The sequence below is a fragment of the Enterobacter cloacae complex sp. P12RS genome (genome assembly GCF_014895875.1).
Classification (GTDB): Bacteria; Pseudomonadota; Gammaproteobacteria; order Enterobacterales; family Enterobacteriaceae; genus Enterobacter; species Enterobacter bugandensis.
This window is the reverse complement of sequence record NZ_JADBQO010000022.1, coordinates 1,052-87,536: the sequence shown is the minus strand read 5'-3', so window position 1 is coordinate 87,536 and position 86,485 is coordinate 1,052. Positions and strand designations below refer to the sequence as shown.

Below are 86,485 nucleotides of genomic sequence, written 5' to 3'. Positions count from 1 at the left end.
TTTGTTTGCGTACAGCAATAAAGTGGGGGTGATCGACCTGAAGAAAAAGTCGATCACCATGGGTAAAGGATGTTAAAAAGTGTTCACCATGTCCCCGAACACCTGTCTACCATGTCCCCGAACACCTGTCTACCATGTCCCCGGACTGTACAGTGGGAGAGGGCTGGGGTGAGGGCATCAGGCCGCACAAAGCGAACCTAACCCAACGCCTGAATCGCTTTCTCCAGCGCCTCGCGCAGCAGGTGGCGGTCGTGACGATATTTAATATCGCTGGCTTCCAGCGGCTCCTGCACCACCACGCGATCGCCAATCCCTGTCACATCCACTTTTGGCCCAACCACGACACCGTCGATAATTTTCTTACCGACGTACTGCTCCATCAGGTCCAGCTTGTCCGCCAGCGACAGGCTCGCCGCTGCCGGGCTCAGCTCACGGCCCAGGTTACCGATATAGACCATCGGGGCAGGGGTGCGACGCAGCGCCTGCGCCAGCTCTTTTACCAGCAGAATGGGCATCAGGCTGGTATAAAAACTGCCTGGACCGATCAGGATAAGATCCGCTTCACCAATGGCCTCTACCGCTTCTCGCGTGGCAGGCACGCTCGGATAGGTCATCAACTCCGTTGGCGGCAGGAGGAGCTGGTCAATATTCACCTCGCCGTAGACTTCATGCCCTTCGGCATCGATTGCCATCAAGTCAACCGGTTGTTCAGACATGGGGATCAGGAATGCGTCCACCTTGAGCAGATTACGGATTAAGTTGATGGCTTCCAGAGGCCGTACGCTCAGGTGATCCAGCGCCTTTAGCATCAGATTTCCGAGGTTATGCCCGGAAAGTTCGCCATTGCCGCCAAAACGGTACTCAAACATCGCCGACGCGACGCTCGGCTCGGTAATTAACTGGTTCAGGCAGTTGCGCATATCTCCCCATGCAATGCCGCCTTCAGCCCGCCTGATCCGCCCGGTTGAGCCGCCGTTGTCGGTGGTTGTCACTATCCCTGTCAGCCGTGAGCCCAGTGAAGACAAAGAGGACATGACGCGGCCCAGGCCGTGGCCTCCGCCAAGAGCGACCACTCGGTCAAGATCCGCAAAAGTGCGATTGCGCATACGTATTCCTTATCACGTTCGATCGCGTAACAGTAACCTAACTACCCCCAAAAGACGATGCCTCACCCAATGCAAAATGACGTATATCAATGCGAAAATGCGGTTTTTAGGTATTCTGTAGCGAAAATGCAGGACTGAATCGCTATATACATAATTATATAGCGAAAAGCGACAATGGCGGAGTGTCGATTTCCACGCTACTATCGCCATAACCACGTTTTCAAAACTGAAAACATACACTCTAGCCCTGGCGCCTGTGTCGAATGATATGGCGCCCTGGCCGTGGCGGATTTGCCACCAGGGTACAGAAAGAAATGACTGTGCCTCCCGATCTGGAAAGGTGTACATGGCTTCACAACTTACTGATGCTTTCGCGCGTAAGTTTTACTACTTGCGTCTGTCGATTACCGATGTGTGCAACTTCCGTTGCACCTACTGCCTGCCCGATGGCTACAAGCCGGGCAGCGTCACCAATAATGGCTTTCTCTCCGTGGATGAAGTGCGCCGCGTCACGCGTGCGTTCTCTGAGCTCGGTACCGAAAAAGTCCGTCTGACCGGTGGCGAACCCTCCCTGCGCCGCGATTTCCCCGACATCATTGCCGCCGTACGCGAAAACGAACGCATCCGCCAGATCGCGGTGACCACCAACGGTTACCGCATGGCGCGTGACGTGGCCAACTGGCGCGACGCTGGCTTAACCGCGATCAACGTCAGCGTGGACAGCCTTGATGCCCGGCAGTTTCACGCCATTACCGGTCAGGACAAGTTCCGCCAGGTGATGGACGGCATCGATGCGGCGTTTACTGCCGGGTTCGAAAAGGTCAAAGTCAACACGGTGCTGATGCGCGACGTTAACCATCATCAGCTCGACACCTTCCTGGCGTGGATTAAATCCCGTCCCATTCAACTGCGTTTTATCGAACTGATGGAAACGGGCGAGGGCAGCGAGCTGTTCCGCCGTCACCATATTTCCGGCATGGTGTTGCGCGACGAGCTGCTGAAACGCGGCTGGATCCACCAGATCCGCCAGCGCAGCGACGGCCCGGCACAGGTCTTTTGTCACCCGGATTACGAAGGCGAAATTGGGCTTATCATGCCCTATGAGAAAGATTTCTGCGCCAGCTGTAACCGCCTGCGCGTCTCTTCCGTCGGCAAACTCCATCTCTGCCTGTTTGGCGACGGTGGCGTGGATCTTCGCGATCTGCTGGAAGACGATGCGCAGCAGGCCGCGCTTGAAGCGCGCATTTCTGAAGCGCTGACGCACAAAAAGCAGACCCACTTCCTGCATCAGGGCAATACCGGCATTACTCAGAACCTGTCCTACATCGGCGGGTAATCAGTCTTTAGAAGGAACCAGAAGATGAGTCAGGTCAGCGCAGAATTTATCCCGACACGCATTGCTATTCTTACCGTTTCCGACCGCCGTGGAGAAGAGGATGATACCTCCGGCCACTGGCTGCGTGAGGCGGCCCATGACGCGGGGCATACCATCGTCGATAAAGCGATTGTGAAAGAGAACCGCTACGCCATTCGCGCGCAGGTCTCTCAGTGGATCGCCAGTGCTGAGGTGCAGGTGGTGCTGATCACCGGCGGCACCGGCTTTACCGCGGGCGATCAGGCCCCCGAGGCGCTGATCCCGCTGTTTGACCGCGAGGTGGAAGGCTTCGGCGAAGTGTTCCGCATGCTCTCCTTTGAAGAGATTGGCACCTCCACGCTGCAGTCGCGCGCGGTGGCCGGCGTGGCAAACAACACGCTGATTTTCGCCATGCCGGGCTCGACCAAAGCCTGCCGCACCGCATGGGAAAATATTATTGCCCCGCAGCTGGATGCCCGTACCCGTCCGTGTAATTTTCATCCCCATTTGAAGAAGTAAACTATGTCACAACTGACCCACATTAACGCCGCTGGCGAAGCGCATATGGTGGATGTCTCCGCCAAGGCCGAAACGGTGCGCGAGGCGCGTGCTGAGGCATTCGTCACCATGCTGCCGGAGACGCTGGCGATGATTATCGACGGCAGTCACCATAAGGGCGACGTCTTTGCCACCGCCCGCATCGCCGGTATTCAGGCTGCAAAACGGACCTGGGACCTCATCCCGCTCTGTCATCCGCTGATGCTCAGCAAGGTGGAAGTGAATTTGCAGGCGCAGCCGGAGCACAACCGCGTGCGTATTGAGTCCCTCTGCCGCTTAACCGGCAAAACCGGCGTGGAGATGGAAGCCCTGACGGCGGCCTCCGTCGCCGCGCTGACCATCTACGACATGTGCAAAGCGGTGCAGAAAGATATGGTGATTGGCCCGGTTCGTCTGCTGGCGAAAAGCGGCGGCAAATCCGGTGATTTTAAGGTGGACAGCCATGATTAAGGTGCTCTTTTTCGCCCAGGTGCGTGAGCTGGTCAATACCGACAGCCTGACGCTGGATGCCTCTTTTGAAAATGTCGCCGCCCTGCGCGCGCACCTGGCGGCACAAAGCGACCGCTGGGCGCTGGCGCTCGACGAAGGCAAGCTGCTGGCGGCCGTTAACCAGACGCTGGTGGAGTTCACCCACCCGCTGACTGAAGGGGATGAAGTGGCCTTCTTTCCGCCGGTCACAGGGGGCTAAGATGGCTGAAACCCGAATTCTGGTCGGTCCCGAGCGCTTTAACGTCGGTACAGAATATGACTGGCTGGCGGAGCGCGATGAAGACGGGGCGGTCGTTACGTTCACCGGTAAAGTGCGTAACCACAATCTCGGTGACAGCGTAAAAGCGCTGACGCTGGAGCACTATCCGGGCATGACGGAGAAATCGCTGGCGGCAATTGTGGATGAAGCGCGAGGCCGCTGGCCGCTCGGGCGGGTCACGGTGATCCACCGCATCGGCGAGATGTGGCCTGGCGAAGAGATTGTCTTTGTCGGCGTGACCAGCGCGCACCGCGGTAGCGCCTTTGCGGCAGGGGAGTTCATTATGGATTACCTCAAAACCAAAGCGCCGTTCTGGAAGCGCGAAGCCACGCCGGAAGGCGATCGCTGGGTAGAATCTCGCGACAGCGATAAACAGGCCGCCAGCCGTTGGTAGTCGGTTTACGTGGATGTGTTACTCTTAACGTGTGTGTCTTCTTAACCTTAATCAGGAGTGAATCATGGACCGATTTCCGCGTTCCGATTCAATAGTACAGCAGACCCGTAGCGGGCTGCAGACGTATATGGCGCAGGTGTACGGCTGGATGACGGTCGGCCTGCTGCTTACCGCGTTTATCGCGTGGTATGCGGCGAACACACCTGAGCTGATGATGTTTATCTTCTCCAGCAAAATCACCTTCTTTGGGCTGATTATCGCACAGCTGGCGCTGGTGTTTGTGCTTTCCGGCCTGGTGCAGAAACTCAGTGCCGGAATGGCGACCACGCTGTTTATGCTCTATTCGGCGCTGACCGGTTTGACGCTCTCCAGCATTTTCATCGTCTACACCTACTCCTCCATCGCCAGCACCTTCGTGGTGACCGGCGGGATGTTCGGCGTGATGAGCCTTTACGGTTACACCACCAAACGTGACCTTAGCGGCTTAGGTAATATGCTGTTTATGGGGCTGATCGGGATTGTGCTGGCATCGCTGGTGAACCTGTGGCTCAAGAGCGACGCGCTGATGTGGGCCGTGACCTATATCGGGGTGGTGGTCTTCGTTGGCTTGACGGCCTATGACACCCAGAAGCTGAAAAACATCGGCGAGCAGATTGACGTGCGCGACAGTTCCAACCTGCGCAAATACTCGATTCTGGGTGCGCTGACGCTCTATCTGGACTTCATCAACCTGTTCCTGATGCTGCTGCGGATTTTCGGTAACCGTCGCTGAGGTTGCTTTGCCGGGTGGCGGTGCGGTCTGGTGCCCTCACCCTGACCCTCTCCCACGGGAGAGGGAACAAACACTAAAAACGGCAACAAGGTTGCCGTTTTGCTTTTATTTCGCCATTGCCTTCTCATTTTTCGCCCGTAACTTTTTCGCCCGGCTCTCCAGCACCAGATAACAGACCGTTGCCAGCGCCAGCGGCAGGAAGTAATAGAGCATGCGGTAGGCGAGCAGGGCGGCAATAATCGTCCCCTGTGAAACATGTTCTCCGGCCAGCAGCGCGATAAACACCGCCTCCAGCACCCCAATTCCCGCCGGAATATGCACGATAACCCCGGCGATACTGCTCACCAGCAGCACGCCCAGCACGAAGAAGTAGTTCACGTCCTCGCCAATCAACAGCCAGATGATCGCCCCCATCGCCATCCAGTTGGCGCTGGATACCGCCATCTGCAGCACCGCGAACTTCCACGACGGCAGTACCAGTTTCTGCCCTTTAATGGTCATATGGCGGCGTTTGGCAAAGGCGCAGGCCCACAGATACACGGCGATGATCAGCAGCAGCACGATGCCGAGAATGCGCAGCGTGGCCTCGTCGATATACCAGTGCGCGGGCAGCTGCACCACGCCGATGGTGAAAATCACCCCGCCCAGCAGAATGTACCCCAGCCAGTTGGTGGTGATACTCAGCGAGAAAATGCGGGTGATGGTGCCACCCGGTAATCCGAGACGCGAGTACAGGCGATAGCGCATGCCGATGCCGCCCACCCAGGTGCTCAGCGTCAGGTTGAAGGCGTAGCAGATAAACGACACCAGCATCACCTGACGTTTAGCCAGCTTGTGGCCGCAGTAGGCGCGACCGAGCAGATCATAGCAGCCGTACATCAGGTAGCTGACGATAACCAGCCCTACGGCGCCCAGCAGCACCAGCCGGTTATAGTTGCGGATGACCTTCCACACCTCTTCCCAGTCCACTTTCTGCGCGTAGACCACCAGCAGTACCGCGACCGCAATAAAGAATACCCAGGTGAGGATTTTTTTCGCCAGCCGCCAGCGAGGATGAGATTTTGACATCAGGGTTTGCCTCCATCTTCCGCTTCAACGCGGTCCTGGGTTTCCATTTCAGGTTGTACCGGCGGATCAACCTGCGCCAGCTTTGGCGTATGCGCCGGCAGCCAGCCGACCATCGCCGGGAAGTGGCGCAGGAAGTGGAACACCACCACGCCGATGCCAACGTTCCACCAGCTCCGTTTCGGCACCATGGACTCATCCACCCGTACGCAGTCCTTATGGATAAGTCCCTGAAGGTTATCCCGCAGGGTCTGGTTAAACTGACGGTCGTGGATGATCAGGTTCGCTTCCAGGTTCAGCGACAGGCTCAGCGGATCGAGGTTACTGGAGCCGACGGTTGCCCAGTGGTCATCCATGACGGCCACTTTGCCGTGCAGCGGGCGGCGGCGATATTCATATATCTGCACGCCGCTTTTCACCAGGTAGCGGTAGAGCAGGCGCGCGCCCACCTTCACAATCGGCATATCCGGCTCGCCCTGCACAATCAGTTTAACGCTCACGCCGCGTCGGGCCGCGTTGCGCATGGCGTGCAGAATACGGTAGCCGGGGAAGAAATAGGCGTTGGCGATAATCACTTCGCGCTTCGCATTGGCCAGCATCTTCAGGTAATGACGTTCAATATCGTCCCGATGCTCCTCGTTGTCCCGCCAGACAAACAGCGCCTGCGCTTCGCCGGGCTTGCGGTTCTCTTCCGGGCGATGACGGCGTCGCCACCAGCGGCGAGCGGCCTCTTTACCGGGCAAGTTTTCCAGCACGAACAGCTGGATGTCCTGAACAACCGGTCCCTCAATGCGGATCGCGTAGTCCTGCTTGGCCTCCGGGCCGTAATCCGACATATGCTCGGCGGAGTAGTTAATGCCGCCCACGAACGCCACCGTTTCGTCCACTACGACGATTTTGCGGTGCATGCGGCGGAACAGGTTGGTGCGCATGCCGAACAGACGCGGACCGGGATCGTAGTAGCGGAACACCACGCCGGCGGCGGTGAGCTCGTTAACAAATTCATCGCTAAGATCCGGCGAGCCATATCCATCGAGCAGGGCCTCGATTTTTATCCCGCGCCGGGCGGCATGCAGCAGTACGCTGTGCAGCTGCCTGCCAACGTCGTCTTCAAACCAGATAAACGTTTCAAGGTAGACTTTCTGCTGTGCGTGGCTAATTGCCTCAAAGACCGCCGGATAAAAGTTATCGCCGTTTTCCAGCAGCGTAATACGGTTACCTTCCTGCCATGTGCATTTCATAAGTGGATCTCCGCGCTCAGCGGGGCATGGTCGGAAAGATGTCGCCAGTTCAGTAACGCCAGCGCCGTCGGGCTGCTGGCATGCGCATTTTTCACGTAGATGCGGTCCAGGCGCAGCAGGGGGAAGCGCACCGGAAACGTCCGTGCGGGACGACCATGGGCCCGGGTGAAAATTTCCTCCAGTCCCGCTTTGACCTTCAGCGGATGGTTGGCGCGCTGCCGCCAGTCGTTAAAATCCCCGGCGACCACCACGGGTTCGCCTTCCGGCAGCGCATTGGTCCAGTCCGCCAGCATCTGCAGCTGCGCCTGGCGGTGGGCTTCACGCAGTCCGAGGTGAACGCAGCCCACGTGAACCGGAACGTCAAGTTCCGGCGGCGTGATGCGGCAGTAAAGCAGCCCGCGCTTTTCGCTCTCCCCGACGGAAACGTCCCGGTTCTCATAATGTTCTATAGGAAAACGCGACAGCACCGCATTACCGTGATGGCCTTCCGGATAGACCGCGTTGCGGCCGTAAGCGTAATCGCTCCACATGGTGTCGGCCAGGAATTCATAGTGCGGCGTATCGGGCCAGTTTTCGAAATGCATGGGGTGTACCTCGTGCGCGCCCATTACCTCCTGCAGGCAGACAATGTCCGCGCTGACGGTGCGTACCGCGTCGCGCAGCTCCGGTAAAATGAAGCGGCGGTTAAATGCTGTGAAGCCCTTATGAATGTTTATCGTCAGCACCTTAAGCGAGAAATGCTGCGTTTTTTTGCTCATAAACACCTTCCTGGGTGACTATCCCGATGAAAATAAAGTGTAGTCGGCGTCACAAAAAGATGCGGCGTTACGGAATTTTCCGTAAAGTGCGGTAGTCTGATTAAGCAGAGAAAAATCCTTCAGGAGAGAAGCCATGAAGTGGCAACAACGTGTTCGTGTCGCAACGGGTTTGAGTTGCTGGCAGATAATGTTGCATTTACTGGTCGTGGCCGTACTGGTGATGGGCTTGATGAGCGGCACGCTGGTGCGTGTTGGCTTAGGGCTATGCGTCCTCTATGGCGTCACCGTACTGTCGATGCTGTTCTTACAGCGCCACCATGACGCGCGCTGGCGCGAGGTGGGTGATGTGCTCGAAGAGCTCACCACCACCTGGTACTTTGGTGCCGCGATGATCGTGCTGTGGCTGCTGTCACGCGTGCTGCAAAACAACCTGCTGCTGGCCCTCGCGGGTCTGGCAATCCTTGCAGGGCCAGCGGTAGTGTCGCTGCTCACTAAAGAGAAAAAGCTACGCAATGTTGCGTCTAAACATCGCATAGGCCACTGACCCCGTCGTGGCCGCTATGACCAGTAGCGGCCACAAACTTCCCCACACAATATCCAGACTCGCATCCTTCAGATAGATCTGCTTGGTGATATCCGTAAAGTGTCGAATCGGGTTTATCCACGTTAAATCCTGCAGCCACACCGGCATATTCTCGACGGGCGACACGTACCCGGAGAGCAGAATCGCCGGCATCATAAAGACGAATACCCCGATAAACGCCTGCTGCTGCGTGGAGCAGAGCGCTGAAATCAGCAGCCCAAACCCCACCAGCGACAGCCCGTAAATCACCATCGTGAAGTAAAACAGCGCCAGCGATCCGGCGAACGGGATCTGGTAGGCCCAAATTCCCACTCCCAGCACGATGGTGGCCTGGAAGGTGGCGACGATCAGCGCCGGCACCGCTTTGCCGACGAAAATCTGCCAGGTGGCGAGCGGGGAAACCAGCAGCTGATCCAGCGTGCCCTGTTCGCGCTCGCGGGCCACGGACAGAGAGGTCACGATCATCACCCCGATGGTGGTGATCATGGCGATCAGCGACGGCACCACAAACCACTTGTAGTCCAGATTCGGGTTGTACCAGTTGCGCACCACCAGCTCGCTGTTATTGGGCTTCGGTTTGCCCTCCATCAGCTCCTGCTGATACTCCTTCACTATCTGCTGCAGGTAGTTGGCCGCTATCTGGGCGCTGTTGGAGTTGCGCCCGTCGAGGATCAGCTGCATCGGCGCGGTCTGGAAGGTGTCCAGATTGCGGGAGAAATCCGCCGGGAAACGCACCAGCAGCAGCGCTTTTTGCGTGTCGATAGTGGGCTGGATCTCCTGCGGGCTTTTCAGCAGCAGGATGTGGGTAAAGGCCTTCGCCCGGGCAAAACGCTGCGTCAGCTCGACGGCGTGTTTGCCGTTGTCTTCATTATAAATGGCAATGGTGGCGTTAGTTACCTCAAGGGTGGCGGCAAACGGGAACAATAAAACCTGAAGCAGCACCGGCAGCACCAGAATGGCGCGGGTTTGCGGCTCGCGCAGCAGGGATTGCAGCTCTTTGCGGATCAATGTCCATAAGCGGTGAAACATGTGCGCTCCTTAATCCAGTCGCCGTTTGGTTTTCAGCCACGTCAACCCGATAAACATCACCGCCGACGCCAGCAAAAACAGGGTATTGATAATCAGCACCACCGGAATATTCCCCGCCAGGAACAGGCTCTGCAGCGTGCTCACGAAGTAGCGCGCCGGAATGATGTAGGTCACGGCGCGGATCACCGCAGGCATGCTGTCTATCTGGAAGATAAAACCGGAGAGCATAATCGATGGCAGGAAGGCGGCGTTGAGCGCCACCTGCGCGGCGTTAAACTGGTTGCGGGTGATGGTGGAGATGAGCAGCCCCATCCCCAGCGTGCTGAGCAAAAACAGGCTGGTGATAAAGAACAGTACCACCAGCGAGCCGCGATACGGCACGCCAAGAATAAAGACCGCGACCAGCATGCAGAGCAGCATCGCCAGCATGCCGAGGAAGTAGTAGGGGATGAGCTTGCACAGCAGCAGCTCAACCCGCGTCACCTCGGTGGAGAGCAGCGCCTCCATAGTGCCGCGCTCCCACTCGCGGGCGATGACCAGCGAGGTGAGGATCGCGCCAATCACCGTCATAATGATGGTCACCGCCCCCGGAATAATAAAGTGCTGGCTGATGGCGGCGGGGTTAAACCAGTAGCGCGTCTGCACATCGATGAGCGGTTCAAACGTCTCGCCCCGGTCTTCGGCGCGCTGCATCTGCCAGAGCTGCCAGATCCCCTCCGCATAGCCCTGCACGAAGTTGGCGGTGTTCGGCTCGCTGCCGTCGGTAATCACCTGAATCGGCGCATCGGCGCCCGGGCGCGCCATGTTGGCGGCGAAATCCACCGGGATGACGATCAGGCCGCGAATTTTCCCGGCCTGCATTTTCTGAATCAGTTCCTGCCGGTTGTCGCTGACGGTGGCGTCAATGTAGGGTGAGCCGGTCATGGCATGGGTGAAGTCCAGCGCCTCTTCGCTCTGCTGCTCCAGCAAAATACCGACCCGCAGCTTGCTGGAGTCGAGGTTAATGCCGTAGCCAAAGATAAACAGCAGCAGCAGGGGGATCACCACCGCAATCAGCCAACTGCTGGGATCGCGCACGATCTGCCGCGTCTCTTTGATGCACAGGGCGCGCACCCGGCGCCAGGAAAGGGCGTTACTGCGCATGAGCATTCTCCTTATCCCAGTCGTGGATGAGGGTGATAAACGCCTGCTCCATGGTCGGATCTGGCTGTGCGTCGTCGGCGGCCTGCGCTTTCAGGTCGTCCGGCGTGCCGTGGGCAATCAGCTTTCCGCGATAGACCAGCCCGATGCGGTCGCAATACTCTGCCTCGTCCATAAAGTGGGTGGTGACCATCACTGTCACGCCTTTTTCCACCATGCTGTTGATGTGCAGCCAGAACTCGCGGCGGGTGAGGGGATCCACGCCTGACGTAGGTTCATCAAGAAACAGGATATCCGGCTCGTGCATCAACGAGCAGGCCAGCGCCAGCCGCTGCTTAAAGCCGAGCGGCAGCTCGTCGGTGGCGTGGGACGCAATATTCGTTAACCCGAAGGCGTCGCTCATGCGGCGGATTTTTTCATTCTGCGCCCGCCCGCGCAGGCCGTACACGCCGGAGAAAAAGCGCAGATTCTGCTCGACCGTCAGGTTGCCGTACAGCGAGAACTTCTGCGCCATATAGCCGAGATGCTGGCGCGCTTTGCCGGAGCTGACCTTGAGATCCATGTCCAGCACCAGCGCCTTGCCGGACGTCGGGACCAGCAGGCCGCACATCATTTTAAAGGTGGTCGATTTTCCCGCGCCGTTCGGTCCGAGCAGGCCAAAAATCTCGCCGCGCTTCACCGCAAAGTTGACGTTGTCGGTGGCGGCGAAGTCCCCGAACTTTTTGGTGAGCGATTTTGCTTCGATCACCGTTTCGCCGGGCGTGCCTTCCACCGTGTGCAGGATCGCGCCAAGGGGCGATTCCGACGTACCTGCACCGCCCAGCAGATCGATAAACGCATCTTCAAAGCGCGGGGCGGTCTCGTCCATTTCAATCTCAGGCATGCCCGGCGCACGGCGAATATCGTCGACGGTGGCCTCTTTTTTGAGGATCACGCGCACCGAGCGGCCCTGAATCATCCCGTCGCTCACCTGCGGCAGCTTCAGCACCCGCTGCAGCAGCCTGCGGTTGGACTCCTGCGGGCTGTGCAGCAGAAAACTGCGCCCGGCCATGGTGTGCGTCAGCTCGGTCGGTTCGCCCTGATAGAGCAGTTCGCCCTCGTTCATCAGCAGCACGTCACGGCACTGCTCCGCTTCGTCGAGGTAGGAGGTGCTCCAGAGGATCAGCATCCCGTCGCCCGCCAGCTCGTGCACCATCTGCCACAGCTCGCGGCGGGAGATCGGGTCTACGCCGACGCCGGGCTCATCGAGCAACAGCACTTTTGGTTCGCCCACCAGCGTACAGGCCAGCCCCAGCTTCTGCTTCATCCCGCCGGAAAGCTTGCCCGCCAGCCGGTCGGTGAACGGGCCGAGGGAGGTAAATTTGAGCAGTCGGGCGAAGGTTTTCTGCCGGGTTTCACCGGTGACGCTGCGCAGGTCGGCGTACAGATTGAGATTCTCCATCACCGTCAGATCTTCGTACAGGCCAAACTTCTGCGGCATATAGCCGAGCATGGCGTGGAGCGCGCCGTCGTCTTTTATCGGGTCAAGGCCAAGCACGCTGGCCGAGCCTTCATCCGGCTTCAGCAGCCCCGCCAGCATCCGCATCAGCGTGGTTTTGCCCGCGCCGTCCGGACCCACCAGTCCGGTCACGTAGCCTTTTTGAATGGTGCAGTTCAGCGGCGCGACCGCCGGTTTATCCATTCCGGGGAAGCGTTTGACCAGATTATTGAGCTGGATAACCGCATCATTCATGTCGTTCCCCGTCGTTTAAGGTCACGGTAACAGGCATGCCCTGACGCAGCGCGTCGTCCGCGTCGGTGACGATGATGCGCAGGCGGTACACGAGGTCGGTACGCAGATCCGGCGTTTCAACGGTTTTCGGCGTGAATTCGGCGGTAGGGGAGACAAAGCCCACTTTGCCGTGATACGGCTTGTCCGGGCGACCGTCGGTATAGAGCAGCAGCTCGCGGCCCGGCTGCATCTGGCCGAGATTCGGCTCATCAATGTAGGCCCGCACCCATACCGGACGGGTTAAGGACAGCGTCAAGACGGTGCTGCCCGCGCTGAGCATGCTGCCAGGCTCTACCGCGCGGGTCATCAGCGTGCCGTCAGACGGGGCGGTTAAGATAGTGTCGTGCAGATCCAGCTCCGCCTGAGCCAGCTGCGCCTGCGCCTGCTCGAGGCTGGCCTTCGCCTGGGCGATGTCCTGCTCGCGGTTACCGGAGCGGTACTGGCTTAATTTATCCTGCGCGGATTTCAGCGTCGCCTGCGCCTGGTCGCGGGATGAACGCGCGTTTTCCAGATCGTTGGCGGAAATGGTGCGGCTTTTCCACAGTCCCTGCTGGCGGTTATAGAAGTTCTGCGCGTAGTCGTAGGCGGCTTTGGCCTGCTTAACGGCGGCAGCGGCCTGGGCAATCTCCTCATCGCGATAGCCCGCCAGCATCAGGTCATACTGCGCCTGGGCGACAGAGACGCCAGCTTTTGCCTGCATCAGCGCGTTCTCAAAGGGGGCTTTATCCAGCACGCCCAGCGTCTGCCCGGCTTTGATGGCATCACCTTCGTCAACGCTCAGCGAGGCGAGACGTCCGCCGACGCGGAAGCTCATATTCACGGTACGAATATCCACGTTACCGTACAGCGTCAGGCCCCGATCCTGCTGGCTCTGATACCACAGCCAGCCACCGATTCCCGCGGCAAGCAAAACAACAACCACCAGAACGATGGTGACAGGTTTTTTCATCACTTCAGGCTCCTTTGCGTTAAGCCTTGCAGGATCAGATCGAGATGACAGGTGATGACCTGGCTAATCTGCGCGGCTTTATCCTCATCGAATTGTACCCAGCCCGTGCGTAACAGGATGGTTTCACGCCCCAGACGGAAGGCGAGAATTTCGCCCAGCAGGGCGTGGGTATGCAAAATGGTGTCGGTATCGCTGGCGTCCCGCCCGGTGTAGGCGGCAATCAGCCGGGTCAGATGGGTGTGCATCGGGGCAATCACCAGATCGTGTACCAGCTGATAAGCGGCAGTGGGGGAGAGCTGCTCGCGGGAGATAAATTTGCTCAGGTTGAGCGTATCGTCGTGCGTCAGCAGGCGGATCATATTGTGGCAGGCATTGAGGATAAGTTGCCTGATAGCGGTACGATCCGGCGTCGGCTGACTCAGCAGCGCGCAGGCCTCCTCAACGTGCGGGCGAAAATTGTTGCCAATAAAATCGGCAATCCACTGGGCGCAGGCGAGGTATAAATCCTCTTTTGAGCCAAAATAGTAGGTAATGGCCGCAATGTTTTGCCCGGCCTGGGCAGCGATATCCCGCGTGGTGGCATGCAGGCCATACTCGCCAAACTGCGCCAGCGCGGCGGCGATAAGCTGGCTTTTGGCCTGTTCACCTTTGGTTGTCGTCGGTGTCGTATTCATGTCGGCATTAAAAATTAATCAATCGATTGATTAAAATTATACCTGAATCGCTAAATCGTCGAGGGATACGACAGGGATATTTTATGCGCCACGTCACAAAAGCTGCTACACTCCGCACCTTCGCGACATTGTGGTTTTTGTCCTTCTATTCGTGATATCTCCCTGAAAACTACACCTGTGATGGTCGGGGCGGTTCGGAGTTTTTATGTCTTTTGATTCCCTTGGCCTGAACCCGGAAATTCTGCGCGCGATCGCAGAGCAGGGCTACGTTGAGCCAACCCCTATCCAGCAGCAGGCTATTCCGGCCGTGCTTCAGGGCCGTGACCTGATGGCCAGCGCCCAGACCGGCACCGGTAAAACCGCGGGCTTTACCCTGCCGCTGTTAGAGCTGCTGGTAAAAAACCAGCCGCACGCCAAAGGCCGTCGTCCGGTGCGCGCGCTGATCCTCACCCCAACCCGCGAGCTGGCAGCCCAGATTGGCGAGAACGTGCGTGAGTACAGCCGCTATCTCAACATTCGCTCGCTGGTGGTTTTCGGTGGCGTGAGCATTAACCCGCAGATGATGAAGCTGCGCGGCGGCGTGGACGTGCTGGTGGCAACGCCGGGCCGTCTGCTGGATCTGGAACACCAGAACGCGGTGAAGCTCGACAGCATTGAAATTCTGGTGCTGGACGAAGCCGACCGCATGCTCGATATGGGCTTCATTCATGATATTCGTCGCGTGCTGGCGAAGCTGCCGCCGCGTCGCCAGAACCTGCTCTTCTCCGCGACCTTCTCCGATGAGATCAAGGCGCTGGCGGAAAAGCTGCTGCATAACCCGCTGGAAGTGGAAGTGGCGCGCCGCAACACCGCTTCCGAGCAGGTCACGCAGCATGTTCACTTTGTGGATAAAAAGCGCAAGCGGGAGCTGCTCTCCCAGATGATCGGTCAGGGCAACTGGCAGCAGGTGCTGGTCTTTACCCGCACCAAGCACGGCGCGAACCACCTGGCGGAACAGCTGAATAAAGACGGCATCCGCAGCGCGGCGATCCACGGTAACAAGAGCCAGGGCGCGCGTACCCGCGCGCTGGCGGACTTCAAATCCGGCGACATCCGCGTGCTGGTGGCGACCGACATCGCTGCCCGTGGCCTCGATATTGAAGAGCTGCCGCACGTGGTGAACTACGAGCTGCCAAACGTCCCGGAAGATTACGTTCACCGTATCGGTCGTACCGGCCGTGCGGCAGCAACAGGTGAGGCGCTCTCTCTGGTCTGCGTGGACGAGCACAAGCTGCTGCGCGACATCGAACGCCTGCTGAAGAAAGAGATCCCGCGCATCGAAACCCCGGGCTATGAAGTGGACCCTTCCATCAAAGCCGAGCCGATTCAGAACGGTCGTCAGGGCGGCGGTCGCGGTCAGGGCGGCGGTGGTCGCGGCCAGCAGCCGCGTCGTGCTGAAGGTGGCGCGCCGAAGTCATCCGGCAAACCGCCGCGTCGTAATAACGACGGCAAGCCGGCCGGTGAAAGCCCGTGGCGCAGCGGTGAAGGGAAACCGGCAGGCGAGGGGCAGCGCCGACGCCGCCCGCGCAAGCCTGCTAACCCGCAGTAATCTGGAAGCCCGGTCGTAAAGCCGGGCTTTTCTTTTTGCGACGGCGAAGAGAAAGTGCCACAATAGTGGCTGTTTATACAGTATTTCAGGTTTTCCAATGGCTTTAACCGCGGCGCTGAAAGCGCAAATAGGCGCCTGGTATAAGGCGCTTCAGCAGCAGATCCCCGATTTTATCCCCCGAGCGCCGCAGCGGCAGATGATTGCAGACGTGGCAAAAACGCTCGCCGGGGACGACGGGCGACATCTGGCGATTGAAGCCCCGACCGGCGTCGGGAAAACCCTGTCGTATCTCATTCCCGGCATCGCCATCGCGCGGGAAGAGGACAAAACGCTGGTAGTCAGCACTGCGAACGTGGCCTTGCAGGATCAGATCTTCAGCAAAGATTTGCCGCTGCTGCGCAAAATCATCCCCGATCTCCGCTTCACCGCCGCCTTTGGGCGCGGGCGCTACGTCTGTCCGCGTAACCTGGCGGCGCTGGCCAGCAGCGAGCCCTCGCAGCAGGATCTGCTCGCCTTTCTGGATGACGAGCTGACGCCAAACAACAAAGCCGAGCAGGAGCAGTGCGCAAAGCTGAAAGCCGAGCTCGACGGCTATAAGTGGGACGGCCTGCGGGATCACACCAGCCTGGCGATTAGCGACGACCTGTGGCGCAGGCTCAGTACCGATAAAGCAAGCTGCCTGAACCGCAACTGTCACTACTACCGGGAATGCCCGTTCTTCGTCGCCCGGCGCGAGATCCAGGAGGCGGAGGTGGTTGTCGCCAACCACGCGCTGGTGATGGCGGCGCTGGAGAGCGAAGCGGTGCTGCCGGAGCCGAAAAACCTGTTGCTGGTGCTCGACGAAGGCCACCACCTGCCGGACGTGGCGCGGGACGCGCTGGAGATGAGCGCGGAAATCACCGCTCCGTGGTTCCGACTTCAGCTGGATCTGTTCTGCAAACTGGTGGCGACCTGCATGGAGCAGTTTCGCCCGAAAACCACGCCGCCGCTGGCGGTACCCGAGCGTCTGAGCGACCACTGCGAAGAGGTTTACAGCCTTATCTCGTCTCTGAACAACATCCTCAATCTTTATCTTCCGGCAGCCCAGGAGGCAGAACACCGCTTCGCGATGGGCGAACTTCCGGACGAGGTGATGGAGATCTGCCAGCAGCTGGCGAAGCATCTGGAAAAGCTGCGCGGGCTGGCGGAGATGTTCCTGAACGACCTCAGCGAGAAAACTGGCTCGCACGATGTGGTGCGGCTGCACCGCATCCTGCTGCAAATGAACCGCGCGCTGGGGATGTTTGAGGCGCAGAGCAAGCTCTGGCGGCTGGCCTCGATGGCGCAGGCGTCGGGCGCGCCGGTCACCAAATGGGCCACCCGGGAAGTGCGCGACGGGCAGGTGCACCTCTTTTTCCACTGCGTGGGCATCCGCGTGGCCGATCAGCTGGAAAAGCTTATCTGGCGCAGTGTGCCGCACGTGGTCGTTACCTCTGCGACGTTGCGCTCTCTGAACAGCTTTTCACGGTTGCAGGAGATGAGCGGCCTGAAGGAGAAAGCGGGCGATCGTTTTGTGGCGCTGGACTCGCCGTTCAACCACTGCGAGCAGGGCAAGCTGGTCATTCCACGCATGAAATACGAGCCGCTTATCGACAATGAAGAGCAGCACATTGCGGAGATGGCGGCCTACTTCCGCGAGCAGGTTGAAAGTAAAAAATTTCCCGGCATGCTGGTGCTGTTTGCCAGCGGGCGGGCGATGCAGCGCTTCCTGGAGCACGTCACCGACCTGCGTTTACTCCTGCTGGTGCAGGGCGACCAGCCCCGTTACCGGCTGGTGGAAACGCACCGCAAACGTATTGATAACGGCGAGCGCAGCGTGCTGGTGGGGCTACAGTCCTTTGCCGAAGGGCTGGATTTGAAGGGGGATTACCTGACGCAGGTGCATATCCATAAGATCGCCTTTCCGCCTATCGACAGCCCGGTGGTGATCACCGAGGGCGAGTGGCTGAAAAGCCTCAACCGCTATCCGTTTGAGGTGCAGAGCCTGCCTGCGGCGTCGTTTAACCTGATTCAGCAGGTGGGGCGTCTTATTCGTAGCCACGGCTGCTGGGGTGAGGTAGTGATTTACGACAAGCGTTTGCTCACCAAAAACTACGGTCAGCGGCTGCTGAACGCGCTGCCGATCTTTCCGATTGAGCAGCCGGAGGTGCCTGAAGTAAAAAAACGCCCGGCAAAACTGGCCGCCGGGCGCAGGAAAAGCATCCGTGCTAAGGGGCGCGGTCCTACTGGTAAGTAAAGGTCACCTGAATCACGCTGCTGAACGTGCCTGCGGAGACGGGCATAGACGTGGCGTAATAGCGGGCGGAGAGCGGAAACGTGGCCGTGTGGTCAGCCGGGTTAATCGGCACGTTAAACGCTGCCTGCGGGGCGATCAGGATCTTGTCCTGTCGGTCGGCCAGCTCCAGCGCCAGCCCCTTCGCGCTGCCGGTGTTGGCGAATTTGGTCGGGTGCACGCTGTCTGCCTGGCCGTAGAAATAGGCCGTGGCAAGCGCCAGCGTGGCGGGACAGTGCGATACCGAGAGCGAAAAATCTTTCCATTCGCCGGTATCCCCTACATCTTTAAAATTACCTGATACTGCCTGGCCTAAATCTACCGTCAGGTTGCGGCTGGCGCTGTCAATGACGCAGGTGTTGGCGTAAATATTCCCCGTCATCTGGATCTGAATATCATCGGCGTGGGCCTGGGCTATCAGGCCCAGCGCCAGCATCAAAGCTGTTTTTTTCATGATCGTCACTTATAAGCGAGGGTAACGGTGGCGACGGTGTTGGCAGGGCCTGGCGTCACGACGTTGCTGGTTTGTTCGTAGCGAACCTCAAACGGGATCGCCAGCGTCTGGTTGGCGATTGCCTGGCTTTGGGTGTTCACGTAGGTGTCAAAGGTGGCGAGTTGGTTATCAACCAGCATTCTGACCCCGACGCCGGTTGCCATGCCGGGCTGCCGGGTGAGTTTGATCACCCCTGCTGACCCCGGTTCATAACCATTTGAACTGGTGACCTTCACTTCAGGCTGCACGTTGCTGTTGCAGTTCACCGTCACGTCAAAGTTTTGCGCCGGGCTTGATAACATCCCCACGCTAATAAAATCGCTGACCGGGAAGTCGCCCAGATTAATGGTCAGGTTTTTTGGGGAAACGGAGCAGGTGACGTTCTGGAAGTTAACGTTTCCTGCGTAGGAGATAACATTGGGTGAACCAATGCCGTCGTTGCCATATACGCCAATACCGAACTCTGTTTGCGCCTGAAGCAGCGTGCCGGACTGTACCGCATCACTGGTTTTAACCAGCTCAAGTGTGACGTTAAAATCAAAGGACTGATATCCATCGGTCGAGACATAGCCGATGGGCGTACTGCGGGAATCGCAGGCGACCTTTCCCCCGCCTGAAATGCGCTGGCCCTGGTCGTTCCTTAAGGCAATGCCGACTCCAGGCACGCCTGTGTCATAAACGCCGGTCAACCCGGGTATCTCCGAACCACTTCCGTAATAGCAGGAGATGATTTCCATCCCGCTTTCGTAAGGATGGTTGCAGTTACCCGCGACGTGCACAGTCTGCTCCGTACCGGGAATGGTAGCGCCTACTGCCAGCGTCGTTGGGACCGAAATGGTGGCAACGTTGATCATTTTCGGCATATCGGGCGTAGTGCAGTCAGCCTTCGCATGCGGCATAAATAATGCCGCGGTGCCCAGAATCAGTAAGAAAAAGCATTGTTTTATCATTTGCATAGTCGTTAGCCTGAACGGTGAATCAATGACACTGCGCGGCAGCGTTAATGATGCTGGTTTTCTCTTTCTCATCCGTTAGCGCATAGTCAGCGATGCAGTGCTCGCTCGCGTCCTGTCCCCAGGAAACGGCGAGATGCCCCTGCTGCGGCAGACCCGAAAGATAGGTCTGACCGTCATTACCCACAATAAACTCGCTGTCCTTATCCTCTGTGGTGACCGTCGCGCCGAACGGCAGCGGTTTGCCGTTGTGCGTCAGCGTCATCAGCACGCGGTTGCCCACGCGGGTGTTAAAGCTGGCGCGCACCACGGCCCCGCGAGTTGGGGTGACGACCTGCGCGGCGTGGGTGACGTCGGCATTGTCCGGCAGCGTTTCGGTATCCAGCGCAATGGTGTTGTGGCGATACGCGGTCACATACGGGACAACGGTGTAGCCGCGGAAGTCGGTTTCAACGCCGGTCTGATTAGTGATATGCGTCCCGTGCGTGCCCGGCGCTTTCACCAGCGCGATGGTCTCACCGAGCGGCTGGCTCAGGGTGATGCCGTTCGCATGGGCAACCACGCCGCCCTGCAGGCCGACGTTCACGGTCTGCTGATATTTGTCCTGGCTGACGCCGCCGCTCAGTTCGCCGTACGTTGCTTTGTAATCGGCGTTGAGGCTGGTGGAGTTGCCGCTGCCGGTACTGCTCACCCCCTCCTGAATATTCCAGTTGAGGTTATCTTCTTTCAGCGCCGTACCGTTCAGACCGATATTCTGCGTGGTGCCATCTTTGGTGTTGTTCAGGTTGTAGGTGGCCCAGGTGTTATGCATCCAGTGGTCCAGCGGCACCGAGACGCTCAGCGCGAACTGGTTGTCGTTCGTCACCTCATTGCCGTCTTCGTCGCTGTCGCGGGTGTTTTTGTTCATGCTGTAGCTGAGGCTGTAGCTCACGCCGTGCCAGCTGTTGTTGTAGCTGACACTCACCGAGGTCATGTCCTGGCTCTGGGTCCAGTAGGTTTCTTTCACCAGGCTCAGGGTTACGGAACCCCAGCCTTCCGGCAGCGTCTGGTCGACGGTGGCTTCGGTACGGGCGCGGCGCTGCTGCGGTTCAGACCAGTCGTCAGAGCGGGTATACGACTCCATGGTGTCTTCCAGGGTGTAAAACCCTTTGCTGTTATAGCGGTAGCCGGCCAGCGAGAAGTTGGTGCCTGACTGGGCGATATCTTTGCTGTAGCGCACGCGCCACGACTGGCCTTTGCTGGCCTGCTGTTTTTTCAACAGGGCTTTGGCGCGAGTGACGTCAATGGAGAAGGCGCCTAAATCGCCCATGTTTTTCCCGACGCCCACCGCCTGAGACTGATAATGGCTGCTCTGCTGAACGCCGCCGTAGGCGGTGATACCGTAGGGTAAACCGTAGATGGCGCTGCCCTGGGCAAACGGGGTCTTTTCGACATCGTTGTCATAGGAACGATAACGCCCGGCGGTCACGCTGTAGCGCAGGTTTTTTTCACGCTGCAAGACCGGCACGGAGGCAAACGGCACGACAAAATGGCTTTCGCTGCCGTCGGTCTCTTTCACGGTAACCTGCAGGTCGCCGCTGCTGCCGGTGGGGTAGAGATCGTTAATTTCGAAGGCGCCCGGCGCGACCGTGTTCTGATAAATGACGTAGCCGTTCTGGCGAACCACCACCAGCGCGTTGCTGTGTGCCGTGCCGCGGATAATCGGCGCATAGCCTTTCTCGCTGTCCGGCAGCATGTCGCTGTCGGATTTCAGCTCCACCCCGGTGTAGGGAACGCTGTCAAACACGTCGGCAGGGGATGAGCTCTGGCCGACGGTGATGTCGCTTTTCATTGCCACGATATCGCGTTGCGCATAGGTATAAACGGAGGTGAATTTCTGCTCCTCCTCATGGCCCGTGGTGCTGCGATTCCAGGTGGAATAGTTGCGAATGCGCCATGCGCCAACGTTCAGGCCTGGGCGCAGGTTTACGTACTGGCTGCTGTTATCCTGCTCACCGTGCTGTCGCGCGCGGCTGTGGCTGGCATTGGCGCTGTAATTAAGCAGGCCCGCAGTGATCCCTTCGTCAAACTCTTTCGGGTCAATGTAACCGCGAGGCACCTGGCCCAGCGCCGTTTGAGGGATGCTCATCAGCAGCTGCTGGTTGCGAACGCGAAAGGTGGCGGATGCCGCAGGAATGACATGTAAATCAGCACACTGGCCTTTGGCCATTAGCTGCGGAAATTTTTTGGTTTTGATGCCGAGGCTTTTTAATTCCTCAAGGCTAAAGCAAGGCTGCAGCGTGCTGTTGCCCTGCGAATCTTTCTGAAGCGTAAAGGTCACGTTGCGGGTATCAATTTTATTATTATTGATAAATACCGCGACCTCATATTTCCCCGGCGCCTGACCAGGCCCTTTTTCATAGATGGACAGATCGGTTTTACCCTGCTGGGGATTATCAATATCCAGCAGGGCAGGGTTAAAATAATCATCAGCCATAACCTGCTGCGCAAAGATCGCCATTGCCAGGCCACAGAGAATGACCAGCAATGAAGATAATCGGCAGGTGAACGGCTTTTTATGGCTGTACATAATTATTTTATTACCGGGCAAAAGAATTAATGAACGGATTTCGACCAGGTATGGCTGATGCTGCCGAAGTCGGTAATAATGGAATACGTCACGTTCGCGCCCCCGACATTACCCGGTAAGGCAAAATGCGTTTCCGTTTTCGGAACAGCCCAGGTGGCTTTCGCGACTTTATGACCATTCAGCGTAACGGTCTGGAAATTCATATAGAACGGCGTGGGGTTATTCACCACCAGATCGTTCCCTTCGCGGCGCCATTCAAGTTTATCCGCCACATCTTCTGGTCTGCCTTTTACCGCAGACGGGCGATACAGTAATTTGATTCGAGTATTAATGGCGATTTGCAGCGTATTTACCCCCTCAACGTGTTTTGAGGAAGGGATTGCTTTAATGTTCAACCAGTACAGGGATTCCCTGTCTTCCGGTAAATTTCCGCCCGTACGCACCACGCGCAGAACGTTATCTTCGTGCGCATCCAGACGGAAAAGCGGCGGGGTGATCAGGAACGGGGCTTTGGCCAGGTTTTTACCGCCGGAATCAACCCAGGACTGCACCAGATAATCCGTCGCATCTGGATTTGAAAGACCAAGAGAAGATTCCTTTTTATCTCCCTGATAGACCAGTCGGGTGCCGTTAATAATGACCCCAGCATGTGAAGCAGTTGCTACCAGTAAAAGCGTGCTCAGTAAATAACCGTGGCGCATAAAGATTTCTCAATGAATAGAGAAGATATTAATGCTCGCGAAAGCATTAATATCTCCGGATTGATAAGATCAGTTATAAATAACGGTGAAGGTTGAAACGGAGTTAGCGGGGCCTGCGGTAATTGCCGGGCCGGTTTGGATATAGCGTGCGCCGAACTCCAGATCGTTAACCGCCGTGCCGGAGGTTAACTGATACTGCTGAGACGGCGTATACAGGCTGACAGGCTGCTGCGAGGCATCCACCAGCTGAATCGCCACCCCTGTCGCCGCATCGGTATCTGGCGTTAAGGCAAGCGTCGAATTGTTATTCGCATCCGGTGTTCCGCCAAAGTTAATGGCGGCGGAGGTGACCGTGTCAGGACAATTCGTTAACTGAATATCAAACTTCGTTAAGGTGCTTGTAGAGCCTGCACCGGTAAATACCGTTTTAGACACTTTCCCCAGCTGTACATTTAATGGATTACTTAATCCATTTACGACCTGACAAGCAGAATCGATAATTTCGCCGGTGAAGTTTATTTGCCCTTCACCGTTCGTTGCCGCAAACGTGGATGCAGAACATCCCACCGCTGCGGCGATGATTAAACCTAAAGCAACCTTGTTCATAGCAAATCCTGATATGTTTCGGGTGAGAGCGTTGCCTGGACGTTTTCACCGTTGACCCTTAATGACTTTCCGCTGGTTATTTAATCAAAAAATGTATGAATACGAATCTGCTATAGAAATCACAAATAATTGAAAAAAAGCTTGTGTTTATTTTTTGCTATTAAAACAGAAGGTTGTCTTAAGGGATAAAAAACTAACGGATAGCCATTCATCAGGGCTATAGTGTTAACAAGATAGGCTGTCAGGAGGAATGTCGTGGATTATCGCAAAATTATCAAAGAGGTAGGACGTGGGAAAAACCACGCCCGCGACCTGGACCATGAAACCGCTCGCGCGCTTTACACCCGTATGCTCAACGGCGAGGTACCGGACCTGGAAATGGGCGGCATCCTGATTGCGCTGCGTATCAAAGGCGAAGGCGAAGCGGAGATGCGTGGTTTCTACGAGGCGATGCAGGCGCAAACGCTGCGCTTAACGCCGCCGGTGGCAAAACCGATGCCGATTGTGATCCCGAGCTATAACGGGGCGCGCAAGCAGGCAAACCTGACGCCGCTGCTGGCGATATTGTTACATAAGCTGGGGTTCCCGGTGGTGGTACATGGGGTCAGCGAAGATCCCACGCGCGTACTGACAGAAACCATCTTTGAACTGCTGGGCATTGAACCGACTCTCCATGCCGGCCAGGCGCAGGCAAAGCTGGAGGGGAACCAGCCGGTCTATATTCCCGTTCGTGCGCTCTGCCCGCCTTTGGAAAAGCAGCTGGACATGCGCTGGCGCATGGGCGTGCGTAACAGTGCGCACACCCTGGCGAAGCTGGCAACGCCGTTTGCTGAGGATGCCGCACTGCGCCTTTCCAGTGTTTCTCATCCGGAGTACGTGACGCGCGTCGGTCAGTTCTTTGCCGAAATCGGTGGACGCGCACTGCTGATGCACGGAACAGAAGGGGAGGTGTACGCCAACCCGCAGCGTTGCCCACAGCTGATGCTGATCGATTCTGTCGGTACGCGCGTTGTGCTTGAACGCGGGGAAGAAAACAGCGATGTGATTCTGCCGGAGTCAAAAGATCCGCAGGTTACCGCGCACTGGATTACGCAGTGCCTGGCCGGAAATGTGCCGGTCCCACAGTCGATCAAACTGCAAATGGCCTGCTGCTTGCTGGCGACAGGGGAGGTAGAGACGGTGGAAGCGGGGTTACAGCGGGTGGCACAGTCGTTTTAGGCAAAAAAAAAGCCCGTCCAGTGGCGGACGGGCAAGCAAGGGTAACAAACAACAGGGTCAATGAGGGTTGGAGCAGCTCACCAGAGGGTTTGGCGAGGGTACAGCATTCATTTCAGGCGATTATTTGTAGATAACCGCAGTACCGCTCAGCTTGTTATTGGTGTTAGCGGAGGTGATGGTGTATCCGCTTGCACCGGCAGCAGCGGCTTTCTCAGCCAGCTTGGCTTCCAGGCCGTCCAGCGTGGTCGCGCCTTCTGCACTTACCACACCGATTTTATTCATGCTCTGGGCCTGAGTGGATGAAACAGGCTCTACGGCGAATGCGCCGAAAGACAGAGCGGACAGGGCAACAGCAGCTACAGCATATTTGATGGTTTTCATAATTAATCTCTCGCAGGTGTTTTCTGTTAAGGGGACGATGTTCCGTCGATGTGATAAGTATCACGTTTTTTCCTGAGGGATAAAATCGAAGAGAATTGACGTGAACAGTCAAAAAAATTGAATGACAAATAACTTATTGAATATTAATAAATTCAAACCAGCGCTTTACACTTCTTGTGGATGCGCTTTACAGAAGAAAGATGAAGGGCACATTTTGCTACGCGGTTCGCTAAAAACCGTGAGCGTAAAGGTAAGTGCAGGCAGGGTTAACTTTGGTAAAGGAGAGTCAGCGTAACTGGCTATCTTTCGATCCTCTGCGATTATAACCTGAATGTGAGGCATTTTTTGAATCTTTATCCTGCTGGCAGGTAATGCATAACCTTACTCCTGGAATGGCTTTACGCCGCGCCTCCGGGATCGGCTCTCCGCATTCTTCGCACTCCTTCAAACTTTCGCCGCGCGGAATCTCACCGCGAGCGCGCGCAACCGCATCTTCAATGGTACTGTTGATCTGTTCGTTAACGGCGTCGTCATTCGCCCAACCGGAAGCCATGGCATCCTCCTGAAATCGGTTTATACCCTGCTTTTAATATGGGGTTAAAAAATGAACAATCAAGATAAAGCGGAAATGAACTGCATCCGGCAGGCAGATGCAGTCTTGTTGTGGAGGAAAAAAATTATTTATAGATGGTTGCTGTGCCGTACATATGGTTATCTCCGCCAGCGGAGTTCACGACAAAGCCTTTCGCACCTTCCTGGCGGGCTTTTTCGGCCAGTTTATTCTGCAGATCGTCCAGGTTACTTGCGCGACTTACCGAGACGGTGCCCGCCGGACGCAGTTGGCTAGTATCGGTACTTTCATTCAGTGGCTGAACGGCCATCGCAGAAAATGAAGCCGTTGCCAGGGCGCCGGCGATAACAGCAAGGGTCAGGTACTTTTTCATAATCACATCCTCATGAGGAAACAACAGGTGATTCCCTTTAAGTTTAGAAGCCTGACGAGTGTGACTTAGCGCAAATATTTGATGATGATCTGCTTATTTTTTGAACGATAAAAACTGACAATTCGCTGACAGATCATAGACGTAGAGGTGTTTGATTTACGGTGTTTTTTTAAGCGCCGCAGAGAAAGATTTACCGCTGGGCCAGCACAGGGTATCTTACGCCGCTGTTTAAAGGAGAACGCCATGACTTCACAAAAGCCGGGATTGCACCCACGAAATCGCCACCGCAGCCGCTACGACATGAACGCCCTGTGCCAGAGCTGCCCTTCGCTGCAGGACTATATTGTCCAGACCCCAGCGGGTGAGCCGACCGTCAATTTTGCCGATCCGCAGGCGGTGAAAACGCTGAACAAAGCCCTGCTGGCGCATTTTTACGGTGTGGCTCACTGGGATATTCCGGAAGGCTTTCTCTGCCCCCCTGTGCCGGGCCGCGCTGATTACGTTCATCACCTTGCCGATCTGCTTGCCGAAGATCGTGACGGCGCTGTACCGCAGCAGGCTTCCATCCTGGATATAGGCACCGGGGCAAACCTGATTTACCCGCTGATTGGCGTACATGAATATCACTGGCGCTTCACCGGGAGCGAAATCGGCGCCGAGGCCTTTGCCAGCGCGCAGGCGATTATCAGCGCGAACCCTGGCCTGAGCCGTTCCATTCGTCTGCGTCGTCAGAAAGAGGCGGCTTCCATCTTCAACGGCATAATTCATAAAAACGAAAGCTATGACGCTACGATGTGCAACCCGCCGTTTCATGATTCGGCGGCAGCGGCTCGCGCGGGCAGCGAGCGTAAACGCCGCAACCTCGGTCAGGCGGAAGACGCCGCGCTGAACTTCGGCGGGCAGCAGCAGGAGCTGTGGTGCGAGGGCGGTGAAGTTGCCTTCATCCTGCGCATGATTGCGGAAAGCCAACAGTTTGGCCGTCAGGTGAAGTGGTTCACGACGCTGGTTTCCCGCGGGGATAACCTGCCGCCGCTCTACCGCGCGCTGAGCGAAGCGGGTGCCTTAAAAGTAGTGAAAAAAGAGATGGCGCAGGGCCAGAAGCAGAGCCGCTTTATCGCCTGGTCGTTTATGGACGATAACAAACGTCGCAAATAGTATCCCGCCCCAGGCCGGGTAGGGCAAAGCCGCCACCCGGCTCGGTTACAGCGTCGGCTCCTGCGGAGGGAGCGGCGAGGCGGGCGGCGACAATACCTGATACGTCTGCACCGGCGTTCGCACGTTCGCCAGATCGAAGTGCTTTTTCACCATGCTGTCGAGGGCAAAGCGCACCGTCCACTGCTTCAACGGCTGGGTGGTGAACGAAACGCGCAGGGTGAACGCCGTGTTGGTCAGCCCAACGATGCCGGCAAACGACGGCTCGCCAATCACCAGCCCGCGAATATCCTCCATTTCCATCAGTTCACTGACCGCATCCCGCAGCGCCTGCTTCGCTTTGTCGGCATCTTCATGACGATCCACATCGTAGTTGGCCACAACGGAGCCAATGCCGCGCACAAAGTTGGCGAAGGTAGTGATCGATGACCAGGGAATGATGTGATATGCCCCGGTATCCTGACGCACGCCTACCGAGCGAATCGACATCCGCTCCACGGTACCGGTCAGCGGCCCGATGGTCACCAGATCCCCTGTGTTCATCCCGTTCTCAAACTGGATAAAGATGCCGGTAATAATATCCTTCACCAGCGTTTGCGAGCCGAAGGAGATCGCCAGCCCCAGCGCGCCTGCACCCGCCAGCAGCGGGGCGATATTCACGCCGATTTCCGATAGCACAATCATGATGGTGATGGTGCTGATGATCACCGCCAGCGCATTGCGGAACAGGGTCAACAGCGTGCGCGCGCGGGCGCTGGGGAGCGGTCTGCCGTGAATATCCGATACCAGACGGTTCTCGATAAGACTCGCCAGCAGCGTCCAGCCGACGGCGGAGAAGAACAGAATCAGCGCGATACGAATTAAAATATCGACGGTCTTCTCGCCTGCGCCGTTATGCAGCCAGTTCCAGAAATCAAACAGGCTCCACGCATTCAGCAGCAGCATGATCGCCACGCAGACGGTCAGAATGCGCGCCACCTTAAGCGATACCGACATCCAGCCGTTCACCCGTTTTTGCAGTTCCGGGTAGTTACGCTGCACCTGCGGCGACAGGGTGATGGTTTTCGAGATCCAGCGGGACAACAGCCCGGACACAAACGCCGCGATGCCGATAATCGCCAGGCTTTTAAACGTCGCCCCCATCATAAATTTCAGGCTGTTTCCCGGGTCGAACAGCGAGAAGAAGCACAGCACAATAAAGTACGCGCTTGCAAGCCAGTGCCACACCAGCGCGAAGGCGCGGATAAACAGGCTGAAGAAAGAGAGGGAACGGTCGGCCAGATGCAGCAGGCTCTCGGTGATCGCCCTTTTATTGTGGAAGATAAGGTACAGAGACCAGACGGTTATACAGAGCATAATCAGCACGTTCGCCAGCGCGCCAAACTGCACGTTAACCTGGTTGGAGATAATCGGCACGGCTACCAGCAGGCCGTATCCTATCAGCCCGCTGAGCACGCTTAGCCGCACGGCCCAGTATTTCGCGCTATCGTCGTTGATATTGAAAGGGCGAAGTTCAGGCACGCGCGGGCAAAAGATGACGCGCAGCACCGCTTTAAAAAATTCGATGAGCGCAAACGCATTCAGGAAGAGCGCCTGCTGGAAGGCAATGGTTTTGTTGCCCGTATTGAGGCGGTCCGCCAGCACCTGACCGACAAACAGCGTCAGGGCCAGCAGCAGTAAATCGATGATAAACGCTCCGGTAATCATGGCCGGGAGGTGCAGCCAGCTGCTTTTATGCTGATTTTTTTTCCGTCCCCAGTGGCCCATCTTCCGGTAGAGCGGCCAGGCGCACAGGCGCAGCAGCCAGTAAAAAATGAATACGGCACCCGCCAGAATCGCAAACTGCGTGGCGGCTGCGGTGAAGGTGTGGGGATTAAAAGGTTTATGCGAGGTGCCAACAAGATTTCGATAGAGCTGGGCAAAACGCGACGACAGGGCTTCCCCGTAGCGGCGGCTGATGTCGGTGACGTTTTCCAGTACCGTCTTTTCCTCTTCGATCTGCGGTGGCGTAATGGTCGGAACCGGATCCTGAGGCGGCGTGGCGGCCACCTTCCTCAACTGTTCGATCAGCTCCTGCCGGGAGGTGTCATTCTCAAGGACGTCGGCAAGTGCGCTATAGGCCGCTTTTTTTTGTTCTGCATCCGGCTCCGGAGGCGGCGTATTTTGCTGAGTAGCAGTTGCTCCGGTGGTGACGCCGGGGATTGCCACGGCGAGCGATGGCGCACTAAACAGGCTTATCAACAGCAGCAGGATCCACGGCACGGCGTCCTCCGACAAAAATATCGTGCAAAATGATAAGTATAGAGGGCGAGAGGCGGAGTGGAGTTTTTGGGAACAATCTGGCGTAAAAAAGCCGGGCAAGCCCGGCTCGGTATGTAGCGAGGGATCAGGAGACGTGCTGCAGGAACTCCTGCAGACGCTGGCTAGGCGGATTCGCGATCAATTCCTGCGGGTTACCGTCTTCGGCGATGCGGCCTTTATCAATAAAGATCAGGCGGGAAGCCACTTTCTCAGCAAAGCCGATTTCGTGGGTCACGATCACCATCGTCATCCCTTCTTCCGCCAGATCCTGCATGACTTTCAGCACCTCGTGGCGCAGTTCCGGGTCGAGTGCAGACGTCGGCTCATCAAACAGCATCATCTTCGGTTTCACCGCCAGCGCGCGCGCAATCGCCACGCGCTGCTGCTGGCCACCGGAGAGCTCGGAAGGGTAGTGGTGCGCACGCTCCGCCAGGCCAACCTTCGCCAGCAGATCTTTTGCCAGCGCTTCCGCCGCCGCTTTGTTGGCACCGCGCACGCGCAGTGGGCCAAACATCACGTTTTCCAGCGCCGTCAGGTGCGGGAACAGGTAGAACTGCTGGAACACCATGCCCGCTTCCTGACGAATCAGACGCTCGTCCACTTTCGGGTCGTTAACCTTCAGACCGTCAACGATCAGATCGCCGCTGGTGATCTCTTCCAGCTTATTGATGCAGCGCAGCAGGGTCGATTTACCGGAACCGGAAGGCCCGATAATCACCACCACTTCACCCTGCTTTATATTCAGATCGATATTGTGCAGCACCTGGGTTGGGCCAAAGTGCTTGGAGACGTTTTTAAATTCAATCACAGGATTTTCATCCTTCTTTCAAGACGGCGCAGAACGAAGCTCAGTACCAGCGTAATGATCAGATAAACGACGGCGACCGCACTCCAGATTTCCAGCGCGCGGAAGTTGCCTGCAATAATTTCCTGGCCCTGACGGGTCAGTTCGGCCACGCCGATAACGATGAACAGCGATGTATCTTTAATGCTGATGATCCACTGGTTACCCAGCGGCGGCAGCATGCGGCGCAGCGCCAGCGGGAGAATAACGTGACGGATCGTTTCGCGACGAGAAAGACCTAATGCCAGACCGGCTTCGCTGAAACCTTTATGAATCGACAGCACCGCCCCGCGGGTGATTTCCGCGATGTAGGCGCCCGAGTTGATCATAATGGTCACGACGGCCGCGCTGAACGGATCGATGCGCAGGTCGGTAAAGGCCATTGGCAGGGCGAAGTAAATAAACATGACCTGCACGACAATCGGCGTGCCGCGGATCACTTCGATGAAAACCAGTGCGATGTGGTTTGCAATCCAGCCACCGTAGGTGCGGGCGAAACCGGCGACAAGACCGATAATCAACCCACCTACCAGACCCAGGACCGAAATCCACAGGGTCATTTTAGCGCCTTCAAGCAAGAGTGGAATGGCAGGCCAGATGGCGCTCCAGTCAAACTGCATGATGTATTCCTGTATACCGTGGTGAAAAACGAAAAATGTAGGCCCGGCAAGCGTGAGCGCCGCCGGGCGCTATAACCCTGAATTCAGGTAAAATTATTTAGGCTCAGTACCGAACCATTTTTTATAGATTTCGTTGTAAGTGCCGTTCTCTTTCAGCGTTTTCAGCGCGCCGTTAACTTTCGTGCGCAGATCGTCGCTGCCTTTCGGGAACGCGATACCGTACTGCTGAGCTTCCAGAGAGTCGCCCACGGCTTTGAACTTGCCGTTACCAGCCGTTTTAATGAAGTACAGGATGTTCGGCGTGTCGTGCAGAACAGCGTCAGCACGGTTGGTGCCGAGTTCCATATACGCGTTGTCAATGTTCGGGAACTGGCGCAGGTCTTTGGTTTTGATGTTCGCTTTCGCGTAATCCACGGAACCGGTGCCGCTCTTCACTGCCACCACTTTACCGTCGAGGTCTTTCACGCTTTTTACGTCGTTATTATCCGCTTTGACCATCACCAGCAGGCCGCTTTTGTAGTAGCCGTCAGAGAAGTCGATCGCTTTTTTACGTTCTTCGGTAATGGTGATGCCCGCCAGCGCCAGATCGACGTTTTTGGTTTGCAGCGCCGGGATGATGCCGCTGAAGTCCATCGGCTTCAGGGTGTAGTCCAGTTTGAGTTCTTTGGCGATAGCGGCCCACAGATCAACATCAAAACCAACGTATTTGTCACCCTGTTTGAATTCAAACGGAACGAACGCCGTGTCGGTCGCCACAACCAGTTTGTCGGCAGCCTGAGAGGACACCGCAAAAGCCAGGGTAAGTGCAGCCAGTGAAACTTTTAATACAGACTTCATAGCATTTCCTTTTATATCCACGGGGCGATCCCCTGCGAGAACGACTGGCACAATGAAAAAATCGTGCCAACTTTACAAGCTGTTGTTTTACAAAGGGGATGAAATCATACATTGCACAAAAAGCGTGGCAATGATGTCGTGTTGCACCAGCATGGAGCACCATTTTGGTGCGCTTCGTTTGGGTCAACTGACGGGGAGATATTAAGCGTAAATTCTGACGAAAAAACAATCTTCCATTAACGGTTGTGTGAGGTGATTATTACAATTTATTCACTTTTGCACCGTCTCAGGCAAAAACTGTGCACCATAAATGTGCAAAACCCTCACCAGAGGCGAGGGTTTGACAGGAAAGTCTTATGGATTACTCGATGTTAGATTCGATAAACCACAGGAACTGATCCAGGTCGCGGGATGCGGCGGTGAAGATGTCTGCGGTATCTTCATCCTTGGCTTCGCTAATCGCTTTGCGCACGTCATTGGCCACAATCGCGTAGCGGTCCGCCAGCTCTTTCAGGTGATCCTGAACGGTGTGGATATCCAGCGGGTAGCTTTTCAGCGGCGTTTTGCTGTTGATCACCTGCGTGGTCCCAAGCGCGACACCACCCAGCTGAACGGCACGTTCAGCCATCGTATCGAGGTGTGTCACCAGTGCTGTGCGGAAGCCATCCAGCATTTCATGGACGGCAATGAAGTTTGCACCGCGCATATTCCAGTGGGCCTGTTTGGTGATCAGCGAAAGATCGATGAACTGGATCACCTGGCGATTCAGCAACTCAATGGTCGCTTTTTTGTCGCTATCCGATACATCGTTACGGGTATAAAGCAGATTAGACGCTTTCGTTTTCACCAGTTTAGCGGTACTCATAATCTCATATCCTCTTGATGTTTATGTCCCAGGTAATTACGGAACTAAGTATAGCACCGGATTTTTTCTCTGCGGTCTGGCTGTGCCTATCGGTTTAATAGCAAGAAGGAGGTTGATAATTTAATTTATTGAAATTAATAGATAATTTTAAAATTGATACAGATCAATCTTAATTCGCATATAGGGGAATGGGTGGGGAAGGATATTTCGGTTATATGACAAACTATGTAAGAAATTATAACGGATGGCATTCTGGCCTTTATTCTGCATGGCCGTGAAGCCATGCAGAATATATGGCATTAGCCGATGTCGATTTTCTCAACTTTAGGTTCAGGGCGCATGGTGAGCGTTGACCCCATTGACGCCGCGATAATTGAGCAGAGCGCCAGCGTCTGGGTGAACGTCAGCGTTTCGCCCAGGAACACCATCCCGGAGATCGCCGCAAGGGCGGGCTCCATGCTCATCAGAGTGCCAAAAATGCGCGTCGGCAGACGCGTCAGGGCAATCATCTCCAGAGAATAGGGGAGTGCCGTTGAAAGAATAGCGACCGCCAGCCCGATGGGCATGACTGACCATTGCCAGATAGACTCCGTTGCCTGCGCCATACCGATCGGCACAAAAACGATAGCCGCAATCACGGAACCCAGGGCGACCGTTGCCGGGCCATGCTCTTCACCGGCTCGCTGCCCGGTGAGTATATAGACAGCCCAGCAGGCTCCTGCTCCCAGCGCCAGCGCTGCGCCCGTCAGATCAATCTCAGAGACATTCTGGCCGAGCGGCAGCAGGAACCATAAGCCCAGAACGGCCAGCACGACCCAGATAAAATCCACCGGACGACGTGACGAGAAAAGTGCGACCGCCAGCGGGCCGGTAAACTCCAGCGCGACGGCAATCCCCAGCGGGATGGTCTGGATGGAGAGGTAGAACATATAGTTCATTGCCCCGAGGGACAGACCATAAAAAAGCAGGGGAAGACGTTGCTCTTTTTTGAAGCGCAGACGCCAGGGTTTGAAGATGACGACCAGTATCGCCGTTCCCAGCACGATACGCAGGGCTGTTACCCCGGGCGCACCCACCAGTGGAAAAAGCGATTTTGCCAGCGAAGCACCGCTTTGGATGGACAACATGGCAATAAGTATGACGGCTACCGGCAACCAGACCGACGACGTGCGGGATAACCCAGGCATCCTTTCTCCTGTCAGCTAATGTCAAGTGGAGTAAAGGTTGCAGTGTAAAGGAAATATACAGCTACGGTTGAGACTAGGTTGAAAAAAAAGACCCGTGAAATCCGTAAAATGGTTAAGCGCTGGTGGATTTATCACCTGAAAGATTAGGAATAATCTGGATGAATGTAACGGCGCAGACGCGCAATATGGGCGTTTAGTAGGAAAAATCGCATGTGATTTGAAAGAGTTAGCTGAGGTTGGAAACGTTCTGTTACAGGAAAGGCCTCATTAGACATCACGAATCACAAAGAGTTTCGCAAAATTTTTTGATATATTTAAAACTTACGGACTTACTTGAAGCACATTTGAGGTGGTTATGAAAAAAATTGCATGTCTTTCAGCACTGGCCGCTGTACTGGCTGTTTCCGCAGGTACCGCTGTAGCTGCTACTTCTACTGTAACTGGTGGTTACGCTCAGAGCGATATGCAGGGCGTGATGAACAAAACCAACGGTTTCAACCTGAAGTATCGTTACGAGCAGGATAACAACCCGCTGGGCGTGATCGGTTCTTTCACCTACACCGAGAAAGATCGTACTGAAAACGGCGCATACAACAAAGGCCAGTACTACGGTATCACTGCTGGTCCAGCTTACCGTCTGAACGACTGGGCGAGCATCTACGGTGTTGTAGGTGTTGGCTACGGTAAATTCCAGCAGACCGAAAACCAGGGTCTGAACCGCACTGCAAGCAACAGCGACTACGGCTTCTCCTATGGCGCAGGCCTGCAGTTCAACCCAATCCAGGACGTGGCTCTGGACTTCTCCTATGAGCAGAGCCGTATCCGCAACGTTGACGTTGGCACCTGGATCGCGGGCGTAGGTTACCGCTTCTAATCACTTCGGTGAGCTAATAAAAAATCCGCCCAATGTGGCGGATTTTTTTTTAGCTTTTCCCTCTCCTTGTGGGAGAGGGTCAGGGTGAGGGCATCAGACCGCACGAGATTGCACAGCTTACTTACTCTTAATATCAAAAATATCGGTACCCAGATGGTTATAGTCAACTTTCTGTAACTTGAAGTTGGTAACGTACACTGGGGGTGCTTTCTTGTTGGAGATAAACGGGTAATCATTTTTTATCTCTTTGGCCTTAATCCCCGTCCACTGCGAGAAGAACTGCAGGAAATCATTCGCCGAGCGCCGCGCTTTGATAACGCGATGCGTTTTATCATCGCTCGACAGCACCATAAACGGCACCTGGAAATTTTGCTGGAACTGGTCGTCGTGCGCCAGATACTGCACTTCTTTGCCACGCTCTTTAAACGCCAGCCCGTGATCCGAGAAATAGACCACAGAGAAGCTTTCGCCCGTATTGCGCAGCTGATTGTAAAGCTTGCTGAGCAGCTCGTCGGTTTGCGTCATGGTATAGAGATAGCAAGAGGTCTCTTTCGACTGCACAAACTCCGCGTATTTACCGCCAGTGCGATCGCAGGCCTGCGGGTGCGATCCCATCAGGTGCAGAACAATCAGCTGCGGCTGGGTGCGCTGGGTAGCAAAGACCTGCGCCGTCATCTTCAGCAGCGCCTCGTCTTTGGTGTTTTTGTCGGCTTCAAAGTCGCCGCTCTTCAGGAACTGCACTTCGTCAGCACGCTTAGCAATACTGGCGATGGCGGTGTCGTATTCGCCAATTTGCCCCTGATTGGAGAACCACCAGGTCTGAAAACCGGCGCGGTTGGCCAGCGTGACAAAATTATCCTGAAACTGAGGTTTGCCATCCACCACGCGGTTCAGCGTCAGGCCGAGCGATTTCTGCGTCGAGCCGCTGGCCGCCACATAATCGGTAAACAGGGTGCCGTTGACAGAGCTGGCAAACGGTGTGTTATTCCAGTGCCCGCCGAATGCGCCCAGCGCGTCGCGACGTGCGCTCTCGCCAATCACCACCACATAGGTATGGTATTTCGGCTTAACCGCCAGCACGTTCCAGGTGTCTTTCATATTGGAAAGTTCAGCCATGCGCGCCTGCTCGTCGAGAACCTCTTTATTGTTCACGATGACGTCTTTAACGAAACGGAACACCGGATAGCCCGTATCTTTCAGCTTGAACACGCCGCCCCAGGCCAGGTTTTGCACCGGCGCAACGAAAAACGTCCCCACGCTAAACGCCAGGCACAGAGACTCCATTTTTCCCCATGATCTCTTCGCGTCTGCTTTGCGACGAACCGCGATGACGCCAAGCGCAAAGATAAAGAGGCCGACGACGTAGCTGTACCAGGGGAAGATCGTCAGGATCTCCGTCGACTCTTCCATGTTGGTGGAGTGCAGCGCCAGCAGGGTGTTGAAGTTTGGCGCGCCGTAGGCCTGGCCAAACGGGAAATACATCGCAGCAATCAGCGAACAGACCCCTACCAACGCTTTCTGCACGCGCGGGGCCGCTCGCCACAGCACATGCAGGATGCAGGTGAAAGCCACTGCATAAAGCAGGCTGAAGGGATAGCCGAGCGCAAAGTTAATCAGCAGCGACTGCAAAAAGTAAAATCCCGTCCACGGGCTTAAGGCCCGGCTGCGGGTAACGATGGTATCTATCAGGGTTACATTCATAGGTCACTATCACAAAAACGCCATGTGCTCACCCTGGCGCCAAGGGTCAAAGCCTGCCGGACAGTGCGTGGAAAGGGAATGAGAGGTCCGCTTCAGCGAGCCGCAAATTGTGCAGGGCTGCAAGAAGATAGTGCGAGCGTGAATTAAGGTCAACAGTTGCTAAACAGATGTTTTGCGAAGGGTGCTGCAAATCCGCAAAAATTATCGGGAATTGGTCAGTTTACAGCGGAAGTGTGACAGAAAAATGAAGCGGCGTACCGCAACGCCGCTTAGTGGGAAGGTTTGTCGTCCTGATGCGGTTTGTTGTTAAACATATCGCACAGCATGTTCAACAGCATTAAGCGCACTTTAAAAGGAGAGTGGGTAAACACGGTCATGCACCTCTTGAATTCGTTCATGAGACCTCCTGATGTTTGATCCCTTCGATCCGTGAAGGGTGACTGCATTACATACAGATATAGCACAGGCTATATTGTATAGCTATGGCTATTTCGTTAATTTTTTGTGCTTGTGGAGGGATGGTTTACAATGTGCGCTCTCGATACCGGGCGCTGGAAGCGTCACCCCAATGAGGAAGTACAATGAACCGTCGCGCAGGTAAGCCAGCCATTAAAAAAACGACGCAACTGGTGAATGTTGAAGAACATGTCGAAGGTTTTCGCCAGGTCCGTGAAGCGCACCGGCGTGAACTGATTGATGATTATGTTGAACTGATTTCCGATCTGATCCGCGAGGTTGGGGAAGCGCGTCAGGTCGATATGGCCGCCAGGCTCGGGGTTTCGCAGCCAACGGTCGCTAAAATGTTAAAACGTCTGGCCTCGGTAGGCCTGATCGAAATGATCCCCTGGCGCGGCGTGTTTCTGACGCCGGAAGGGGAGAAGCTTGCGCAGGAGAGCCGCGAGCGCCATCAGCTTGTCGAGAACTTTTTGCTGGTGCTGGGCGTCAGCCCGGAAATTGCCCGTCGGGATGCGGAAGGAATGGAGCACCACGTTAGCGAAGAGACGCTGGTGAAGTTTCGCGAATTTACCCTTAAATATGGTCCCTCCGCTGAATGAAAATCCCTGGACTGCAGGCCCTCTCACGCGATCGTTTCTTCCATCTCTTATTAATCATTGGCGCCGGGTTAAGCCTGTTTGTGCCGTTTGCGCCACAGGCCTGGTCTGCGGCGATTGACTGGCGCACCATCATCACCCTGAGTGGGTTAATGATGCTGACCAAAGGGGTCGAGCTGAGCGGCTATTTTGACGTCCTGGGGCGTAAAATGGTGCGCCGTTTTGCCACCGAGCGCAGGCTGGCCCTGTTTATGGTGTTCTCCGCCGCGGTGCTGTCGACGTTTCTGACCAACGATGTGGCGCTGTTTATCATCGTGCCCCTCACGCTCACCCTGCGTAAGCTTTGCGAGATCCCGGTCAGCAGACTGATTATCTTTGAAGCGCTCGCCGTTAACGCCGGTTCTCTGTTGACGCCCATCGGCAACCCGCAAAATATTCTTCTCTGGGGACGTTCCGGTCTGTCATTCGCCGCCTTTACCTGGCAGATGGCGCCTCTGGCGCTGGTGATGATGTTTTCGCTGCTGGCGGTCTGCTGGTTCGCGTTTCCGGATAAAAAGCTGCAATACCATAGCGGGACCACGGGCCCGCAGTGGCAGCCGCGGCTGGTCTGGAGCTGCCTCGGGCTGTATATCGTCTTCCTGTTCGCCCTGGAGCTGAAGTATGAGCTGGCGGGCGTCCTGCTCGTCGCCGCGGGCTTTGTCGTGCTGGCGCGGCGCGTGCTGGTGAGCGTGGACTGGACGCTGCTGCTGGTCTTTATGGCGATGTTCATCGACGTGCATCTGCTTATTCAGCTTCCGGTGCTACAAAACGTTCTGCACAGCGTCAGCACGCTGTCGCAGCCGGGGCTGTGGCTGACGGCGATTGGCCTGTCGCAGTTTATCAGCAACGTGCCTGCCACCATTCTGCTGCTCAACTACGTTCCGCCGGACACGCTGCTGGCCTGGGCGGTGAACATCGGTGGGTTTGGGCTGCTGCCCGGCTCCCTGGCAAACCTGATCGCCCTGCGTATGGCCAACGACCGTCGCATCTGGTGGCGCTTCCACCTCTGGTCGATCCCGATGCTGCTCTGGGCTGCGGCGATCGGTTTCGGACTATTCCTTCTCATATAGTGCGCAATTTGTCAGTTTTTCCTGGCAAATGTATAGCAACGTCCTAGCTTTAGTGAACGGCATAGTGTGATGCCGCTCACTGACAGGACCGTTGCTGAATTATGGCAGAAGAACAAAATCCACCTGCTGACGAGCAGGATAAAAACAATAACGAGCGTAAACGCCCGGGCAAAAAACCGTTAATTATCCTTGGCATCGTGGTCATCGTGATGGTGATCGTGGCGCTGGTCTGGTGGTTTTTAACCCGCAACGAAGAAACCACCGACGACGCCTTTACCGACGGCGACGTGGTGACCATTGCCCCCAAAACGGCGGGCTACGTTACCGAGCTTCGCGTGCGGGATAACCAGCGCGTGAAGAAAGGGGATGTGCTGGTAGTGATCGATCCTCGCGATACCACCGCCCAGCGCGATCAGGCTCAGGCTCAGCTTGGGCTGGCTATCGCGCAGCTGCATCAGGCCCAGGCGCAGCTGGCGCTCTCAAAAGTGCAGTATCCCGCCCAGCGTGACGAAGCCAAAGCGCAGGTGTTGAAAGCGCAGGCCGATCTGGCGAACGCGCAGGCGGAGTACCGGCGCCAGCGCGGCGTCGACCCGCGCGCGACCACCCAGCAAAGTATTGATTCTGCGAACGCTCAGCTGCGCAGTGCCCAAGCTGGCCTTGCCAGCGCACAGGCGCAGCTGGAAGTGGCGGAGCAGGTACAGCTGCAAATCCGCCAGCAGGAGACCAACGTCGAAGCCCGCGAGCGTCAGGTCGAACAGGCCAAAGCGCAGCTGGAAACCGCGAATCTGAACCTCTCTTACACCGAAGTCCGCGCCCCGTTCGACGGCTTTGTCACCAAACGCAACGTGCAGCCCGGCACGCTGGTTCAGGCGGGCACCGCGCTGTTCTCGCTGGTCTCCCCGAACGTATGGGTGGTGGCGAACTTTAAAGAGTCCCAGCTTGAGCGCATGAAGCCCGGCGATAAGGTTAGCGTCTCCGTGGATGCCTGGCCGGATATGGAGCTTGAAGGCCATATCGACAGCATCCAGCAGGGCAGCGGCTCGCGCTTCTCCGCCTTCCCGTCGGAAAACGCCACCGGTAACTTCGTGAAGATTGTTCAGCGCGTACCGGTAAAAATCGTCATTGATAAAGGTCTGGATCCGAACAAGCCGCTGCCGCTGGGGCTGTCGGTTGAACCGAAGGTCACCGTGGAATGACGGATCATAGCCACGATAACTGGAAGCCCGCCAGTAACCCGTGGGCGGTGGCGATTGTCGTCACCCTGGCGGTGTTCATGGAAATTCTGGACACCACCATCGTCAACGTCGCGCTGCCGCACGTGGCGGGGTCGCTCTCGGCCAGCTACGACGAATCCACCTGGGTACTGACAAGCTACCTGGTGGCGAACGGCATCGTGCTGCCCATCTCGGCGTTCCTGAGCCGGCTGTTTGGCCGCAAGCAGTTCTTCCTCATTTGCATCGTGATGTTCACCATCTGCTCGTTTCTGTGCGGCATCGCCACCGAGCTGTGGCAAATCATCCTGTTCCGCGTGATGCAGGGCTTCTTTGGCGGCGGGTTACAGCCCACCCAGCAGTCGGTGCTGCTTGACTACTTCAAGCCGGAGGACAGGGGCAAAGCGTTTGGGCTTTCCTCCATTGCGATTATCGTCGCGCCGGTGCTCGGCCCGACGCTGGGGGGCTGGATCACCGACAACTACTCCTGGCGCTGGGTGTTCTTTATCAACATCCCGGTGGGGATTGTGACGGTGCTGGCGATCTACCAGTTGCTGGAAGATCCGCCGTGGGAGAGCAAATCAAAAGAGAAGCTGACCATCGACTGGACGGGGATCGGCCTGATCGCCCTCGGTCTGGGTTGTTTGCAGGTCATGCTCGACCGGGGCGAGGATGACGACTGGTTCTACTCGAACTTTATCCGCACCTTCGCGGTGCTGACGCTGGTTGGCATTATTGGCGCAATCTACTGGCTGATGTATGCCAAAAAGCCGGTGGTGGATCTGCACTGCATGAAGGACCGCAACTTCGCGATCTCCAGCCTGCTGATGGCGGGGATGGCGATGATCCTCTACGGCAGCTCGGTGGTGATCCCGCAGCTGGCGCAGCAGGATCTGGGCTATACCGCCACCTGGTCCGGGCTGGTGCTCTCGCCCGGCGCGGTGCTGATCGTGCTGACCATCCCGCTGGTGCTGAAGCTGATGCCGGTGGTGCAGACGCGCTGGATCATCGCCTTTGGCTTTACCTGCCTGGCGGTGTCGTTCTTCTGGTCGCGCACGCTGACGCCGGATATTGACTTCGAAACCCTGGTGCTGTTCCGCAGCGCCCAGTCGATTGGTCTGGGGTTCCTGTTTGTGCCGCTCACCACCATCGCCTTCATCTCGATACCGAGACGGCTCAACGCCGATGCGGCGGCGCTGTTTACCATGTTCCGCAACGTGGCGGGATCCATCGGGATTTCTCTCTCGACGGCGGCCATCACCGAGCGCGCGCAGGCGCACAGCGCGCACCTTGCCTACCACGCCTCGCCGTTTAACGAGCAGTTCCAGCTGGCGATTCGCGAAAGCGCCCAGGCGATCCAGAACTTCACCACCCAGGTGGGCGATCCGACCGGGATTGCCACCGGGCGGATGTACCAGACGATGATCGAGCAGTCGCGCTTTTTGGCCTACATCGACGTCTTCACCATTCTGAGCGCCGTGGCCTTGCTATTGATTCCGTTTTGTTTGTTGCTCTCGCCGGTTAAGAGCGAGGGGAGTGCAGGAGCACACTGATGATACACAGACGTTTACACCCCCTGATGATAATGATGCTGCTGGTGGGCTGCGCCGTCGGGCCGGACTACCAGCAGCCTGCGCCACCCACCGTTACGCACTGGAACGATAAGGGCGACAGCGCGGTAAAATCGCAAACAACCTCCGCCGCGACCAATCCGCGCTGGTGGAAAACCTTCGGCTCGCCGCAGCTCGACAGTCTGGTTGAACGCGCCATCGCCGGAAACCTGACGTTGCAGCAAACGGTACTGCGCATTGCCGGGGCGCGTGAACAGATTAACCAGGCGGGCGGGGCATTTTTCCCGTCGGTGAACGGCAATCTGCAGGCGACGCGCCAGCAGCTCGGGCTGGAAGGGGAGCTAAAATCCCACGGCGTGTACGACCAGCTGGATAATGTCGACCCTGAACTCAGAGGCGCGCTGGGGCCGCTGACGCAGCCGATTAACCTTTATCAGGGCAGCTTCGACGCCCAGTGGGAAATCGACCTCTGGGGCAAGGTGCGCCGTCAGGTGGAAGCCGCCGAGGCGCAGCAGAAGGCCGCCATCGAACAGCGTAACGATGCGCTGGTGTCGCTGGAAGCGGAAGTGGCGCGCGCGTGGCTCCAGCTGCGCGGGGCGCAGAGCATTATCGCTACCCTGAACACCCAGATTAAAAGCGCGCAGCAGACGCTGGATCTGACCGAAAGCCGCCAGCGCGGCGGGCTGTCGCCGCAGATGGACGTGGAAAACGCCCGGGCGCAGCTGGGCAATCTTGAAGCCCAACTGCCGCAGTATCAGGCCCAGGAACGCCAGGCGATGAACGGGCTGGCTATTCTGCTCGGCAAGCCGCCGGGGGCGCTGGATAGCGAGCTGCAATCCGCGCAGCCAATGCCCGCGCTGCCGGATATCGTGCAGACTGGTATACCGTCCACGCTGGCGCGCCGCCGTCCGGACGTGCGCGAAGCGGAGGCCAACCTTCATGCCGCCACGGCGCAGATTGGCGTCTCGGTGGCCGAGCTGTTCCCGAGCTTTACCCTCTCCGGACAGTTTGGCCTGCGCAACAGCGAATCCGGCTGGCTGACCGACTGGAGCAGCCACTTCTACAGCTTCGGCCCGCAGGTTTCCATTCCGATTTTCCAGGGCGGTCGACTGGTCTCCAGCGTCAAGGTGGCGCGCGCGCAGCAGGGCGCTGCGGTACTGGACTATCGCCAGACGGTGCTGACCGCGCTCGGGGATGTGGAAAACGCGCTGGTGAGCTATCGCACCGACCAGCAGCGTGAGGCGGGCCTCGCGAAAACCATCGACGCACTGCAAAACGCCTTTGATTTAGCCAGCGACAGCTACCGGCAGGGGATCGCCAGCTTTATCGACGTGCTGGACGCCCAGCGTCAGCTGGCGCAGGCCGAGCAGCAGCGCGCGCAGGCGCAGGTACAAAGCGCCCTCGATCTGGTGGCGCTCTACAAGGCGCTCGGCGGCGGCTGGGAGCCGTATCAGCAGGTGCAGCTCCCGGACTACAGTGTCTTTGGCGACGCCCCGCGCGGATAAATATTCAGAGGATTGGGCAAGAAACGGACAGGAACGCCACATTCGCGATGGCTGAGGGGCGGGTATAACTATCGGGTACCCAATCGACATGCGAGGATTATCTTATGCGTTATCAAAAACTGGGCAACACCGGTCTGTTCGTTTCTGAACTGTGCCTCGGCACCATGACCTTCGGCGGAGAAGGCGGCATGTGGGGCAAGATTGGTCAGCTGCAGCAGAGCGAAGCCGAACAGCTGGTGGGTCGCGCGCTGGACGCGGGTATCAACTTTATCGATACCGCGGACGTTTACTCAGAAGGGCGCTCGGAGGCGATCCTCGGCCAGGCGCTGAAAAACCTGAAAATCCCGCGCGAGAACGTGGTGGTCGCGACTAAAGTATTTGGCGAAACGGGCACTGCGGGGGTGAACTCGCGCGGCAGCTCGCGCTATCACATCATCAGCAGCGTGAAGGAGAGCCTGCGCCGCCTGCAGCTGGATCATATCGATCTCTATCAGCTTCACGGTTTCGATCCGGCCACGCCGATTGAGGAGACGCTGTATGCGCTGGATAACCTGGTGCAGCACGGCCACGTGCGCTACATCGGCGTCTCGAACTGGGCGGCGTGGCAGATAGCCAAAGCGCTGGGCATTTCCGAGCGACTCGGGCTGGCGCGTTTCGCATCCCTCCAGGCGTACTACACCATCGCTGGGCGCGAACTTGAGCGCGAGCTGGTGCCGATGATGCAGAGCGAAGGCGTCGGGTTGATGGTCTGGAGCCCGCTGGCGGGCGGCCTGCTGAGTGGAAAATATGGTCGCGACGGGCAGAGCGAAGCCGGTAGCCGCCGTCTGGCGTTCGACTTCCCGCCGGTGAACAAAGATCGCGCCTTTGACTGCGTGGACGTGATGCGCGTGATTGCCGAAAGTAAGGGCGCCTCCGTGGTGCAAATCGCGCTGGCGTGGCTGCTGCACCAGAAAGCGGTGACCAGCGTCATCATTGGCGCGAAGCGCGTTGAACAGCTGGACGACAACATTGCCGCCACCGGGATCCGCTTAAGCGAAGACGAGCTTAAACAGCTGGATGCCGTCAGCGCGCTGCCGCGTGAATATCCGGGCTGGATGCTGGAGCGTCAGGGGGAGTATCGTCGCAATCAGCTTGCGCAACAATAACGCTCCTCATCCCCGGCGGCGCTTCGCCTGCCGGGGATGATATCGAAGAAATGACGATAAGCTGCTTTTGCCGATTCAACGATGGGCTGTGGCGGTAATCAGCAGCCGTCTTTGCAGGTTGCGGCTGGGTTTTGCTCAAGGACTCTTACCAGCAGGGCTCGGGGCTCTCTGACCACATCTGTTCCAATTGCCAGTACTTTGCCGTCCCTTTCCGCTGAATACTTCGCGACAACATCACCGAAAGCATTTCGCTGCAGGGCGACCTCTTGTCCTGCTTTTACCGTGTCGCCGGGTTTAACGAAAACTTCCGCAAACCCACCCGTAGTTGCTCGTATGGAACTGATAGCATTACCAATATACGTTTTATTGCTGCTGGCGGTTGCGCCGATTTTGCCTTCAATCACCTTGTAATGGATCAGTACATTGAGGGCACCCTCTAAGCCCCGGGCAATCATATCCTGCTGGTAAATCCTCGGCTCTCCCGTCTCGGCCGTTATCGCCGGGATACCATTTTGAATAAAGGTGGTTTCCATTGAGCCGGCTTCCCCGGGGTCTTTCTTAATTTGATCTGCCGGAAAAAGTTCCGCAATTGTCCGGGCATCCGCATTGCGGTAGTCGGCATAAATGAACAGCGGATAAGCCGTTCCGGTAGACTGGGTGTGATAGTCAATCGCCAGGTCGACATTCCCCTTGTAAACCTTGTTCCACATCATCCATGCCTGACGCTCAGCAGGGTTACCCGTTTCTTTTCCTGGATGGACGCGGTTGTAGTCGATCGTTTCACCCCCATCGGTTGAAACAGACCATGTCCGGGAGACTCTCTCAAGGCCAGAACGGTTTGGGCCAATGATGCCAATAACGCTGCCGTTCATTTTTTCGGGGTCCAGTTGTTCCATCACTTTTTGTACGATGCGCACGCCGTTTAGCTCATCCCCGTGGACGCCCGCCTGCAGAAGGACTTTCTTCCCGTCCGTTTTCCCTTTTGCCACCATTATGGGTACATACCAGCGCTGTCCCGTTCCGGTCTCAACCCCCTCGAACATGAAGCGATGTTGTCCGGCTGGCAGGTCTGATACATCCAGCGTAGAGATAACCGGCACTCCCTGCACTTTATCACCCGTATACACCGTTGCCGCGTGAGTCATTGAGCCGGGCAACGCTAAGCTGAGAGCGAATGCGATACGGCGAGTAGATATCTTCATGAGCGTCATTTTCCATTTGATAGGGTTGAGATTTTTATGTTCCGGCCTGAGCCGTGGTTTGTGCGCATTAAGTTAATAATGATTTTATGAGGCCAGCCAGTGGCACGTTCGGGAAATGTGATTCTGCATAGGCTAACGCTCAGGCCTAAGTAACAGGATTTCGCTATTCATTTTTCCTGCTCAGCGCTTCTTTCCGACATTCCTCACAAAAAACGATCCTCCCCTTTGATCGAAATTTCATCTTCGCCTATATGACTAGTCATGAGATTTTAAATGACTAGTCATATAGGGAGAGAGCATGAACAATTCACTGCCGGCCAACTTTTTATGGGGCAACTCGGTGTCCAGCATGCAGACGGAAGGGGCCTGGAACGAGGGTGGGAAGGGGATGTCGGTGTACGACATTCGTGAAGCCGGAGAAAACGTCTCCGACTGGAAGGTGGCAACCGACTCCTACCATCGCTACCGGGAAGATTTCGACCTGATGCAGGATCTGGGCATGAACTGCTACCGCTTCCAGATCTCCTGGAGCCGCGTCTGCCCGCAGGGCGACGGCGCGTTCAACGACGAGGGCATCGCCTTTTACGACCGCTTTATTGACGATCTCATCGCCCGCGGCATCGAGCCGATGGTCTGCCTCTACCACTTCGACATGCCGCTGGCGCTGGCGCAGGAGTACAACGGCTTCAACGATCGCCGCGTGGTGGCGGCTTTTATCCGCTACGGCAAAAAGATGATCGACTGCTTCGGCGACCGGGTAAAGTACTGGCTGACCTTTAACGAGCAGAACATCTTCCATATGCCGGAAGCGTTCCGCATTTCCGGCTATATGAAAGGCGAGAAAACCCTGCGCGAGCTGTATGAGCTTCAGCACCATGCGATGGTGGCGCACATGTCGCTGACCGAATACCTGCACCAGACTAAGCCAGGCCAGCTAATGGGCGGCATGCTGGCGCACCAGCTGATCTATCCGGCCACCTGCAAGCCGCGCGATATTTTCTGCGCCCAGCAGTATGACGAATTCCTCAACCAGAACCTGCTGCGCGTCTTTGCCGGCCAGGGCTACAGCCCGGCGGTGATGGCGGTGGTAGAGCAGGAGGGCTTCGGTGATATCTATCGCGCCGACGATCTCGCTCTGTTTGCCCGCACGAAAAATGACTTTATGGCCTTCAGCTACTACGCCAGCAAAACGCTGGACAGCGACGCGATCCCGGAAGGCACGCCGGTCAACTATTACCTGCTGCACGGTGAGAAAAATAACCCCTACCTGAAAGCCACCGAGTGGAACTGGCAGATCGACCCGCTGGGCTTTCGCACCATCATCACTCGCTATGCCAACGACTGGCGGATGCCGGTCTTCCCGATAGAAAACGGTATTGGGGTAATTGAGTCCTGGGACGGGGTTAACCCGATTGAGGACACCTACCGCATCGACTACCACCGGGCGCATATCGAGGCCATGAAGGAAGCCATGTTCGAGGATGGCGCAGAGGTCATTGGCTATCTCGGCTGGGGGTTAATTGACATTCTCAGCTCGCAGGGGGACATGCGTAAGCGCTACGGCGTGGTCTATGTCAACCGCGAGAATCACGACCTGAAAGACCTTAAGCGCGTGCCGAAGAAGAGCTACGCGTGGTTAAAACAGGTTATCCATACCAACGGACGCGAGATGTAAGCCGTACGCTGCCGGGCCGTTTTTGTGACTGATTGATGGGAACACTCCGCTATGTCTGAAGCAAAAATAACACCGCACATGCAGTCTTTTGTCGACAAATTTGTTGAGTTCTCGGCGCGCCTGGCAAACCAGGTGCACCTGCGCTCCCTGCGCGACGCCTTCGCCACGGTGATGCCGATTTTCATCCTCGCCGGTCTGGCGGTGCTGGTGAACAACGTGGTGTTCCCGTGGATTTTTGAGGGCGACACGCTCACACAGTTTAAGGTCTGGGGCGAGGCGATTATTAACGGCACGCTGAACATCGCCGCGCTGCTGCTGGCGCCGATGATTGCCTGGTCGCTGGCGCGCAACAAAGATTTCGATAATCCGGTCTCGGCAGTGGTTATCGCCGTCAGCAGCTTTATCATCATGATGCCGATGCGCTTACAGGTTACGCCCGTTGGCAGCGAGGCCACGGTGAGCGTGACGCAGGTGCTGACGTTCGCCAATATCGGCTCCACTGGGATTTTCGCCGGGGTGCTGATTGGCCTGCTTTCCACCGAGCTGTTCATCGCCATTTCACGGCTGAAGGCGCTGCACATTTCGCTCGGGGAAAACGTGCCCCCGGCGGTGAGCAAATCCTTTACCGCGCTGATCCCAACCATTCTTACCTTGTCGGTGTTCGCCGTTCTGGCGGCGCTGTTGGCGAACGTGCTGCATACGGATCTGATCCACCTCATTACGACCTTTATCCAGCAGCCGCTGCGGCTGATCAACACCAGCCTGCCGGGGACGATTTTCATCTACAGCTTCGGCAACTTTCTGTTCACGCTCGGTATTCATCAGTCGGTGGTCAACAGCGTGGTGCTTGAGCCATTCCTGCTGATTAATACCAACGAGAACATGCTGGCCTTCGCCAACGGACAGCCCATCCCGCACATCATCAACAACATTTTCGTGCCGACGTTTGGCATGGTGGGCGGTACGGGCAGCACGATCTCGCTGCTGATCGCCATCTTTATCTTCTCGCGGCAACAATCGGCGAAGCAGGTGGCGCGTCTGTCGCTGGCACCTGGCTTATTCAACATCAACGAGCCGGTGATTTTCGGCCTGCCGATCGTCTTTAACCTGCCGCTAATGATCCCGTTTGTGCTGCTGCCCGCCATCGGCATTTACTTCGCCTGGCTCTGCACCACGCTGGGGTTAATGTCCCGCTGCGTGGTGATGATCCCCTGGACCACGCCGCCGATCCTCAGCGCCTGGCTGGCGACGGCGGGGGACTGGCGCGCCGTGGTGGTCCAGTTGGCAATCATCGTATTTGGTGTATTCTTCTACCTGCCTTTCCTCAAAATTGCCGAGCGAGTGGCCTTGAAAAACAGCGGGATAGAAAACTAACAGAAAGGAAGGACGATGGCGGCGAAGTACATCACCATAGCGCGGGAAATTAAGAAACGCATTATCAGCCAGCAGTACGCCGCCAACGAACCCCTGCCGGATCAGTTTGCACTGGCGGCGGAGTTCAGTACCAGCCGGATGACTATTCAGCAGGCGATGCGCCAGCTGATCGTCGAAGGGCTGGTCTACACCCGTCAGGGGCAGGGGACGTTCATCCGCAAAAACTTCCTCCAGCTCTCGCAGTGGGATCTCTCCGGCAGCGACTACTTTGGCGCGACCAAAACCTGGGCGCATCTGGGTACGGTCACGAGCCAGGTGGTGCATTTCGAACTGCGCTTCCCGAACGAAAAAGAGCAGGCGTCGCTGATGATTAACGCCGATGCGCCGATCTACGACTTCATTCGCCTGCGTTTACTGAACGGCGAACCGATGTCGCTGGATTCCACGGTGATGCCGATGAATCTGGTGCCGGGCCTGACGAAAAACCACCTTGAAGGGTCAGTGTTTCAGTACGTTCAGGAAACCCTGGGGCTGAAAATTATGGGGTCATACCGGATCGTGCGGGCGCTAAAGCCCAGCGCGCTGGAAAGAGAGCATCTGGTCTGTGAGGAAACCGATCCGGTGCTGGAGGTGGAGCAGGTCATTTATCTGGAAGATGGCACGCCGCTGGAGTATGCGCACTGCCACTATCGCTACGACCACGGCGGGATTGTAATCGTGAACAACGGGTAAAAAAAAGCGGGCCTCGAGGCCCGCTTTTTTGATGCGCGTGGTTAGTTCAGACGCACCGGCATACCGGAACGGTTCTGAATCGCCTGGTCGACGATGGTGGTTTCCACGTCTGGCTGAGAGGTCACGGACTGCACCGCGCTGTTCAGCGTAATCGGCACGATCTCGTTGTTGTTAATCTGGTCTTCGCTGGTGGAGAGCGGGTTGTGCACTTCGATGTAGCGGCTGCCGTCTGGCTCAGACGTCGCTTTCACCGGTTCGTTGATGAACTGCACGCGCGTACCGACCGGCACGTTTTCGAACAGGAACTTGATGTCGTCGTTACGCAGGCGCACGCAGCCGTGGCTCACGCGCAGGCCGATACCGAAGTTGGCGTTGGTGCCGTGGATGGCGTAAAGACGACCAATGTACAGCGCGTACAGGCCCATCGGGTTATCCGGGCCGGCTGGCACAACGGCGGGCAGCGGTTCGCCCGCAGCGATGTATTCCGCGTGCATTTTGGCAGTTGGGGTCCAGGTTGGGCCCGCTTTCTTACGCTCTACTTTGGTGGTCCAGTTCAGCGGGGTGTCTTTGCCCAGCTGGCCGATACCGATTGGCAGCACGATAACGGTGTTGGTGCCTTTCGGGTAGTAATACAGGCGCATTTCGGCGCTGTTAATCACGATGCCTTCATGAACGGTATCCGGCAGGATCAGCTGCTGAGGAATATTCAGCACGGTACCTGCTTTTGGCAGATACGGGTCAACGCCCGGGTTCGCTTCCAGCATGTTGGACAGGCCCAGCTGGTACTGCGCGGCGAAATACTCCAGCGGCTGAGAGTTACCCTCAGGCACCGTCACCACCTGGTTTTGACCCACCAGACGGCTTCCGTCTGTCGGCAGGGGATACGTCACCGCAGACGCGGTCTTACAAAAACCTACTACGGCTAACGCCGCCGCAAAAAGCGTTGTTAATTTCATGTTCATGTTGTGCGAGGTATCTAAGCCATACAGGCGATGAGTTGATAAGTCTGAATCTGTGATGGGAGCGCATTATATGTGCATTCCCGCTAACAGGGAATTCAGATGTGTACGAAATCACATTTTTTTCGATTTTGTTAAAGTTTAGTGGATTGCCGCAACACGGGATCTCAATTCGGAATTGTGGCATAATGCCGTGTTTATCACACTTTTCGCAGGAATCTCTCCGTGTTAGTTACCAGCAACGTCACTATGCAGTTTGGCAGTAAGCCGCTGTTCGAAAACATTTCCGTCAAATTTGGCGGCGGCAACCGTTACGGCCTGATTGGTGCCAACGGTAGCGGAAAATCCACCTTTATGAAGATCCTCGGCGGCGATTTAGAGCCGACGCTGGGCAACGTGTCGCTCGATCCGAACGAGCGTATCGGTAAGCTGCGTCAGGATCAGTTCGCCTTCGAAGAGTTCACCGTGCTCGACACCGTGATCATGGGGCACGCGGAGCTGTGGGAAGTGAAGCAGGAGCGCGATCGTATCTACGGTCTCGCCGAAATGAGCGAAGAAGACGGCTATAAAGTGGCCGATCTGGAAACCCAGTACGGCGAAATGGACGGCTACTCTGCGGAAGCCCGCGCGGGCGAGCTGCTGCTGGGCGTGGGTATTCCGGTTGAACAGCATTACGGCCCGATGAGCGAAGTCGCGCCAGGCTGGAAGCTGCGCGTGCTGCTGGCGCAGGCGCTGTTCTCTAACCCGGACATCCTGCTGCTCGACGAACCGACGAACAACCTGGACATCGACACCATCCGCTGGCTGGAGCAGACGCTGAACGACCGCGACAGCACCATGATCATCATCTCGCACGACCGTCACTTCCTGAACATGGTCTGTACGCACATGGCGGATCTGGACTACGGCGAGCTGCGCGTATATCCGGGCAACTACGACGAATACATGACGGCAGCCACCCAGGCGCGTGAACGTCTGCTTGCCGACAACGCTAAGAAGAAAGCGCAGATTGCGGACCTGCAATCCTTCGTGAGCCGCTTCAGCGCTAACGCCTCTAAATCCCGTCAGGCAACATCGCGTGCCCGTCAGATCGACAAAATTAAGCTGGAAGAAGTGAAGGCCTCCAGCCGTCAGAACCCGTTCATCCGCTTCGAGCAGGACAAGAAACTGTTCCGTAACGCGCTGGAAGTTGAGGCGCTGACCAAAGGCTTTGATGAAGGCCCGCTGTTTAAAAACTTCAACCTGCTGCTGGAAGTGGGTGAGAAGATTGCCATTCTGGGCGCCAACGGCGTGGGTAAATCTACCCTGCTGAAAACCCTGGTGGGTGAACTGCAGCCGGACAACGGCACCGTGAAATGGTCTGAAAACGCGCAGATTGGTTACTACGCGCAGGACCACGAATATGAGTTCGAAAACGACCTGACCGTCTTCGACTGGATGAGCCAGTGGAAGCAGGAAGGTGACGACGAGCAGGCGGTGCGCAGCATTCTGGGTCGTCTGCTGTTCAGCCAGGACGACATCAAAAAGCCGGCCAAAGTGCTCTCCGGTGGTGAAAAAGGCCGCATGCTCTTCGGCAAGCTGATGATGGAAAAACCGAACATTCTGGTGATGGACGAACCGACTAACCACCTGGACATGGAATCGATCGAATCGCTGAACATGGCGCTGGAGATGTACCAGGGCACCCTGATCTTCGTCTCTCACGACCGTGAGTTCGTCAGCTCCCTGGCGACCCGCGTGATCGAAATTACGCCAGAGCGCGTGGTGGACTTCAGCGGTAACTACGAAGATTACCTGCGCAGTAAAGGTATCGACGGCTAAAAAAAAGCCGGGTGGCGGCTTCGCCTTACCCGGCCTACGTTCTATCCCCTCTCCTTGTGGGAGAGGGCTAGGGTGAGGGCATCAGGTCGTACTACACCACCCACTCGCCCCCTTCAACCCCGTTCACCCGCAGCGTACGTTTTTCCCCCGCTGGTAACGACACCTTCAGCGCCTTCCACGCCGGACGATAATCCCCGCGCGCGTTGACCTTCAGGTTGATGGTTGCGCCATCACACTCCATTTCCCATTCCACCCACAGCGCATTGCCCTTCTGATAGCCCCAGCTTTCACCGTCGTCTTCAAATAGCAGCCCCGTGGTTGTGCCGACGCCTTTAACCGGGAACAGCTTCAGCTCGCGGGTCGTATCTTTTTCAGCACTCACATGCGTGATGCGCTCGCTAAGCGGCAGACCGGCCCCGGCGCGCACCAGCAGCGGCAGTTTTTCCAGCGGCGCATCAAGGACGATGGATTGCCCGCCCGCATACCACGCGTGGGTGTAAAAATCGTACCAGCCCGTTTCGTTATCTGGCAGCCAGACGCGGCGCTCGCGCTGCCCGGCTTCGACGACGCTTGCCACCAGCAGGTCGCGGCCCAGCAGGAAGTCATCGCACTCTTCGAAGGTCTGCGCGTCGTGCTCGTGGTCGAGGAAGGTCGGGCGCAGCATCGGCTCGTCGTCGGCGTGCGCCTGCCAGAGCAGGGTGTAGAGATACGGCAGCAGGCGGTAGCGCAGCTCAATCGCGCCGCGAATGGCAGGCGTAACGCCCGGATACATCCACGGCTCGTTCACGGTGCGATCGTCATTCCAGGAATGGATGGTAAAGCGCGGATGCATTACGCCGTTCTGCACCCAGCGCACGAACAGCTCGGCGTCCGGCTTGTCGCCGGAGAAACCGCCCACGTCGTGACCGACGTTGAATAATCCGGACAGGCTCATGCCCAGCCCCATGCGGATGTTATAGCGCAGGGTGTCCCAGTTAGTGCGGTTGTCGCCGCTCCAGGTCTGAACGTAGCGCTGCATCCCGGCGCAGCCGGAGCGGGAGATGAGATACGGGCGTTTTTCCGGCGCAAAGCGCTGCTGCGCTTCCAGCGAGGCGCGCATCATCAGCAGCGGCATCACCGGGCGAATATGCTTGATGGCGATCTCCTTGCCGAAGCCAAAGCAGCGGGCTTCCCCGTCCCACACTTCATACTCGTTGTTATCGTTCCAGGTGGAGTCGATACCCATCTCCAGCAGCTGCGTGGTCACGCCGTTCTGCCACCACTGCACCGTCTGCGGGTTGGTAAAGTCGAGATGCGAGCCTTCGTCATCCCAGAAGCTGGAACGTTCAGGCGCGTCGGTTTCTGAATCACGGATGAACAGGCCGCTCTCCGCCACTTCACCGTAGCGGGGATGATCCTGCAGCAGGCACGGCTTGATATTGGCCGCAAGCTTCAGTCCCGCGTCGTGGAAGGCCTGGCTCATCGCCTTCGGCTGCGGCACTTTGTCGTAGTTCCAGTTGAAGACGTAGCGCTTGCCGTTGATGGAGGTATAGCCGGACGAGAGCTGGAACGAATCGCACGGAATGACGTGCTCTTCGCACAGGCGGATGAAGTTCATCAGCTGGTTTTGCGCGTCCGGCGCGTCGGTGTAGTGCATGGTCGAGCCGCTGTAGCCCAGGCTCCACTTCGGCCCAAACAGCGTTTTCCCGGTCAGGCGCACAAAGGCTTTGGTGACGTCCAGCGCGCGCGCGCCGGTAAAGAGGTAGTAATCAATATCGCCCGCTTCCGCCTGCCAGCGGCGATAGGCGGTGTGATAGTTGTCGATCTCGTTGCCCAGATCCAGCCAGCAGCTGCTCAGGTTGTCGTAAAACAGACCGTAGCTCACGTCGTCGCGGCGGGTAAGGGTGAACGGAATGTGCTTGTAGAGCGGGTCGGTGCTGGCGGCGTTATAGCCCATGGCGTCCAGGTTGCGCATCTCGTAGCGTTTGCCGTTGCGCTGCAGATCGCCCGCTTTCTCACCCAGGCCGTAAAAACGCTCGTCCTTACGGCGGCTGAGATAGTGCGCCACGCCGTCGCCGTGGGCGTTCAGCAGGTAGGCGCTGGTCGGGCGATCCTGGACCAGCGGCTGCCATTCGCCCGCATCATTACGGTAGTGCCACTCCAGCCACAGGGGCTGGTGGACGGTCACGCGCAGCTGCTCGGTTGCCACCGTCACTGCGTCATCCTGCTGCGTCAGGGTCCAGGCCGGGCAGGAGAAACCGCTCAAGTCGTCACGACGGCGGCCTTCCCACGGCACGTCTTGTTCCGGGGCGATGCTCCAGGTGCGGTCCAGCGCCAGCTCGCCTTTGCGTTTGATCAGCACGCGGAACAGGTTCTGTTCCAGCACGTACAGGCACAGGCGGTGCTGATTATCGACCAGCAGCTCCAGATGATTCGCAGACTGCTTATCGACGGTCCAGTTTTTCAGGGTTTTCATATGCAATACATCCACTATCAGGCGCGCTTGGCGCGACGTTCAGCAATAAATGCCACCAGGAAGAGAGCGCCAATCAGGTCAAAGAAGCCCATGGCAATAAAGAGCGGGTTGAAGCCGATTTTGTCGGCGGTCACCCCGATTAATAGCGAGAACAGGAAGCTGGCGATCCACGCCGCCGAGCCGCGCATGCCGTTGACGGTCGCCATCTGGCCCTTATCGAAGGACTCCACCACCAGCGCGCTCAGCATGCAGGAGATAATCTGGTGCCCGAAGCCGCCGATGGAGATCAGTACGATGGTGATATACGGGTCGCGGGTCACGGCGACGATGGCCAGAGAAATCATCAGAAACGCGCCGGTGACAGAGCTTGCCACCACCGAGTTCACGCGGGAGCAGCCGAACCAGCGGGTGTACAGACGCGTCAGGTAGCCGCTTGCCACGCTGCCGAGGTCGGCGGCGAGGAAGGGCAGCCAGGCAAACATCGCAATCTGCTTCAGGTCCATGCCGTGCTCTTTAGCGAGGTACAGCGGCACCCAGAAGCTCAGCACCGCCCAGGCGGGTTCTGCCATAAAGGCCGGGATGGCGATACCGTAGAAGCGTTTGTTTTTCGAGACGGTTTTCAGCGCGGTCAGGAAGGGCAGCTTGACCGGTGCGGGTTCGTTATCCTGCTTAATAAACGCCAGCTCGTCGCGGCTCAGGTTCGGGTGCTGTTCCGGGTTGTGGTAGAACGCCCACCAGAGGATCACCCACAGCAGCGCCAGCACGCCGGTAAACATAAACGCGCCCTGCCAGCCGAACGACGCGTGAGCAAAGTAGATGATAGGCGGGGCCAGCATCGCGCCGATGGAGAAGCCCACGCCTGCCCAGCCGGCGGCAACGGGACGTTCCGATTTCGGGAACCATTCGCCGATGGTTTTGGCATTCGCTGGCGTGGCGGCAGCTTCGGAAGCACCCATAAAGAAGCGCAGAATCGCCAGGTGCAGCCAGCTTCCGGCGCCCGCGTGGAAGATACACATCAGCGCCCAGATCCCGGCGCAGACCATAAAGCCAATCTTCAGGCCGATAACGTCGATCAGCCAGCCGCACAGGGGCTGGAAAATGGTGTAGGCGATCTGAAACGCGCCGACTATCCAGGAGTACTGCTCGGTGGTGATCCCGAGGCTCTCTTTCAGTTCCGGGGCGAGGATCCCAAGTGAGTTACGGGTGATGTAGTTAACGGTGACGCCAAGTAAAAACAGCACCAACACGTACCAGCGCAAATTCTTAATGACGCGACGTGTTTTGCTTGTCGCAACGGTGTTATTGATGTCCTGACTCATTTTACTCTCCACAAGACGGACGGTAAGGGGACGGAGGTTCAGGTGTCACACAGATTGTTATGCCTTTGATTTCTATCCGCTTAGAATGCTCAAGTTGCTATACAACTAGTATGGAAGCTGTGTGACAAGTTCACCTTAGGGAAGAAAATGAGAGGGCAAAAGTGGATTTTGTGCAAAATTTCTCATAACTGACGTAAACCCTCTGGCATGATGGTCTTTATGTCAGTTATTGCCTGATGAACACGCTATGAAAATTTTTTCATTTCGCAAATGGAGCCAGATCACAAAATGGACAAAAGGCTAAAAATCACCGAAATCGCCGCCCGTACCCAGCTCTCCATCAGTACGGTTTCCCGTGTGCTGGCAGGCAAAGCGAATACCAGCGAAAAGGCGCGGGCTAAGGTGCTGGCGTGCGCGCGGGAGCTGGGGGTAATGGACGGCATGGCGGCGGGGCGTCTGCTGCTTAACAGCCTGGTGGTTTTTGCCCCTCAGCGTGCCTTCGACGAGCGGTCCGACATCTTTTACTATCGCGTGATCCAGAGCGTGAGCAAAGGGCTTGCCTCGCACGAGGTTCGGCTGCGCTACTGCGCGCTGGAGGAGAACGACAGCGACGCCCAGATTTTTCTGGCACGCATGAACGAGCCGGATACCCAGGCGGCCATTCTGCTCGGTATCGACGATCCGCATATCCACGATCTGGCGGTGGATGTGGGGAAACCCTGCATGCTGATTAACTGCCGGGACCGCCGCATGCGCCTGCCTGCCGTTGCCCCGGATCACCGTGCTATTGGCGAGCGGGCGGCGGAGTACCTGTTCGAGATGGGGCACCGCGAGGTGATGAACGTGCTGTGCCTGCGTCGCTACACCATGGAGCTGCGCCTGGCGGGGATCCGCGACGCGTGGCACGCTCATAATCTCAGGTTTAACGACAGGCGCGATCTGCTGGTGGTGCCAAGCTTCAGCGCCAGAGAGACGGAGCAACTGGTGAGCGAGTGGCTTAACCAACAGAAGGGAAAAGACCTGCCGACGGCGTTCCTGGTAGGCGGGGACTTTATGGCGGCAGGCACCATCAGCGCGCTGCAAAATCACGGTCTGCGCGTGCCGCAGGACGTCTCGGTGATGAGCATTGACGGCTTTAATCTGGCGGCGATTCAGGATGTGCCCTTAACGGCGGTGCATGTTCCCCGCGACGAGCTGGGAACGGAAGCGGTGCATATGCTCCAGCAGCGGCTGATGCGCCCGGACGCGCCGGTAGGAACATTGCTGCTGAACGGCACGCTGGCCGTGCGGGAATCGGTACGGCGGATACGTCAGGGGAAACGACGCACCGCCGTGGAGCGGGAAGGGCTGTACGACAGTTAAGCCATGCCCAGCGCGCGCTTGCCGTGGATATTGAGATCGTTCACGGTAAAACGGTCCTGCCAGCTTTTTTCATAATCCTCGCGCGGGAAGTCTCCCGGCGACGCGCCGGTTTCCAGCGCTTCCTTGACCTTTTTCGCATAGGCGAGGTTCTTCTCGCACATTGGCGCGGCGGGGATGTACATCACGTTGCCCCAGCCCTGCTGATTTTCCACCGGCGCGACGGAGTGGATCACGTCGCAGTGCCACCACACGGAATCACCGGCTTCCAGCGCCGGAATACTGGTCAATGCTTCGATAAGCAGCGGGTGCCACTTCTCGGAAATCGGCAGCACGCGCCCCGGCGCCACGCCGCACAGTTCGTCTTCTGGCACGTCGTCCAGCAGAGGACGCAGCAGAATGTAGGCCATTGCTTCCGGGATCGGCACCACGTGCAGCAGCCCCTGGCCGGGGATCATGTCCGACAGCGCCGTCCAGCCCTGGAAGGTGCGGAACACCGAGCACTTGGTGGTGTTATCCACGGTGTATTCTTCCACTTCAGTACGGTGCGCGGCGTTCCACGGATCGTATTTCTCGACGTTGCCGTCAAACACGCGGGCAAACACCTGCTGGTAAGCCGGCAGCAGCCAGCGCTCCAGCGCGCCGGAATCGGTATGCGCCCCCAGCCCTTTGGAGGTGGTTCCCGGCGGACGGCGGCGAATGCGGTCCGGATAAATCACGCTGACGTCAGGGTTAAACCACTGCTTGCCGTTGCTCTCGAATGTCCATAAACGGTTCAGGAACGACTGCACCTGCGCCATCGCTTCACTCTGGCGCGCCTGCATTTGCGCCTGGGACCAGTAGATCGGGTAAATCTCCGGGCGGGAGGCGGTTAAGGTGCCGAAGAAGTTGTCGCCCGGCCCTTTGTACACCTCGTCAAACTTGTTCAGATCGAGGTAGTCGAGCATCGACCGATCCCACGCCAGCGCCTGCTCGCGGGGGAAGTGACCTTTAATCACCGCGCAGCCGCGGCGCTTAACGGCCTCGCGCTGAGCGTCGGTAATCGTGCCGTTTTTCACATCTGCAAACGGAATCACCGGCCAGACGGATTCGCCTTTATTTTTCAGGGCGTTGATCTCCGCCACGCGGGTGGCGATTTTATCGCTGAGCTTGCCGAACACCGCCTGCACGTCGCCGATCTGCGCGCGTAACTCACGTTTTAACTGACGGATTGCCGCTTTATGGTCCGCCGGCAAGGTTTCACTGGTAAAGGTCATAACTGCCTCGCATCTTTCATTCGAAAGTAAAAATGTCTACAAGTGATACTTTAAGTTAAAAATAAGTTAATGCAAGTTTAAAAACTTGACGCAAGCCACAGGTCGAAAAAAGAGTGAGAGGCCGGAGCGGGGCTCCGGCGAGGAAAGGATCAGACGTCGAAAGGAGAGTGGTTGTCGAGCACGGCCTGAATGACGTTCAGCGCGCCCTGATGGTTGTTATCGTCGGTGCTGTAGCGGCTAATGTCTTTAATGCTCTGCGCCGCATTGCCCATCGCAAAAGAGTATTTCACCAGCTTCAGCATTTCCGCGTCGTTGCCGCTGTCGCCAATGCCGACGCACTCCTGCGGGGAGATTTTCCAGCGTTTCAGCAGGCGGCTAATGCCGTTGGCTTTGTGCAGGCCGGGGATAATCAAATCGACAAAACCGAAACCGCTGGTGACCGGCTTCATGATGCCGTCCAGGGAGACGTGCAGTTTATCGACCAGGTTCGGGATATCGCTGTCCGGCAGGTTCAGGGAGAACTTAAACAGCACGTCGTCGATTTCGCGGTAATCGCTGATGCGTTTTAAGCGGTGATAGTGCTTTGACATCAGCGCCACGAAGGCGTCCGGGGCTTTGTCGCTGACGTAGGCGCTCTCCAGACCGCAGGCTACAAAGTTCAGCCCTTTGTCTTTCAGCAGTTCGCCAATAACGATCTGCGACTCATGGCGGGTCAGCTCGCCGTGGAAAACCTGCTCGCCGTGGTCGAACACCAGCGCGCCGTTCTCCGCCACGAAGGAGATCTGCTCTTTCAGCTCGGGGAAGAAGGAGATGAGCTGGTAATACTGGTTGCCGCTGGCGACAACGAATTCAATATCGCGGGATTTAAGCTGCTCAAACTGTGCCTGGAAGCGGTCACGATCGTACTGCTTGGCATCATCAAGGAAAGTTCCGTCCATATCGGTGACGATAACTTTAACGGTCATACTGTGCTCCTGGGTCACTGCGTTTTGAAACATTCTAATAACAAGGTGACGGGGAGCACAAATTTAATTTCATTCGAAAGTAAAAGCAAAACGGCAACCGAGGTTGCCGTTTTTAGTGTTTTCTCCCTCTCCCATGGGGAGAGGGGATACACCGTTACAGCGTATGCTCAGTACGGGCGATAATATCGTCCTGCGCATCCGGCGACAGGGCGGTGAAGAACGCCGAGTAACCCGCAACGCGTACCACCAGGTCACGATACTGGTCAGGGTGTTTCTTCGCTTCCAGCAGCGTTTCGCGCGAGACGATGTTGTACTGAATATGCCAGCCCTTGTGCACCTCGAAGAAGGTACGCAGCAGTACCATCAGCTTCTGTCGGTCGCTGTCGTTTTCCAGCGTCGACGGGTTCAGCTTCTGGTTAAGCAGCACGCCGCCAAGAATCGCTTCCGTCGGCAGTTTACCCACGGAGCCAATCACCGCCGTCGGGCCGAGGTGGTCCGTACCGGAGGCCGGGCTAGCCCCTTCTGCCAGCGGGGTGTGGGCCTTACGTCCGTCCGGCGTGGCCATCGTTGCCGCGCCGAACGGAACGTTAGCGGAGATAGACGACGTGCCCGCGTAGTAGTTACCGCCAATCGGGCCGCGGCCGTAGCGCGGGTTGTGGTACTGCTTCAGCTCCTCAATGTAGGTTTCGTAAGCACGGGTCAGCAGCATGTCCACGCTGTCGTCATCGTTGCCGTACTTCGGCGCACCGTTGATCAGGCGCTGGCGCAGCTGCTCGTGGGTCAGCCCGTCGAAGTCATCCGCCAGCGCCGCCGCCAGCTGCTGCTGGCCGATGACGCCCTGCTCAAAGACCAGCTTTTTCACCGCTGCCAGGCTGTTGCCGAGGTTGGCGATACCCACCTGCAGGCCGGAGACCCAGTCATACTTCGCGCCGCCCTGCTTAATGCTTTTCGCGCGTTCGATGCAGTCGTCCACCAGCGCCGAGCAGAGAATGTCGTGGACGTTCTCCTCCAGCATGGTGTCTACCACGTACTCAATTTCGATAGATTTGCGGGTGTAGTAGCGGATCTGGCTGTCCCACGCTGCCATCACCTCGTCGAAGTTATCGAAGTTACCGGCAGAGAGCGCTTTTTCCTGCGGCAGGAACACCTTGCCGCTGGTGGCGTCGCGGCCGCCTTCCAGCGCCGCCAGCATGACGCGGGCAAAGTTGATAAAGCTCATGCCGGTGCAGCGGTAGCCCCACTTGCCGCCTACCGCGGTTTCGATGCAGCCGATGGCCGCGTAGTCGTAGGCATCGTCGCGCTCCACGCCAAGCTTGATAAATTCCGGGATCACAATTTCATCGTTGTTAAATGCCGGCATCCCGAAGCCGCAGCGGATCACCTGCACGCAGGCGTCGAGGAAGTCGTTGCTCATGCCCGCGTGGTAGCGCACGCTCAGGTTTGGCTGGGTGGAGCGCAGGCGACCGCAGGACTCCAGAATCGCGTAGGAGAGCGGGTTCACCGCGTCCATCGGCTCGCCGTTAACCAGCTTCTGACCACCAATGGTGACGTTCTGGTACAGCGGGCTACCGGCGGAGGCCTTGGAGTGCGAGCCGGAGCGGATCTTGTTCACTTCCAGCAGCTTCAGCCAGCAGCTGTGCAGCAGCTCGATGGCGTGCTCGCGATCCAGGCTCTGGTCCAGCTCCACGTCGCGGCGATAGTACGGATAGAGATACTGGTCCATACGGGCGAAGGAAACGGAGTGGCCGTTGGACTCAATCTGCAGGATCAGCTGAATGAAGTAGCACAGCTGCAGCGCCTGCCAGAAGGTTTTTGGCGGCTCGTGGGCAATCACGTCGCAGTTTTCTGCCATCGCCAGCAGCTCGTCGCGGCGGCTTTCGCGGGTTTCCGTAGACGCCATCTCACGCGCCAGGTCGGCGAAGCGTTTGATGTGCAGGCTGACGGCTTCCAGCACGATATCAATTGCCTTCAGGAACTGATCGCCGTGCAGGTCTTCCAGCACCGTCAGGTTGATGCGCGAGCGGCGCTCGTCCACTTTGGCGCGCAGGCCGTCGAGACCTTTCTCCAGCACCAGCGGGAAGTTTACCGCCAGGTGCGCGTCGCCGGAGGTCATGTTGCCTTCGGCTTTGATGATGCCGGTTTCCAGCAGGCCTTTCTGCTCGTCGGTGAACATGCCGTAGCAGCGGTCCTGCACCGTCTGGCCGCGCCACCACGGGCAGATTTCATGCAGCACACGCTTGTTTTCTTCGCTCACCGCGAAGTCCGCACCCGGACGGTCCGCCAGATCGTCAATCTCTTTCTCAATCCAAGAGACGGTATATTCCGGGAAGATCGGCGCGGCGCGCACTTCGCTTGCCTGGTTGCCGATAATCAGCTCGTCGTGCTTGATCCAGATGGTGCGTTCCGCCAGGTGATGTGCCAGCGCCAGCGCGCGACGCACCGGGATCGGCTTGTCCATGTGCTGCTGGTACATTTCGGTGTAATGCTGCGCGCGCTCGGTACAGACCGGCGGCTTGACGATATGCACCAGCGCCATTTTATGGGCTTTAATACGTTCGCTGAGGGTGTTGAGATTCAGGGTGGTCATAGGTTTATCCTCGTAAGGTCGCGGTTAACCCTTTCTGGCAGGCGTACTGCTGCGCGAAATCCAGCAGGGCAGGGTTATCCAGCGGTTTGTCAGGGGCAGAGTAGGGTTGGCTGAGCAGGGTGTATTTGTTCATGCCCAGCGTGTGATACGGCAAAAAATGAATATCATCGACGCCGAGTTCGTCGGCGGCGAAGTTGGTAATGGCTGTGATGGACGCTTCATCGGCGTTAAAGCCCTGGATCAGCGGCACGCGGATGGTGATCTTTTTCCCGGCAGCAGCGAGGCGCTTCAGGTTGTCCAGGATTCGTTTGGCCGAACCGTCGGTCCACTGTTTGAACACCGCTCCGTCGACGTGCTTAAGGTCGGCAAGGAACAGATCGACGTACGGTAATGACGGCTCGATATAGTGCCACGGCACGTGAAGGCAGGTTTCGACGGCGGTGTGGATACCCTGTTCGTGGCTGGCCTTGAACAGGGCGTGCGCCAGCTCCGGGTTCATAAACGGCTCGCCGCCGGAGAGGGTGATCCCGCCGCCGCTGCGGTCATAAAAGGGTTTGTCGCGCAGCACGGTGGCCATGATCTCGTCCACCTGCTTCTCTTCACCGCAGACGGTCAGCGCCTGCGTCGGGCAGCAGTCGGTGAGGGCGTTAAGCGTCTCTTCACTCAGCTTTTCGCGGTGGATGACCAGGCCATTGAGCGCGCGTTCGATACAGCCCGGTGCCGCCAGATGACACAGGTCGCAGCCTTCCAGACACAGGCGCGCGTCAAACAGCACGTCCCGGCTGCGCGAGCGGCTTTCCGGGTTCTGGCACCAGCGACAGCCCAGCGAGCAGCCTTTCAGGAACACCACGGTTCGAATACCGGGGCCGTCGTGGGTGGAATAACGCTGAATATTGAAGATCATATTTTTGCCTTCAAGTTGCATATGAAGATTAAATTACTTTCGAATGAAAGTTATCTTGATGCAGGTCAACTCTTGAGCAGGTTTTGTCGTGATAGGGTAAGTGCAGGCTAATTTTGAGGGTGACACCATGGAACTTTATCTCGACACATCTGACGTTGCGGCAGTCAAAAAGCTGGCGCGTATCTTCCCGCTGGCGGGCGTGACCACCAACCCAAGCATTGTGGCGGCAGGAAAAACGCCGCTAGATGAGCTGCTGCCCGCGCTGCACGACGCGTTGGGCGGTAAGGGCCGTCTGTTTGCGCAGGTAATGGCAACCACCGCCGAAGGGATGGTGGAAGACGCGCGCAAGCTGCGCGCTATCATTAACGACCTGGTGGTGAAAGTGCCGGTAACCGCAGAAGGGCTGGCGGCCATTAAGATGCTGAAAGCGGAAGGGATCCCGACGCTGGGCACGGCGGTGTACGGCGCCGCGCAGGGGATGCTGTCCGCCCTGGCCGGAGCTGAGTATGTGGCCCCTTACGTTAACCGCGTGGACGCGCAGGGCGGGGACGGGATCCAGACCGTTGTGGAATTACAGCAGTTGCTGACGCTGCATGCCCCGCAGTCCAAAGTGCTGGCCGCGAGCTTTAAAACCCCGCGTCAGGCGCTGGACTGCCTGCTGGCAGGGTGCGAGTCCATCACGCTGCCGCTGGACGTCGCGCAGCAGTTTATTACTTCCCCTGCGGTGGATGCCGCGATCGTGAAGTTTGAGCAGGACTGGCAGGGGGCGTTTGGACGGACGTCTATCTGACGGGTGCGGCCTGATGCCCTCACCCCAACCCTCTCCCACAGGGAGAGGGAGCAAACACTAAAACGGCAACCTGAAGGTTGCCGTTTGCTTTAACCTCCGCACACCTCACACACCGGATTACGCATCAGCTTCATCTCGCGGAACTGACAGGTCATCGCGTCATACATCACGATTTTCCCCGCGGCAGGCGTGCCGTAGTGTGCCAGCACTTTGATCGCTTCCATTGCCTGCAATGAGCCAATCACGCCGACGAGCGGTGCCATCACGCCCGCCTCGACGCAGGTCAGCGCATTCTCGCCAAACAGACGGCTCAGGCAGCGGTAGCAGGGTTCACCATCCGCGTACGTGAAGACGCTGATTTGCCCCTCCATGCGGATTGCCGCGCCGGAGACCAGCGGGGTTTTGTGGGCAAAACAGCCCGCGTTCAGCTGGTTACGGACGGCGACGTTATCGGTGCAGTCGAGCACCAGATCGTGCTGCGCAATCTGCGCGAACAGCGCGTCGTCATCCAGCATCGCGTCAATCAGTGTGAACTGAACGTTGGGGTTGATGCGCGCCAGCGCCGTGCGGGCAGAGTCTACTTTCGGCTGGCCAACCGTCGCGTCGCTGTGCAGTGTCTGGCGCTGCAGGTTGGACACCGAGACGGTATCGAAATCCAACAGCGTCATCCTGCCCACGCCCGCCGCCGAAAGATACTGCGCGGCGGCGCAGCCCAGCCCGCCGAGACCGACGACCAGCACTTTGGCTGCCTTAAGCGCTTCCTGGCCCTCAAAGTCAAACCCGCGCAGCACGATCTGGCGGTTGTAGCGCATCATCTCCTGGTCGCTCAGCTCCACCGTCATGTCAGCCTCCGAACAGGTGGTTAAAGCGCTCAACCTCAACCCATTCGCCTGCTTCTACATTGCCGCGCTCGCGCTCCAGCACGATGAAGCAGTTACCCAGACTGAAGGAGCTGAAAATGTGCGAGCCCTGGTGCCCAGTGGTGCTCACTTCCATTTCACCGTCGGCGTTGCGCGCCAGAATGCCGCGCTGGAAATCGAGACGACCCGGTGATTTTTTCAGGCGCGTAGCGGCACGCACGCGCAGGCGTTCCGGCAGCGGGCTGGCTTTGTTGCCGGAAAGCTTCGCCAGCAGCGGGATCGCCAGCTGGTAGAAGGTGAGTGCCGCAGAGACCGGGTTACCCGGCAGGCCGCAGAACCAGCTGTGCGGAAGCTTGCCAAACGCGAACGGTTTGCCCGGCTTAATCGCCAGCTTCCAGAAGGCGATTTCGCCCAGCTCTTCAAGAAGGGTTTTGGTGTAATCCGCTTCGCCCACGGAGACGCCGCCGGAGCTGATGACCACGTCGGCGGATTTATCCGCCTCGATAAACGCCGCGCGCAGTTTTTCCGGGTCGTCTGGAATGATGCCGAGGTTAATCACCTCGCAGCCCAGCTGCTCCAGCATCAGGTGTACCGCCAGGCGGTTGGTGTCATAAATCTGGCCGTCCTGCAGCGGCTGGCCCGGAAGCTGCAGCTCGTCGCCGGTGGAGAAGACCGCCACGCGCACCTTGCGGACAACGTCAACTTCGGCGATGCCGAGCGACGCCAGCACCGGCAGTTCACCTACCGTCAATTTCTGCCCGGCGGCAAAAACGGTCGCGCCGAGGGTGATGTCTTCGCCCGTGCGGCGGATGTTCTGGCCCGCTTTAACGTTCGCGGTAAAACGCACCCCGTCGTCGGTCTGCTCGGTCTCTTCCTGCATCACCACGGCGTCGCAGCCCTGCGGAACCGGCGCGCCGGTCATGATGCGCACGCAGGTGCCCGCAGGCCATTCGCTGCCAAACGGCTGGCCCGCAAAGGCTTTACCCGCCACCGGCAGGGCGTTACCCGTCTGGAGATCCGCCAGGCGCACCGCGTAACCGTCCATCGCGGAGTTATCGAACCCCGGCACGTTCATCGGCGAGACGATATCGCGCGCGGCAATACGACCAAAACAGCGCACAAGCGGCAGCGTCTCAACGTCATGCAGCGGAGAAATACGGTCAAGCATCTGCGAGAGTGCCGTCTCAAGCGGCATCAGTCCGGCGGTAAAATCCATGGTGGGCTCCTGCGGAGTAACAACGAAAGCGCCCATTATGGCAGAAAAGTGCGGCTAACTGTATGACCCGATGGGTGTACGCTTTACATCACTGTTGCGTCTTTCTATATTCAAAAATCATCTGAAGTTTCATCGACGATAATGATATTTATAGAAAAAGCCGCGAATCAGGCTAACGGGTGATGCGAATGGTTAATGCGGTAATCGCAATTCATGGCGGCGCAGGGGCAATCACCCGTGCACAGCTCAGTCCCGAGCAGGAAAAGCGCTACATTGACGCGCTGTACGCCATTGTGGAAACGGGCCAGAAAATGCTGGAAGCGGGCGAGAGCGCGCTGGATGTGGTCACCGAGGCGGTGCGCCTGCTGGAAGAGTGTCCGCTCTTTAATGCCGGAATAGGTTCGGTCTTTACCCGGGATGAAACCCACGAGCTGGACGCCTGCGTGATGGACGGCGTCACCCTGAAGGCGGGCGCCGTGGCGGGCGTGAGCCATCTGCGAAATCCGGTGCTGGCGGCGCGTATGGTGATGGAGGAGAGCCCGCACGTTCTGCTGGCGGGCGCTGGGGCGGAAAAATTTGCCTTTGAGCACGGAATGGAACCGGTATCGCCGGATCTGTTTTCCACGGAAGAACGCTATCAGCAGCTGCTGGAAGCCCGTACGGCGGGCATAACGCAGCTTGACCATACTGCGCCGCTGGATGAAACCACCAAAATGGGCACGGTCGGCGCGGTGGCGCTCGATAAAGCCGGTAACCTCGCGGCGGCGACGTCAACGGGCGGCATGACCAACAAGCTGCCGGGACGCGTCGGCGACAGCCCGCTGCCCGGCGCGGGCTGCTATGCCAATAACGCCACGGCGGCGGTGTCGTGTACCGGCACCGGGGAAGTGTTTATTCGCGCCCTCGCGGCCTACGACATCACCGCGCTGATGGATTACGGCGGTTTAAGCCTGAGCGAGGCCTGCGAGCGCGTGGTGATGGAAAAATTACCTGCCCTGGGCGGCGTCGGCGGGCTGATTGCGGTCGATCGTGAGGGCAACGTGGCCCTGCCGTTCAACAGCGAAGGCATGTACCGCGCCTGGGGTTATGCCGGTGATGAGCCGAGCACGGGCATCTATCGTGAATAAGGGGGCAGCGCGTGCCGCACACTGAAGAACTGGACAACCGCGAGGTGCTGGCTGTCCATCAGCTGAATATTGCGTTTCAGGAAGAGCGGCAGTTCATCCCCGCAGTACAGAATTTATCGTTCTCGCTCAGGCGCGGCGAGACGCTGGCGATTGTTGGCGAGTCCGGCTCCGGTAAATCGGTCACCGCGCTGGCGCTGATGCGCCTGCTGGAACAGACGGGCGGGCAAATCAGCAGCGAGAAAATGCTCCTGCGCCGCCGTAACCGTCAGGTCATCGATTTAAACGAGCTGAGCGGCGCGCAGATGCAGGGCGTGCGCGGGGCGGATATCGCGATGATATTCCAGGAGCCGATGACCTCCCTGAACCCGGTGTTCCCGGTCGGGGAACAAATTGCCGAGTCCATCCGGCTGCATCAGGGGCTGAGCGGCGATGAGGCGCTTAAAGAGGCCCGACGGATGCTGGAGCTGGTGCGCATTCCGGAGGCGCAGGCCATTCTGGGGCGTTACCCGCATCAGCTTTCCGGCGGCATGCGCCAGCGGGTGATGATTGCCATGGCGCTCTCCTGCCGTCCGGCGGTGCTGATCGCCGATGAGCCGACGACGGCGCTGGACGTGACGATTCAGGCGCAGATCCTGCAGCTCATCAAAGTGCTGCAGCAGGAGATGGAGATGGGGGTGATTTTCATCACCCACGATATGGGCGTAGTGGCTGACATCGCCGATCGGGTGCTGGTAATGCACAAGGGCAATGCTGTGGAAACCGGTGCGGTCGAGCAGATTTTCCATGCCCCCGAGCATCCTTACACCAAAGCGCTGCTGGCGGCGGTGCCGCGGCTTGGGGCAATGAACGGCAGCGATTTGCCGCGTCGTTTTCCGCTGATTTCCCTGGAGGCGACAGAGCCGCAGGAGGATGAAGGCGAGCAGGACACCGTGGTGTCGGGCAAACCGATACTCGAAGTGCGCAATCTGGTGACCCGCTTTCCGCTGCGCAGCGGAATTTTCAACCGCCTGAAGCGCGAAGTGCATGCGGTGGAAAACGTCAGTTTCGATCTCTGGCCGGGTGAAACGCTGGCGCTGGTAGGAGAGTCCGGCTGCGGGAAATCCACCACCGGGCGGGCGCTGCTCAGGCTTGTGGAGACCCAGGAGGGGACGATAACCTTTAACGGTGAACGTATCGACACTCTGCCAGATAATAAATTACAGGCGATACGGCGAGATATTCAGTTTATCTTCCAGGATCCGTATGCCTCTCTCGACCCGCGCCATACGGTAGGGTACTCAATTATGGAGCCGCTGCGGGTGCATAACCTGCTCGACGGCGAGGCGGCGCAGCGTCGCGTGGCCTGGCTGCTGGAGCGCGTTGGCCTGAAGCCGGAACACGCCTGGCGTTATCCGCACGAGTTTTCCGGCGGGCAGCGGCAGCGTATCTGCATCGCCCGCGCGCTGGCGCTGAACCCGAAGGTGGTGATTGCGGATGAGTCCGTCTCGGCGCTGGATGTCTCGATCCGGGCGCAAATTATCAACTTACTGCTGGATTTACAGCGGGATATGGGCATTGCCTTCCTGTTTATCTCGCACGATATGGCGGTGGTAGAGCGTATCAGCCACCGCGTGGCGGTGATGTTTATGGGGCAGATCGTGGAGATTGGCCCGCGAAGGGCGGTGTTTGAGAACCCGCAGCACCCCTACACCCGCAAGCTTATTGCGGCGGTGCCGGTTGCCGATCCCGCGCACCGCCACGGCCAGCGCGTGCTGCTGCAGGATGAGATGCCGAGCAACATTCGTAAACGCGGCGAAGCCGTGGAGCGCGTCACGCTGCGTGAGGTTGGTCCGGGCCACTTCGTGGCTCCGCCGCGCCAGGACAATGCCTTCTCACGGTTATAACTTACAACAGGCAGGAGAACACAATGGTTACATTTGTAGCGCGTAAATGGTTGTTAGCCGCGAGCGTGACGGCAGCCCTGGCCGCTGCCCCCGCGTTCGCCGCCAAAGACGTGGTGGTTGCCGTCGGCTCCAACTTCACCACGCTCGATCCGTACGACGCCAACGACACGCTCTCCCAGGCGGTGGCGAAATCGTTCTATCAGGGGCTGTTTGGTCTCGACAGAGAGATGAAGCTGAAAAATGTGCTGGCGGAGGGGTACACCGTATCCGACGACGGGCTGGTCTATACCATCAAGCTCCGTTCCGGCGTGAAGTTTCAGGACGGGACTGATTTCAATGCGGAGGCGGTAAAGGTCAACCTCGACCGTGCCAGCAATCCTGAAAACAGCCTCAAGCGCTATAACCTGTATAAAAATATCGCCAGCACCGAGGTAGTCGACCCGGCAACGGTAAAAATCACCCTGAAAGAGCCATTCTCCGCGTTTATCAATATTCTGGCGCATCCGGCGACGGCGATGATCTCGCCCGCCGCGCTGAAAAAGTACGGTAAAGAGATCGGCTTCCACCCGGTGGGAACCGGGCCGTACGAGCTGCTCACCTGGAACCAGACCGATTTTGTGAAGGTGAAAAAATTCGCGGGATACTGGCAGCAGGGGCTGCCGAAGCTGGACACCATCACCTGGCGTCCGGTGGTGGATAACAACACCCGCGCGGCAATGCTGCAAACCGGCGAGGCGCAGTTTGCCTTCCCCATCCCGTATGAGCAGGCCGCCATTCTGCAGAAAAACAGCAAGCTGGAGCTGGTTGCCAGCCCGTCTATCATGCAGCGCTACATCAGCATGAACGTCACGCAGAAGCCGTTCGATAACCCGAAGGTGCGTGAAGCCATCAACTATGCCATTAACCGTCAGGCGCTGGTGAAGGTCGCTTTTGCGGGTTATGCCACCCCGGCCACCGGCGTGCTGCCGCCGTCTATCGCGTATGCGCAAAGCTATCAGCCGTGGCCGTACGATCCGGCTAAAGCGCGCGAGCTGCTGAAAGAGGCGGGTTTCCCGAACGGCTTCAGCACCACGCTGTGGTCGTCGCACAATCACAGCACCGCCCAGAAGGTGCTGCAGTTCACCCAGCAGCAGCTGGCGCAGGTGGGGATTAAGGCGCAGGTCACCGCGATGGATGCCGGGCAGCGTGCGGCAGAAGTGGAGGGGAAAGGGCAGAAAGAGAGCGGCGTGCGGATGTTCTACACCGGCTGGTCGGCCTCGACCGGTGAAGCCGACTGGGCGCTGTCGCCGCTGTTCGCCTCGCAGAACTGGCCGCCAACCCTGTTCAACACCGCGTTTTACAGCAATCCGCAGGTGGACAAAGACCTGGCCGATGCCCTGAAAACCACCAAACCGGAAGAGAAAGCCCGCCTCTACAAGGACGCGCAGGACATTATCTGGAAAGAGTCGCCGTGGGTACCGCTGGTGGTGGAGAAACTGGTCTCAGCCCATAACAAAGCGCTGACCGGGTTCTACATCATGCCGGACACCGGCTTTAGCTTTGACGATGCGGATTTAAAATAAACCTCATGCTGAATTATGTTTGTAAACGTCTGCTGGGGCTTATCCCGACGCTGCTGATAGTGGCGGTGCTGGTGTTTTTGTTTGTACACATGCTGCCGGGCGATCCGGCGCGTCTGGTAGCCGGGCCCGAAGCGGATGCCACCGTCATTGAGCTGGTGCGTAAACAGCTGGGCCTCGACCAGCCGCTGTATATGCAGTTTCTGCACTATATGTGCAACGTTCTGCAGGGCGATTTTGGTATTTCAATGGTGTCGAGGCGCCCGGTGTCGGAGGAGATTGCCAGCCGCTTTATGCCCACGTTCTGGCTAACGATTGCCAGCATGGGCTGGGCGGTGGCGTTTGGGCTGGGCGCGGGGATTATTGCGGCCGTCTGGCGCAACCGCTGGCCGGACAAGCTCGGCATGGCCCTGGCGGTGACCGGCATCTCCTTCCCGGCGTTCGCGCTGGGGATGCTGCTGATGCAAATCTTCTCCGTTGAACTGGGCTGGCTGCCGACCGTCGGGGCCGATACCTGGAAGCATTATATTCTGCCCTCCATGACGCTGGGCGCTGCCGTGTCGGCGGTGATGGCCCGCTTTACCCGCGCCTCGTTCGTTGACGTGCTGAGCGAAGATTATATTCGCACCGCGCGGGCGAAAGGGGTCAGCGAGAAGTGGGTCATTCTCAAGCACGGGTTCCGCAATGCGATGATCCCAGTGGTGACGATGATGGGACTGCAGTTTGGTTTCCTGCTGGGTGGCTCTATCGTCGTGGAAAAGGTCTTCAACTGGCCGGGGCTGGGGCGCCTGCTGGTCGATTCCGTCGAGATGCGCGACTACCCGGTGATTCAGGCAGAAGTCCTGCTTTTCTCGCTGGAGTTTATTCTTATCAACTTAGTGGTGGACGTGCTCTACGCCGCCATTAACCCGGCCATCAGGTATAAGTAAGATGCGATTGTTGAACTGGCGGCGTCAGGCCGTTTTGAACGCGATGCCGGGGCTGAAACCGGAGCATGTCCGCACCCCGTGGTCCGAATTCTGGCGACGTTTTCGCCGTCAGCCGGTCGCAATGGCGGCGGGGCTGTTCGTGCTGGTGCTGATTGCCGTGGCGGTCGTTGCGCCGTGGATAGCGCCGTTTGATGCGGAAAACTACTTTGACTACGACCGTCTGAACGACGGCCCCTCAATGCTGCACTGGTTCGGCGTGGACTCGCTTGGCCGCGATATCTTCAGCCGCGTGCTGGTGGGGGCGCAAATTTCTCTCGCCGCCGGGGTAGTCGCGGTGCTGATCGGCGCAGCTATCGGTACCGTGCTGGGGCTCGTCGCCGGGTATTATGAAGGCTGGTGGGACCGCATCATCATGCGCATCTGCGACGTGCTGTTTGCTTTCCCCGGCATTCTGCTGGCGATTGCCGTTGTCGCCATTATGGGCAGCGGCATGGCCAACGTCATTATCGCGGTGGCGGTCTTTTCGATTCCGGCCTTTGCCCGCCTGGTGCGCGGCAACACGCTGGTGCTGAAACAGCAGACGTTTATTGAATCCGCCCGCAGCATGGGAGCCAGCGATACCACCATTCTGTTCAGCCATATTCTGCCCGGGACGGTGTCGTCCATCGTAGTCTATTTCACCATGCGTATCGGCGTGTCGATTATTTCGGCGGCCAGCCTGTCGTTTCTGGGCTTAGGCGCGCAGCCTCCGACACCGGAATGGGGCGCGATGCTGAACGAGGCGAGGGCGGATATGGTGATTGCGCCACACGTGGCGATTTTCCCGAGCCTGGCTATTTTTCTGACCGTGCTGGCGTTTAATTTGCTGGGGGATGGGCTGCGCGACGCGCTGGATCCGAGGATTAAAGGGTAGTGCAGTGAAATGTGCCGGGTGGCGGCTACGCCTTACCCGGCCTGTAAAAGATGTGCAGTGAGATTAAACCCGGCTACCCCACAGGTCATACTCGTCCGCGTTTTCAACTTTGACGCGAATAATATCACCCGGCTTAACGTTGGTTTCGCCGTTCAGGTACACCGCGCCGTCGATTTCAGGGGCGTCCGCCATGCTGCGGCCAATCGCGCCTTCTTGGTCCACTTCGTCGATGATAACCATGATCTCGCGGCCCACTTTCTCCTGCAGACGCTCGGCAGAAATCTGCTGCTGAAGCTGCATGAAGCGATTCCAGCGCTCCTCTTTCACCTCTTCCGGCACCTGGTCTGCCAGCTCGTTGGCGGTTGCGCCTTCCACCGGGCTGTACTTGAAGCAGCCGACGCGGTCCAGGCGCGCTTCTTTCAGGAAGTCGAGCAGCATCTGGAAGTCTTCTTCGGTTTCACCCGGGAAGCCGACGATAAAGGTGGAGCGCAGGGTCAGATCCGGACAGATTTCACGCCACTGCTTGATGCGCGCCAGCTGGCGGTCAACGGAGCCAGGACGTTTCATCAGCTTGAGGATACGCGGGCTGGCGTGCTGCAGTGGGATATCCAGGTACGGCAGAATCTTGCCTTCCGCCATCAGCGGGATCACATCGTCAACGTGCGGGTACGGGTAGACGTAGTGCAGACGCGTCCAGATACCGAGCTTAGCCAGCTGCTCGCACAGGCCCACCATGCTGGTTTTCACCGGCTCGCCGTTGTGGAAACCGGAGCGGTGTTTAACGTCTACGCCGTAAGCCGAGGTGTCCTGGGAAATCACCAGCAGCTCCTTCACGCCCGCATCGGCCAGACGTTTGGCTTCCGCCAGCACTTCGCCAATCGGACGGCTCACCAGATCGCCTCGCATCGACGGGATGATGCAGAAGGTGCAGCGATGGTTGCAGCCTTCAGAAATTTTCAGGTAGGCGTAGTGACGCGGCGTCAGCTTCACGCCCTGTTCCGGCACCAGGCTCAGGAACGGGTTGTGCTTTGGTTTTGGCACGTAGTGATGAACATGTTCCAGCACCTGCTCGTAGCTGTGCGGGCCGGTGATCTCCAGCACCTTTGGGTGCACTTCGCGGATTTGGTCCACTTTCGCGCCCAGGCAGCCGGTAACAATCACTTTACCGTTTTCGGTCAGCGCTTCACCGATGGCTTCCAGTGACTCCTGGACCGCGCTGTCGATAAAGCCGCAGGTGTTAACGATCACCATATCGGCGTTGTCGTAGCTTGGCACCACGTCATAGCCCTCGGTGCGCAGTTCGGTCAGGATGCGTTCTGAATCCACCAGGTTTTTCGGGCAGCCCAGGGAGACGAAGCCGATTTTCGGCTGGTGCGTAACATTGCTCATAGGTTAAAAATTCATCAATTATGGAGTTATCAGGGCGGGATTTTACAGCGTATCGCGGGGGATTTATACACTCTTTGCAAGGCGGATGCGCCAGGCCGAGGTTGTAACATTGTAAATAATGTTAATCAGTTAAGAATAATTGATCTCAGGCATTAAACTGTACAAAAAATGACCTTATTCTGAATGTGCAACATGGCTGACAGAGGAGGAAATAGCATGTCCGTTGACAGACTGAAACGCGATCTGCTTAACAAGCTGATCAACGCCCGAATCGACCTGGCCGCCTATCTGCAGCTCAGGAAGGCAAAGGGCTATATGTCAGTCAGCGAAAGCGAACATCTGCGTGATAATCTGTTTGAACTGTGTAATTTCATGCGTGAAAAAGCACCGACCCTGAAGGCGGAATACGATGAAAGCGAGCTGATGGCGCTGCGTCGCGCCGCTGAGGTGCTCTCCATTGCAGGGGTGTGTCTGATGAACGGACGCCACGACTGCCCGACTTTTATCGCTGTTAACGCGGAGAAGCTTGAAAACTGCCTGACAACGCTCTCTCTTTGCATCATGTGTCTTAACAAGCACGAGACGCTTGCACAGCACTGAGTTCGGGGGGAGGCAACTCCCCCCTCTGATTAAGCTTTTGTAAAAGTGGTAACGCGCCCGGAGGTAATGGCTAATCTTTATGCCATATGCCGAAAAAGGAGCGCTTTATGCCTCGATCCTCGTTGATTTTCCTGCCTGCATTGTTTATTCCGTTTTCGCTTCTTGCTGCGCCAGAGGCGGTAAAGGTTGAGGTGCTGCAAAACCGACTCGATCACCCCTGGTCGATGGCGTTCCTGCCGGGTAATGACGGTTTACTGGTCACTCTTAAGGGCGGGCAGCTCAAGCACTGGCAGGCCGGGAAAGGACTTTCCGATCCCATTGTCGGCGTGCCGAAGGTGTGGGCGAACGGCCAGGGAGGACTGCTGGACGTGGTGCTGGCGCCTGATTTTGAAAAGTCGCGCCGCGTCTGGCTGAGCTATGCCGAAGCCGGGCGTGACGGCAAGGCCGGAACGGCGGTGGGCTATGGCCGCCTGAGCGACGATCTTTCCCGCATCGAGGGATTCCAGGTAGTGTTCCGCCAGATGCCGAAGCTCTCAACCGGTAACCATTTTGGTGGGCGACTGGTGTTCGACTGCAAAGGGTATCTCTTTATTGGACTCGGCGAGAACAACCAGCGCCCGACGGCGCAGGATCTGGACAAGCTGCAGGGTAAGGTGGTGCGCCTCACCGAAGACGGTAAAGTGCCGCCGGATAACCCCTTTGTGAACACCTCCGGCGCGCGGCCGGAAATTTGGTCCTACGGCATTCGTAACCCGCAGGGGATGGCGATGAACCCGTGGAGCGACACGCTGTGGCTGAACGAGCACGGCCCGCGCGGCGGGGATGAAATCAACATCCCGGAGAAGGGCAAAAATTACGGCTGGCCGCTGGCAACGCACGGCATTAACTACAGCGGGCTGAAAATCCCGGAAGCCAAAGGCGAGCACGTTGAGGGAGCCGAAAAGCCGCTGTTTGTCTGGAAAGTGTCGCCCGCGGTCAGCGGCATGGCGTTCTATAATAGCGACGTGTTCCCGCAGTGGAAAAACAAGCTGTTTATTGGGGCGCTGAAGGAAAAGGACGTTATCGTGCTGAGCGTGGACGGCAATAAGGTGACGGAGGACGGGCGGATCCTGGGCGACCGGGAGCAACGTATTCGCGACGTGCGGGTGGGGCCGGATGGCTATCTGTATGTCCTGACTGACGAAACGGACGGGCAGCTGTTAAAAGTCAGCCCGTCCGGTGCGTAATCAGGTGACCGGGATCATCACCACGTTACGGTACGCCGGGCGCTCGCTAAGCTGCTTAAGCCAGCGGTCAAGGTTCGGACGCGGCGTCCATTTCAGACCGAGGTTGGTCAGGTTCCAGACGAACGGCGCTACGGCAATGTCCCCCACGCCGAACGTATCGCCGGAGAACCAGGCGTGCTTCGCCAGCTCATCGTCCATCATCGCAAACAGGTTTTCGCAGGCATCCTGCGCGGCATGAATGGCGGGGTAGTCGCGCTCGGCTTCAGGAGTTCTCACCAGCCCCATCAGGATCACGCGGTGAACGGGAGAGAGCGTCTGATTTGCCCAGTCCATCCACTTCTCACCCTGCGCGCGCTGCGCCGGGTTTTCGACCCACAGGCGGCCAAGACCGTACTGGGCGGCGAGGTAACGCACAATGGTGTTGGACTCCCAAAGGGTTGCGTCTGTTTCGTCATCGCGCAGCAGCGGCACCAGGCCGTTCGGGTTCATCGCCAGATAGTCGGCCTCTTTGTTCACGCCGAACGACATGCCAGCCATGATTTGGTTAAACGGTAAATCCAGTTCCTCCAGCGTCCAGAGCACTTTCTTCACGTTGGTTGAATTATTCCTGCCCCACAGCGTAATCATATTTACTCCTGATGAGTGTGAATCCGGGTCGGCTTTTTGCCATGGTGAGATAAACCTAACAATTACGCAACAGAAGACAAAAAAATCGCCTGAATCAAAGCGTAAATGAATGTTATTGCATAAACTTTAATAACTTTACCCTCGTTGGGTTTCTTTAACCGTTTTAGTGCGCTATTACTCATCGCTTCTTGCGACACGGTGATGTGACGTAATTTTTGAATGGACACTCGGGTGGCATTTATGACGCGAAAAATGACTTCTCTGCGCAGCCTGGCGGCAGGCTCTGCGCTCCTTTTCCTGTTTGCACCAACACTCTACGCGGCTGAACAGGCTGCGCCCGAAGCGCCGCCTGTGGACGCGCGCGCCTGGATCCTGATGGACTATTCCAGCGGTAAGGTGCTGGCGGAAGGCAATGCGGATGAGAAACTCGATCCGGCCAGCCTGACCAAAATCATGACCAGCTATGTGGTCGGGCAGGCGTTAAAAGCGGGCAAGATCAAGCTGGACGATATGGTTACCATCGGGAAGGATGCCTGGGCGACCGGCAACCCGGCGCTGCGGGGCTCGTCGGTGATGTTCCTGAAGCCTGGCGATCAGGTCTCCGTCTCCGATCTGAACAAAGGGGTAATCATTCAGTCGGGAAATGATGCGTGTATCGCGCTGGCCGACTACGTTGCCGGCAGTCAGGATTCTTTCATTGGTTTGATGAATGGCTATGCGCAAAAACTCGGCTTAACCAACACCACCTTCAAAACGGTCCACGGCCTGGATGCGCCGGGACAGTTCAGTACCGCGCGCGACATGGCGCTGCTGGGAAAAGCGCTGATCCACGACGTGCCGGATGAATACGCCATCCACAAAGAGAAAGAGTTTACCTTCAACAAAATTCGCCAGCCGAACCGCAACCGCCTGCTGTGGAGCAGCAACGTTAACGTGGACGGAATGAAGACCGGCACTACGGCCGGCGCGGGCTACAACCTGGTGGCCTCCGCGACGCAGGGCGACATGCGCCTGATCTCGGTGGTGCTGGGCACCAAAACTGACCGCATCCGCTTTAACGAGTCAGAAAAACTGCTGACCTGGGGCTTCCGCTTCTATGAAACCGTGACGCCGATTAAACCGGATGCCACATTCGTCAGCCAGCGCGTCTGGTTTGGTGACAAGAGCGAGGTGAATCTGGGGGCGGGTGAGGCCGGTTCCGTGACCATTCCACGCGGTCAGCTGAAAAACCTGAAAGCAAGCTATACCCTGACTGACCCGCAGCTCACCGCGCCGCTGAAAAAAGGCCAGGTGGTCGGGACGATTGATTTCCAGCTAAACGGCAAGTCGATTGAACAGCGTCCGCTGATTGTGATGGAAGCGGTGGAAGAGGGCGGCTTCTTCAGCCGGATGTGGGATTTCGTGTTGATGAAATTCCATAGCTGGTTTGGCAGCTGGTTTAGTTAAGTTTTATGCCGGGTGGCGCTGCGCTTACCCGGCATAACCTCAATACATCAACTTCACCTGCTGTGCCTTTGCATGGGCCACAATCTCGTCATCGGGGCGGCAATCGCTGACGATGGCGTCAAACTGCGCCAGCTCGCCCATTCTTGCCGAACGCACCTTGCCAAACTTGCTGTGATCGACCACCAGCACATGATACTGCGCGGCATTTAACGCCCAGTGCTTGACCGGCAGCTCCTCCAGATTAAAGCAGGTTGCACCCTGGCGCACGTTCACGCCTGCGGCAGAATAAAACGCGATGTCCGGGCATAAATTGCTAAGCGTGTCCTGCAGGTTAAGCGGTTTAAAGATGGCGTTGCTGGCGTGAAACTCGCCGCCGCAGAGGATCACCCGGCACTCGGGTTTCTCCTGAAGCGCCAGAAAGGTGTTCAGGGAGTAGCACACCGCGGTAAAGGGAATGCTGCTGTCAATGGCTTCGATAATCCACGGCGTAGTGGTGCCGCAGTCAAAAAACAGCGTCTGGTGCGGCTGAACCAGCGTAGCCGCAAGGCGCGCGGCTTTGCGCTTCTCTTCAACCAGACGCGTCTTCTGGTCGCTGATCAGATAATGGCTGGCGCTGCGCGGCTCAAGGACGATGTACCCGCCCAGCAGTACCACGGGGGCGCTGTCGCTGTTCAGATCGCGACGAATGGTCATCTCTGAGACGCCGAGGAGGTTGGCGGCTTCCTTCAGATGCAGCTTATCGCTGCGCTTCAGCGCCTGCAGCAGCTGAGCAATGCGGTCATCGCGTCGTGTTTCCATAGTTCCTCGGGATAAAAAAGTGAGCCCCCGCAGGGCGGGGGCTCAGTGTAACCTGTCCGGTTGGGATTAGTCACGTATCCAGCCTTTGCGGATCGGGATAGCAAAAATGGCGCGATAGAGCGAAGAGAGCCCGCGGTAGAGCGCCTCACCGAAGAGATTCCACAGGATAGCCGCGCTCACGCAGCCTATCAGCCCCACCAGGAAACCGCCCACCATATCCAGCGGCCAGTGGACGCCAAGATAGACGCGCGACCAGGCGATAGCCACAGCGACTACCATCAGCACCGCCCCCGACCACAGGCGATGCCAGAACAGGAAAGCCAGCGCGAAGGTGAAGATAACCGTACCGTGATCGCTCGGGAAAGAGTCATCCGGCGCGTGGTGCAGGAAGGTGTAGCCAATGCGATCGACAAAAGGACGATCGTGCGGGAATGCGTGGCCGAGAAGATAGCTGACCAGCACGCTTACCCCGAGCGCCATCGCGACTTTGATCACCAGCTGGCGCTGTGCCTTAACCTGGCTGCGCGGCCCCCACAGCCAGAGAATGGCAGCCAGCGCAGGCACGATGCTGATAAGGTCTTTCGCCAGAAAGGTGGCAAAATCAATCATCCACTCTGGCGAGGCCGGGGTGGCGTTGATCAGATAAAACAGCTGATAATTCAGATTCTCTAGCATAGCGTAATCACTCTTTTGCAAACCGGGTGGAAACCAGCCCGTAGACCGCCACCTGGGAAAACCAGACCCACCACCCGGCCCACAGGTTGTGAGAGAAAAAATGTGCCCCGCGCATCACCTGGCCGAAGCCCATCGCCAGACCCAGAACCGCGCCAAGGACCACAAAGCTCCAGGCGAGACGCGGACGCTCGCGCCAGAAGGCAAAAAACAGCCCCATCACCATAAAGCCGCTGGAAGAATGGCCACCCGGGAAGCAGCGGCCCGGACCGCTGTCTGCCGGAACGGCGCTGAACAGGGGGTAAGACACGGCCTTACCGCCATATTCCACCAGATCCCACGGGCAGCTGTGGTGGCTGATGCTTTTCAGCACGCCAACCACCAGCGCGCCAAGCCCCATCAGCAGCGCGGCTGTGACAAGCCTTGCGTTACGTTTGTAAGCGCCGTAAAGCAGCGCCACGGCGCCTAAGGCAATCGCAATGTACTTCGCCAGACGATGGTTCAGCAGATCCAGCAGGTGGTCTTTCTGCAGCGGGAAAGTCTGTGTCGCCGCGTCATACCAAAAACCGGTGATCCATCTGTCGAGCGCTTCATCGCGCGATAGCCACGTAAACACCACGGCAAGCGCTACTAGCACCAAAAGCTGATAACCATAAAAGCGGGACGGTAAGCGGTAAAGCTGTTTTGTCTTATTAGTCTGTAAGTTAGACAATTCTGAACGGCTGGAAGTGAGTGCCATAATTAGGGATCATTGACGAGTAATCGCGCTATCATAAATCTGTCAACTTAAGGAAACCTTAAACGAAGACGATATGTGCTTTATTTCTGTTTCTCCTCGATAAATCACTATCTCGGATTACGGCATTTCATTAAACTCGTCGCGATTTTGTCATTATAAAGAGATTGCATGTTAAACCGTTCTTCTTCTGGTTCACGTCTGGGTCGTCAGGCGTTGCTTTTCCCTCTGTGTCTGGTGCTCTACGAATTCTCTACCTATATCGGCAACGATATGATCCAGCCCGGTATGCTGGCCGTTGTGGAGCAGTACAACGCGGGAATCGAGTGGGTGCCGACCTCCATGACCGCCTATCTGGCTGGCGGCATGTTTTTGCAGTGGCTGTTAGGCCCGCTGTCGGATCGTATTGGCCGCCGTCCGGTGATGCTGACGGGCGTGGTGTGGTTTATCGTTACCTGCCTCGCCACGCTGCTGGCGCAAAACATTGAACAATTTACCCTGCTGCGTTTCCTGCAGGGGGTGAGCCTGTGCTTTATCGGCGCCGTGGGGTATGCCGCCATCCAGGAGTCGTTTGAGGAGGCGGTGTGTATCAAAATTACCGCGCTGATGGCGAACGTGGCGCTGATCGCCCCCTTACTCGGGCCGCTGGTGGGGGCCGCATGGGTGCACGTTGCGCCGTGGGAAGGGATGTTTGTGCTCTTTGCTGTTCTCGCCGCCATCGCGTTCTTCGGCCTGCACCGCGCGATGCCGGAAACGGCTACCCGTCTGGGCGAAAAACTCTCGCTGAAAGAGCTGGGCCGGGATTACAAAGCAGTGTTGCAAAATGGCCGCTTTGTGGCGGGGGCGCTGGCGACCGGATTCGTTAGCCTGCCTCTGCTGGCGTGGATCGCGCAGTCACCGGTTATTATCATCAGCGGTGAAAAGCTCAGCAGCTACGAGTACGGCCTGCTGCAGGTGCCGATCTTTGGCGCGTTGATTATCGGTAACCTGGTGCTGGCCCGTCTGACGTCTCGCCGCACCGTGCGTTCACTGATTATCATGGGCGGCTGGCCGATTGCGGCAGGGCTGATTCTGGCGGCGGTAGCGACCGTCGCGTCATCCCACGCCTACCTGTGGATGACGGCGGGGCTGAGCATTTATGCCTTCGGAATTGGCGTGGCGAACGCTGGCCTGGTGCGCCTGACCCTGTTTGCGAGCGAGATGAGTAAAGGTACGGTCTCTGCGGCGATGGGCATGCTGCAGATGCTGATTTTTACCGTCGGTATCGAGGTGAGCAAGCACGCTTACGCGCTGGGCGGCAACGGGTTGTTCAGCCTGTTTAACCTCGCCAACGGCGCGCTGTGGGTTGGCCTGATGGTGGTGTTCCTCAAGGACAAACGCGTCGGAAACGCCCTGCAACCATAATCTTTTTTCCCTCTCCCCATTGGGGAGAGGGCCTGGGTGAGGGGCGAGGCCGCCAGACCGCACGCGGTCAATTAAACGGTGCCTCCCCGTTCAACACCTTCTCAATCACGTTTAAAACGCCTTCCTCGTTATTATGCGGTGCTTCAAAGCGCGCCTCCGTTTTAATATGCGGTTTGGCATTTGCCATCGCAAAGCTGAACCCGGACTGACGCAGCATCTCCACGTCGTTGCCGCTGTCACCAAAGGCCACCACTTCGCTGTCCTCGATGCCCCAGCGCGTTTGCAGGATTCGCAGGCCGTTGGCTTTATGCACGCCGGGAATAATCAGGTCAATGCTGCCGTGACCGGTGGTGACGGGCACCATAATGTCACTTAGCTTTTCATGCAGCAGCGCCTGAATGCGCGGAATTTCGTCATCGGAAACGTTGAGCCCGAACTTGAAGAAGATGTCGTTCAGGCTGTTGAAATCCTGCACCCTTTCGAGGCGGTGATAATATTTTGACGCGATATCAATGAAGGCATCGTCATAGGCCTTAAGCGTGTAGGCGCTGCCTTTCCCGCAGGCGATAATCTCAATGCCGGGGACGTCATTTAAGACGGTGGCCACGGTGCTGAAATGCGCTTTTGTCAGCTCGCCGTTGAAGACATCTTCCCCGGCATCGACCACCCAGCCGCCGTTTTCGGCAACAAAGGCAATTTCATGCGCGATCTCCGGGAAGAAGGAGATTAGCTGGTAATACTGGTTGCCGCTGGCGACCACAAAGCGAATGCCTTGCTCCTTCATGCGCGCATACTGCGCCAGAAAGCGCGGGCGGTTATAGGTCTTGGCATCACTCAGGAATGTGCCATCCATGTCGACGGCGATCAGTTTAACGCTCATATCCCTTCTCCATTGACGTTTGTTCCGTTTCCGGCTTTGCCACCGCGCGCGCCACCAGCGCCGCGATAATCACCAACCCTAACACCACCAGCATGGCGCTGCGCAACCCGTAGTGCTCACCGAGGAAACCGAGCAGCGGCGGCCCGACCAGGAAGGCGAGGTAGCCCGTGGTCGCTACCACGCTGACGCGGGTCGGGGCATCCGGGCCGGTGTCGCTGGCGGCCGAAATAGTCAGCGGGAAGCCGAGCGACGCGCCCAGACCCCAGAGGATGACCGAGACCCCGGCAATCCAGTCCACGTCCACAAAGACGATCATCGCGATACCCAGGCCGCCGAGCAGGGCGCTGGCGCGCACTACCGCCACGCGGCTGTAGCGGTCGATAAACCAGCCGCCGGTGAAGCGCCCTACGGTCATCCCCAGCGTAAACCCGGCGTAAATCAGCGAGCCGGAGGTCGGACTAAAGCCGTGGCCGTCCACCATCAGCAGCGGCAGCCAGTCGTTGGCAGAACCTTCCGCGAAGGCCATCGCCAGCACCACCACGCCGATGAGCATCAGCTGGAAATCGCGGTAGAAGGGCAGCCCTTTTTCCGTCGAATGCTGTTCTTCAGCGGAATTCTTGCCGGTACCGTTCGGGATCGCCCGAATGCCGGTCAGGATCGGAATGATGCATACCAGCGCCGCCAGCAGGATATGCAGATTCGCGCTCATGCCAAAGGCCGTCAGCGCCATGCCGACGCCCGCGCCGGCGAGCGTGCCGAGGCTGTAAAAGCCGTGCATCATGGGCAGCACGGTTTTGTTCATCTCGCGCTCGACCGCCGCCCCTTCAACGTTAATCGCAACCTCTGCCGAGCCGAAGCTGCCGCCAAATACCGTCAGCCCCAGGGCAAACAGCACCGGCGAAGCAAACCACAGCGCGACGCTTAGCACGATCATCCCAATTACCGCGAAGCACATGGTGGTGCGGATCACCGCCCGCGTGCCAAAGCGCTTCACCAGCCACGCGGAGCAGAGAATGCCGCTCATGGAGCCTATCGACAGGCCGAACAGCACGATGCCCATCTCCGCGGTGGAGACGGACAAAATATCGCGAATGGCGGGCGTACGTGTGGCCCAGGAGGCCATCAGCAGACCGGGAATAAAGAAGAACATAAACAATGCCCACATGCGTAGTCGCAGGGCGTTGCGGGAAGAGGTCAGCGTCATTGGGGTAGCACCAGAAGTACAACAGTAGCGACAACACTAGCAAGTTTGTGTACATTTGTACACAAACCAGGTGAGGGATTTATGAGCAGACCACCGAACGATCCGCATCGACGTGAAAAAATTCTCCAGGCGACGCTGGATACCATTGCCGAACACGGGATTCACGCCGTTACGCACCGTAAAATCGCCAGCTGCGCGGGCGTGCCACTGGGGTCGATGACCTACTATTTCGACGGCATGGAGCCGCTGCTGGAGGAGGCCTTCACGTGGTTTACCCGGCAGATGTCACAGCAGTACCGGGATTTCTTCGCGGGCGTCACCGGGCCGGAGATGGCGTGTGAATCCATCACCACCCTGATCCACAGCTCGCAGGTGACCACGCCGCACAACATGGCGCTGATGTATCAGCTTTACGCCTTTATGCACCGCAGCGCGGCGCTCAAAACGGTGATGCAGGACTGGATGAAAATGAGCCAGACCACGCTGGAGCAGTGGTTCGACCCGGTCACCACCCGCGCGCTGGATGCCTTCATCGAAGGGATGACGCTGCACTATGTGACTGACCGAGAGCCATTAAGCCGGGAGGAAATTCGGGCGATGGTGGGGAGAATTGCGGGCGAGGGGAACCCTTAGGCATCACTCGCCCTGCCTGTTTTACCTGTGTTCGATTTTTTTCCCGCTGGCGTCCACGACGGCTTCGCCATCCTCTTTCGTAAACGCGCCTTTCTGCGCGTCCGGCAGAATGTCGAGGACAACTTCAGACGGGCGACACAGGCGGGTGCCCAGCGGCGTTACCACAATCGGACGGTTAATCAGGATCGGGTGTTGCAGCATAAACTCGATAAGCTGGTCGTCGCTGAAGATATCTTCGGCCAGGCCGAGCTGTTCATAGGGCTCCACGTTTTTGCGCAGCAGATCCCGCACCGAAATCCCCATATCGGCAATCAGGGTGGTCAGCGTATCGCGCGACGGCGGGGTTGCCAGATAGAGGATAATCTCCGGCTCCGTGCCGCTGTTGCGGATCATCTCCAGCGTATTGCGCGAGGTGCCGCAGGCTGGGTTGTGGTAAATGGTGATGTGGCTCATATCAGTGGCTCATTACAGTGTGAAGGAGAGACGTAGCGCCAGCGCGGCGAGCGTCACAAACAGGACCGGCAGCGTCATGATGATGCCCGTCCGGAAATAGTAGCCCCAGGTTATCGTCATATTTTTCTGCGCCAGCACGTGGAGCCAGAGCAGGGTGGCGAGGCTGCCGATAGGCGTGATTTTCGGCCCCAGATCGCAGCCAATCACGTTGGCGTAAATCATCGCGTCCTTGAGCAATCCCGTCGCCATGCTGCCCTCAATGGAGAGCGCGCCAATCAGCACCGTGGGCATATTGTTCATTATGGATGACAGGAACGCGGTGATGAACCCGGTTCCCAGCGTGGTGGCCCACAGTCCGTGTCCGGCCAGGCTATTCAGCACGCCTGTGAGATAATCCGTCAGCCCGGCATTGCGCAGGCCATACACCACCAGATACATCCCGAGCGAGAAAATAACAATTTGCCAGGGTGCGCCGCGAAGCACTTTTCCGGTGTTTATTGCATGTCCCCGTTTTGCGACAGCGAATAAAATCAGCGCGCCGACGGTGGCGATGGCGCTGACCGGAATGCCGAGAGGTTCAAGCACAAAGAAGCCAACGAGCAGAAGCAGCAGCACGATCCAGCCCGTTCTGAACGTCGGGAGATCGTGAATGGCCCGCGCGGGCTCCTGAAGTTTCGCCAGGTCATATTCCGGGGGAATCTCCTTGCGGAAGAAAAGATGCAGCATTACCAGCGTTGCGACAATCGCGGCGATATCAACGGGGATCATCACCGAGGCGTATTCGCTGAACCCCAGCTTAAAGAAGTCTGCCGACACGATGTTGACCAGGTTGGAGACAATCAGCGGCAGGCTGGCGGTATCGGCGATAAAACCTGCCGCCATCACAAACGCCAGCGTGGCCTGCTTGCTGAACCCCAGCGCCAGCAGCATGGCGATGACGATAGGCGTCAGGATCAGCGCCGCGCCGTCATTGGCAAACAGCGCCGCCACGGCCGCACCCAGCAGCACGATATAAGTAAACAGCAATCGCCCGCGACCGTTTCCCCAGCGGGCAACGTGCAGCGCCGCCCACTCGAAAAAGCCGGACTCATCCAGCAGCAGGCTGATGATGATGACGGCGATAAACGTTGCCGTGGCGTTCCAGACGATATTCCAGACCACAGGCATATCGTTAATGTGAATTACCCCGCTGGCCAGCGCCAGCACGGCGCCAATGGTCGCGCTCCAGCCGATACTGAGCCCTTTGGGCTGCCAGATGACCAGTACCAGCGTAAACAGAAAAATTGCCCCTGCCAGAAACATCGCTTACTCCGTTATATCTGATTTCATGAATATGTTTTGATTAGCATAAGCCCGGGAGTCGGTTTTTCAGCTTCATGCGCGTCTCTTCCCGCAGGCAGTTCCAGCTGGTGTCGATAACGGCTGCCGCCCACGCGGGCATGTTGGGAGAGAGACGGTAATGGACCCATTTGCCCTCGCGACGATCGATAACCAGCCCGGACTCGCGCAGCAAGGCCATATGGCGGGAGACTTTTGGCTGGGATTCGGCGGTGGCGGCGCAGAGATCGCAGACGCACAGTTCGCCCGTTTCGCGAAGCAGCATGACGATGGCGAGTCGCGTTTCGTCGGAGAGGATTTTGAAGAGGTGGAGCGGGTGGAGCATGGGCGATCCTGCAGGTGGAATAATTTATATATGTTTAATCATATATGTTTTGATTGCAGGAGAGAAGCGGAGATGAGATCGAGAGATTTTGAGGCTAGTGAAGCGGAAGTGGATCTACTTCTGCGTGGCGGAAATCTGCCATCTTGGGCCGGGCTGCGCCTGTTTTACCGGAACCAGTGTCTGCAGGAAGATGACTAAAGGCGTAGGAAAATGGCATACCTAATAATCAAAGCATTAGCTGAAAAAAAACATTCCAGCTTTAAAATTATCTTATGTTCTGTATATATAAACAGCAATGTTGGGAGGGAGCTGTGAACGATTAGTTCATGGGGTCACTTGCACTACAGCGGATAGAACTTATGGCCCGGCTGGTCGCCAGTTCAGATTGGAGCGATGTCAATAAGGAGGTGGCGCTCTCGTGGCCGTCGGAGCTAGCAAGCAGGCTGAATGAATATGGAGCATGGCATGATAAGAGTAAGCATTATTGACTTCGTACCATGGGAAACTTTCTCCTATATGGCATCCTGCGGTTTGAGAAAGCAGTGCATATCTATGGTGCATGGATTCGGATGACCCAAAAAGGATCTAAACGGGTCGAGGTCGCCAGAACTGGCGCGCTTTCCGGCACGTTATGCACTTGCATGAAAACTACTACATAAAGCGTGCAGGTGTGGGGGAGAATCAAGCGCGTGCAAGGGCTTTAACAATTAGATTAGCTGCAGTATCATGAAGTAAAATAAAAAGGAATAATCTTATGTACAAGTACTGGGTTATGTGGGGTTGTTTATTTGTTCTTTTGCTGACGGTTATGGGATGTATTCCCTTTGCACCATTCCAAAAATGGTGGTTTGCTGTCAATTTCATGGCGAATGCTGGCATTATCAGGGCTTTTTTGTCAGTGCTGATATTATGTCTGGTTGTTTACATTCTTTTTGTTGGACTTCTACATCAAAGATATTCATTAAGGTTAGAGCAATTGAGCTTTGGCG

80 protein-coding genes, 1 pseudogene and 1 riboswitch are annotated in these 86,485 nt (G+C 57.5%); of the genes and pseudogenes, 36 read left to right on the top strand and 45 right to left on the bottom strand.

What is annotated here, in order from left to right; translation table 11 throughout:
• A partial coding sequence (locus IM284_RS23390; RefSeq protein WP_226838791.1) for a hypothetical protein occupies positions 1 to 76 on the top strand: 76 nt, incomplete at its 5' end.
• 121 nt (positions 77 to 197) lie between these two features.
• On the opposite strand, the gene yvcK is transcribed toward IM284_RS23390, so the two are convergent.
• Positions 198 to 1,106: a uridine diphosphate-N-acetylglucosamine-binding protein YvcK gene (gene yvcK / locus IM284_RS14670; RefSeq protein WP_028012420.1), complete on the bottom strand. Its 909-nt coding sequence runs from the start codon at positions 1,104 to 1,106 to the stop codon at positions 198 to 200.
• Positions 1,107 to 1,331: 225 nt separating this feature from the next.
• Positions 1,332 to 1,465, top strand: a riboswitch (molybdenum cofactor riboswitch).
• Between yvcK and moaA the strand changes: the two genes are divergently transcribed.
• The 6 genes from moaA (at position 1,453) to IM284_RS14640 (ending at position 4,932) form a co-directional block, all read left to right on the top strand.
• On the top strand, positions 1,453 to 2,442 hold the full coding sequence (gene moaA, locus IM284_RS14665) for a GTP 3',8-cyclase MoaA (RefSeq protein WP_047368137.1): 990 nt from the start codon (positions 1,453 to 1,455) through the stop codon (positions 2,440 to 2,442). It overlaps the preceding riboswitch by 13 nt.
• 24 nt (positions 2,443 to 2,466) lie before the next feature.
• Positions 2,467 to 2,979: a molybdenum cofactor biosynthesis protein B gene (gene moaB / locus IM284_RS14660; protein WP_028012422.1), complete on the top strand. Its 513-nt coding sequence runs from the start codon at positions 2,467 to 2,469 to the stop codon at positions 2,977 to 2,979.
• 3 nt (positions 2,980 to 2,982) lie between these two features.
• Complete coding sequence (gene moaC, locus IM284_RS14655) at positions 2,983 to 3,468, top strand: cyclic pyranopterin monophosphate synthase MoaC (RefSeq protein ID WP_008501142.1); 486 nt, start codon at positions 2,983 to 2,985, stop codon at positions 3,466 to 3,468.
• Positions 3,461 to 3,706 (top strand): molybdopterin synthase sulfur carrier subunit, encoded by a 246-nt coding sequence (moaD, locus tag IM284_RS14650; RefSeq protein WP_045259953.1) that lies wholly within the window; start codon positions 3,461 to 3,463, stop codon positions 3,704 to 3,706. The genes moaC and moaD overlap by 8 nt, the downstream gene beginning before the upstream one ends.
• Position 3,707: 1 nt before the next feature.
• Complete coding sequence (gene moaE / locus IM284_RS14645; protein ID WP_028012424.1) at positions 3,708 to 4,160, top strand: molybdopterin synthase catalytic subunit MoaE; 453 nt, start codon at positions 3,708 to 3,710, stop codon at positions 4,158 to 4,160.
• A gap of 64 nt (positions 4,161 to 4,224) precedes the next feature.
• Complete coding sequence (locus IM284_RS14640; protein ID WP_010428846.1) at positions 4,225 to 4,932, top strand: Bax inhibitor-1/YccA family protein; 708 nt, start codon at positions 4,225 to 4,227, stop codon at positions 4,930 to 4,932.
• A 105-nt stretch (positions 4,933 to 5,037) separates the two neighbouring features.
• On the opposite strand, the gene IM284_RS14635 is transcribed toward IM284_RS14640, so the two are convergent.
• Genes IM284_RS14635 through IM284_RS14625 form a run of 3 tightly spaced genes read right to left on the bottom strand, consistent with a single transcriptional unit; the run spans position 5,038 to position 7,996 of the window.
• Positions 5,038 to 6,000 carry a YbhN family protein gene (locus IM284_RS14635; RefSeq protein ID WP_028012425.1) on the bottom strand — a complete coding sequence of 321 codons (963 nt, stop codon included), beginning with the start codon at positions 5,998 to 6,000 and terminating at the stop codon, positions 5,038 to 5,040.
• Positions 6,000 to 7,238 carry a cardiolipin synthase ClsB gene (gene clsB / locus IM284_RS14630; RefSeq protein ID WP_045259955.1) on the bottom strand — a complete coding sequence of 413 codons (1,239 nt, stop codon included), beginning with the start codon at positions 7,236 to 7,238 and terminating at the stop codon, positions 6,000 to 6,002. The genes IM284_RS14635 and clsB overlap by 1 nt, the downstream gene beginning before the upstream one ends.
• Positions 7,235 to 7,996: an endonuclease/exonuclease/phosphatase family protein gene (locus IM284_RS14625; protein WP_041910727.1), complete on the bottom strand. Its 762-nt coding sequence runs from the start codon at positions 7,994 to 7,996 to the stop codon at positions 7,235 to 7,237. Before IM284_RS14625 ends, clsB begins: the two co-directional genes overlap by 4 nt.
• A gap of 133 nt (positions 7,997 to 8,129) precedes the next feature.
• On the opposite strand from IM284_RS14625, the gene IM284_RS14620 reads away from it, so the two are divergent.
• On the top strand, positions 8,130 to 8,540 hold the full coding sequence (locus IM284_RS14620) for a YbhQ family protein (protein WP_028012428.1): 411 nt from the start codon (positions 8,130 to 8,132) through the stop codon (positions 8,538 to 8,540).
• Here IM284_RS14620 and IM284_RS14615 read toward each other — a convergent pair.
• From IM284_RS14615 to cecR, 5 genes are read right to left on the bottom strand one after another with little or no spacing between them, the layout of a single operon-like run.
• Complete coding sequence (locus tag IM284_RS14615; RefSeq protein ID WP_047368139.1) at positions 8,502 to 9,608, bottom strand: ABC transporter permease; 1,107 nt, start codon at positions 9,606 to 9,608, stop codon at positions 8,502 to 8,504. The genes IM284_RS14620 and IM284_RS14615 overlap by 39 nt on opposite strands.
• A 9-nt stretch (positions 9,609 to 9,617) precedes the next feature.
• Positions 9,618 to 10,751, bottom strand: coding sequence for an ABC transporter permease (locus tag IM284_RS14610; RefSeq protein ID WP_028012430.1), 1,134 nt, complete (start codon positions 10,749 to 10,751; stop codon positions 9,618 to 9,620).
• Positions 10,741 to 12,480: an ATP-binding cassette domain-containing protein gene (locus tag IM284_RS14605; RefSeq protein WP_047368140.1), complete on the bottom strand. Its 1,740-nt coding sequence runs from the start codon at positions 12,478 to 12,480 to the stop codon at positions 10,741 to 10,743. Before IM284_RS14605 ends, IM284_RS14610 begins: the two co-directional genes overlap by 11 nt.
• The gene (hlyD, locus tag IM284_RS14600; RefSeq protein ID WP_047368141.1) at positions 12,473 to 13,468 is read right to left on the bottom strand and encodes a secretion protein HlyD; all 996 of its coding nucleotides are present in this window, start codon (positions 13,466 to 13,468) and stop codon (positions 12,473 to 12,475) included. The genes IM284_RS14605 and hlyD overlap by 8 nt, the downstream gene beginning before the upstream one ends.
• Positions 13,468 to 14,142 carry a transcriptional regulator CecR gene (gene cecR / locus IM284_RS14595; RefSeq protein WP_047368142.1) on the bottom strand — a complete coding sequence of 225 codons (675 nt, stop codon included), beginning with the start codon at positions 14,140 to 14,142 and terminating at the stop codon, positions 13,468 to 13,470. Before cecR ends, hlyD begins: the two co-directional genes overlap by 1 nt.
• A gap of 205 nt (positions 14,143 to 14,347) precedes the next feature.
• Between cecR and rhlE the strand changes: the two genes are divergently transcribed.
• Both rhlE and dinG read left to right on the top strand, forming a co-directional pair.
• A complete protein-coding gene (rhlE, locus tag IM284_RS14590) occupies positions 14,348 to 15,730 on the top strand; it encodes an ATP-dependent RNA helicase RhlE (RefSeq protein ID WP_028012434.1) in 1,383 nt (460 codons plus the stop codon).
• Positions 15,731 to 15,827: 97 nt separating this feature from the next.
• Positions 15,828 to 18,005: an ATP-dependent DNA helicase DinG gene (gene dinG, locus IM284_RS14585; protein ID WP_047368143.1), complete on the top strand. Its 2,178-nt coding sequence runs from the start codon at positions 15,828 to 15,830 to the stop codon at positions 18,003 to 18,005.
• Here the strand turns inward: dinG and IM284_RS14580 are convergent.
• The 5 genes from IM284_RS14580 to IM284_RS14560 form a co-directional block, all read right to left on the bottom strand.
• Positions 17,992 to 18,495, bottom strand: a complete 504-nt coding sequence (locus IM284_RS14580) for a fimbrial protein (RefSeq protein WP_047368144.1) — start codon at positions 18,493 to 18,495, stop codon at positions 17,992 to 17,994. The two genes, dinG and IM284_RS14580, sit on opposite strands and share 14 nt — an antisense overlap.
• Positions 18,496 to 18,500: 5 nt before the next feature.
• Entirely contained in the window at positions 18,501 to 19,490 is a 990-nt protein-coding gene (locus IM284_RS14575; RefSeq protein ID WP_048960241.1) for a fimbrial protein, read from the bottom strand.
• A 22-nt stretch (positions 19,491 to 19,512) separates the two neighbouring features.
• The gene (locus IM284_RS14570) at positions 19,513 to 22,056 is read right to left on the bottom strand and encodes a fimbria/pilus outer membrane usher protein (RefSeq protein ID WP_139128217.1); all 2,544 of its coding nucleotides are present in this window, start codon (positions 22,054 to 22,056) and stop codon (positions 19,513 to 19,515) included.
• A 26-nt stretch (positions 22,057 to 22,082) separates the two neighbouring features.
• Positions 22,083 to 22,757: a molecular chaperone gene (locus tag IM284_RS14565; protein WP_028012439.1), complete on the bottom strand. Its 675-nt coding sequence runs from the start codon at positions 22,755 to 22,757 to the stop codon at positions 22,083 to 22,085.
• Between the two features lie 69 nt (positions 22,758 to 22,826).
• Positions 22,827 to 23,363 (bottom strand): fimbrial protein, encoded by a 537-nt coding sequence (locus IM284_RS14560; RefSeq protein ID WP_028012440.1) that lies wholly within the window; start codon positions 23,361 to 23,363, stop codon positions 22,827 to 22,829.
• Positions 23,364 to 23,618: 255 nt separating this feature from the next.
• Here IM284_RS14560 and ybiB point away from each other — a divergent pair, with 255 nt between their 5' ends.
• Complete coding sequence (ybiB, locus tag IM284_RS14555; protein ID WP_047368145.1) at positions 23,619 to 24,581, top strand: DNA-binding protein YbiB; 963 nt, start codon at positions 23,619 to 23,621, stop codon at positions 24,579 to 24,581.
• 120 nt (positions 24,582 to 24,701) lie between these two features.
• Here the strand turns inward: ybiB and ybiJ are convergent, their stop codons facing one another.
• From ybiJ to mcbA, 3 genes are all read right to left on the bottom strand, one after another.
• Complete coding sequence (gene ybiJ, locus IM284_RS14550) at positions 24,702 to 24,962, bottom strand: DUF1471 family protein YbiJ (protein WP_014883102.1); 261 nt, start codon at positions 24,960 to 24,962, stop codon at positions 24,702 to 24,704.
• Between the two features lie 286 nt (positions 24,963 to 25,248).
• The gene (locus tag IM284_RS14545; RefSeq protein ID WP_028012442.1) at positions 25,249 to 25,515 is read right to left on the bottom strand and encodes a DksA/TraR family C4-type zinc finger protein; all 267 of its coding nucleotides are present in this window, start codon (positions 25,513 to 25,515) and stop codon (positions 25,249 to 25,251) included.
• A 124-nt stretch (positions 25,516 to 25,639) separates the two neighbouring features.
• Positions 25,640 to 25,906: a DUF1471 family periplasmic protein McbA gene (gene mcbA / locus IM284_RS14540; protein ID WP_047368146.1), complete on the bottom strand. Its 267-nt coding sequence runs from the start codon at positions 25,904 to 25,906 to the stop codon at positions 25,640 to 25,642.
• A gap of 243 nt (positions 25,907 to 26,149) precedes the next feature.
• Here mcbA and rlmF point away from each other — a divergent pair, with 243 nt between their 5' ends.
• Complete coding sequence (gene rlmF, locus IM284_RS14535) at positions 26,150 to 27,061, top strand: 23S rRNA (adenine(1618)-N(6))-methyltransferase RlmF (protein ID WP_193055836.1); 912 nt, start codon at positions 26,150 to 26,152, stop codon at positions 27,059 to 27,061.
• Positions 27,062 to 27,106: 45 nt separating this feature from the next.
• On the opposite strand, the gene ybiO is transcribed toward rlmF, so the two are convergent.
• The 6 genes from ybiO to rhtA all read right to left on the bottom strand — a co-directional run bounded on the left by ybiO (position 27,107) and on the right by rhtA (position 33,712).
• The gene (gene ybiO, locus IM284_RS14530) at positions 27,107 to 29,320 is read right to left on the bottom strand and encodes a mechanosensitive channel protein (RefSeq protein ID WP_047368148.1); all 2,214 of its coding nucleotides are present in this window, start codon (positions 29,318 to 29,320) and stop codon (positions 27,107 to 27,109) included.
• 124 nt (positions 29,321 to 29,444) lie between these two features.
• The gene (glnQ, locus tag IM284_RS14525; RefSeq protein ID WP_028012446.1) at positions 29,445 to 30,167 is read right to left on the bottom strand and encodes a glutamine ABC transporter ATP-binding protein GlnQ; all 723 of its coding nucleotides are present in this window, start codon (positions 30,165 to 30,167) and stop codon (positions 29,445 to 29,447) included.
• Positions 30,164 to 30,823 (bottom strand): glutamine ABC transporter permease GlnP, encoded by a 660-nt coding sequence (gene glnP, locus IM284_RS14520; RefSeq protein WP_003858462.1) that lies wholly within the window; start codon positions 30,821 to 30,823, stop codon positions 30,164 to 30,166. Before glnP ends, glnQ begins: the two co-directional genes overlap by 4 nt.
• 93 nt (positions 30,824 to 30,916) lie before the next feature.
• Positions 30,917 to 31,660 (bottom strand): glutamine ABC transporter substrate-binding protein GlnH, encoded by a 744-nt coding sequence (gene glnH, locus IM284_RS14515; protein WP_014831177.1) that lies wholly within the window; start codon positions 31,658 to 31,660, stop codon positions 30,917 to 30,919.
• Positions 31,661 to 32,021: 361 nt separating this feature from the next.
• Entirely contained in the window at positions 32,022 to 32,525 is a 504-nt protein-coding gene (gene dps / locus IM284_RS14510; protein WP_008501171.1) for a DNA starvation/stationary phase protection protein Dps, read from the bottom strand.
• 299 nt (positions 32,526 to 32,824) lie between these two features.
• Positions 32,825 to 33,712: a threonine/homoserine exporter RhtA gene (gene rhtA, locus IM284_RS14505; RefSeq protein ID WP_041910716.1), complete on the bottom strand. Its 888-nt coding sequence runs from the start codon at positions 33,710 to 33,712 to the stop codon at positions 32,825 to 32,827.
• 355 nt (positions 33,713 to 34,067) lie between these two features.
• Here rhtA and ompX point away from each other — a divergent pair, with 355 nt between their 5' ends.
• Positions 34,068 to 34,586, top strand: a complete 519-nt coding sequence (ompX, locus tag IM284_RS14500) for an outer membrane protein OmpX (protein WP_028012448.1) — start codon at positions 34,068 to 34,070, stop codon at positions 34,584 to 34,586.
• Positions 34,587 to 34,703: 117 nt separating this feature from the next.
• Here the strand turns inward: ompX and IM284_RS14495 are convergent, their stop codons facing one another.
• Together IM284_RS14495 and mntS are read right to left on the bottom strand one after the other, a co-directional pair.
• Positions 34,704 to 36,287 (bottom strand): phosphoethanolamine transferase, encoded by a 1,584-nt coding sequence (locus IM284_RS14495; RefSeq protein ID WP_193055835.1) that lies wholly within the window; start codon positions 36,285 to 36,287, stop codon positions 34,704 to 34,706.
• 269 nt (positions 36,288 to 36,556) lie between these two features.
• Complete coding sequence (mntS, locus tag IM284_RS14490; protein ID WP_014831181.1) at positions 36,557 to 36,685, bottom strand: manganase accumulation protein MntS; 129 nt, start codon at positions 36,683 to 36,685, stop codon at positions 36,557 to 36,559.
• A 183-nt stretch (positions 36,686 to 36,868) separates the two neighbouring features.
• Here mntS and mntR point away from each other — a divergent pair, with 183 nt between their 5' ends.
• From mntR to IM284_RS14460, 6 genes are all read left to right on the top strand, one after another.
• Positions 36,869 to 37,342 carry a manganese-binding transcriptional regulator MntR gene (mntR, locus tag IM284_RS14485; RefSeq protein ID WP_028012450.1) on the top strand — a complete coding sequence of 158 codons (474 nt, stop codon included), beginning with the start codon at positions 36,869 to 36,871 and terminating at the stop codon, positions 37,340 to 37,342.
• Positions 37,339 to 38,448: an anion transporter gene (locus IM284_RS14480; RefSeq protein ID WP_047368150.1), complete on the top strand. Its 1,110-nt coding sequence runs from the start codon at positions 37,339 to 37,341 to the stop codon at positions 38,446 to 38,448. Before mntR ends, IM284_RS14480 begins: the two co-directional genes overlap by 4 nt.
• Before the next feature lie 101 nt (positions 38,449 to 38,549).
• Entirely contained in the window at positions 38,550 to 39,644 is a 1,095-nt protein-coding gene (locus tag IM284_RS14475) for an HlyD family secretion protein (RefSeq protein ID WP_041910714.1), read from the top strand.
• Positions 39,641 to 41,212 carry a DHA2 family efflux MFS transporter permease subunit gene (locus IM284_RS14470; protein WP_028012453.1) on the top strand — a complete coding sequence of 524 codons (1,572 nt, stop codon included), beginning with the start codon at positions 39,641 to 39,643 and terminating at the stop codon, positions 41,210 to 41,212. The genes IM284_RS14475 and IM284_RS14470 overlap by 4 nt, the downstream gene beginning before the upstream one ends.
• A complete protein-coding gene (locus tag IM284_RS14465) occupies positions 41,212 to 42,735 on the top strand; it encodes an efflux transporter outer membrane subunit (RefSeq protein ID WP_047368151.1) in 1,524 nt (507 codons plus the stop codon). Before IM284_RS14470 ends, IM284_RS14465 begins: the two co-directional genes overlap by 1 nt.
• 104 nt (positions 42,736 to 42,839) lie before the next feature.
• Positions 42,840 to 43,880: an aldo/keto reductase gene (locus IM284_RS14460; protein ID WP_047368152.1), complete on the top strand. Its 1,041-nt coding sequence runs from the start codon at positions 42,840 to 42,842 to the stop codon at positions 43,878 to 43,880.
• Positions 43,881 to 43,978: 98 nt separating this feature from the next.
• Here the strand turns inward: IM284_RS14460 and IM284_RS14455 are convergent, their stop codons facing one another.
• Complete coding sequence (locus IM284_RS14455; RefSeq protein WP_048999203.1) at positions 43,979 to 45,082, bottom strand: succinylglutamate desuccinylase/aspartoacylase family protein; 1,104 nt, start codon at positions 45,080 to 45,082, stop codon at positions 43,979 to 43,981.
• A gap of 298 nt (positions 45,083 to 45,380) precedes the next feature.
• Between IM284_RS14455 and IM284_RS14450 the strand changes: the two genes are divergently transcribed.
• From IM284_RS14450 to IM284_RS14440, 3 genes are read left to right on the top strand one after another with little or no spacing between them, the layout of a single operon-like run.
• A complete protein-coding gene (locus IM284_RS14450; RefSeq protein WP_047368153.1) occupies positions 45,381 to 46,757 on the top strand; it encodes a glycoside hydrolase family 1 protein in 1,377 nt (458 codons plus the stop codon).
• Positions 46,758 to 46,808: 51 nt separating this feature from the next.
• Positions 46,809 to 48,131 carry a PTS sugar transporter subunit IIC gene (locus IM284_RS14445; RefSeq protein WP_047368154.1) on the top strand — a complete coding sequence of 441 codons (1,323 nt, stop codon included), beginning with the start codon at positions 46,809 to 46,811 and terminating at the stop codon, positions 48,129 to 48,131.
• Between the two features lie 15 nt (positions 48,132 to 48,146).
• Entirely contained in the window at positions 48,147 to 48,863 is a 717-nt protein-coding gene (locus IM284_RS14440) for a GntR family transcriptional regulator (protein WP_047368155.1), read from the top strand.
• Positions 48,864 to 48,904: 41 nt separating this feature from the next.
• Here IM284_RS14440 and ldtB read toward each other — a convergent pair whose 3' ends face one another.
• Positions 48,905 to 49,825, bottom strand: a complete 921-nt coding sequence (gene ldtB, locus IM284_RS14435; RefSeq protein ID WP_008501186.1) for a L,D-transpeptidase — start codon at positions 49,823 to 49,825, stop codon at positions 48,905 to 48,907.
• A gap of 222 nt (positions 49,826 to 50,047) precedes the next feature.
• On the opposite strand from ldtB, the gene IM284_RS14430 reads away from it, so the two are divergent.
• A complete protein-coding gene (locus tag IM284_RS14430; protein WP_047368156.1) occupies positions 50,048 to 51,643 on the top strand; it encodes an ABC-F family ATPase in 1,596 nt (531 codons plus the stop codon).
• A 91-nt stretch (positions 51,644 to 51,734) separates the two neighbouring features.
• On the opposite strand, the gene IM284_RS14425 is transcribed toward IM284_RS14430, so the two are convergent.
• Both IM284_RS14425 and IM284_RS14420 read right to left on the bottom strand, forming a co-directional pair.
• Positions 51,735 to 54,098 (bottom strand): TIM-barrel domain-containing protein, encoded by a 2,364-nt coding sequence (locus tag IM284_RS14425; protein ID WP_047368157.1) that lies wholly within the window; start codon positions 54,096 to 54,098, stop codon positions 51,735 to 51,737.
• A gap of 17 nt (positions 54,099 to 54,115) precedes the next feature.
• Entirely contained in the window at positions 54,116 to 55,417 is a 1,302-nt protein-coding gene (locus IM284_RS14420) for an MFS transporter (RefSeq protein WP_028012467.1), read from the bottom strand.
• A gap of 288 nt (positions 55,418 to 55,705) precedes the next feature.
• Here IM284_RS14420 and IM284_RS14415 point away from each other — a divergent pair, with 288 nt between their 5' ends.
• On the top strand, positions 55,706 to 56,779 hold the full coding sequence (locus IM284_RS14415; protein WP_047368158.1) for a LacI family DNA-binding transcriptional regulator: 1,074 nt from the start codon (positions 55,706 to 55,708) through the stop codon (positions 56,777 to 56,779).
• Here the strand turns inward: IM284_RS14415 and IM284_RS14410 are convergent.
• From IM284_RS14410 to IM284_RS14395, 4 genes are all read right to left on the bottom strand, one after another.
• Positions 56,776 to 58,032 (bottom strand): DUF1479 domain-containing protein, encoded by a 1,257-nt coding sequence (locus IM284_RS14410; RefSeq protein WP_047368159.1) that lies wholly within the window; start codon positions 58,030 to 58,032, stop codon positions 56,776 to 56,778. The two genes, IM284_RS14415 and IM284_RS14410, sit on opposite strands and share 4 nt — an antisense overlap.
• 149 nt (positions 58,033 to 58,181) lie before the next feature.
• Positions 58,182 to 58,997, bottom strand: a complete 816-nt coding sequence (locus tag IM284_RS14405; RefSeq protein WP_047368160.1) for a Cof-type HAD-IIB family hydrolase — start codon at positions 58,995 to 58,997, stop codon at positions 58,182 to 58,184.
• Positions 58,998 to 59,151: 154 nt separating this feature from the next.
• The gene (locus tag IM284_RS14400; protein ID WP_193055834.1) at positions 59,152 to 61,584 is read right to left on the bottom strand and encodes a formate C-acetyltransferase/glycerol dehydratase family glycyl radical enzyme; all 2,433 of its coding nucleotides are present in this window, start codon (positions 61,582 to 61,584) and stop codon (positions 59,152 to 59,154) included.
• Positions 61,585 to 61,588: 4 nt separating this feature from the next.
• Positions 61,589 to 62,488 carry a glycyl-radical enzyme activating protein gene (locus tag IM284_RS14395; protein ID WP_193055833.1) on the bottom strand — a complete coding sequence of 300 codons (900 nt, stop codon included), beginning with the start codon at positions 62,486 to 62,488 and terminating at the stop codon, positions 61,589 to 61,591.
• Between the two features lie 127 nt (positions 62,489 to 62,615).
• Between IM284_RS14395 and fsa the strand changes: the two genes are divergently transcribed.
• Positions 62,616 to 63,278: a fructose-6-phosphate aldolase gene (gene fsa / locus IM284_RS14390; protein WP_023326972.1), complete on the top strand. Its 663-nt coding sequence runs from the start codon at positions 62,616 to 62,618 to the stop codon at positions 63,276 to 63,278.
• An 89-nt stretch (positions 63,279 to 63,367) separates the two neighbouring features.
• Here the strand turns inward: fsa and moeB are convergent, their stop codons facing one another.
• Together moeB and moeA are read right to left on the bottom strand one after the other, a co-directional pair.
• Positions 63,368 to 64,120 (bottom strand): molybdopterin-synthase adenylyltransferase MoeB, encoded by a 753-nt coding sequence (gene moeB / locus IM284_RS14385; RefSeq protein WP_047368164.1) that lies wholly within the window; start codon positions 64,118 to 64,120, stop codon positions 63,368 to 63,370.
• 1 nt (position 64,121) lies between these two features.
• A complete protein-coding gene (gene moeA / locus IM284_RS14380; RefSeq protein ID WP_047368165.1) occupies positions 64,122 to 65,354 on the bottom strand; it encodes a molybdopterin molybdotransferase MoeA in 1,233 nt (410 codons plus the stop codon).
• 188 nt (positions 65,355 to 65,542) lie between these two features.
• Here moeA and iaaA point away from each other — a divergent pair, with 188 nt between their 5' ends.
• Genes iaaA through gsiD form a run of 5 tightly spaced genes read left to right on the top strand, consistent with a single transcriptional unit; the run spans position 65,543 to position 71,765 of the window.
• Positions 65,543 to 66,481: a beta-aspartyl-peptidase gene (gene iaaA / locus IM284_RS14375; RefSeq protein WP_047368739.1), complete on the top strand. Its 939-nt coding sequence runs from the start codon at positions 65,543 to 65,545 to the stop codon at positions 66,479 to 66,481.
• An 11-nt stretch (positions 66,482 to 66,492) separates the two neighbouring features.
• Entirely contained in the window at positions 66,493 to 68,364 is a 1,872-nt protein-coding gene (gene gsiA / locus IM284_RS14370) for a glutathione ABC transporter ATP-binding protein GsiA (protein WP_045630941.1), read from the top strand.
• Between the two features lie 23 nt (positions 68,365 to 68,387).
• Positions 68,388 to 69,926 (top strand): glutathione ABC transporter substrate-binding protein GsiB, encoded by a 1,539-nt coding sequence (gsiB, locus tag IM284_RS14365; RefSeq protein WP_193055832.1) that lies wholly within the window; start codon positions 68,388 to 68,390, stop codon positions 69,924 to 69,926.
• A 5-nt stretch (positions 69,927 to 69,931) separates the two neighbouring features.
• Entirely contained in the window at positions 69,932 to 70,852 is a 921-nt protein-coding gene (gene gsiC, locus IM284_RS14360) for a glutathione ABC transporter permease GsiC (protein WP_045630942.1), read from the top strand.
• A gap of 1 nt (position 70,853) precedes the next feature.
• Entirely contained in the window at positions 70,854 to 71,765 is a 912-nt protein-coding gene (gene gsiD / locus IM284_RS14355; RefSeq protein WP_047368167.1) for a glutathione ABC transporter permease GsiD, read from the top strand.
• A 63-nt stretch (positions 71,766 to 71,828) separates the two neighbouring features.
• Here the strand turns inward: gsiD and rimO are convergent, their stop codons facing one another.
• Positions 71,829 to 73,154, bottom strand: coding sequence for a 30S ribosomal protein S12 methylthiotransferase RimO (gene rimO / locus IM284_RS14350; RefSeq protein WP_047368168.1), 1,326 nt, complete (start codon positions 73,152 to 73,154; stop codon positions 71,829 to 71,831).
• Positions 73,155 to 73,370: 216 nt separating this feature from the next.
• On the opposite strand from rimO, the gene bssR reads away from it, so the two are divergent.
• Together bssR and IM284_RS14340 are read left to right on the top strand one after the other, a co-directional pair.
• Positions 73,371 to 73,754, top strand: a complete 384-nt coding sequence (gene bssR / locus IM284_RS14345) for a biofilm formation regulator BssR (RefSeq protein ID WP_047368169.1) — start codon at positions 73,371 to 73,373, stop codon at positions 73,752 to 73,754.
• A gap of 107 nt (positions 73,755 to 73,861) precedes the next feature.
• Positions 73,862 to 74,980, top strand: a complete 1,119-nt coding sequence (locus tag IM284_RS14340) for a PQQ-dependent sugar dehydrogenase (RefSeq protein WP_047368170.1) — start codon at positions 73,862 to 73,864, stop codon at positions 74,978 to 74,980.
• Here the strand turns inward: IM284_RS14340 and IM284_RS14335 are convergent, their stop codons facing one another.
• Complete coding sequence (locus IM284_RS14335) at positions 74,981 to 75,607, bottom strand: glutathione S-transferase family protein (RefSeq protein WP_045259989.1); 627 nt, start codon at positions 75,605 to 75,607, stop codon at positions 74,981 to 74,983.
• Positions 75,608 to 75,847: 240 nt separating this feature from the next.
• Between IM284_RS14335 and dacC the strand changes: the two genes are divergently transcribed.
• Entirely contained in the window at positions 75,848 to 77,053 is a 1,206-nt protein-coding gene (dacC, locus tag IM284_RS14330) for a serine-type D-Ala-D-Ala carboxypeptidase (RefSeq protein WP_045260004.1), read from the top strand.
• 39 nt (positions 77,054 to 77,092) lie between these two features.
• On the opposite strand, the gene deoR is transcribed toward dacC, so the two are convergent.
• The 3 genes from deoR to IM284_RS14315 form a co-directional block, all read right to left on the bottom strand.
• Positions 77,093 to 77,851: a DNA-binding transcriptional repressor DeoR gene (deoR, locus tag IM284_RS14325; RefSeq protein ID WP_047368171.1), complete on the bottom strand. Its 759-nt coding sequence runs from the start codon at positions 77,849 to 77,851 to the stop codon at positions 77,093 to 77,095.
• Between the two features lie 66 nt (positions 77,852 to 77,917).
• Entirely contained in the window at positions 77,918 to 78,526 is a 609-nt protein-coding gene (ybjG, locus tag IM284_RS14320; RefSeq protein WP_028012487.1) for an undecaprenyl-diphosphate phosphatase, read from the bottom strand.
• A 7-nt stretch (positions 78,527 to 78,533) separates the two neighbouring features.
• Positions 78,534 to 79,262 (bottom strand): phosphatase PAP2 family protein, encoded by a 729-nt coding sequence (locus IM284_RS14315; RefSeq protein WP_047368172.1) that lies wholly within the window; start codon positions 79,260 to 79,262, stop codon positions 78,534 to 78,536.
• Between the two features lie 168 nt (positions 79,263 to 79,430).
• On the opposite strand from IM284_RS14315, the gene IM284_RS14310 reads away from it, so the two are divergent.
• Positions 79,431 to 80,663, top strand: coding sequence for an MFS transporter (locus IM284_RS14310; protein WP_047362755.1), 1,233 nt, complete (start codon positions 79,431 to 79,433; stop codon positions 80,661 to 80,663).
• A 67-nt stretch (positions 80,664 to 80,730) separates the two neighbouring features.
• On the opposite strand, the gene IM284_RS14305 is transcribed toward IM284_RS14310, so the two are convergent.
• On the bottom strand, positions 80,731 to 81,543 hold the full coding sequence (locus tag IM284_RS14305; protein WP_047368173.1) for a Cof-type HAD-IIB family hydrolase: 813 nt from the start codon (positions 81,541 to 81,543) through the stop codon (positions 80,731 to 80,733).
• Positions 81,533 to 82,747, bottom strand: a complete 1,215-nt coding sequence (locus tag IM284_RS14300) for an MFS transporter (protein ID WP_041910681.1) — start codon at positions 82,745 to 82,747, stop codon at positions 81,533 to 81,535. Before IM284_RS14300 ends, IM284_RS14305 begins: the two co-directional genes overlap by 11 nt.
• A gap of 81 nt (positions 82,748 to 82,828) precedes the next feature.
• Between IM284_RS14300 and IM284_RS14295 the strand changes: the two genes are divergently transcribed.
• On the top strand, positions 82,829 to 83,380 hold the full coding sequence (locus tag IM284_RS14295) for a TetR/AcrR family transcriptional regulator (RefSeq protein ID WP_047368174.1): 552 nt from the start codon (positions 82,829 to 82,831) through the stop codon (positions 83,378 to 83,380).
• Between the two features lie 21 nt (positions 83,381 to 83,401).
• Here the strand turns inward: IM284_RS14295 and arsC are convergent, their stop codons facing one another.
• Genes arsC through IM284_RS14280 form a run of 3 tightly spaced genes read right to left on the bottom strand, consistent with a single transcriptional unit; the run spans position 83,402 to position 85,496 of the window.
• Complete coding sequence (arsC, locus tag IM284_RS14290; RefSeq protein WP_047368175.1) at positions 83,402 to 83,833, bottom strand: glutaredoxin-dependent arsenate reductase; 432 nt, start codon at positions 83,831 to 83,833, stop codon at positions 83,402 to 83,404.
• Between the two features lie 12 nt (positions 83,834 to 83,845).
• Positions 83,846 to 85,135 carry an arsenic transporter gene (locus IM284_RS14285; RefSeq protein ID WP_047368176.1) on the bottom strand — a complete coding sequence of 430 codons (1,290 nt, stop codon included), beginning with the start codon at positions 85,133 to 85,135 and terminating at the stop codon, positions 83,846 to 83,848.
• A gap of 40 nt (positions 85,136 to 85,175) precedes the next feature.
• Positions 85,176 to 85,496 carry a metalloregulator ArsR/SmtB family transcription factor gene (locus IM284_RS14280; protein WP_047368177.1) on the bottom strand — a complete coding sequence of 107 codons (321 nt, stop codon included), beginning with the start codon at positions 85,494 to 85,496 and terminating at the stop codon, positions 85,176 to 85,178.
• A 754-nt stretch (positions 85,497 to 86,250) separates the two neighbouring features.
• On the opposite strand from IM284_RS14280, the pseudogene IM284_RS23385 reads away from it, so the two are divergent.
• A pseudogene (locus IM284_RS23385) lies at positions 86,251 to 86,485 on the top strand (hypothetical protein); the annotation flags it as partial.

What these genes read in the sequence shown, in the direction of transcription:
- IM284_RS14625 (WP_041910727.1), bottom strand. Translation starts at nt 7,996, where the DNA reads ATGAGCAAAAAAACGCAGCATTTCTCGCTTAAGGTGCTGACGATAAAC.
- iaaA (WP_047368739.1), top strand. Translation starts at nt 65,543, where the DNA reads ATGGTTAATGCGGTAATCGCAATTCATGGCGGCGCAGGGGCAATCACC.
- dacC (WP_045260004.1), top strand. Translation starts at nt 75,848, where the DNA reads ATGACGCGAAAAATGACTTCTCTGCGCAGCCTGGCGGCAGGCTCTGCG.
- IM284_RS14620 (WP_028012428.1), top strand. Translation starts at nt 8,130, where the DNA reads ATGAAGTGGCAACAACGTGTTCGTGTCGCAACGGGTTTGAGTTGCTGG.
- ompX (WP_028012448.1), top strand. Translation starts at nt 34,068, where the DNA reads ATGAAAAAAATTGCATGTCTTTCAGCACTGGCCGCTGTACTGGCTGTT.
- IM284_RS14480 (WP_047368150.1), top strand. Translation starts at nt 37,339, where the DNA reads ATGAAAATCCCTGGACTGCAGGCCCTCTCACGCGATCGTTTCTTCCAT.
- IM284_RS14280 (WP_047368177.1), bottom strand. Translation starts at nt 85,496, where the DNA reads ATGCTCCACCCGCTCCACCTCTTCAAAATCCTCTCCGACGAAACGCGA.
- IM284_RS14475 (WP_041910714.1), top strand. Translation starts at nt 38,550, where the DNA reads ATGGCAGAAGAACAAAATCCACCTGCTGACGAGCAGGATAAAAACAAT.
- IM284_RS14575 (WP_048960241.1), bottom strand. Translation starts at nt 19,490, where the DNA reads ATGCAAATGATAAAACAATGCTTTTTCTTACTGATTCTGGGCACCGCG.
- IM284_RS14425 (WP_047368157.1), bottom strand. Translation starts at nt 54,098, where the DNA reads ATGAAAACCCTGAAAAACTGGACCGTCGATAAGCAGTCTGCGAATCAT.
- ybiJ (WP_014883102.1), bottom strand. Translation starts at nt 24,962, where the DNA reads ATGAAAACCATCAAATATGCTGTAGCTGCTGTTGCCCTGTCCGCTCTG.
- IM284_RS14560 (WP_028012440.1), bottom strand. Translation starts at nt 23,363, where the DNA reads ATGAACAAGGTTGCTTTAGGTTTAATCATCGCCGCAGCGGTGGGATGT.
- IM284_RS14440 (WP_047368155.1), top strand. Translation starts at nt 48,147, where the DNA reads ATGGCGGCGAAGTACATCACCATAGCGCGGGAAATTAAGAAACGCATT.
- IM284_RS14615 (WP_047368139.1), bottom strand. Translation starts at nt 9,608, where the DNA reads ATGTTTCACCGCTTATGGACATTGATCCGCAAAGAGCTGCAATCCCTG.
- IM284_RS14565 (WP_028012439.1), bottom strand. Translation starts at nt 22,757, where the DNA reads ATGCGCCACGGTTATTTACTGAGCACGCTTTTACTGGTAGCAACTGCT.
- IM284_RS14340 (WP_047368170.1), top strand. Translation starts at nt 73,862, where the DNA reads ATGCCTCGATCCTCGTTGATTTTCCTGCCTGCATTGTTTATTCCGTTT.
- IM284_RS14570 (WP_139128217.1), bottom strand. Translation starts at nt 22,056, where the DNA reads ATGTACAGCCATAAAAAGCCGTTCACCTGCCGATTATCTTCATTGCTG.
- IM284_RS14285 (WP_047368176.1), bottom strand. Translation starts at nt 85,135, where the DNA reads ATGTTTCTGGCAGGGGCAATTTTTCTGTTTACGCTGGTACTGGTCATC.
- cecR (WP_047368142.1), bottom strand. Translation starts at nt 14,142, where the DNA reads ATGAATACGACACCGACGACAACCAAAGGTGAACAGGCCAAAAGCCAG.
- IM284_RS14545 (WP_028012442.1), bottom strand. Translation starts at nt 25,515, where the DNA reads ATGGCTTCCGGTTGGGCGAATGACGACGCCGTTAACGAACAGATCAAC.
- IM284_RS14495 (WP_193055835.1), bottom strand. Translation starts at nt 36,287, where the DNA reads ATGAATGTAACCCTGATAGATACCATCGTTACCCGCAGCCGGGCCTTA.
- glnP (WP_003858462.1), bottom strand. Translation starts at nt 30,823, where the DNA reads ATGCAGTTTGACTGGAGCGCCATCTGGCCTGCCATTCCACTCTTGCTT.
- IM284_RS14605 (WP_047368140.1), bottom strand. Translation starts at nt 12,480, where the DNA reads ATGAATGATGCGGTTATCCAGCTCAATAATCTGGTCAAACGCTTCCCC.
- IM284_RS14445 (WP_047368154.1), top strand. Translation starts at nt 46,809, where the DNA reads ATGTCTGAAGCAAAAATAACACCGCACATGCAGTCTTTTGTCGACAAA.
- bssR (WP_047368169.1), top strand. Translation starts at nt 73,371, where the DNA reads ATGTCCGTTGACAGACTGAAACGCGATCTGCTTAACAAGCTGATCAAC.
- IM284_RS14580 (WP_047368144.1), bottom strand. Translation starts at nt 18,495, where the DNA reads ATGAAAAAAACAGCTTTGATGCTGGCGCTGGGCCTGATAGCCCAGGCC.
- IM284_RS14465 (WP_047368151.1), top strand. Translation starts at nt 41,212, where the DNA reads ATGATACACAGACGTTTACACCCCCTGATGATAATGATGCTGCTGGTG.
- mcbA (WP_047368146.1), bottom strand. Translation starts at nt 25,906, where the DNA reads ATGAAAAAGTACCTGACCCTTGCTGTTATCGCCGGCGCCCTGGCAACG.
- IM284_RS14470 (WP_028012453.1), top strand. Translation starts at nt 39,641, where the DNA reads ATGACGGATCATAGCCACGATAACTGGAAGCCCGCCAGTAACCCGTGG.
- dps (WP_008501171.1), bottom strand. Translation starts at nt 32,525, where the DNA reads ATGAGTACCGCTAAACTGGTGAAAACGAAAGCGTCTAATCTGCTTTAT.
- moaE (WP_028012424.1), top strand. Translation starts at nt 3,708, where the DNA reads ATGGCTGAAACCCGAATTCTGGTCGGTCCCGAGCGCTTTAACGTCGGT.
- hlyD (WP_047368141.1), bottom strand. Translation starts at nt 13,468, where the DNA reads ATGAAAAAACCTGTCACCATCGTTCTGGTGGTTGTTGTTTTGCTTGCC.
- gsiB (WP_193055832.1), top strand. Translation starts at nt 68,388, where the DNA reads ATGGTTACATTTGTAGCGCGTAAATGGTTGTTAGCCGCGAGCGTGACG.
- IM284_RS14455 (WP_048999203.1), bottom strand. Translation starts at nt 45,082, where the DNA reads ATGAAGATATCTACTCGCCGTATCGCATTCGCTCTCAGCTTAGCGTTG.
- clsB (WP_045259955.1), bottom strand. Translation starts at nt 7,238, where the DNA reads ATGAAATGCACATGGCAGGAAGGTAACCGTATTACGCTGCTGGAAAAC.
- IM284_RS14395 (WP_193055833.1), bottom strand. Translation starts at nt 62,488, where the DNA reads ATGATCTTCAATATTCAGCGTTATTCCACCCACGACGGCCCCGGTATT.
- IM284_RS14450 (WP_047368153.1), top strand. Translation starts at nt 45,381, where the DNA reads ATGAACAATTCACTGCCGGCCAACTTTTTATGGGGCAACTCGGTGTCC.
- gsiD (WP_047368167.1), top strand. Translation starts at nt 70,854, where the DNA reads ATGCGATTGTTGAACTGGCGGCGTCAGGCCGTTTTGAACGCGATGCCG.
- glnH (WP_014831177.1), bottom strand. Translation starts at nt 31,660, where the DNA reads ATGAAGTCTGTATTAAAAGTTTCACTGGCTGCACTTACCCTGGCTTTT.
- IM284_RS14295 (WP_047368174.1), top strand. Translation starts at nt 82,829, where the DNA reads ATGAGCAGACCACCGAACGATCCGCATCGACGTGAAAAAATTCTCCAG.
- IM284_RS14300 (WP_041910681.1), bottom strand. Translation starts at nt 82,747, where the DNA reads ATGACGCTGACCTCTTCCCGCAACGCCCTGCGACTACGCATGTGGGCA.
- fsa (WP_023326972.1), top strand. Translation starts at nt 62,616, where the DNA reads ATGGAACTTTATCTCGACACATCTGACGTTGCGGCAGTCAAAAAGCTG.
- ybjG (WP_028012487.1), bottom strand. Translation starts at nt 78,526, where the DNA reads ATGCTAGAGAATCTGAATTATCAGCTGTTTTATCTGATCAACGCCACC.
- rhtA (WP_041910716.1), bottom strand. Translation starts at nt 33,712, where the DNA reads ATGCCTGGGTTATCCCGCACGTCGTCGGTCTGGTTGCCGGTAGCCGTC.
- IM284_RS14420 (WP_028012467.1), bottom strand. Translation starts at nt 55,417, where the DNA reads ATGAGTCAGGACATCAATAACACCGTTGCGACAAGCAAAACACGTCGC.
- deoR (WP_047368171.1), bottom strand. Translation starts at nt 77,851, where the DNA reads ATGGAAACACGACGCGATGACCGCATTGCTCAGCTGCTGCAGGCGCTG.
- IM284_RS14305 (WP_047368173.1), bottom strand. Translation starts at nt 81,543, where the DNA reads ATGAGCGTTAAACTGATCGCCGTCGACATGGATGGCACATTCCTGAGT.
- IM284_RS14405 (WP_047368160.1), bottom strand. Translation starts at nt 58,997, where the DNA reads ATGACCGTTAAAGTTATCGTCACCGATATGGACGGAACTTTCCTTGAT.
- IM284_RS14610 (WP_028012430.1), bottom strand. Translation starts at nt 10,751, where the DNA reads ATGCGCAGTAACGCCCTTTCCTGGCGCCGGGTGCGCGCCCTGTGCATC.
- IM284_RS14635 (WP_028012425.1), bottom strand. Translation starts at nt 6,000, where the DNA reads ATGTCAAAATCTCATCCTCGCTGGCGGCTGGCGAAAAAAATCCTCACC.
- mntS (WP_014831181.1), bottom strand. Translation starts at nt 36,685, where the DNA reads ATGAACGAATTCAAGAGGTGCATGACCGTGTTTACCCACTCTCCTTTT.
- IM284_RS14310 (WP_047362755.1), top strand. Translation starts at nt 79,431, where the DNA reads ATGTTAAACCGTTCTTCTTCTGGTTCACGTCTGGGTCGTCAGGCGTTG.
- moaA (WP_047368137.1), top strand. Translation starts at nt 1,453, where the DNA reads ATGGCTTCACAACTTACTGATGCTTTCGCGCGTAAGTTTTACTACTTG.
- moaC (WP_008501142.1), top strand. Translation starts at nt 2,983, where the DNA reads ATGTCACAACTGACCCACATTAACGCCGCTGGCGAAGCGCATATGGTG.
- IM284_RS14460 (WP_047368152.1), top strand. Translation starts at nt 42,840, where the DNA reads ATGCGTTATCAAAAACTGGGCAACACCGGTCTGTTCGTTTCTGAACTG.
- moeB (WP_047368164.1), bottom strand. Translation starts at nt 64,120, where the DNA reads ATGACGGTGGAGCTGAGCGACCAGGAGATGATGCGCTACAACCGCCAG.
- rimO (WP_047368168.1), bottom strand. Translation starts at nt 73,154, where the DNA reads ATGAGCAATGTTACGCACCAGCCGAAAATCGGCTTCGTCTCCCTGGGC.
- arsC (WP_047368175.1), bottom strand. Translation starts at nt 83,833, where the DNA reads ATGAGCCACATCACCATTTACCACAACCCAGCCTGCGGCACCTCGCGC.
- IM284_RS14315 (WP_047368172.1), bottom strand. Translation starts at nt 79,262, where the DNA reads ATGGCACTCACTTCCAGCCGTTCAGAATTGTCTAACTTACAGACTAAT.
- ldtB (WP_008501186.1), bottom strand. Translation starts at nt 49,825, where the DNA reads ATGAACATGAAATTAACAACGCTTTTTGCGGCGGCGTTAGCCGTAGTA.
- IM284_RS14400 (WP_193055834.1), bottom strand. Translation starts at nt 61,584, where the DNA reads ATGACCACCCTGAATCTCAACACCCTCAGCGAACGTATTAAAGCCCAT.
- dinG (WP_047368143.1), top strand. Translation starts at nt 15,828, where the DNA reads ATGGCTTTAACCGCGGCGCTGAAAGCGCAAATAGGCGCCTGGTATAAG.
- IM284_RS14410 (WP_047368159.1), bottom strand. Translation starts at nt 58,032, where the DNA reads ATGACCTTTACCAGTGAAACCTTGCCGGCGGACCATAAAGCGGCAATC.
- rhlE (WP_028012434.1), top strand. Translation starts at nt 14,348, where the DNA reads ATGTCTTTTGATTCCCTTGGCCTGAACCCGGAAATTCTGCGCGCGATC.
- gsiC (WP_045630942.1), top strand. Translation starts at nt 69,932, where the DNA reads ATGCTGAATTATGTTTGTAAACGTCTGCTGGGGCTTATCCCGACGCTG.
- IM284_RS14415 (WP_047368158.1), top strand. Translation starts at nt 55,706, where the DNA reads ATGGACAAAAGGCTAAAAATCACCGAAATCGCCGCCCGTACCCAGCTC.
- moaB (WP_028012422.1), top strand. Translation starts at nt 2,467, where the DNA reads ATGAGTCAGGTCAGCGCAGAATTTATCCCGACACGCATTGCTATTCTT.
- yvcK (WP_028012420.1), bottom strand. Translation starts at nt 1,106, where the DNA reads ATGCGCAATCGCACTTTTGCGGATCTTGACCGAGTGGTCGCTCTTGGC.
- moeA (WP_047368165.1), bottom strand. Translation starts at nt 65,354, where the DNA reads ATGGATTTTACCGCCGGACTGATGCCGCTTGAGACGGCACTCTCGCAG.
- IM284_RS14335 (WP_045259989.1), bottom strand. Translation starts at nt 75,607, where the DNA reads ATGATTACGCTGTGGGGCAGGAATAATTCAACCAACGTGAAGAAAGTG.
- IM284_RS14640 (WP_010428846.1), top strand. Translation starts at nt 4,225, where the DNA reads ATGGACCGATTTCCGCGTTCCGATTCAATAGTACAGCAGACCCGTAGC.
- rlmF (WP_193055836.1), top strand. Translation starts at nt 26,150, where the DNA reads ATGACTTCACAAAAGCCGGGATTGCACCCACGAAATCGCCACCGCAGC.
- moaD (WP_045259953.1), top strand. Translation starts at nt 3,461, where the DNA reads ATGATTAAGGTGCTCTTTTTCGCCCAGGTGCGTGAGCTGGTCAATACC.
- mntR (WP_028012450.1), top strand. Translation starts at nt 36,869, where the DNA reads ATGAACCGTCGCGCAGGTAAGCCAGCCATTAAAAAAACGACGCAACTG.